Genomic DNA, 112,439 nt, shown 5'->3' with positions numbered 1-112,439 from the left:
CGCGCAGCTGCCCGCGACGACGGTCGTCGCGCGGGCGGAGTGGGCGGACGCGGCCGGAGCGACGAGCAGGCCGACGACGTACCCGACGGTTGATGCGGCGGAGAGGGCTCCGACGGCGACCGGATCGAGATCGAACGTCTCACTGAACCGCGGTACGAACAGTCCGTAGGCGTATCGCGCGAAGCCGTAGCAGAGAGCGATGACGGCTCCGCCGAGCATGGCGACCGTCCACCAGCTCCGGTGCACGCTCTGCGCGGTGGGAGGGCCGCTGCGTCTCGTGTCCATGCCTCGATACTAAACAGACCGGTACGTTTACTACGAGATGCCGCTGGCGATGATGCTTGTCACCATCGGCGCTGGTAGCCTCGATGCCGACGGTGGAACCGGTCGGTAGGCAAGGATCTGCGATGGCACGTACTGCACGGGGTGGGGCTGGGCCGAAGGTGCTGGAGACGGCGCACCGGCTCTTCTATCGGGACGGCATCCATGCCGTGGGCGTCGATGCCATCGCCGCCGAGGCCGGCGTCACGAAGACCGCCCTGTACTCGAACTTCGGTTCCAAGGCGCGACTGGTCGTGTCCTACCTGCGCGAGCGTGATCGTCTGTGGCAGGGCGAGATCGACCGGATCACGGCGTCGATCACCTCACCCCGTGAGCGGGTGCTCGCGGTGTTCGATGCCTACGAGGCGTGGCTGTCCCGAGACCGGTTCCGCGGCTGCGCCTTCGCCAATGCGGCCGCCGAGTTGCCCCGGCCGGACGACCCGGCCCGCGAGGTCGTCCGGCACCACAAGAGCGCGGTGCGCAGCTTCCTCCGGAGGCAGGTGGATCTTCTGCGGGAGCCCGACCCGGAACTTCCTGCCCAGCTGATGGTTCTCCTCGAAGGTGCCGCCGTGACGTCCACCATCGATCAGAGTGCGGAGCCGTTCCGGGTCGCTCGCCGGCTCGCCGAGTCGCTGCTGCCGCACGACGCGTCGGAGTCGTCGGACGCATCGTGATGTCGGGCGCCCGCGTCAGCCGCGACAGGGTGCGCGTAGCTCGTGCCGATAGCGCAGGTCTCGGATCTCGAACCCGGCCATCAGATCGTCCTTGCGCCGGCCGTCGGGGATCCAGCCGGTGGCCTCGTAGAACGCCCGAGCCCGTGCATTGCTCTCCAGAACCCACAGCGTCCCGGTCCGATACCGGCTGCTCAGCTCCGTGAGCGCGTCGTTCATGAGGCGCCGGCCCAAGCCCCGCCCCCACGACATGGGGTCGATGTAGAACGACGCGATCTCGCCGGTCGCACCCGGATCATGGTCGGCATCCCGGCTCGGCCCGAGGTGGGCGAATCCGGCGACCAGGGCGTCGTGGTTCTCGATGAGCAGTGTCCCGCGGCCCGGCCACGACGCCGCCTCGATGGCCGCCTCCCAGCGCGGGATGCGGTCCGTCGGGTCGAGTGAATCCAGGAGGTCGTCGGGGAGCTGGCCGCGATACCCGACCTGCCACGACCGGACATGGACCTCCGCGATGGCGCGTGCGTCCGTGGGCTCAGCGCGCCTCACGATCACCCCGGCCATGTCAGCCTCGCCTCGTCTCCTGAGTCGTGGCCCCGACGGTGTCAGACGCCGGCCTGGGAATGCCGCCCGGCGATGACCGAGGCCTGCGAGGGCCTCGGGAAATCGCGGATCCATACCAGGTACGAGTCGAATCGCCCCACCGCAGCTTCGACCCGCTCCACGGTTTCCGCCTCCCCGGGCACTTGGGGAGGCCGCGGTGGCGTGGCCGATACGGTCGCCGTCAGCCGTGATGAGGGGGCGCAATGGCGACGCAGGCCCGCAGCGGTGGTGTTCTCGGACAGGCGGGCCGGTTCGTCGTCGTCGGCGTCATCGGAGCCCTGATCGATTCCGGGGTCTATGCGCTCGCCCTCCACCTCGATGTGTGGGTGCACGCCGCCCGCGCACTGAGCTTCGTGTGCGGAACCATCGCCGCATACGCGTTGAACAGGCGCTGGGCATTCCGGGTCTCCGGTGGTGCGCGGCGCGCGACGAGCTACGCGGCGCTGTACGGCGTGATGTTCTTCGTGATCCTGGGCGCCAATGCGCTCGCGCTGGCGGTGCTTCCCGCTGGGTGGTGGGCGGTGCCGCTCGCGTGGGTCCTGTCGCAGGGACTCGGGACCACCTGCAATTTCGTCATGCTGAGGCTGGTCGTTTTCCGGGACCGCCGTTCGGTGACCGCCGATCCGAGCTGAGCCCGGTGCCGAGGGGTGGGTGCGGTCCATGGCCTCCGGGCCGGTCTCGGACGGCAGAGGCGACCCGCCGTCGACCCCGATCAGTGCGACGAGTCGTCTCGTAGATCGACCTCGATGCCGGCGACGCCCAGGTAGAAGGGCGCGGGTACCGGAGGCCGCCGAAGCTGCAGGAGGTGCCGGAGCACCAGCCGTGGCCATCGGGGCGTGGAACGCGTCGCGGTGAAGTGGACGGTCGCCTTGGTGCCGGTGGGGTCGGCGAAGGCCAGCGCCGGGCCGTAGGTGCCGCGCGCCATCCAGACCGGGGTTCCGGGCGCGTCGGTGTCGAGCAGGCGCCGGGGCCGGGACCAGTCCCGGCGATCGGCACTCGGCCGTGGTGCGGTGATCCACCACAGGCCCTGGGTGGGTAGACCCGGTGTGGCGTGGAGATCGGAGCCGCGGGCCAGGATCATGACCCAGCCCTCGCCACCGCGCGCCAAGGCGTTGTCGAAGAAGCCCTCGGAGGAGTCGGCGAAAGTCCTGGGGGGCGACCAGCCGGTGATGCCGTCGACGCTCTCGGTGCAGCGCAGCTCGTAGTCGGGCAGCTCGCCAGGGCCGATCTCGTGGGGGTTGGCCTGGTACCACATCCGGTACCGGCCCTCCGTGTAGACCACGAACGGTTCGAGCACGCTGGACCGGGGCGGCGCGCCCTGCAGAACCGGCGCGTGGTGTCGCTGCCAGCGCCCGTCCCGGTACTCCAGGAAGCCGATCGCATACTGGCTTCCCGGGCCGTAGTGCTTCCTGGTCGCGCGCCCGGTGTAGTACAGGCGCGGTCCGTTGCCGCCGGACGGGGGAACGTAGCTGGGGGTGTGCATCCCGGCGCCGTCCCAGCCGCCGCGCGGCGGATCGGCCGCGAGAGCCGCCGCCCGGCCACGGTCGTCGACGTCGATCTGCCAACGCCCACCCGGATCGGTTCCCTCGGCGAGGGTGGCGCAGTAGAGGCGGTTGCGGAAGCCGGTCGAGAAGCCACCGAGGAACATCGTCCAGCGGCCGTCGATGTAGTGCACGTCGGGATCGCCGACGCCGAGCAGGCCCCGCGGCATCGGCCCGTCGACCATGTCCCACAACACCCGCGCTGCCGGGGTGCCGTCGGCTCGCCACTGATCCACGTACGACGTCATGAAGAACGACCTCCTGATCGGGGCCGCGCGGAGGCGCGGTGACTCCCCTGCGGATCAGGTAGGTCGGTAATGCGGAAAGTACCAGCCGTCGCCGGGCTCGTTCAAGGTCGACCGGATGCCCGTGGGCCCCTGCCGTCGGCAGGTGGACTCAGGGACGTGCCATTGCGGTGAGGCCGGTCAGGAGAATCTCCACGCTGTGGGTGAACTGCTCGGTCCAGTCGCTGCTCGTGGCCGAGAGCTCGGCCATCGCGGGGAAGGCGTGCGCGTTGGCCTGCAGGTGTTCGTGGACCGCGTGACGCGCGGCCGTCTCGCCGTCGTGCTGCCATGACGCCTCGGCGGCGACCGACCCGATCACCAGGTTCGACACCGCAGCGGCCGCGGCGGTCAGTTCGGCACCGGTGAAGCCGGCGCCGGCGAGCGCGGCGTAGACGAACTCCGAGCCGTGATCCTGGAGAGCGTCCCGCGGGACATGCCGCTGGGCGCGGCGTCGACCGGAAGCGCCACCGAGCCGGCGGAGGAACTCGCGGGAATGCTCGGCCGGGTCTACGAGCACGAGCGGCGGATGGCGGCCGTCGCCGTCACGGTGCTCGCCGACGAGAAGCTGCACGCGCGCTTCCGGGAGATCCTGAGCCGGGTGCCCGGTGGCCCCGAGGACTTCACCAGGGCCGTGGCGTCCGCCCTGCGCAGCTACGCCGACGCCGGTGTCGTCGGGTCCACGCTCGACCCCGACGCGGCAGCAGCCTTCGTCCAGGGGCGCTGCTTCCACCACGCGGTGCTCGATCGCCTGCACGGGCCAGGCGACGCGCCGGGTGCTCCCGCGGCCGTCGTCGACGAGCTCCTCGCCTTCCTCACCGGATGACGCCGAGGTCGCGGGCTTGACCTCCACCGGAGTTCAGTTCCTAGCGTGCCGACCATGTCGAACGGAGCGGCTCGGGAGAGCGTGTCGACCGAGGAATTCCTGGCTCGCCCGTTGGTCGCACACGTCGCGACCAGCGGCCCGACGGTTCGGCCGATCTGGTTCCTGTGGGAGGAGGCGGCCGTCTGGTGGATCACCGGTGATTACAGCCGGCTGCCGCGCCGGCTCGCCGCCGACCCGGACGTCGTGGTGGTCGTCGACTCCTGCGACCTCGCCACGGGGGAGGTCCTCCAGGTGGTCATGAGCGGCAGCGCCGAGGTCGTCGACATGGACCTCGATCGGGCCCGCCGCAAGCTCACCCGTTACCTCGGGCCGGATCCCGGCGGGTGGCCCGAGCGGTTCCGGGCCGTACTGCGCCGGCCCGACACCCGGCTGGTCCGGCTGGTCCCGCGGCGTGCGCCCACCGTGGTCGATCTGAGCTTCTGATCCGGCACCGGGCTGCAGGTGTCCGCTCGTGCCGCTCCGCCGATCGCCGCGCGACCAGCCGAGCGGTGGCCCTGCGCGATCGTGGCCCGCTACCGGGCGTCGACCTGAGGTGTGGGCTGCCCGTCTGGCACGTGGAGCAGCCGCCGGACACCGGATCTCGCCAGCAGCAGGGTGAGGATCAGCAGCGTCACCGCGACGAAGCCGCCGAGGCTGACCCGCTCACCGAAGACCAGGTCGATCGTCTCCAGCACGACGAACTTGCTCCCGAACGCGACCAGCCACACCGCCGCCGCGGCCAGCACCTTTCCCGAGGGCGTCGACGCCCGGCGCAGCCGCGCGACGACCCGCTGCTTGACCACGAGCACGATCTCCAGGACGGCCTTCAGCACGACGGCCGTGAGCAGCGTCAGCGTGAACGTCTCGCTCAGCACCTGGGGGAGGTACTCGACGAAGAGGTTCAGGACGACGACGTAGACGAACACGTCGACCAGGTCGGCGGCGAGACGCGGATGCACCGGCGCGGCGGCGTTCCCGGCCTGATCGGACATCCCAGCCACCCACCGTCGGAGATCCTCGTGTCGCGACAGCGTAGTCCCGGTCCGGCCGGATCCCGGACGACATCTCGGCGCGCGTCACCCCGCCGGCGGGCCCCGCCGCGGCGTCGCACGATCCGGACTTGAGTGTGCCGCAGCGGCACGGTCTTCGATGGGCACACACGACATCGAGAGGAGCTCGTTCCGTGCCCACCACGACCGACCCGACCAACCGCGACGAGGCGCTGTCCGCCCCGACCCCGGTGTCCCGGCGGGCGCTCGCGCCCGACCTGGCCCGCGGGCTGATGCTGTTGCTCATCGCGCTGGCGCACGTGCCGTGGTTCCTCTACACCGCGGACATCGGCGCGACCCTGTTCCATCCGGCCGAGGGCGGCGTCGCCGACCGGATCGCGCAGGCCGTCACGATCATCACCGTCGACGGGCGGGCCTATCCGCTGTTCGCGCTGCTGTTCGCCTACGGGATCGGGCAGATGTACCAGCGGCAGACCGCGGGCGGGACCTCCGTGCGCGATGCGCGCCGGCTGCTGCGCACCCGCAACCTGTGGATGATCGTCTTCGGGCTGCTGCACGGCGTGCTGCTGTGGCAGGGCGACGTCCTGGGCACCTACGGGGTGATGGGGCTCGTCCTCGTGCCGCTGTTCCTCAACCGCAGCGACCGGGTGCTGAAGGTCTGGATCGGGGTACTGCTCGGTGTCGGCGCGGCCGTCGCCGCGGGCGCGACCGCGGTCGCCGCCGCCATCGGCACGTCGCTCGGGCCCGCCGACGCCCAGCGGCTGCCGATCGCCGAGCCCGGCTACCTCGCGTCGATCCCGCTGCGGTTCGTGGAGTGGCTCCCCACCCTGATCGTTCCGTTCGTCGGCCTGACCCTGCCCGCGGCCTTCCTGCTCGGCCTGCTCACGTCGCGGCACCGCGTGCTCGAGGAGCCCGGTCGTCACCTGCCGCTGCTGCGGTGGACCGCGACCCTCGGCCTCGCGATCGGCTGGGGCGGCGGGGCCGTGCAGGCACTCGTGCACCTCGGATTCCTGACCCTGCCCGGCTCGGCCGACATCTCGCAGCTGTTCACCTTCACCGGTTTCTTCGCCGGTGTCGGCTACGCCGCACTGTTCGCCCTGATCGCGCACCGGCTCACGGCCCGCGGGACGACGCCGCTGCCGGCCCGCGCCCTCGTCGCGCTCGGGCGCCGCTCGATGAGCGGGTACCTGGCCCAGTCGGTTGTCTGGGCCGGACTGCTCGGCGCGTCCGGGCTCGCCGTCGGCGCCCACCTCACGAGCTGGTCGGCGATGGCGATCGGGATCGGGACGTGGCTGGCGACCGTGGTCGCCGCCTACGCGATGGACCGGTACGGGATCCGCGGTCCCGCGGAGACCGCGCTGCGCCGGCTCACCTACCGCGCGGTGCGCCGCAGCGCCGGATGAGCCGCCCGCCCGCGGTCGTCCACTGCCGCGCCGGCCGTGCGCACGGCAGGATGGTGTCATGACGGAATCCCCGGCGTCCTCCGCCGGCTCGTTCGTGCCTGCCAAGCCAGCACTGGTGACCGTCGACGACGATCCCAGCGTGTCCCGGGCGGTGGCTCGGGACCTGCGCCGCCGTTACGGCGAGCGGTTCCGGGTGGTCCGTGCCGAGTCCGGCCAGGCAGCGCTCGACGCGCTCAAGGAGATGGCCCTGCGCGGCAACGACGTCGCCGTGCTGCTGGCGGACTACCGGATGCCCGGCATGAACGGGCTGGACTTCCTCGAACAGGCACTCGACCTCTACCCGGCGGCGCGCCGGGTGCTGCTCACCGCGTACGCCGACACCTCCGCGGCGATCACCGCGATCAACGTCGTCGATCTGGATCACTACCTGCTCAAACCGTGGGACCCGCCGGAGGAGAAGCTCTACCCGGTCGTCGACGCGATGATCGAGGCCTGGGAGCGGACCGAGCGCCGGGAGGTCTGCGAGACCCGGGTGATCGGGCACCGCTGGTCCGCCCGCTCGCACGAGGTGCGGGACTTCCTGGCGCGCAACCAGGTCCCGTACCGCTGGTACCCGGTCGAGGGGCCGGAGGCGTGCCGGCTGCTGACCGCCGCCGGGGTCGACGACTCCCGCCTGCCGGTGGTGATCTCGCCGTCCGGTGAGTGCCTCGTGGCGCCGCAGGAGATGCAGCTCGCCGACCGGGTCGGGCTCGCGACCGTCCCGGCCACCGACTTCTACGATCTCGTCGTGATCGGCGGCGGCCCCGCCGGGCTCGGCGCGAGCGTGTACGGCGCGTCCGAGGGGCTGCGCACCGTGCTGGTCGAGCGCACCGCGACCGGTGGCCAGGCCGGGCAGAGCTCCCGGATCGAGAACTACCTGGGCTTCCCGGACGGCGTGTCCGGCGCCCAGCTCACCGACCGGGCCCGCAGGCAGGCCGTCCGGCTCGGGGCCGAGGTGCTCACGACCCGCGACGTGATCGGGCTGGAGGCGAACGGCAGTGCCCGCACCGTCCGGTTCGCCGACGGCACGGCGATCAACGCGCACGCCGTCGTGCTTGCCACCGGGGTCTCCTACCGGGAGCTCACGGCTCCTGGTCTGAGCGATCTGGTCGGCCGCGGGGTGTACTACGGCTCGGCGCTGACCGAGGCCTCGGCCTGCTCCGGCGACCACGTCTACATCGTCGGCGGCGCCAACTCCGCAGGTCAGGCCGCGGTGTACTTCTCCCGCTTCGCGCGCAGCGTCACGATCCTGGTGCGCGGGCCCGGCTTGCTGGCGTCCATGTCGCAGTACCTCGTCGAGCAGATCGAGGGGATCGAGGCGATCACGGTCCGCACCGGCACCGAGGTCGTCGAGGCCACCGGCGGTGAGCGCCTGGAGAAGCTCATGCTGCGCGACCGGGAGAGCGGTGCGACCGAGACGGTCGACGCGGGCTACCTGTTCGTCTTCATCGGCGCCAGCCCGCGGACCGAGTGGCTGGGCGAGCAGATCCGGCGCGACACGGGCGGGTTCGTGCTCGCCGGCCCGGATCTCATGGCGGACGGCAGGCGTCCGCAGGGATGGAACGCCGACCGCGATCCGTTGCACCTGGAGACGAGCCTGCCCGGGGTGTTCGTCGCCGGCGACGTGCGGGCCGAGTCCGTCAAGCGGGTCGCGTCCGCCGTCGGCGACGGAGCGATGGCCGTGTCGCTCGTCCACCGGTACCTGGAGAACCCGTCATGACCGAGCCCGTGCAGTCCAGCTGCGACCCGGACGAGCTGCGCACCCTGTTCCTGTTCGAGAAGCTGACCGACCAGCAGCTCTGGGCACTCTGCGAGTGGGGCCGGGTCGAGGTGCACCAGCCCGGCCCGGTCTACACCGAGGGCGACCCGGCGACCTGCTTCTTCGTGCTGATCGAGGGCACCGTGGTGCTCAGCAGGCGCTCGGGCGGCGAGGACGTCGAGGTGGAGCGGACCGCCCAGCGCGGGGTGTACGCCGGAGCGTGGACCGCCTACCTGGGGGACCGGGTCCCGCAGGTGTACGGCAACTCGCTGCGGGTCACCGTGCCCTCCCGGTTCTTCGTGCTCGACGCCGACAAGCTCGCGGTGCTGATGCAGGAGTGGTTCCCGATGGCGCTGCACCTGCTCGAAGGGCTGTTCTTCGGGATCAAGAACAGCCAGCAGGTGGTCGCCCAGCGGGAGCGCCTGCTGGCGCTGGGCTCCTTGTCGGCCGGACTGACCCACGAGCTCAACAACCCGGCCGCCGCCGCGGTGCGGGCCACCGCCACGCTGCGCGAGCGGGTCGCCGCGATGCGGCACAAGCTCGGCCTGATCGCTGCCGGCCCCTACCAGCGGGCCGACCTGGAGACCCTGATGCGGTTGCAGGAGGACGCGGCCGACAGGGTCGGCAAGGCCCCCGATCTGAGCCCGATCGAGGCGGGCGACGCCGAGGACGCGGTCGGTGAGTGGCTGGAGGGCCAGGGCATCGCGGGCGCCTGGGATGTCGCGCCGAACTTCGCCGCCGCCGGGATCGACGTCGACTGGCTGGAGCAGGTCCGGGCGAGCGTCCCCGCACCCGTCCTGGAGAGCGCGATCCGCTGGCTGAACTACACGGTCGAGACCGAGCTGCTGATGAACGAGATCGCGGACTCGACCACCCGGATGTCCACCCTGGTCGGCGCCGCGAAGCAGTACTCACAGATGGACCGGGCGCCGTACCAGACGGTGGACGTGCACGATCTGCTCAAGTCGACGCTGATCATGCTGGGTGGCAAGTTCGGCGACGGGATCAGCCTGGTCAAGGAGTTCGACCGCAGCCTGCCGGAGATCTCGGTCTACGCCGCCGAGCTGAACCAGGTGTGGACGAACCTGATCGACAACGCGGTGCAGGCGATGGACGGCAACGGCACCCTCACCGTGCGCACCGGCCGGGACGGCGAGCGACTGCTCGTCGAGATCGCCGACACCGGACCCGGTGTGCCGGAGGAGATCCGCTCCCGGATCTTCGAGCCGTTCTTCACCACGAAGGCGGTCGGTGAGGGCACCGGCCTCGGACTCGACATCTCCTGGCGGATCGTGGTCCGCCGCCACCACGGCGACCTGCGGGTGCTCTCGGAACCCGGGAACACCCGATTCCAGGTGCTGCTGCCGTTCGAGGTGGTCGAGCCGCAGGACTGAGCCCGGGCTGAGCCCGCCCGGCGGGAGCGCGGCGTCAGCACCGCATCGGCGCGGGATCAGCGCCGCATCAGTGCGGGATCTTGTACGGCGCCGTCGCCCCGGCGTCGATCGGCAGCGCGATCCCGGTGATGTAGCGCGCCTCGTCGGACGCCAGCCAGAGCGCCGCGTTGCTGACGTCGATCGACTCCACCCACGGCACCGGCAGCGCGTTGAGGCTCTTCATCAACTCGGCCGCGGTGTCCCGGTCGGGATCGGGGACGCCGGGCAGGAACAGTTTCCGGGCATCGGTGTTGTCGATCATCGGGGTGTCGACGGTGGTCGGGTGCAGCGAGTTGACCCGGATCCGGTGCGGTGCCAGCTCGACGGCGAGTGCCTTCATCAGCCCGGTGACGCCGTGCTTCGCCGCCGTGTAGTGGGCCAGGTTCAGGAACGCGACCAGCCCGGCGACCGAGCTGGTCAGCACGACGGAACCGCCGTCGCCACGCGTCACCATCGGTGGGACGAACGCTCGCACCGTCTTCCACACACCGGTCAGGTCGATGTCGACGACGTCGTCCCACTGCTGTTCGGTGAGCTCCAGCGCCGGTCCGAAGCTGCCGACGCCGGCGTTGGCCAGCACCACGTCGATCCGGCCGAACCGCTCCAGCGCGGTGTCCCGCACCGACTCCAGCGCGGCCAGGTCCCGCACGTCGGCCTCGACGGCCAGCACACCGTGACCGTGCTTCCCGGCGAGCGCGGCCGTCTCCGCCAGGTCGGCCGGTGTCGCGAGCGGGTAGGGGACGCTGTCGACCTGCGCGCAGTGGTCGAGCAGGACGAGATCCGCGCCCTCCTCGGCGAACCGCTCCGCATGCGAACGGCCCTGGCCGCGGGCCGCCCCGGTGACGACGACGACCCGTCCCGCGAGACGGCCGGTCACCGGTCTGCCCGCGCGTGCATGCCCAGCGACGGGTCGGTCGCGTAGTCGACGATCTGGGTGCGGGCGACGGCGTCGTTGTCGCGTGCCATGTAGTAGTGCAGCCGCGCGTCGGCGACCACGCCGAGAGTGCCGTCGGGCAGATAGCCGGCGATCGGTCCGTCGACGAAGGCCAGCATGGTGGTCCCCTCCGGCGCGATCGGCTCGTGCACGGCTCCGGCGACCTCGCAGGTGTAGGTGCCGGTCAGGCCGGGGTCGTCGGGGTCGTAGTGGAATCCGCCGTCGAGGATGTAGGCCTGCACGTTGCCCATGTGCCAGTGCGGGGTGGCCTGCACACCCGGATCGACCTGCAGGATCACGGTGAAGCCGCCGGTCACGAGGTTGACGTAGAGCAGCTTGAAGCGGGTCCCCGGCATCAGCCAGTCGGTCCACGCGATCTCGTCGGGATCGACGAACTCCTTGCGGGAGCCCTTCGGTGTGGTGCCCGGGTTCGTCATCCAGAACGCCGGGCCGGTCGCGGGGAGGGTGCCGGTCATGTGCTGGTTCCTTCCGTCGTGGCGGGGTGCGGGTGTTGCCGGTGGTGCGGGTGGTGCGGATCGGCGCTCAGGGCAGTACCCGGTCGATCTCCGGCGCGAGCAGCTCGGCGGCCCGCTCGGCGGTGATCACGTCGGCCGGGGCCGGCCTGGTGATCTCGCGGGAGGCGGCGTCCTCGTAGACGTGCTCGCCGATCAGCCTGCCCCGCTCGTCGTAGGGCCAGACGAACGCGAGCGTGCGGCGCAGCAGGTACATCTCGGCCGGGTCGTCGCCGGCCCGGACGTTGCCGAAGGCGCTCTCGCCGAGCATCGGTGCCGGGACGAACGCGTTGAACACGACCTCGCCGGAGAACCCGTGGTCGTTGACCGCGATGTCCTGGTCGGCCACCCACATGACGAGTGCGTTCGCGGCCGCCAGTGACTCGTAGAACCCGGTCACCTCGGCCATCCCGTCGAGGACGATCGACCGGCCGCCCTCGTGCAGCCGGTACTGCGGGTGCTCCACGGTCATGTCCGGGGCGAGCAGCTCGGGATAGCGGCCGGACACCTCCAGCAGGCCGTGCAGCCGGTAGTTCTTGAGGATCTTCCGGTGGAGCGGGTTCTCGACGTCCGCCAGCTGCTTCTCCAGCCCGGCGAACATGGTCACGAACTCGCGCTCGTAGCGGCTCATGTGGTGCTACCTCCGTCGTTGGTGGTGACCGAGAGGCTCGCCCGGCGGCCGGGGCGGCGTCCAGGACACGTTGTGGCAGGTGCGTGAACCGATCGGTTATCACCGCAGGTAGCGGCGATGAAACCGGCATGTCATGCGACACTGCGCAGGGAGGGAGTCGTCGTGGACCTGAACCTGCACCTGGTGCGCTATCTCGTCGCCGTCGTCGACGAGGGGCACTTCGGCCGCGCGGCCGCCCGGCTCCTGGTGAGCGGCCCGGCGCTGAGCAAGCAGATCCGGACGCTGGAGCGCAGGCTCGGGGTGGACCTGCTCGACCGCAGTGCCCATCCGGTCGTCCCCACCGAGGCGGGTCGCCGGTTCCTCCCGGACGCCCGCGCGGCACTGGCGGCGGCCGACCGGGCCGTCGCCGGGATCGAGGCCTACCGGCGGGACCTGCACGGCGTGCTGCGGCTGGGCTTCATGAGCGCGGCGACCGGCACGCACACCCGGCGGATCCTGGAGTTGCTGCAACGCGACGCGCCGGAGGTGAGTGTCCAGCTCGTCCAGCTGCCGTGGCACGAGCAGGCGAGCGCGGTCCGCGACCGCACCGTCGACGCGGCACTCGTGCGGCCCCCGGTCGCCGATCCCGGCGGGCTGCGGTTCGACCTGGTGCGTCACGAGCCACGGATCGTCGCGCTCCCCGCGGCCCATCCGCTGGCCGCCCGCTCCGCCGTCGCGCTGGCCGATCTCGACGGCGAGCCACACGTCGACGACGACCTCAGTGACGAGGTCTGGGTGCGGTGGTGGGCGTGCGATCCGCGGCCCAGCGGGGTGCCCGTGCGCTACGGGCCCGTCGTGCACACCATGGACGAGCTGCTCGAGGTCGTCGGCCGCGGTGCGGCGATCGCGATCACCGGCGGCTCGGTGCTCGACAGCTACCGCCATCCCGACGTCGTGTTCGTCCCGCTGCTCGATGTGGATCCCTGCCCGATCTCGCTCTGCACCCGGACCGGGGAGCAATCGGCACTCGTCGCGGCACTGCGCGATGCGACGCGATCGGTGCGCGACTCGTTCGGCGCCGGGACCTGACGCCGTGCCGGTGGTGGTCGGTGCGGCCTCAGCCGGACCGCTCGGCCCCGGCAGGCACTCCGCCGCCGGTGCGCCGGAAGTCGCTGGGTGTGACACCGCGGACCCGCTTGAACGCCGCGCTGAACCCGAACGCGTCGGAGTAGCCGACGGTCCGGGCGACCTCGGCGATGGTGGCCGCGTCGGGACCGGTCAGCAGGTCCGCCGCGAGGGTCATCCGCCAGTGGGTGAGGTAGGTCAGCGGCGGCTCGCCGACCAGCTCGGTGAACCGTTTCGCGAGCGTCGCCCGGGACACCCCGGCCCGGTCGGCCAGCGCGGCCACCGTCCACGGTGCGGCCGGTTCGGCGTGCAGCAGGCGCAGCGCGTGCCCGACGACGCGATCGCGGTGCGCGGAGTACCAGGCGGGCGGCGCACCGCCGGGGCGGTCGAACCACACGCGCAGCGAGCACACCAGCAGCCAGTCCAGCAGCCGGTCGAGCACCACCTGCTGGCCGGGGGCGTCGACGGCGACCTCGGCGGCCAGCAGTGCCCGCACCGGGTCGGCGGTGTCGTCGGGTTCGAGACGCAGGACCTCGGGCAGCGCGTCGAGCAGCCGCCGGCCGATCTCACCGGTGACCGGGTAGGCGCCGGTCACCAGGGTCGTCGATCCCGGCGCGTCGATCGCGGCGTCGTGCCAGCCGAGCCGGTGCCGGGTGCCACCCAGCTCGGGCACCGCACAGAACTCGCCGCACTCGATCGGCCCGGCCGCGGTGCCGATCTCGTCGACGAAGGAGAACCGGGCCGGGCCGCGCACGATCACCGTGTCGCCGGGCGCGAGGTGCTCCGGCGGATGCCCGTCGGGCACGATCCACCCGCCGCCGTCGAGCACCGTGCACAGGGTCAGCGGGGCACCGTCGACGAACCGCAGCGACCAGGGTGCGGTGAGCGTCGAGCTGCCGAACAGCGAGCCCTGGGCGCGCACCCCGCGGAACAGGTCGCCGAAGGCATCCACCCCGCCAGGTTAGACGAACACACAGGCGATCCGGCTCCTCGACCATGGAGGGATCCGGCCGGGCGGCGTTGAATCGCCGTCATGAGCACCCCTGCCCTGTCGACCGCCCTGCTGACCGACGAGGATCTCGCGTTCCTCGCCCGTCCGCTGTACGGGTTCCTGACCGTCGCCGGCGCCGCCGAGCCGCCCCAGCCGCGCCCGGTGTGGTTCGAGACCGGCGCGGACGGCGCGATCCACCTGTCCACCATGCGGGAATCGCCGAAGCTGCGCCGGCTCGGCCGCGGGTCGCGCGCCTCGCTGGTCGTGACCGCGCCGGTGGGGGAGCGCGAGCGCTGGGTCGCGGTCGCCGCTCGCGCCACGGTGCACGAGGACGGGGTGGACGAGCTGGTCACCCGGCTCGCCGGCCGCTACTGGGATCTCGACGACCGGGCGGACGACCTCACCGCGATGCTCGCCGAGGACAACGTCCGGGTGCAGCTGCACCCGGAGAAGGTGTGGCGGTTCGCCTTCTGAACCTGCTGAACCTTGTGGGCCTACTGAGTCCTGTGGGCCGTGTGGGCCTTCCGGGAACGCCGACCGGACGGGAGCAGCGACGTTCCCGCATCCGGTCGATCTCGGTCTTGGCCTCGAGCAGGGAGGCACCGGTGGTCTCCCGGTACGCCTTGACCGCGGCCACGTCACTGCCGTGGGCGAGGAGCGCCTCGACCCGGCTCAGGTCCGGCCGGTCGTGGGCGATCCCGTGGTGGTCGAGGACGGCGTCGAGCTTGCGTTCGAGTGCCTGCAACCGGGCGTGCTGCCGGTCGCGCTCGCGCCGTCCCGCGGCCTGCGCCGTCGTGACCAGCAGCACTGCCCCGAGTATCAGCAGACCGACCATCGCGTAGTCCATCCGGCGCAGCGTACGGAAACACTCCGCGGCGCGACCGGTCCCGGCCGGCCCGGGCGGGCACGCGGGGTGACGGTCACTCGCGGTTCCGCGGGTCGAGCGGGTGGCGGTGTCGCGGCCGCAGCACGATCGGCGACAACGATCATGCTGCTGGACACGAGGGGTCTAATTGCGGTGGCCTCTCCGCGAGTCACGCGTTGACCTGAGTATGAACGTCGACGCCGACGACCTGACCGCCCCGATCCTCGGTCGTGCCGACATCGAGTCGCTGCGCCGGGCCGACTCCCGTCCCCGCCACCGCCTCGACGACGGGCCCGCCGCCTCCGCCGTCCCCGGGCCGGCCGCCTGGCCCTGGCTGGCGCTGGTCGTGCTCGGGAATCTCGTCGTGCTGGGAATGCTGGTGCTCGTCGTGCTCTGGAGCTGACCGCCGGGCAGATCACGCCGCCCACGGCGCGCCGGTGATCCTTGTGTCCCGGTTCACAACGGGGGAGAGTCGCGGGGCAGACCCGCGGCGTCGAGGAGCAGAGGATCAATGGCGATCGAGAACCCCTACTACGGGCACGAGTTCCACGGTGACTACGACCTGATCAGCATCGGGGAGTTCGCCCTGGAGGAGGGCGGGGTGATCCCCGACCTGCACCTGGCCGTCGCCACCTTCGGCACGCTGAACGCGGCCGGGGACAACGCCATCCTGGTGACGACCTGGTACTCGGGCACCCACCAGATCTTCCGGGATGTCTACATCGGTCCGGACCGGGCGCTCAACCCGGACAAGTACTTCATCGTCGTCGTCAACCAGATCGGTAACGGGCTGTCCACCAGCCCGCACAACGCCTCCGGGGCGAACGCGAAGATCGCCATGTCGCAGTTCCCGAAGGTGCGGATCGGCGATGACGTCCGCGCCCAGGAGCAGTTGCTGCGCGAGCACTTCGGCATCGAGACACTGCAGCTCGTCGTCGGGGGCTCGATGGGCGCCCAGCAGACCTACGAGTGGATGGTGCGCTTCCCGGGCAAGGCCAAGCGGGCCGCGCCGATCGCGGGCACCGCGCAGAACACCCCGCACGACTTCCTCTACACCAAGGCCCTGATCGAGGCGATCACCTCCGATCCCGGCTTCAAGGACGGCGAGTACTCCTCGAACGCCGACGTCGTCGACGGGCTCAAGCGGCACGCCGGTATCTGGGCCGTGATGGGCTTCTCGACCGAGTTCTGGAAGCAGGAGCTGTGGCGGGCGCTGGAGTTCGAGTCGAAGGAACAGTTCATCGAGGGCTTCCTGGAGCCCTACTTCACCCAGATGGACCCCAACGACCTGCTCTGCATGGCCTGGAAGTGGCAGCGCGGCGACGTCGCCCGGCACACCGACGGTGACCTGGAGGCGGCCCTGGGGCGCAACACCGCCGTCGCCCGGATCCTGCCGATCAACGAGGACATGTTCTTCCCGGTCCGTGACCACGAGGCCGAGCTGGAGCTGACCCCGCACGCGACGATCCGGGTGATCGACGACCTGCTCGGGCACCTCGCGCTGTTCGGGATCGCGCCGACCTACATCGGTCAGATCGACCACCACCTCCAGGAACTGCTCGACACCGAGTCCTGACGGCCCCTGACGACGATGGACCCGATCGCGGTCGAGTCGGCCCGCCGCAGCTTCCTGACGGCCGGCCGGCTCGGCCCGTCTCCTGCGGTGCGCCCGGAAGTGCTCCGCTCGTGGGAGCGCTCGAAGGTGGGCGAGCCGGTCTTCGCCGGGCACGAGGCCGCCGGCTCGGCGGTGGCCGAGGCCGACGAGGTGTTCGCCCGGTTCGTCGCGCTCAGCCCGGAGCTGCCGTACTCGGTGGCGCTGGTCGGCGAGGACGGCGTGCTGCGGGTCCGCCGGGACGGCGACGGCGCGCTGGCGGGGCTGCTCGACGCCGTGCTGGTCACGCCCGGGTTCCGGCTCGCCGAGGACGTCGTCGGCACCACCGCCGCCGCACTCGCCCTGCACGGCGGCGGCTCGGCCCGCGTCGACGGCCCGGAGCACCTGCATCCGGACCTGAGCTGGTTGGCGGAGGCCGCCGCCGTCGTCCCGCGGGACGACGGCGGGCCGGGCGACGTCGTCGTGGTCCTCGGGCACGCGTCCGCACCGCCGGGTGAGCTGGGGCTCGCGCTGGCCCGCCGGCTCGCCGCCGACGTCGGGTCGCTCGTGCGGGACCGCCGGACCCGGCTGGCCCGCACGGTGCACGACGGGTACGCGGCCGCCGAGGCGGCCGGACACAACTGGGTGCTCGCCACCGACGGCGCGTTCCTGCTCACCTCGCCCGGGGTGCGCCGGCTGTCCGCCGCGGACCAGCAGGTACTCGGCGATCTCGCGCTCGGCGGTGCGGTGCTGTGCGAGGACGGGCCCCGGCACACGGACCTGCCGTCCGGCCGGTGTGCGCAGCTCGCCGTCACACCGGTGCCGGGCGGCGGCTGCGTGGTCGCCGGCGGACCGGTCGACGAGTCACGGGCCGCGGTAGTGCCGGAGGCGGTCCGGCGGCAGGGCTCGCACGTCGCCCCGACCGGGCGTCGCGACTACGCCGCCGACCTGCGCGACGGCGCCGGCCGCGCGCACTCCGAGGCCCGCAGGCGGGCCAATCGCGAGCTGCTCAGCCCCTACCTGAGGGCCCGGCACGAGGTCGCCGCCGCGGTCGGCCAGGGGCGCCACCAGCTGCTACTCGGGGAGGCCGGGGCCGGGAAGCGGACGCTGGCCGTCGAGCAGTTCCGGCGCGCGCACCCGCAGGGCCGGACCAGGGTCGTCGACTGCGGGGCGATCGGGGCAGGCGGCCCGGATCCGCTCGGTGCCGTCGCCCGCGAACCGGGGGACCGGCCACACCTGCTGGTGCTGTCCCAGCTCAACCTGCTCGGCCCGGTCGCCGCCCGCCGGCTCGACGAGTCGCTGCGCACCCTGGTCGCGATACCGGGCCCACTGATCGTCGTCGGCTGCGTGGACTCGGCATCGGTGGACGCGACCCGGCCCTACGGGCTGCTGCTGCGCCACTTCCACGAGACCGTCCGGGTGCCGGCGCTGCGCTACCGCGCCGACGAGCTCGGCGACATCGCGCTGTCGATCCTGCACTCGCTCTCCGGCGGCCGGTCGCTGCGGCTGTCGATGCAGGTCGTGCGGGTGCTGGAGGGGTACGCCTGGCCGGGGAACCTGCGCGAGCTGACCGATGTGCTGCGCTACGTGGTGGCCCGCAAGCCGGTCGGGGTGATCCAGGCACCGGACCTGCCCGCGTCCTGCTTCACCGGCCGTGCGCCGCGGATGTCGATGCTCGAGGCCGCCCAGTGCGACGCGATCATCCAGGCCCTCTACGAGTCGCGCGGCAACCGCTACAAGGCCGCCGAGATGCTCGGGATCGCCCGGTCCTCGCTCTACCGCAAGATCGACGCGTTCGGGATCAGCTACATCGGCTGAGTGTCCCGTTCCCGGGACGGTCGCGCCTGCGGCGTCCGCGGGACGCCTGCGGAATCGTCCGATATCGCGACACTCGAATGTGTCCCGGCTCACTAGCGTCGAGGACGCTGGACAACGAGACCTGCGACACGCGGAGGCGGCACATGAAGGCACTCGTCTATCACGGCCCGGACAGCAAGGCATGGGAGGACGTCCCGGACGCGGCCGTCCAGGACCCGACCGACGTCGTCGTCAAGGTCGACACGACCACGATCTGCGGAACCGACCTGCACATCCTGCAGGGCGACGTCCCGGCGGTCACCGACGGCCGGATCCTCGGCCACGAGGCGGTCGGCACGATCACCGCCGTCGGTGACGCGGTCAGCGGGTTCTCCGTCGGCGACCGGGTGCTCGTCCCGGCGATCACCAAGTGCGGTCGCTGCGCCTACTGTCAGCGCGGGATGCCGTCGCACTGCCAGACGGTCGGCGGCATCGGCTGGATCTTCGGGCACCTGATCGACGGCACCCAGGCCGAGTACGTCCGGGTGCCCTACGCCGACACCTCGCTCTACGCGGTACCGCAGGGCGTCACCGACGAGCAGGCGATCTTCCTGGCCGACTCGCTGCCCACCGGGTACGAGGTGGGCGTGCTGGCCGGCAACGTCCGGCCGGGGGACACCGTCGCAGTCGTCGGGGCCGGTGCGGTCGGGCTGTCCGCGGTGCTCACCACCGGCCTGTGGGGCGCGTCGAAGGTGATCGCGATCGACTCCAACAAGTTCCGGCTGGAGAAGGCGCTGGAGTTCGGCGCGACCGATGCCGTCGAGGTCGGGCCGGGCACCGTCGGGGACGTGACGGCGCTGACCGACGGCCTCGGTGTGGACGTCGCCATCGAGGCGGTCGGCTACCCGGAGACCCTGCTGACCGCCGCGTCGCTGGTGCGGCCGGGCGGCACGATCGCGAACGTCGGTGTGCACGGCACCCCGGTGGAGCTGCCGATGCAGGACATGTGGATCTCGAACGTCACGCTGACCATGGGCCTGGTCGACACCGTCTCGATCCCGACGCTGCTGAAGATGGTGGCCGGTGGGCGGATCCCGGCGGAGAAGATGGGGACCCACGAGTTCACCTTCGACCAGATCGACGAGGCCTACGACGTCTTCAAGAACGCCGCCGCCAACCAGGCGCTGAAGGTCGTCATCCGGCCCTGAGCAGTGCCCCCGCGGTCGCGCGACGGCCTTCACCGGGACGTCGTGACCGGACCACGGAGGTGTCGGTGCCGCGCCCGGCACGGTCCGCGCGGCGGCGCCGCCGGGATGCTCGGCAGCTGGTTCGACCCGGCCGACGACCAGGTCGACCAGCTCGCCGAGCCGCCCGGGCCGGGCGCCCGGCCGACGTCACCGCGCACGCCGAGCGGGTCCCGGTGGGTCACTCCTGTGCGGTGTCCGGCTCCAGGCGGGCGCGGACCTGGCGGGACACCACCAACCCCACCAGGATCGCGATGACCAGGGCCACCCAGGAGAACCGGTGCAGCCAGGTCTCGGCGACGAGCCCGAGCAGCTGCACCGCCGCCACCGTCCCGCCGGCCCACAGCACCGCGCCGGTCGCGTTCGCGGCGAGGAACACCGGGTAGCGCATCCGCATGGTCCCGGCCAACGGCCCGGCGAGGATCCGCAGGATCGCGACGAACCGTCCGAACAGGACCGCCCACACACCGTGCCGCTCGAACACCCGGCGGGCCATGTCGACGTGGCCCGGGCCCATGTGGCGTGGGAAGCGTCGGCCGAGCCAACCGAGCAGCCCGAGTCCGTACCGGCGGCCCAAGGTGTACCCGATCGAGTCACCGACGATTGCGCCCGCGGTGGCCGAAGCGGCGACCACGACCGGGTCGATCCCCAGTCCCGGCCGGGTGGCGAGCAGCGCCGCGCCCACCAGCACGATCTCCCCGGGGAGCGGTACACCGATGCTTTCGATGCCGACCACCACCGCGACCAGCAGATATACGACGAGTGGCGGTACCGTGATCAGCCAGGTGTCCAGGTGCACGGATTTCATCATGCCTGGGTATGTCTGCTGCGGGGGACGGCCGCGCCGGGCATGATCCGCGCCCGTGAGCACACTGCTGGAGCAGGCCTTCCGGGCCGCCCACGAGGATCTGCCCCGCGAGGCCCCCGGATCGGAGGAGACGACGGCGCTGCTGTTGCAGCTCGTCGGGCCGCTGCCGGAGGTCCCCCGGATCATCGACATCGGCAGCGGGACCGGGCCGGCGACGCTGCCGCTGGCCGCTGCGACCGGTGGTGAGGTCGTCGCCGTCGATGCCCACGAGCCCTACCTGCAGCGGCTGCAGGCGCGCGCGGCGATCTCCGGGCTGGGCGAACGGGTCCGCACGCTCGTCGCGTCGATGGACGATCTGCCGCTGCCCGACGGCGAGGCCGACCTGGTGTGGGCCGAGGGAACCGCCTACATCATGGGGTTCGACGCGGCCCTGGCCTCCTGGCGGCGGCTGCTGGCCCCCGGCGGTGCGCTGGTGCTGACCGAGGCCGAGTGGACGACGACCGACCCGTCGGCGGGGGCCAGGGAGTTCTGGGACGCCGGCTACCCGGCGATGCGGACGACGGCGGGCAACGTCGCCGCCGCGCAGCAGGCCGGATACACGGTGCGCGCCGCCTATCTGCTCCCGGACAGCGACTGGGACGCCTACTACCGCCCGCTCGCCGCGCGGCTGGAGCTCCTGCGCGCCGAGGGGATCGATCCGGACGTGCTCGACGAGGTCGGCCGGGAGATCCGGATCCGCGAGGAGTTCGGGGCCCAGTACGGCTACACCGGCTACGTGCTGCGCCCGCGCTGATGCCGGGGCAGCGGCCCGGCGACGTCCCCGGGCCGGAGGCCCCTCGTGGGGGAGAGGGGTGCCGGGTCCTCAGTCGCGGACCGCGCGGATGAACCAGGCGGCCGAGTCCAGCGCGACCCCGTCCGGCCCCGCGTGCCCGGCGAGCACCCGGCGCAGCGCGTCCTCGGCGGCCCGCCGCGCGGGCTCCGGGCGCTCGGCGAGCGCCGCCGCGACCCGGTCGAGCTGGAAGGTCGCCGCCTCGTCGACGTCGCTGCCGAGCCACATCGGGCTGCGCGCCCCCTCGATCCGGATGTCGCCGAACCCGGCTCCGGACAGCAGCGCCCGGCAGCGGTCCGGATCGCCGAACGAGACCGGGCTCGGGCCGTCCGCGGGCGGATCGGGCACCTCCAGCGCCCGGTGCACCGCGGTCAGCCATTCCTGCTCGGCCAGCGGCTGCCAGACCTGCAGCGCGATCCGGCCACCGGGCCGCAGCGCGCGGTGCAGGTTCGCGAACGCGGCGGCCGGGTCGTCGAAGAACATCACACCGTTGCGGCTGATCACCACGTCGACGCCGCCGGCCCCGAGGTCATCGGTCTGGGCGTCGGCGACGGCGAAGCTCACCCGGTCCGATCCGGTCGCGCGTGCCCGGGCGATCGACAGCAACGCCTCCGACATGTCGACGCCGTGCGCCGATCCGCCCGCTCCGGCGGCCGCCGCGGCGTCGAGGGTGGTGGTGCCGGCGCCGCAGCCGACGTCCAGCACCCGCTCGCCGGGGCCGATCGCGGCGTTCTCCCGGAACCGTGGGAGGTAGCCGGCGACCCCCGCGTCGAACCGGGCTGCGTTCCCGGCCCAGAAGTCCCCGCCGCTACCGGACCACACCGACCATTGCTGCGCGTTCGCCGTCACCGGCCGGAGCGTAGTGCCCTCCCCGACGCCACGAGAGATCCCCTCGCGAACAGGGGAGGGCACCGGCTCAGGACAGCGTCTGCGCGAACATCGGGACGGCGTTGTCGATCGCGTACCGGGTCGACAGGGTCGAGCCCGCCGAGAACGCCTCGACCAGCGTGGCGTCGTCCAGGATCAGCAGGTGCCCGGCCCGGGCGGCCGGGATCTGGTTCAGCACCGCGTCCGCCCGCAGCGGGGCGGCGTCGCCGCCGATCGGGAACATGACCGTCAGGTCGGCGCTGAGCTGCTCGATCTGCTCACGGGCCAGCTCGATGTAGAAGCTGTCCCCGGCCTGGTCCTGGATCTCCGGCTTGTTCACGAACCCGAGGCTCTCCATGAAGTCGACCCGGCCGTCGCCGCGGACGTAGCCGCCGTACTGGTCGCTGAAGTACGCGCCGACCGCCACCGTCTTCCCCTCGAACCCGGGGTTCGCGGCCCGTGCGTCGGCGAAGGCCTGCTCGACCTCGCTGATCTGCTGGGCGCCCTCGTCCTGCTTGCCGAGCGCGGCGGCGACCATCTCGGCCTGCTGCTGCCAGGTCGTGCCGTAGGCGACGACGCCGGCCGGTGCCGAGACCGTCGGCGCGATCTTGGAGAGCTCGTCGTGCTTGTCCTTGCTGTTGTCCGAGCGGGTGTTGAGGATCAGGTCCGGTTCGAGGGACGAGATCTGCTCGTAGCTGAGCTCGAGGGTGCCGAGCAGGGTCGGCGTCTCGGTGAACAGGTTGTTCGCCCAGGGGCCGACGCCGTTGCCGCCGAAGGCCATCCAGTCGCTGACGGCGATCGGCTGGACGCCGAGTGCCAGCGCCGCCTCGGCGTCGGACCAGCCCAGTGCGACCACGCGCTGCGGATCGGCGGGCACCGTGACCGGACCGAACATGGTCTCGATCGTCGCGCCGTCGGCCGCCGGGGTCTCCTCGACCTGGCCGCACCCGGCGAGAACGAGCAGGCCGGCGAGCAGCGTCGCCACACCCGCCACCAGGCGTCGTCGCTGGAACCTCATGCTGTGTTCTCCACTTCGTTCGTGCTGTTCGGCGTGGCGGCGGCCGAGACGTGGTGCCGTCCGATCGGCACGATCATCGGTGTGCCGGAGACGGGATCGCGCAGGATGTCGGCGTCCATCCGGAACACCTCCTTGATCATCTCCGAGGTGATGATCTCGGATGGGGGACCCTCGGCCATGATGGAACCGGCGCGCATCGCCACGAGATGGTCGGCGTAGCGGCAGGCGAGGTTGAGGTCGTGCAGGACGACCGCGATGGTCGTCCGGGACCGCCGGTTCAGGTCGGTCAGGAGGTCCAGGAGCTCGACCTGGTTGGCCAGGTCGAGGTAGGTGGTCGGCTCGTCGAGCAGCAGCAGATCGGTGCGCTGGGCCAGTGCCATCGCGATCCACACCCGCTGGCGCTGGCCGCCGGAGAGCTGGTCGACCGGCCGGTCGGCGAGCTCACCGGTGGAGGTCACGGCGAGTGCGTGCGCGACGGCCTCGTCGTCCTCGGCGTTCCACTTCCGGAACCAGCCCTGGTGCGGGTAGCGCCCGCGGCTGACCAGGTCGGTGACCGTGATCCCGTCCGGTGCGACCGGGGACTGCGGCAGGATGCCGAGCACGGTCGCGACCTCGCGGTTGGGGACCTCGGTGATGTCCCGGTCGTCGAGGTAGACGGTGCCGCCGACCGGTGTCAGCAGCCGGGCGAGTGCGCGCAGCAGGGTGGACTTCCCGCAGCCGTTCGGCCCGATGATCATCGTGACGGCCCCCGTGGGCACGTCGATGCTGAGGTCCTCGACGACCTCACGCCGGTCGTAGGCGAGGCGGAGGTGTTCGGCGCGCAGGGTGTGCCGCAGGCCGACCGTGTCCTGGGTCATCGTCATCCTCCTCGGCCGGCGCGGTTCATCGTCGCCAGCTGGAACAGCAGATAGGGCGCGCCGATCGCGCCGGTCAGCACACCGACAGGGAGCAGCGGCAGGCCCGGTGTGTGCTGCGCCAGGAAGTCCGCGACCAGCACGATCAGGGCGCCGACGAGTGCCGATGCCGGCAGCGCCGGACTCCCGTCGCGGGCCAGCCTGCGGCCGATCGGCCCGGCGAGCAGCGCGACGAAGGCGATCGGCCCGCTCGCCGCCGTCGCGACCCCGGCGAGTGCGACGGCGGCGATCAGCAGCGCCAGCCGGGCCCGCTGGACCGGCACTCCGAGCCCCTTCGCCGCATCGTCACCCATGCCGAGCAGACCGAGCACCTTGGCGAGCACCGCGGTGACCGGGACCAGCACGGCCAGCGCGATCGCCAGCGGGACGGCCTGCGACCAGTTGCGACCGCTGAGGCTGCCGCTGATCCAGACCAGCGCGTCGGACGCGCTGGTGACCTGGGCCCGCGTCATGAAGTAGCTGATCACGCTCAGCAGCAGCGCGGCCAGTCCGATGCCGACCAGGATCAGCCGGTAGCCGGAGACGCCGTTGCGCCAGGCCAGCGCGTACATCGCGGCCGCGGTGATCAGTGCTCCGGCGAGCGCCATCGCCGAGACGCCCAGCCCGTCCAGGCCGAACAGCACGATGCCCAGCACCGCCGACGCGCTGGCCCCGGTGCTGATCCCGATCACGTCCGGGCTGGCCAGCGGGTTGCCGAGCAGGGACTGGATCACCGTGCCGGACAGCCCGAACGCGATCCCGACCAGGATCGCGGTGACGACCCTGGGCAGACGCAGCTCGAGGATCACGTAGTTGGTGTTGCGGCTGCCCTGCCCGACGAGGGTGGACAGCACGTCGGGCAGCGGGATCAGCGACTCGCCGACGCACAGCGACACCGCGGCGACGAGCAGCACGCCCGCACCGAGGGACAGGCCGACGCCGATCCGCCGGACCCGCGCCGCCGCCCGGCTGCGCAGTACCGCGGCGCGCTCGTCGGCGCCGAACGAGTCGTCGCCGGGGCCGGGCGTGGCGTCGCCGGTCGCCCGACCGGTCTCGACGCTCACAGGCTGCTCACCCGCCGTCCGCGCACCAGCGCGATGAACACCGGCGCCCCGACGACGGCGGTGAGGATCCCGACCTGCACCTCGCCCGGCCGGGCGATGACCCGCCCGAGCACGTCGGCGCCCAGCACCAGCACCGGTGCGAGCAGCGCGGCGTAGGGCAGCAGCCACCGGTTGTCCGGGCCCGAGATCAGCCGCGCGACCTGCGGTATCGCCAGTCCGACGAACCCGATCGGGCCGGCCGCGGCGGTGGCGGCGCCGCACAGCAGCACCACCGACAACCCGGAGAGCACCCGCGCCCTGGTGATGTTCTGGCCGAGCGCCCTGGCCATGTCGTCGCCGAGGGCCAGCGTGTTGAGCAGGCCTCCGGAGAGCAGCGCGACCACGGCGCCGATCGCGATGAAGGGCGTCACCGAGGTGACGACCTCCCAGTTCCGCCCGGCGAGCGACCCGACCTGCCAGAGCCGGAACTGCTCGAACGCGTCGGAGTTGGTCAGCAGCACGGCGGTGGTGAAGGAGACGAACGCGGCGTTCGCGGCGGCACCGGCCAGCGCCAGCTTGATCGGGGTCGCGCCTTCACGGCCGAGCGAGGAGACGCCGTAGACGACGACCGCGGCGAGCGCCGCACCGACGAACCCGAACCAGACGTAGCCGGAGAGGGTGGTCAGCCCGAACGTGGTGATGCCCAGGACGACCAGCAGCGAGGCACCGGCGTTGATCCCGAGGATGCCGGGATCCGCCAGCGGGTTGCGGGCGACCGCCTGCATCACCGTTCCGGCCAGGCCCAGTGCCAGCCCGACGAGCAGGCCCAGCACGGTGCGGGGCACCCGTTCGAGCCGGACGAACAGGTGGTCGTTGTTCGTGGGATCGAACGCCACGAAGGCGTCCACCACGGTCGACGCCGGTATCGCCTTGGCGCCGACCACCAGGCTCAGGACACACACCACCAGCAGGGCGACGCCGGACACCAGCAGCCCGGCCGATCGCCGGCCGTTCCCGGTGCGGCCACGGTCCGGCACCACCTCGGGCCTGGTCACGCTGCTGACAGCGTTCATCGCCCGCCCACCTCCCCCGGCGGCCGGCCGCTGCGGATCGCGGGAGGCCTCATTAGCGTTGGCTAACCTATGGCGTTGCGCGGTGGTGGGCAAGATGTCGTCGATGCGGAGATGTGATCGATACGTTCTGTGTGCGGCGTCCGTGCGGTCGCCGGAACGGGTCGATCGGCGCCGTCACTCCGCGCCGAGCGGGTGATGACGGAGGGCGAGATATGACCGTCGGTGACGCTGAGCTGCGCTGATCGGGTTACCGTTGGTCCGTGATCGATGTCCCGACGCCGGCCGTCGCCGGGCTCCTGCTGCGCGCGGTGCCGCAGCGGGTGCGCCGGGACGCGCACGTCGCCATGCACGCGCTGGCGTCCTGGGGGGCGGTGTCGGCGCAGCTCGTGCAGGACGCGGGCGGCGGTGTCGCCGACCACGACGTGCACGTCGACGGTGATGCCGTCCAGATCCCGTACCGGGTGGCGTTCCCGTGGCCGGCCGCGAGCTACGTCGCGCGGCTGACCCCGCGGCGGCGGGCCGTGGTCGCGGCGTGGATGTCGCGCAGCGAGAACGCGGGCCTGCGCCAGCGCGCCGTCCGGGAGTTGTTCGGGGTGGACGAGGCCTGGATCGTGCCGTTCGTGGTGCAGCTGTGCGGGGAGTACGTGCACGAGATCGGCGCCGACGTCGACCGGTTCGTCCGGACGGAGCTCCCGCGCCGGCCCGAACTGCGGCACGCCTACGCCCGGTTCGTCCGCGACAACCCCCGCTACCTCGCGACCACCCGGCACCGGGCCGTCGCCTTCCGGGAGCTCGACCACCGCTGGCCGCACCGCTACGAACCCGGTCGCAGCTACCCGCAGATCGCCGCGCTGGACGCGCTGTCCGAGCTCGCCTACCGGGGCGGGCCGGACTACCCGGGGGATCCGGCAGCGGACCGGGTCGCGATCGCGGTCTCCTGAGCGGCCCGGCCGGTCCGGTTCCGCGGCCGGTCAGCCGGCCAGCGTCGCCGTCCCGCGGTCGAGCACGATGTCGTCGCCGACCGCGGTCCGGAACGCCACGGCGTCCCCGGTGCGCCACATCGAGACGGTCAGTTCCTGCCCGGGGACGACCGGCCGGGTGAACCGGGCGTCCATCCCGCGCAGCACCCCGGCGTCGCCGTCGCAGACGGTGGCGACCAGCGCCCGCGCGGTGAAGCCGTAGGTACACATGCCGTGCAGGATCGGCTGGTCGAAGCCGCCCTTCGCGGCGAACGCCGGATCGGTGTGCAGCGGGTTGCGATCCCCGGTCAGCCGGAAGAGCAGGGCCTGTCCGGGTGAGGTCCGGTAGCGCACGACGTGGTCGGGAGCCCGGTCCGGGACCGGATTGTCCGGCCGCACACCCCGGGCGCCACCGAATCCGCCCTCACCGCCGATGAACACCGATCGGACGGTGGACAACAGCGGTGCGCCGGTCTCGACGTCGACCGCCTCGGCCTCGGTCCGCACCAGCGCGCCGGATCCCTTGTCCAGTACCTCGGTGACCGTCGAGGTCACCCGGGCGCGGCCCTCCACCGGGAGCGGGGCGGCGAGCCGGAACGACTGCTCGGCGTGCACCAGCCTGGTCCGGTCGATGTCACCGAGATCGACCCGGGCGTTGCGGGTCACCAGCTCGGCGAACGACGGCAGGACCACCGTGCGCACACCGGTGGTGTTCTCAGTGGTCAGTGCCAGCTCGGAGGTCGGATCCTCGGCGCCCGCACCGACGGCGACCGCATAGAGGAGCGCGTCGTCCCGGGCCCACGCGAAGTTGACCGGCTCGCACTGCGTGCCCTCGAGGTCGGGGGCCAAAGCCATGGGGAGTCTCCTTCGACGGTCCACCGTGGCCTGGAACCTATCCCGCGCGGTGCCCGCCGCCCAACCCCTGGCTGCCCGGCTGACACACTGGGGTGTCGTCGGGCGGGTCCGTCCGAGGCATCCGAGCGCGGGGGACGTGAAGCGCAGTGACGGCAACACCGGAGGCGATCGAGCTGACGAAGGTGGCTGCGGCCGCCGCGGCGGACAAGAAGGCCGCCGACATCATCGCCCTCGACGTGTCCGAGCAGTTGGTGATCACCGACTGCTTCGTGCTGGCGTCGGCGCAGAACGAGCGCCAGGTCCAGGCGATCGTGGACGCGGTCGAGGAGAAGCTGCGTGAGCGCGGCAGCAAGCCCATCCGGCGCGAGGGCGACGCCGACAACGGCTGGGTGCTGCTGGACTTCACCGACATCGTCGTGCACGTGATGCACACCGAACAGCGCGGCTTCTACGGGCTGGACCGGCTGTGGAAGGACTGTCCGGCGATCGAGGTCCTGCGGGCGCAGCCGCCGGGCGACGACGAGGACGACGCGGGATGACTCTGCGTCGGCTCACGCTGCTCCGGCACGGTCAGACCGGGTACAACGCCGGTGGCCGGATGCAGGGTCACCTGGACACCCAGCTGACCGACGAGGGCCGTGCGCAGGCCGCGGCGGCCGCGCCGCTGCTCGCCGACGTGGCGTTCGACCGGATCATCACCTCCGACCTGAGCCGCGCCTACGACACGGCGATGGCCGTCGCGGGCGCGACCGGGCTCCCGGTGTCGGTGGACAAGCGGCTGCGCGAGACGCACCTGGGTGACTGGCAGGGCCGCACCGTCGACGAGATCGAGGCCGCGGAGCCGGGCGCGATCGCCTCGTGGCGGTCGGACCCACGGTGGGCGCCGCCCGGCGGCGAGTCCCGGATCGACGTCGTCGTCCGGTCGCTCCCGGTGGTGGCCGAACTGGACCTGGAGTACGCCGACGACCCCGCGGAGCGCTCGGTCCTGCTGGTCGCGCACGGCGGGATGATCGCCGGGATGGTGTGCGGGCTGCTCGACCTGCCGGAGTCGGCGTGGCCGGTGATCGGCGGGATGGGCAACGCGAGGTGGGCCGTGGTGGCCCGGCGCGACGACCATCCGCGCTGGCGGCTGTCGGGGTACAACATCGGTGCCTGATCTCCTGGTCGTCGCCGACTCGCTGGCGTTCCACGGCCCGGACCGGCCCTACCCGGCGGACGAGGCCCGGCTGTGGCCGAACGTCGCCGCCGACCGGCTGGCCGGCGACGCGGAGTTGGTCGCCAGGGCCGGCTGGACGGCCCGGCACGCCTGGGCCGCGATCACCGGCGATCCACGGGTGTGGGCGGCACTGCCCCGGGTCGACGCCGTCGTGCTCGGGGTGTCCGGGATGGACTCGCTGCCCTCGCCGCTGCCGACCGCGCTGCGGGAGCTGATCCCGGTGCTGCGGCCGCCGTCGCTGCGCAACATCGTCCGCTCCGGGTACCGGCGCGCCCAGCCGGTGCTCGCACCCGCACTGGCCCGACTGCCCGGTGGCGGACCGGCGACGCTCCCGCCCCGGCTCACCGTGCAGTACCTGGAACGGTGCCGGGCGGGGGTGCACGCGCTGCGGCCGGGGCTGCCGGTGGTGGCGATGCTGCCGTCGGTGCACCGGGCCGCCGACTACGGCCTCGTGCACCCGCACCGGGCGGCCACCGAGACGGCGATCCGGACCTGGGCCGCCGATGCGCCCGCCGTGTCCTTGCTCGACGTCGCGCCGCTGGTCGGTACACACGTGATGGGTGGGCACGGCAACCCGGACGGCATGCACTGGGGATGGGACGCGCACCGGGCGGTGGGTGAGGCGCTCGCGGCGCTGCTCGCCGGGCAGCGGGCCGCAACGGGCACCTCGTCGTGAGCAGGCTGCTCGGCATCGATCTCGGCACCACATCGGTGAAGGCGGCGGTGTTCACCGCCGACGGCGACCGGATCGCCGCGGCGACCCGCAGGCACTCCACCCGGCGCCCGCGCCCGGGATGGGCAGAACAGGACCCGGCCGACTGGTGGCGCGGGCTGACCGGTGCGGTCGCCGAGCTGGACGCGGCCGGGGCGCTGCGCGACCTCACCGCGGTCGGGTTGTGCGGGCAGGTCAATACCCATCTCGTCGCCGACGCAAGTGGTGTCCCGCTGCACCCGGCCATCACCTGGCAGGACGGCCGGTGCGCGGACACCGCCGCCGGCCTGACCGACCGGCTGACCCCGGCCGACCGGGCGCGCGTTCGCGGCGGACTCGGGACCGTCGACGCCTCGCATCCGGCCGCGCGTGCGGCCTGGCTGCGGACCCACCGTCCCGACGTGTGGCGCCGGACCGAGCAGCTGCTGGCTCCGAAGGACTGGATGCTGGCCCGGCTGACCGGCCGGGCCGTCGCGGACCCGCTCTCGTCGATCGGACTGGTCGGCCCGGACGGTGAGCATCCGGGATGGCTGGACCTGCTCGTCCCCGGCCTGCGCGGGTTGCTGCCCGCGCTGGCCGATCCCGCGTCGGTGGCCGGGGAGACGACGGGGGCGGGTGGTCTGCCGTCGGGCCTGCCGGTCGCCGTCGGGACGATGGACGCGTGGTCGGCCCTGCTCGGCGGCGGGATCGCCGCCCCGGGCGACGCGATCGACGTCGCCGGCACCTCGGAGGTGGTGGCCGTGGCCGCGACGCCCGGCGGTGGCGCACCCGGGATCGTCACCTTCCCGACCTGGCGCGGGCTGCACGTGCACGCCGGGCCGACGCAGGCCGGCGGCGACGCCCTGAACTGGGCGTGCGAGGCGCTGGACGGGACGGTCGAGGAACTGCTCGCCGTCGCGGCGACAGCGGAGCCCGCGACGGTGCTGTTCCTCCCACAGCTGGCGGGGGAGCGGGCCCCGCTGTGGGACCCGCACCTGCGTGCGCACTGGCTCGGCGCCGGCTTCGGCACCGGTCGGGCCGAGCTGGCACGAGCCGTGCTGGAGGGGGTCGCGCACGCCGCCCGGCACGTGCTCGATGCGCTGGAGGCAGCCGCCGGCGGGCCGGTGCCCGCGCTCGCCGTGTGCGGCGGTGGCGCGAACAGCGACCTGTGGTGCCAGGTGAAGGCCGACGTGCTGGACCGGCCGCTGCGCCGCACCGCGGAGCGCGACGCCGGGGTGCTCGGTGCCGCGATGCTCGCCGGGCTCGCCGTCGGCACCGGTCGCTCGGTACCGGAGCTCGCAGCCCGGATGGTGCGTGTGGACCGGGAGTTCGAGCCCGATCCGCGGGCCAGGGACCGGCTCGACGACGCGCACGGCCGGTACCTCGACGCCCAGCGGGCCTTGGCGTCGATCTTCCGGTGACCCCCCGGTGCGCGCCGGCTCGCTGCAGCCCCACCGCGTGCGGGGCCCGGTAGGGTCCCCGCGTGTCCAGCTCGCCGGTCGCCGTGGTCACCGACTCCACCGCCTACCTCCCGTCCGGCCTGGCGGAACGGCGTGGCCTGCACGTCGTGCCGCTGGAGGTGCGCTTCGGCGAGCGGACCGCCCGTGACGGCGTGGACATCACCCCGGCCGAGCTGGTCGCCGCCCTCGCCGACCGGAACCTCGAGGTGCAGACCTCGCGGCCGGCGCCGGCGTCGTTCGCGACGGTGTACGAGGACCTCCTGCGCGGCGGCGCCGAACAGATCGTGTCGGTGCACCTGTCGCGTGAGCTGTCCGGAACCTGGGACGCTGCCCGCCTCGCCGCGCAGGAGACCGCCCCGGACCGGATCCGGGTGGTGGACTCGCGGGCCATCGCGATGGGCCTGGGATTCGCCGTGCTCACCGCGGCCGACGTCGCGGCCGGTGGTGGCGACGGGGCGGCGGTCGAGGCCGCCGCCACCGCTGTCGCGGCGCGTTGCCGGGTGCTGTTCGGGGTGCAGGATCTCGAACGCCTGCGCCGTGGCGGGCGGATCGGTGCGGCCTCGGCGCTGCTCGGGGCCGCGATCGCGGTGAAACCGCTGCTGCACCTGTCCGAGGGGCGGATCGCGCCGCTGGAGAAGGTGCGCACGACCGGCCGGCTGACCGAGCGGCTGGTCACCCTGGCGGTCGCGGCGGCGGCCGGGCCAGGGGCGCGGCTGGCCGTGCACCACCTGGGGGCTGCCGACCGGGCGGAGGACATCGCCGACCGGCTCCGTGAGCAGCTGCCGCACGCCGCGGAGGTGCAGGTCTCGGAGGTCGGCGCGGTGATCGGCGCGCATGTCGGCACCGGGCTGGTCGGGGTCGTGATCGTCCCCGCCGGGTGAGCTCCGCCGCACCGCCACCACCTCCGTGATCCTCCGTCCGGCCCGATGCCGGCAGCGGTCGATGTGTACCAGCGGGGGGCGGCGGTGAGGGGCACTCCGGGCGCCGCAGACCCCGGTCTGTCCACAACCGACCGGTACATCCACAGATCGGCAACTCGCCGTTGCGGCACCCGCTCGCGGTCCTAGCGTCGAGGGCGTGACCAGGTCGGATGCCAGTCGAGTCCCGTCCCGGCGGCTCGCCGGGCTGACCGCGTACCCGCCGGTGCGCCCGCCCGCCCCGGTACCGGGGCGCTCCGGTCCGGAGCCTCGGACCCAGCGAGACCGGACCCAGCGAGACCGGACCCAGCGAGACCGGACCCAGCGAGACCGGACTCCGGGGGACCGGACGCTGGGGGACCGGACTCCTCGGGGAATGGACCCGCCGACGGTTCCGCTGACCGTGGCGGTGCCCGCCCCGGCGGGTGCGGCATCGCCCCCGCGCGGGCGTGGCGGACCTGTCGGCACTCCCGGTGAGGTGGCTCCGCCCGGAGGTCGCCCCTCGTTCCTTCGCCGGACCGTGGTCCGCTGGCTTCCGCCGTCGCTGACCGGGGCCCGGGTCGATCCGGGCCGGCGGGGCGCGCTCGTGCTGGTCGGTGTGGTGCTCGCCGGCGCCGTCCTGGCCGGCGTCGGCGTGTGGTCGAACAGGCCCACGGCGCAGCCGGTCGCCGGGTTGCCGGAGGTGACCGCCGCTCCGGCGTCGTCGGCACCCGATCCCCCGGAGGCGGCGGCCCCGGTCACGGCCGGCCCGCTGGTGATCAGCGTCGTCGGCCGGGTGGCCCGGCCGGGCCTGGTCCGGATCCCGGACGGATCCCGGGTCGCCGACGCCGTCGACGCGGTGGGCGGAGCGTTGCCGGGCGTCGACCTGACCGGGGTCAACCTGGCCCGCCGGCTCGGCGACGGCGAGCAGATCGCGATCGGCGTCCCGGGCGCCGTCGAGGCCCCGCCGGAGGTGCCCGTGCCCGGCGGGGAACCGGCCTCCGGTTCCGAACCCGGCGCCGGTGGAGCGCCCGGCACGGCGAAGGTCGATCTCAACCGGGCCACGGCGGCCGATCTCGACGCGCTGCCCGGGGTCGGGCCGGTGACCGCCACGAAGATCATCGATTGGCGGACCACGAATGGCCGATTCAGCCGGGTGGAGCAGCTGCGGGAGATCGACGGGATCGGTGAGCGCCGATTCGCGCAGCTCAAGGACCTGGTCCGGGTCTGATGCCGTCCCGGGAGCGCATCCAGCGCCGGCGGCGGAGCGAGGCCACGCACGAGCCCGGCCGGGACGACGACGAGGAGGACCGTCCTGCCCCGCCCGATCTCCGGCTGGTACCCGCGGCGCTGGCGACCTGGGCGGCGATCCTGTGCGGGCTGCTCGGCGGCCCGGCGGGCGGGATCGCCGCCGCGCTGGGGGCGTCGACGGTGGTCATCACCGTGCTGCTCCGGGGGCGGATCAGCGCCCGTGCGGCCGCACCGGGCTCCATCGTGCTGGCCGCAGGCGGCTGTGCGGTGGTGGCCGCGGTGCTCGTGACCGGGCACGCGTCCGCGCTGGCGGCGCACCCGCTCCGGGAGTCCGCGGCGCGCGGCGCCGCGGCCGAGGTCCGGGTGGTGCTGAGCGACGACCCGCGGATCCTGCGCGGCCCCGGTGGCGGCGGCGAGTCGGGTAGCGCGCGGGCCATCGCGCTGGTCCCGGCCGAGCTCGTCGCCGCGACGGCGGGCGACGGATCGTGGACGACCGGGGGCAAGGTGCTCCTGCTGGCCCCCGCCGCGACCTGGGCCGGGCTGCTGCCGGGGCAGGAGGTCTCGGCAGCCGGGCTGCTGGCGCCCGCGCAGCGGCCCGATCTGACCGTCGCGGTGCTGCGGGTGCGCGGGGCGCCGCAGGACATCGGCCCGCCTCCGTGGTGGCAGACCATCGCCGGCGGGCTGCGCGACGGACTGCGGGACGGCTCGCTCGCGACGCTGCCGGAGGGGCCCGCCGGGTTGCTCCCCGGGCTGGCCATCGGGGACACCCGCTCCCAGCTGCCCGAGATCGAGCAGGACTTCCGCACCGCCGGCCTGGCGCATCTCGTGGCGGTATCCGGATCCAACGTGACCGTGGTGACGGGGGCGGTGCTGCTCCTGCTGCGCGGGTTCCGGGTGGACCCGCGGATCGCGGCGGCCGCGGCGATGCTTGCCCTCGTCGGCTTCGTGGTGCTCGCCCGGCCGTCGCCATCGGTGCTCCGGGCCGGGGTGATGGGGGCGATCGTCCTGCTGGCACTGGCCGTGGGGCGGGCCCGCTCGGCACTGCCCGCGCTGTCCGCCGCGGTGCTCGGGCTGCTGCTCGCCGGTCCCGCGCTCGCCGTCGACGCCGGGTTCGCGCTGTCGGTGGTCGCGACCGGAGCACTGGTCCTGTTGGCTCCCGGCTGGTCCGCCGCGCTGCGGCGCCGTGGCGTGCCACCCGGCCCCGCGGAAGCGCTCGTCGTCCCGGTCGTCGCGGCGTTCGCCACCGCGCCGCTGCTCGCCGGATTGAACGGCCGGATCGGGCTGGTCACGGTGGTCGCGAACCTGCTCGCCGCCCCGGCCGTGGCACCGGCGACCGTGCTCGGGGTGCTCGGCGCCGTGCTCTCGGCGGTCAGCGCGGACGCGACGCGATGGTGCACCTGGGCCGCGGGCCCGTTCGTGCGGTGGCTGGTGCTGGTCGGGGACCGGGCCGCGGCGGTGCCGGGCGCGGAGGTGCCCTGGCCCGCCGGGACGGCCGGCGCGCTGTTGCTGGCCGGGATCCTGCTCGCACTGCTGGCCATGGGCCGGGTACCGCGGCTGCGGGCCGTGCTGATCGCGCTGCTCGTGGGCGTGCTGATCGTGCTCGTCCCGACCCGCTTCGTGCCACCGGGCTGGCCGCCCGCGGGCTGGCGGGTGGTCGCCTGCGATGTGGGGCAGGGTGACGCATTGGTGCTGGCCACCGGTGTTCCGGGGCACGTGGTGCTGGTCGACACCGGACCGACCGACGACGCCGTCGACGTCTGCCTGGACCGGCTCGGTGTCCGGGTGATCGACCTGGTGGTGATCACCCACCTGCACGCCGACCACGACGGCGGGCTGGGCGGGGCGTTGCGGGGCAGGGGAGTGGGCGGGGTCGCCGTCGGCCCGGTCCGGGAGCCGGCCTCAGGGATGCGGGAGCTCGCCCGCGTCGCCGATCGGTCCGGCGCCCCGGTCGTCGGTCTCGCCCGCGGGGCCGAGCTGCGCTGGCCCGAGCTGGAACTACGGGTCGTCGGCCCGGTGCATCCACCGTCCTCGGTGGACGGGGAGGACGGGACCGCCGTGAACGACGGCTCGCTGGTGCTGCACGCCGCCACACCGGCCGGGTCGGTGCTGCTGACCGGGGACATCGAGATCGCCGCCCAGGACGACCTGATCGCCTCGGGCGGCGACCTGCGGGCCGATGTGCTCAAGCTGCCGCACCACGGTTCCGCGAAGTTCGCGCCAACGCTCGTCGACGCCGTGCAGCCGCGCGCCGCACTGGTCAGCTCGGGCAACGGCAACACCTACGGGCACCCGAACCCGGAGCTGGTCGACCGGTTGCAGCGCACCGGGGTGATGGTCGCCAGGACCGATCGCTCGGGTGATCTCGCGGTGACCGGAACAGACCCGGCGGAGCTCACGGTCGTCGCGCGGGGAGATCCCCGACCGGCACCGGGCCGGCGGACCGGCCGACCGATGCCCCGGCCCGACCGCGTGGTGCCCCGGCCCGATGGGGCAGTGCGCCGGACCGGCCACCCGCTACCCCGGACCGGCCGGCCGGTACCCCGGGGCCGGCGGGTCCGCGCGGGCGGCTCAGCGGCGCTTCGCCAGCGCCTCGCGGACGGCCACGCTGGTGGAGGGCACGGTGGCGGTCGGGCCGACCTCGCCGGACACGGCGTCCAGGGTCTTCAGGCCGTCACCGGTGATCATGAGGACGGTCTCGGCGTCCGGGTCGAGCTTCCCGGCCTCGAGCAGCTTCTTCGTCGTGGCGACGGTGACCCCGCCCGCGGTCTCGGCGAACACGCCCTCGGTCTCGGCGAGCAGCCGGATGCCGGCGACGACCTCGGCGTCGGAGACGTGCCCGAGCGACCCGCCGGTGCGTCGGACCGAGTCCAGGACGTACGGGCCGTCGGCCGGGTTCCCGATGGCGAGGGAGCGGGCGATGGTGTCCGGCTTCTGCGGCTGGATCACGTCGTGACCGGCCTCGAACGCGGCGGCGACCGGCGAGCAGCCGGTGGCCTGGGCACCGAACACGGTGTACGGGGTCGGCTCGACGAGCCCGAGCTTGCCCAGCTCGGTGAACCCCTTGTCGATCTTCGTCAGCTGGGACCCGGAGGCGACCGGCACGACCACCTGCTGCGGCAGCCGCCAGCCCAGCTGCTCGGCGACCTCGTAACCCAGGGTCTTGGAACCCTCGGCGTAGTAGGGGCGGACGTTGACGTTCACGAACGCCCAGTCCTCGTGCTCCGCGGCGAGCTCGGTGGCCAGCCGGTTCACGTCGTCGTAGTTGCCGTCCACGGCGAGCAGCGTGCCACCGTAGACCGCGGTGGTGATGATCTTCGGCTGCTCCAGGGACGACGGGATCAGCACGACCGAGTCCCAGCCCGCCCGTGCCGCGGCCGCCGCGACGGCATTCGCCAGGTTCCCGGTGGACGGGCAGCACAGCACCGAGAAGCCGAGCTCACGGGCGGCGGCGAGAGCGACCGCGACGACCCGGTCCTTGAACGAGTGGGTGGGGTTGCCGGTGTCGTCCTTCACCCAGAGCTTGCGGACGCCGAGCGCCCGCGCCAGGTTGTCCGCCTCGATCAGCCGGGTGAGGCCGGGCTCGGTGTTGCGGTGCTCCTGCACGGTGCTCGGCACCGGGAGCAGGTCGCGGTAGCGCCAGATCGACTTCGGGCCGGCTTCGATCGAGGCCCGGGTCACCTTCGGGAAGTCGTAGGCCACCTCGAGCGGCCCGAAACACCGGGGGCAGGCGAACTCGGCGGCCAGCGGCACCTCGTGGCCGCACTCGCGACAGGAGAGTGCGCGGGCGGGGCCCAGGTCGTAGGCCGAGGTCGTTTCGGGCGCAGCAGTGAGAGTCACGAGATCTCCTCATCTGTCCCGCCAGGGCGGCGGGGCGGAATTGGCACCGTGTTCGTCGACGTCCTGCCGCGCGGTCACGCGCAGGCGGGCGGATCGTCGTGCGACGCCGGTTGCCGGGGCTTCAACGGGCCGTTCCCTCTGCCCCTCTGGATGAGCCATATTCGATTGTCGCCGGCCGGTGATCGGCCGGGCGCCGAGAACGCTACGCGACGTGGTGTGCACCTGGCCAGCCGAAGTGCCCGGACGGGGATGCGGCTCACCGGCCGTCGGGGGAGTGGGCCACGATGAGACGCGTGAGCAGGACGCGTGACGCCGGACCGCCCGCCCCCCTGCAGCTGGTGGTGGGCGACGAGGAGTTCCTGGCCGAACGGGCGGTGTCCGAGCTGGTCCGCCGGATCCGGCAGGACGATCCGGAGGTCGAGCTCCGCCGGTTCCGCACCTCGGAGGTCGCGCCCGGCGAGCTGGCGGGACACCTCAGCCCGTCGCTGTTCGCGGAGAGCAGGGTGATTGTGCTCACCCATGCCCAGGACACGACGAAGGACATGCTCGCCGCGATCGCCGGGTACATCAAGGATCCGGCACCGGGGATCGTCCTGGTTGCGCTGCACGCCGGCGGGGCCAAGGGCAAGGCGCTGGTCGACCTGCTGAAGAAGGCCGGAGCGCAGGTGACTACCTGCAACCGGATCACCCGCGCCGACGAGCGGTCGGACTTCGTGCACGCCGAGGTCCGGCGCAACGGCGGGAGCATCACCCCCGGTGCGCTGGCCGTCCTGGTCGAGGCGGTCGGATCGGACCTGCGCGAGCTCGCCTCCGCGGCCGGGCAGCTCGTCGCCGACACCGGCGGGAAGATCGACGAGGCCGGGGTGCGCCGGTACCACCGTGGCCGCGCCGAATCGTCCGGCTTCGCGGTCGCGGACGCAGCCGTCGCGGGTGACCGCAGGGGCGCGCTGGAGGCGCTGCGCTGGGCACTGGTACTGGGTGTTCCGCACGTCCTGATCGCGGATGCGCTGGCCGACTCGGTACGGACACTGGCGAAGGTCGGCTCGGCGGGCCGGGGCGACCCGAACCGGCTGGCCGGCGAGCTGGGCATGCCGCCGTGGAAGATCCGCAAGGCGCAGGGCGTCGTCCGGCAGTGGCGACCCGAGCAGCTCGCCGTGGCGATCGCCGCGACCGCGCGGGTCAACGCCGACGTGAAGGGCGTCGCGGCCGATCCCGCCTACGCTCTGGAGCGCGCGGTGCTCGCCGTCGTCGAGGCCCGCGTCGAGCGCTGACGTGTCGCGCGCTGATCGGGGCGTGCCGCCCCGGCTGTACAGACGCCGACGGCGCCGCCCCGATGCCGGGGCGGCGCCGTCGTGGTGCGTGCGAGAGCGGGTGGCTCAGGCGCCGACCTTGTTGAGCTGCTTGGCGAGCGCCGACTTGCGGTTCGCCGCCTGGTTCTTGTGGATGACGCCCTTACCGGCCGCCTTGTCCAGCGCCCTGGCCGCCTTGCGCTGCAGCTCGGCAGCGTTGTCCGCGCCCTGCTCCGCGGCCTCGCGGAAGTGGCGGATGGCGGTCTTGACCGACGACTTCACCGACTTGTTGCGCTGCCGACGCTTCTCGTTGGTCTTGACCCGCTTGATCTGCGACTTGATGTTGGCCACGTCTACCTGGTCTTCCTGCCTGCTGCGTTCGGCTGGTCTGCTCGAGTCCGGTTCCGCTCCGGCGGCACCGGACGGTCGTACCGTCCCGGGCGAGCACGCCGAGCGCTCAGCGGTCAAGGCTACCAGCGGGAATTTCCGGCCCCTGTGCGGGGCCGCTCCACCGGCGCCGGACCTCACCAGACGCGGTACGGGACGAATCTACCGTCGAGCACTTCCGGACTTCCGACCCCTCCGGTTCCGCGCGGCGCCCGGGTGCCGGCCGCTCGCCTCCGAGCCGGTGGCGGACGCCCACCGGCGAGCGGTCCCGGAGGCCCCCGGATCGCGGCCCCGGCCGCTCCACCCGGCTGCCGTGGGGGTCGCCGGTGACGACATGGGACGATGGTCGCGGACCCGACGCGACAGCGAAAGCCGAGTACAACCGAGTGACGACGTACGCCGACCGCACGTTCACCCCGCCGGAGCGCATCCGGAACTTCTGCATCATCGCCCACATCGACCACGGGAAATCGACCCTGGCCGACCGGATGTTGCAGGTCACCGGGGTCCTCAGCGCGCGTGACGCCCGGGCCCAGTACCTGGACCGGATGGACATCGAGCGCGAGCGCGGCATCACGATCAAGGCGCAGAACGTCCGCCTGCCGTGGACCGCGAAGAACGCCGACGGCGTCGAGACCGAGCACGTGCTGCACCTGATCGACACCCCGGGCCACGTCGACTTCACCTACGAGGTCTCCCGGGCGCTCGAGGCGTGCGAGGGCGCGATCCTGCTGGTCGACGCAGCGCAGGGGATCGAGGCACAGACCCTGGCCAACCTGTACCTGGCCATGGAGAAGGACCTGCACATCATCCCGGTCCTGAACAAGATCGACCTGCCGGCGGCGGACCCGGAGCGCTACGCCGCGGAGATCGCGCACATCACCGGCTGTGAGCCGGAGGACGTGCTGCGCTGCTCGGCCAAGACCGGTGAGGGTGTGGAGGCGGTGCTCGACGCCGTCATCGCGCAGGTACCCGCCCCGGTCGGCGACGCCGACGCACCCGCCCGGGCGATGATCTTCGACTCGGTCTACGACACCTACCGCGGCGTCGTCACCTACATCCGGGTCGTCGACGGGAAGCTGTCCCCGCGCGAGAAGATCAAGATGATGTCGACCGGTGCCGAGCACGAGCTGCTGGAGATCGGCATCGTCTCCCCGGAGCCCAAGCCGTCGGTCGGCCTCGGTGTCGGCGAGGTCGGTTACCTGATCACCGGGGTGAAGGACGTCCGGCAGTCGAAGGTCGGCGACACCGTCACCAGCAAGCGCCGCGGTGCCGACACGCCGCTGACCGGCTATCGCGAGCCGAAGCCGATGGTCTACTCCGGGCTGTACCCGATCGACGGCTCCCAGTACCCGGAGCTGCGCGAGGCGCTGGACAAGCTGCAGCTCAACGACGCCGCGCTCACCTACGAGCCGGAGACCTCCGCCGCGCTCGGATTCGGCTTCCGCTGCGGCTTCCTCGGCCTGCTGCACCTGGAGATCACCCGGGACCGCCTGGAACGCGAGTACGACCTGGACCTCATCTCGACGGCGCCCAACGTCGTCTACCAGGTCACCACCGACGACGGCACGGAGCTGGAGGTCACCAACCCCAGCGACTGGCCGACCGGCAAGATCGCCGAGATCCGCGAGCCGATCACGAAGATCACGATCCTCACCCCGTCGGAGTTCGTCGGCACGATCATGGAGCTCTGCCAGAGCCGGCGCGGCCAGCTCGGCGGCATGGACTACCTGTCCGAGAGCCGGGTCGAGCTGCGCTACACGATCCCGATGGGCGAGATCATCTTCGACTTCTTCGACGCGTTGAAGTCACGCACCCGCGGCTACGCCAGCCTCGACTACGAGGAGGCCGGCGAGCAGGCGGCGGACCTGGTCAAGGTGGACATCCTGCTGCAGGGCGAGGCGGTGGACGCCTTCTCCGCCATCGTGCACAAGGAGTCGGCCTACGCCTACGGCACGTCGATGGCGACCAAGCTGCGCGAGCTGATCCCGCGCCAGCAGTACGAGGTGCCGATCCAGGCCGCCGTCGGCGCGCGGATCATCGCCCGCGAGACGATCCGTGCCATCCGCAAGGACGTGCTCGCCAAGTGCTACGGCGGCGACATCAGCCGTAAGCGCAAGCTGCTGGAGAAGCAGAAGGAGGGCAAGAAGCGGATGAAGACGATCGGCCGGGTCGAGGTTCCGCAGGAGGCCTTCGTGGCGGCGCTGTCCACCGGTGGCGGCCAGGCGACCGAGAAGCCCAAGAAGTAGCGCGTCCGGACATGAGAGCGGGCCCGGATCCCTGCGGGGTCCGGGCCCGTGATGTACGTGGGGGCGGCGGGGGGAGAGTGCGTCGGCTCTACACGACGGATCCTGCACGGGGGCCGGGGATCGTGCTGTCGCACGCGGCGGGTCGGGCGGCGGGTGCGCGGCGCGGGGAGAGAATGCGCTGTACACGCTGGCACACCGACTCGACCACGGTCCGTCCCTCGGCCGACAGGTGCACCAGCACCCGGCGGCGGTCGAGCGGATCGGCCGACCGGTAGGCCAGCTTCCGCTCGACGAGACGGTCCACGATCCGGGTCGCCGTGGGGGCGGGCAGCGACGTGTGTCCCGCGATCTCACCCATGCTGCGGCCGGTGCCGCGGGCGAGCATCAACAGGACCCGCCAGCCGTCACGGCTGACCTCGGTCGCGCTGGGGTGGGTGGACAGGGCTGTGGCCACGGCGTGGTCGACCCGGTCCAGGAATTCGACGACACCTGTGGCTCCAGGCGCCGGGGCTGCCATGGTGGCAGCACCCGACGCCCGTCGACTGAAAGGCTCGGTCACGATGACGGACTGTACTTGCCGAACGGGCGAAATCCGACCCTGTCCTGGGGATACCTCCCCCCAGCGCCCGGCGGTCGTCACACTGCGGTGACGAACATGGCGCGGACCAGCGTCGATGCGCACCGGCCACCGCCATCCGAGTGCATCACGACTGCATCACATCCAGATCACGTAACAGATCTGTGACGCGGGACGATATGATCCGCCGCTCAGCGGGTCAGGACGACCTTGCCGGCCGTCTTCCCGGCCGCCATCGCCTCGAACGCGTCCTTCGCCGACGTCATCGGCAGCTCGGTCCCGATCTCCGGGGTGATGCCGGAGGTCGCCACGAAGTCCATCAGGTTGGCGAGCTCCTCGCGGGTTCCCATCGTCGCCCCGACGACCTCCAGCTGCAGGAAGAACAGCCGCTGCAGATCCGCCGGCGGGTTCGGCCCCGACGTGGAGCCACAGATGACGATCCGCCCGCCCGGCTTCAGCGCCCGCATGGAGTGCTTCCAGGTCGCCTCGCCGACCGACTCCATGACGGCGTCGACCTTGCCGGGCAGCTTCGCCCCGGACTCGAAGGTGGCGTGCGCGCCGAGCCGCTCGGCCAGTGCCCGCTTCTCCTCGTCGCGGCCGGTGACCCAGACGGTCAGGCCGGCGGCCACGCCGAGCTGGACCAGGGCCGTCGAGACCCCGCCGGACGCGCCCTGGACGAGCACCGTCTGGCCGGGCTGCAGGCCGGACTTGGTGAACAGCATGCGGTACGCGGTGAGCCATGCGGTGCCCAGCACGGCGCCCTGCGCCGGGGTGAGCCCCTGCGGCGCGGGCACGGCGTTGCGGGCCGGCACGATCACCCGGTCGGCCATCGTGCCCTGGTGCCGTTCGGTGAGCAGGGAGCGCTTCGGGTCGAGGGTCTCGTCCCCGCGCCAGTCCGGATCGCCGATGATCGGGTAGAGCACGACCTCGGTGCCGTCGTCGAGGGTGCCGGCGCCGTCGCAGCCCAGGATCATCGGGAACTGGTCGGGCTTGATGCCGACGCCGCGCAGTGTCCAGAGGTCGTGCATGTTGAGGCTGGCGGCGGAGACCGACACCGAGACCCAGCCGTCCGGCACCTCGGGATCGGGCCGCTCGCCCACGACGAGGGCGTCGAGTGGGGCGTCGGCGTTGGGCTCCTGGGCGTACACAGCGAACATGGGCCCGAACCTAGCCGCTGGGTGGCCGTACTACCGTGTGGAGTGTGCGCACGATCATCGACGCCTGGGACGCCTTCGAGCTGTGGCTGACCCAGCTCCCGTTCCTCTTCCAGGTCGTGTTCGTGACCGTCGTGGTGCTGCCGCTGTGCGCGGGCGTGGCGATCGGACTGGATCGGATCACCGCGCGCTTCGACCGGGCACCCGGTCCCGGAACCCCCGACCGGCGGGACTGACCGGTCAGAGCGGGCACGCGGCGAGCGCGGCGAGGGTCTCCGAGCAGCCGGCGTCCACCCGCACGGTGGCGAGGTCGTCGCCCCGGGTCGCCCCGCGGTTGACGATGACCACCGGGACTCCCGCCTTCCACGCCGCCCGGACGAACCGGAGCCCGGACATGACCTGCAGCGACGATCCGGCGACGAGCAGCGCGTCGTCCGGGGTCAGCGCGGCGACCGCGGCGTAGCAGCGGGCCACCCGGTCCTTCGGGACGTTCTCGCCGAAGAAGACCACGTGCGGCTTGAGCGTGCCGCCGCAGCTCGCGCAGGGCACGATCCGGAAGCCGTCGGTGATCTCGACGGCGGCGTCCCCGTCCGGCGCGGTCTCTACCTGCGCGCTGTGCGCCTCGGTGAAACCCGGGTTCGACGCCGTCAGCCGGGCCTGCAGCTCGTCACGCGGGCTGAGCCGGCGACAGTCCAGGCACACCACCTCGTCGATCCGGCCGTGCAGGTCGATCACACCGCGGTGCCCGGCGGCCTCGTGCAGACCGTCGACGTTCTGCGTGATCAGCCGCTCGACCAGTCCGGCTGCCCCGAGCGCGGCGAGCGCGACGTGCCCGGGATTCGGATCGGCCCGGCGCATCCGCGCCCACCCGACGTGGCTGCGCGCCCAGTAGCGGCGCTGCGCCGGCTCGCCGGAGACGAACTCGGAATAGGTCATCGGGTTGCGCGGCCGGGAGCCGGGCCCGCGATAGTCGGGGATCCCGGAGTCGGTGGACAGGCCCGCGCCGGTGAGGACGACCAGCCGGCGTCCGGCCAGCAGCTCCGGCACCGTGCCCGGGTCGGTGCTGATCCCGAGTGCGGGAGCGGTCATGCGATCCAGGGTAGGCGGGTTCGCCCGCTCAGTCCTGCGGAACCCAGGACGGCTTGCGCTTCTCGCCGAACGCCCGGATCCCCTCCTGCCCTTCCGCGGAGGCGAAGTACGACGCCGACAGGGTGTTCATCGCGGCGAAGTCCTCGGCCATCGTGGCGGGCCGTTCGCGGCGGAGCATCGCCTTCGTCCCGGCGAGCGCACCGGGGGCGCCGAGCCCGAGCATCCCGGTGTAGCGGGCGACCTCCTCGTCGAGCTGCTCGGCGGGCACCGCACTGTTGATCAGACCGATCGCGACCGCCCGCCGGGCGTCGAAGGTCTCGCCGGTGAGGAACAGCTCGTGTGCCGCCCGTGCGGTCAGCCGGGGCAGCACGGTCACCGAGATGACCGCCGGGACGACGCCGATCCGGACCTCGGAGAACGCGAAGGTGACCGGCTCGGCGGCCACCGCCACGTCGCAGGCGGCGACGATGCCGACCCCACCGGCCCTGGCCGGGCCGGACAGCCGGACGACGACCGGCTTGGGGGAGTCCCACAGCGTCGTCAGGATCCTCGGCACCTCGGTGACGCCCTGCTGTTGCGCGCCGGCACCCTTCGACTCCTTGAGGTCCATCCCGGCGCAGAACACGGTGCCGGTGTGGGTCAGCACGATCACCCGTACCGCGTCGTCGGCGATCGCCGAGTCGAGGTGCGCGATCAGCTCGCGGCGCAGCTGCGCGGAGAGCGCGTTGCGGTTGTGCGGCGAGTCCAGGGTGATCGTCGCCACGCCCGCTGCGACGTCGAGACGGACGAGTTCGGCGGGGGCGCTGTCTGCGGTGTCAGCCACCCGTCCGACCCTAGCCGGACGGCCGGGCCGTGCCGCTGCGGTGCGGCACGGCTCACCGGGACGGTGCGGATCAGGTCCGTGGCTGGCGGGGCACCGTCCGGAGCACGGCGAGCTGCTGGTCGAGCTCGGCGGCGATGAGCTCGGCGTGCAGCGAGGCGCACCCGCCGTCGTGTGCGGCGAGCGCCCGGTGCCTGCGCACCAGGTCGTCGAGGGAATCCAGCAGGCGGTCGACGGCCGTCCGCTCGGTGGCGGGCGCCGGGATCGGGTGCGCGGCGACTGTCGGTGCGACGCCCGGGGTCTCCGGGCGGATCAGCTCTGCGGTCATTCGACGTTCTCCGTTGAACGTGTCGGGGTCGGGTGCGGCATCCGGTCGATGCATCCGGCTCGATTCAGTGGGTCGATCTCCGTTGTACCCGCGTCAGCGGTCTTTGACACTGTGTAGAACACGGGTGCGACGCAGGACACGGTGGCCGGGCGTGATTCAGCGGTGACCGGTCGTGATCGAATCCGGCTGCGGAGAGTGATCATGCGGCCGACGGGTGAGCGGAACCGCCGGTGGCATCGCCGCCTGTGATGATCCGGTGGGTGGCCCACGACGGGTGGTCGGCATACCGTGGACGGGTGGACGTCCCCCTCGTCAAGCGCAGGCACGTCGACCTGTGTCGGCTGCGCTCGGCGCTGTGAGACCCGGCCCCGCCGCCCGGTCCCACTCCTGCGAGGAGCCTCGATGTCTCCCAGTCGCCCGATCTCCCGAACCGTGCCGTCGGCAACTGCGCCGTCCCGAACCGTGCCGTCCGGAACCGTGCCGTCCGGAACCGAGCCGTCCCGAAGCGCCGCGCGGAACCCCGCCGTCGTGATCGTCGGCGCCGGCCCGCGCGGTGTCGGCGTGCTCGAACGCATGGTCGCCGGCGCACCCGAGGTGTACGCCGACGTGCTCGCCGGCCCCGGCCTGGACGTGCACCTGGTCGATCCGTTCCCGGCCGGGGCCGGCCGGATCTGGCGGCACACCCAGTCGCCGCTGCTGGCGATGAACTCGATGGCCGCCGACGTCACCATGTGGACCGACGACTCGGTCGTCTGCGCCGGCCCGATCGCACCGGGACCCTCGTTCTGGGAGTGGGCGCAGGAGCTGCGCGAGCACGGCGACCCGGTCGCCGAGCTCGGTGCCGAGGGCGCCGCCGAGCTGGCGACGGTGACGGCGTCGACCTTCCCGACCCGGCGGTTGCAGAGCCACTACCTCGGCGCCGTGCTGCGCGAGGTGCTCGACCGGGCACCGGCCGGGATGCGCGTGCACCTGCACCGGACGACCGCGAAGTCGCTCACCGAGGACGGCCCCGACCAGATCGTCCGGCTGGCGTCGGGCACGACGCTGCGGGCCGACGTCGTCGTGCTTGCCTCCGGGCACCTCGACGCCGCACCGACCCCCGACGAGCGTGATCTCGCCGCACGGGCCGGGGAGCTGGGGCTGCGCTACCTGCCGCCGGAGCAGACCACCGACTCGGACCTGTCGGTGATCGAACCGGGGGAGACGGTGCTGGCCCGCGGACTGGGACTGGCGTTCGTCGATCTCGTGGTGCTGCTGTTCGAGGGCCGCGGCGGGCGGTTCGTCCCCGACAGCGACAGCGACAGCGACGCCGCCGACGCCGACGCCGCCGCCACTACCGGCGAGCCTGGACGGCTGCGCTACATCCCGTCCGGCCGGGAGCCGGTGCTGATCGCCGGATCCCCGCGCGGGGCCACCTACCACTCGAAGACGCATTACCAGCTGCGCGGCGGTATCCCGCCGCTACCGCACTTCCTCACGCCGGAGGTGACCGACGGGCTGGTCGCGCTCGGCCGCCCGGTGGACTTCCGGGAGGAGGTCTGGCCGCTGATGGCCAAGGAGATCGGCTGGGGCTGGTACCACGAGCTGTTCCACGGCCATCCCGACCGGGTCGGTACCGGCTGGGACGACTTCGCGGCCCGGTTCGCCGCGGCGCCGCACGGCTCGCCCGAAGAGACCGAGCTGATCACCTGGGTCGTCCCGGACCCGCTCGACCGGCTCGACCTGACCGCGCTCGACCGCCCCCTGGAGGGGCTGCACGCACCCGATCTGGAGTCCCTGCAGGCACGGGTCCGTGAGCGGATCGCCGAGGACCTGCGCCAGCACGTCGACGAGCGGCACACCCCGCATCTCGGCGCGTTCGTCGCGATGCTGTCGGTCTTCACCGAGACGACCCGGTTGGCGGGCTCCGATGCGCTCTCGGCGCGTTCGCGGGCGCGTGACCTGCCCTGGTGGCAGAGCTTCTTCAACTCCGTCGCGTCCGGCCCGCCCGGCTTCCGGGTGCGCGAGCTGCTCGCGCTCTCCCGGAGCGGTCATCTCGCTTTCCTCGGCGCGGGGATGGATCTGACGCTCGACCGGGACGGGTTCCACGCCACCAGCGCGTCGCTGGCCGGTGCCGATCGGGTCACCGCGCAGGTGCTGGTGGACGCGCGGCTGCCCGATCCGAGCCTGTCCCGCACCGCCGATCCGCTGCTCGGCGGGCTGCTGGCGCGCGGCGAGGCGGTCGAGGAGATCCTGCTCGACGACGACGGCACGCTGTTGCGCAACACCGGTCTGCTGTCCGTGCGCCCGGCCGACGGCGCGCTGTACACCGCGGACGGAGGTGTGCACGAGCGACGGTTCGCGATCGGGCCGCACACCACCGTCAAGGTCGCCGGAGCCTTCACCCGGCCCGGGACGAACGCACAGAGCCTGCGCTACAACGACGCCGTCGCCCGTGCCGTCCTGGGCTCGCTGCCCGGCCGCACGGCGGACACCTGCTCGTCCGCCTGAGGCGGGGCCGCACCCGTCGTAGCGACGGGTGCGGCCGGTGTCCGGTCAGAGCGTGACGCCGGAGAACAGCAGCACGGCGAGCCCTAGGCCGACCGCCAGGTTGACCCCGGTGGCGGCGGCGAACACCCCGATCGGACGCCATCCGGCCTCGCGCAGCGGGGCCACCCGGAACTCCAGCCCGATCGAGACGAACGCCAGGATCAGGAACGTCGTCCGGAACGCGTTGACGTCGCTGATCAACGGCTTGGCCGCGTCCGAGCCGATCACGCCGATGACGACGGTCGCGATGATCGAGGCGGCCAGGAAGCCGAGCACGAACTTCGGGAACCGCTCCCAGAAGTCCCTGATCCCGGGCCGAGCCGACGCCGTCCGCTCGACCTTCAGTGCGAAGTAGGCGGTCAGGGCGACCGCGACGACCCCGAGCAGCGCGTTCTGCGTGGTCTTGACGATCGTCGCGATCTGCAGTGCCTCCTCACCGACGATCGCACCGGCCGCGCTGACCGCCGCGGTGGTGTCGATGTTGCCGCCGATCCAGGCGCCGGCGACGGCGGGGGAGAGGCCGAGGACGTCCACCGCGGCCGGCAGCAGGAAGATCGAGGGCAGCGCGAACAGGATCACCAGGCTGGCCGTGTAGGCGAGCTGCTCCTTCTTCGCCTGCACCGCGCCGGCGGCCGCGATCGCGGCGCTCACACCGCAGATCGACACCGCCGAGGCGAGCAGTGCCCGCAGCTTGTCGTCCACCCCGAGCCGCCCGCCCAGCCACCAGGTGAAGCCGAACACCGCGGTGATCAGCACCAGCGCCTGCAGCACCGCGGGACCGGCGGCCCGCACGATCACCGAGAAGTCGATCGAGGCGCCGAGCAGGACCAGGCCGGTCTTGATGAAGAACTCGGTGCGGAACCCGCCGGAGAGCCGCTCGCGCAGCCCGGTGACGGTCAGCACGACGTTGCCGAGCAGGCCGAGCAGGATCGCGTAGACGGGATACTCGACCGCCTCGGCGATCTCGGCCCACGCGGTGCCCTCTGCTGCCTCCGGGACGGCCTGTTCCAGGAACCGGACGAGCGCCCCGATCACGACGACGACCGCGACGCCGCCGAGTGCCCAGGCGGTCGCCGAGCGGGGGGCGGTGGTGGCCTGCCGGTCGCTCACGGGACCAGCCACCCGGGCCAGAGTCCGCTGAGGATCAGGACCAGCAGCAGCAGGCCGACGACGGTCGCAGCCCAGTCCTCGTTGAGCGCCAGGCGCCGTTGGGCGGGGACGTCGCCCGCGGAGCGGGCGGGGTCGGGATCGGCGGGGGTTCCGGGGGCGCTCACGGGCGGTCTCCGGCGACGGTTCGGGTCACGGCGGTTTCCTTCAGGAGTGGTTCGGGACGTGGGAGGAGGGCCGTGGGCCGCTCAGGTGCCGGCACCCACCGGCTCCTGCTCGGCCTGTTCGGCGCGGGCCCGGCGCAGCCGGGTGACGGCCACCGAGATCGCGGCGATCCACAGGGCCACGACCGTCACGTACACGGCGACCGTGACGGCGGTCCCCGCCTCGAACGTGCGCAGCACGACCCGGGAATTGGTCAGGATGATGATTCCGCCGACCGCGGTGCCCAGCACCGGCGCGGGAATCTTGGTCACCAACCAGGCGGCCAGCGGAGCGGCGAGGACGCCGCCGACCAGCAGCCCGCCGATGGTCGCGGGATCGAGCACCTCGTGCCCCAACCCGATCAGGAAGCCGAGGCTGGCGGCGACGGCGACCAGGAACTCCGAGGTGTCGACGGACCCGACGACGGTGCGCGGCGCGGTCCGGCCCGCGCCCAGCAGCGCCGGTGTCGCGACCGGGCCCCAGCCGCCGCCTCCGGAGGCGTCGACGAAGCCGGCGACCACGCCGAGCGGGGAGAGGAAGCGAGCCCCGTGCGGGGACCGGCGTGCGCCGGAGACCTGCGGGGGCCGGATCGAGAAGCGCAGCAGGATGTAGACACCCAGGGCCAGCAGCACCCCGGCCATGTAGGGCGCGGCGCTCTCGGTGGACAGCGCCGACAGTGCGGTCGCGCCGAGGAACGCGCCGACCGCGCCCGGCACACCGAGCTTGAGGACGAGCCGCCAGTCGACGTTGCCGAACCGCCAGTGCGCGGCGCCGGAGGCGAGCGTGGTGCCCACCTCGGCGAGATGCACCGACGCGCTGGCGGTCGCCGGGTTGATCCCGGCCACCAGCAGCAGCGAGGTCGAGGTGACGCCGTAGGCCATCCCGAGGGCGCCGTCGACGAGTTGGGCGGCGAAGCCGACGATCGCGAAGACGATGAGCGTGCGCACGAATGACGTCCTTCTGGTGGGAGCGGTGCGGGTCGGACGGGGGCGCGCGGGCACGCCGCAGGCGGCGGCACGGGGTGCCACCGGCAGGGCGCAGGGCCGCTACCGGCCGGGCGCGGGGCGCACCGGTCCGGGCGCGGAGCGCGGCGGATCAGGCGCGGGGCGCAGTGGGCCTGGCGCGGGGCGCAGTGGATCGGGCGCGGAGCGCAGTGGATCGGGCGCGGGGCGCGGTGGGTCGGTCAGCAGGGACGACAGAACTCGTCGAAGGCGTCCAGCCGGCGCGACGGCCAGAACCGTTCGAGATCGACCGGCCGGAGGTGGACGACAGCGGGCCGGGCCGGAGCCGGGGCGGTGTCGTCGCGCATCGTTCCATGGTGAATCGGGTGACCTGACGGGACAAGTCGTCGTCCGCCGCGTGGGAACCGGCGGGGAGGTGTCCGGACAGGTCTGCCGGTGTCGGCCGGGCGTGGAACGACCGCGGCCCGGCCACGCGGTGTGCGTGACCGGGCCGGTGTGTGTGATCGGGCCGTGTGTGACCGGGCCGGTGGGCCGGAGCCTCAGCCCTGCGGGCGGGTGCCCGGCACCGCGGCGAGCGGGTCCCCGACCAGGCCGGCGGCCAGCGTGTTGCCGGTCGGCGGGTCGATCAGCACGAAACCACCGGTCGTCCGGACCCGGGCGTAGGCGTCGACCGGCAGCGGATCGGCGACCCGCAACGACACCCGTCCGATGTCGTTGATCTCCAGCTGATCCGGGGCGTCGGTGTAGGAGACGGCCTCGGTGTCCAGGCGCGCCGCCAGCGCGCCGACGATCACCTGGGTGGTCCGGGTGCCGTGCTTGAGCAGCAGCCGGGCGCCGGGTGTCAGCGGCTTCTCGGCGAGCCAGCACAGCGTGGCGTCCAGCTCGGTGGTGATCTCCGGGGGATCGGCCGCGGCGGCGATCATCGCGCCGCGCGGGGCGTCGATGTCGTCGGCGAGCAGCACCGTGACCGACAGTCCGGCACCGGCCGCGGCCAGCGGGCCGTCCGCGGTGCGTACCTCGGAGACCGTCGTGCGGTGCCCCTCGGGCAGCACGACGACCTCGTCACCGGGGCGCACGGTGCCGGACGCGACCTGGCCCGCATAGCCGCGGTAGTCGTGCAGGTCCCCGAGCGAAGCGTCGGCGGAGCGAGCCTCGGCACCGTTGCGGGGCCGGATCACGTACTGCACCGGCAGCCGGAACGGTGCCTCGGCGTCCGGCCCTTCCACCGGGACGGCCTCCAGGTGCTCCAGCAGCGTCGGCCCCTCGTACCAGGGCGTGCGTTCACCGCGTTCGGCGACGTTGTCGCCGACCAGCGCGGACAGCGGGATCACCTGCACGGCCTCGTCGCCGAACCCGAGCGAGCGGGCGAGCTCGGTGAACTCGCGCTCGATGTCGGCGATCTTGGCCTCGTCGTAGTCGATCAGGTCGATCTTGTTGATCGCCAGGACGAGCCGCGGGACGCGCAGCAGCGAGAGCACCGCCGCATGCCGCCGGGTCTGCGGGACGACGCCGTTGCGGGCGTCGACCAGCAACACGGCCAGCTCGGCGGTGGAGGCCCCGGTGACGGTGTTACGGGTGTACTGCACATGGCCCGGGGTGTCGGCGAGCACGAACTCGCGGGTCGCGGTGCCGAAGTAGCGGTACGCGACGTCGATCGTGATGCCCTGCTCGCGTTCCGCCCGCAGGCCGTCGACCAGCAGCGACAGGTCCGGGGTCGCGAGTCCCTTGTCGATCGAGGCGCGCTCGACGGCCTCGATCTGGTCGGCGAGCACCGACTTGGTGTCGTAGAGCAGCCGCCCGACCAGGGTCGACTTGCCGTCGTCCACCGAGCCGGCGGTCGCGAACCGGAGGAGGTCACGCGGCTGTGCCGAGTCTGTGCCGGCCATCAGAAGTAGCCTTCCTTCTTGCGGTCCTCCATGGCGGCCTCGGAGAGCCGGTCGTCGGCGCGGGTGGCGCCCCGCTCGGTGAGCCGGGACGCGGTCACCTCCGCGATCACCTCGTCCAGCGTGGAGGCGGTCGACTCGACCGCGCCGGTGCAGGAGCCGTCGCCGACGGTGCGGTAGCGGACGGTGCGGGTCTCCAGCGTCTCGCCGGCCCGCGGGCCGCCCCACGGGCCCTCGGCCAGCCACATACCGTCGCGGCGGAACACCGGCCGGGAGTGGGCGAAGTAGATCGGCGGCAGCTCGATCCCCTCGCGCCGGATGTAGCGCCAGACGTCGACCTCGGTCCAGTTCGAGATCGGGAACACGCGGACGTGCTCACCGGGAGCGTGCCTGCCGTTGTAGAGGTTCCACAGCTCGGGCCGCTGCTTGCGCGGATCCCAGCGGCCGAACGCGTCGCGCAGCGACATGATGCGTTCCTTGGCCCTGGCCCGCTCCTCGTCCCGGCGGCCCCCGCCGAACACGGCGTCGAAGCGGTGCTCGGCGATCGCGTCCAGCAGCGGCTGGGTCTGCAACGGGTTGCGGGTGCCGTCGGCCCGTTCGGCCAGGCGTCCGTCGGCGAGGTAGTCCTCGACCCTGGCCACCTCCAGTCGCAGGCCCAGCGTCGCGGCGATCCGGTCCCGGAACTCGATGACCTCGGGATAGTTGTGGCCGGTGTCGACGTGCAGCAGCGGGAACGGCACCGGGGCCGGGGCGAACGCCTTCACCGCCAGGTGCACCAGCAGGGTCGAGTCCTTGCCGCCGGAGAACAGGATCACCGGCCGGTCGAACTCCCCGGCCACCTCGCGGAAGACGTGGATCGCCTCCGATTCGAGCGCGTCCAGCGCGTCCAGCTTCGGGCTCGTGACAGCGGTGGTCACAGCCAACTCCCTCGTGAGTACGTGTCAGCCATGCAGGCCGCACTCGGTCTTGGCCCGGCCCGACCAGCGGCCGGAGCGGGGATCGGAACCCGGGGCGGGCTTCGCGGTGCACGGAGCGCAGCCGATGCTCGGGTAACCGGCGTCGACCAGCGGGTTCACCAGGATGCCGTGGGTGGCGATGTAGGCGTCCATCTCCTCGTCCGTCCACGCCGCGATCGGGTTGATCTTGACGAGGCCGAACTTGTCGTCGTAGGTGATCAGTGGGGTGGCCGCCCGGGTCGGCGCCTCCACCCGGCGCACCCCGGTGACCCAGGCGTCGTAGCCGGAGAGGGTGCGCTGCAGCGGCGCCACCTTGCGCAGCGCGCAGCAGCGGTCCGGCTCGCGGGCGAACAGGTCCTTGCCGAACTCGGCGTCCTGCTCGGCGACGGACTGCTCGGCGGTCGCGTCGACGATCGTCAGCTCCGGGTAGACCGAGTCGACGGCGTCGCGGGTGCCGATGGTCTCGGCGAAGTGGTAGCCGGTCTCCAGGAACAGGATCTCGACGTCGCGCTTCGCCCGGTACGCCAGGTCGACCAGCACCGCGTCCTGCATGTTGGACGCGACGATCAGCCGATCACCGAAGGTCTCGGCGGCCCAGCCGAGCAGCTGCTCGGCCGTCGCGTCCGGGCCCAGCTGCGCGGCGCCGCGCTCGGCGGTCGCACGCAGGTCCGTCTCCAGGGCAACGCTCATGACTCCGCTCCTGAGGTCTCGGGCACGCCGATGCCGACGAAACGCACGACGAACGTGCGCAGGCATCCGGCGCACCACCAGGCGGCTCCGGGGACCTTCTCGGACCGCTCGGCGGGCCGGAGGTCCTCCTCTCCGCAGTACGGGCAGTAGAACGGGGCAGCTCGCTCACTCATCGCCGGCCTACTTCAGGTCGTTCTCGTCGGCCCGCAGCACCCACTGCGCGAACCGCTCGTCGCCCGCGCGCTGCGCGGCGAAGTTCCGGACGACGCGCTCGATGTAGTCGCCCAGCTCGGCGCTGGTGACCTTGAGCCCGCGCAGCTTCCGGCCGAACCCGGCATCCAGGCCCAGCCCGCCGCCGAGATGCACCTGGAAGCCCTCGACCTGGTTGCCTCCCGCGTCGGTGACGATCTGGCCCTTCAACCCGATGTCGGCGACCTGGGTGCGCGCACAGGCGTTCGGGCAACCGTTGAGGTGCAACGAGATCGGCACGTCCGGGACGACGTCGGCGAGGCGCTTCTCCAGCTCCTCGACCAGCCGGATCGCCCGTTCCTTGGTCTCGACGATCGCCAGCTTGCAGAACTCGATGCCGGTGCAGGCCATCGTCGACCGGCGCCAGGTCGAGGGTCGCGCGGGCAGCCCCAGCCGGTTGAGGTCCTCGATCAGCCCGTCCAGCTTCTCGTCGGCCACGTCCAGCACGACGATCTTCTGGTACGGGGTGAACCGGATCCGGTCCGAGCCGGCCCGCTCGGCGGCCTCGGCGACGGCGACCAGCGTCGTGCCGGACACCCGCCCCGACGGCGGTGCGACGCCGACGTAGTTGCGGCCGTCCTTCTGCTTGTACACACCGACGTGATCGATCGGGCGCTCCGGGATCGCCGGCGCTGGTCCGTCGAGCAGTGGGCGGCCCAGGTACTCGTCCTGCAGGATCTGCCGGAACTTCTCCGCGCCCCAGTCCGCGATCAGGAACTTGATCCGGGCGCGGTGCCGCAGCCTGCGGTAGCCGTAGTCCCGGAACACCTGCACGACGCCGTGCCACACGTCGGGCACCTCGTCGAGCGGCACCCACACCCCGAGCCGCTGGGCGATCTTCGGGTTGGTCGAGAGCCCGCCGCCGACCCACAGGTCGAAACCGGGGCCGTGCTCGGGGTGCTCGACACCGACGAAGGCGATGTCGTTGACCTCGTGCGCGACGTCCTGCTGCCAGGAGATCGCGGACTTGAACTTGCGCGGCAGGTTCGAGAGCTCCCGATCGCCGATGAACCGGCGGACGATCTCGTCGATCGCCGGGGTCGGGTCGAGCACCTCCTCGGCGGCCACACCGGCCACCGGCGAGCCGAGCACCACCCGCGGGCAGTCACCGCAGGCCTCGGTGGTCTGCATGCCCAGACCCTCGAGCTTCTCCCAGATCGCGGGAACGTCCTCGACCCGGATCCAGTGGTACTGGATGTTCTCCCGGTCGGTGACGTCGGCGGTGTCCCGGCCGTAGTCCTGGGACACCTCACCGAGGGCGCGCAACTGGGCCACCGACACCGCACCGCCGTCGAGCCGCACCCGCATCATGAAGTGCGAGTCGTCGAGCTCCTCGGGCTCCAGCGCAGCGGTCCGCCCGCCGTCGATCCCGGGGCGCCGCTGGGTGTAGAGGCCCCACCAGCGGAAACGTCCGCGCAGGTCAGCGGGGTCGATAGAGTCGAAACCGCGCTTGGCGTAGATGTTCTCGATCCGGGAGCGGACGTTGAGCGGGTTGTCGTCGCGCTTGCTGCGCTCGTTGGGGTTGAGCGGTTCGCGGTGGCCGAGCTTCCACTGGCCCTGGCCGCGCGCGCGGCCGGGAGCAGTCTTCGAGGGCGCCATGTGGTGGGTGCTCCGAGTGTCGGTGGCGCGGACACACCCCGGCCCGGGACGGGCACGGAGCGGCCCGGGGGTGGAAATGCGGGGGGCCGTCAGGAAGGACGGCGACAGAGCGCGCTGCGGGTCCGGTTCAGATCCACGTGGCGACGGGCCACGAGGCGGAGACGGAGCGCGTGCACGTCGACCAGCCTCTCATGGTGTCCGGACGGGAGCCACCGCGCAGTTCGCATAGTGGGACAGGACTCACCGGGCCGCCCCACCCCGATGATTCACCGCGGAACCCCGGTCTGTCGATCCGCCGGGGCGTTCGCGTCTGCGAACGCGGACGGTCGATCCGCCGTGCGACGCCCGTCCGGCGACCGACGATCCCCGCATGAGCACTCCCGACCTCCCCACGGTGCCCGAGGGCACCTCCGCCGACGAGCCGCTCCGGCCGCGGCCCTCTGCCGTGTACCTGCCCCCGGTCGTGGCCGGTGTCGTGGCCGTGCTGCTGCTCGCGCCGACGGCGGCCGGTGCCGGACGGTCCGAAGGCGGGCTGACCGGCCTGCTCGTCGTGGCCGCGATCGTGGTGGCCGTGCTCGGGCTCCTCGCGGCCCTGGCGGTGCGTTCCGCGCTGCGGAGGCGGGGCCGGTGGCTGCACATCGGGGCCGGCGGCATCGTCGCCCACGGCTGGCCGGCACCGGTCCGGCTGATCCCGGCGCAGGTGCTCGGGGCCGGGGTGCGGGAGAGCCGCCGGTGGAACAGGGGCACGCTCCGGTACGTGCACGCCGGTCACGTGCTCGAGATCGACGGTCCGGCCGGGCGGGTGCAACTGGACCTCGCCGGGTTCGACGTCCAGGCCGTGCGGGACCGGCTGCAACGGTGCCGGGTGCCGTCCGGCGAGATCGGGACCGACCCGCTCGATCGTGCCGGGGCGGCGTCCGAGGCCGGCTGGACCGCCCGTCCGGCCGCCCGGCCGCAGCCCGTGCCGGGCACCTTCGGGCCGGCGTGGGGAGCGGTGCTGCGGGCGGCCGCGCCGGCCCTGGGCGGGGCCGCGATATTCGTGGTCTGTGCCTCCGGCATCGTGCTCGACCTGCGCGGGCGCACCGAGCTCGGTCTCCTCGGCTGGGTGCTGTCCCTCGCGGTCGGCGGCATCTGCCTGCTGGGCATGGTCGGGGCGGCCATGGGCCTGGCCCGGATCCGGCGGCACAGCCGGGTGACGTTCGCCCACGACGGCCTCGATCTGGTCGTACCGACCGAGCGGGACCGGCCGGTGCACATCCCGTGGTCGGCGGTCTCCGCACTGGACCTCGACGTCGTCGGTACTCCGCGGCGCGGACAGGAGTGGGTGCTGCCGGCGCGGCTGCTGGTGACGCTGCGGCACCGGCCGGACGACGACGTGCTGCTGGAGCTGCTCGAGACCGAGCCCGGCCGGGTGTCCTACCCGGTGCACGGCTTCGATCTGAGTGCCCTCGACGCGGCGGTGCGGCGGGCGCGCCGGACCGGGATGGTGCGCTGAGTGCGCCGGCCGAGTTCGCTGCGGCGGGGGTGGCACACTCGGAAGGCGTGCCGCCCCCCTTCGGGATCTACGTCCACGTGCCGTTCTGCGCGACCCGCTGCGGCTACTGCGACTTCAACACCTACACCGCGTCCGAGCTGGCCGGTGACGCGTCCTCGCCGGACGGCTGGCTCGACGCCGCCCGCCGGGAGATCGCGCTGGCCGCGCGCACGGTCGGCGACCGCACCGTGCAGACGGTGTTCGTCGGCGGTGGCACGCCGTCGCTGATCGGGGCCGACCGGCTGTCCGCGGTGATGGCGGCCGTCCGGTCCGAGTTCCGGGTGGCCGCCTACTGCGAGGTCACCACCGAGTCCAATCCCGAGTCGACGTCCCCGGAGTTCTTCGCCGGGATCCTGGACGGCGGCTACACCCGGGTCTCGCTCGGGATGCAGTCCGCCGCCCGGCACGTGCTCGCCGTGCTCGACCGCACGCACACCCCCGGCCGCGCCGTCGCCGCCGCCCGCGAGGCCCGCGCCGCCGGGTTCGGCCGGGTCAACCTCGACCTCATCTACGCCACCCCCGGTGAGACCGACGACGACCTGCGGCGCTCCGCCGACGCCGTGCTGGACGCCGGTGCCGATCACGTCTCGGCCTACGCGCTGATCGTCGAGGACGGCACCGCGCTGCACCGCCGGGTCCGGCGCGGCGAACTGCCCGCTCCGGACGACGACGTCGCCGCGACCCGCTACGAGCTGCTCGACGCCCGGCTGCAGGCGGCCGGCCTGCACTGGTACGAGGTGTCGAACTGGTCGCTGCCGGGTGCCGAGTGCCGGCACAACCTCGGTTACTGGCGCGACGGCGACTGGTGGGGTGTCGGGCCGGGCGCCCACTCGCACCTGGCAGGGGTGCGCTGGTGGAACGTCAAGCACCCGGCGCGCTGGGCGGGAAAGCTCGCCGCCGGTGAGTCGCCCGAGGGCGGTCGTGAGGACCTCACCGCCGACGAGCGGTACACCGAGCGGGTCATGCTGCGGCTTCGGCTGGCCGAGGGGATGGCCCTCGATCAGCTCGATCCCGCCGCGCGGAGCGCCGCGGGGCGGGCCGCCGACGAGGGGCTGCTGGAGCCGGTCGGATACGCGGCCGGCCGGGCCGTGCTGACCGATCGGGGGCGTCTGCTGGCCGACCGGGTGGTGACCGACCTCCTGCTCGCACAGGAACGCGACGCTAATCACGGGGTGGCGACGGGACGGCCCGTGCTGCCCGGCGGCGCCTAGAATGCGCGGTGGAGCCGACGAGGACCGACGCCCGGGAGGTGCGCGCGACATGAATGCCGACGAGCGGCGGTTCGCCGTACTGCGGGCCATCGTCGCCGACTACGTCTCCACCCACGAGCCGGTGGGGTCGAAGGCGCTGGTGGACCGGCACAACCTCGGGGTCTCCAGCGCGACCGTGCGCAACGACATGGCCGCCCTCGAGGAGGACGGGCTGATCGCCCAGCCGCACACCAGCGCGGGGCGGATCCCGACCGACAAGGGGTACCGCCAGTTCGTCGACCGGATCTCCCAGGTCAAGCCACTGTCGGGGGCCGAGCGCCGGGCCGTGCAGTCGTTCCTGGAGGGGGCGGTCGATCTCGACGACGTGCTCCGGCGCAGCGTGCGGTTGCTGGCCCAGCTGACCCGGCAGGTCGCGGTCGTGCAATACCCGACGCTGACCCGCTCCACCGTGCGTCATCTCGAGGTCGTGCAGCTGACCCCGGCCCGCCTGATGCTGGTGCTGATCACCGATTCCGGGCGGGTCGACCAGCGCGTGGTCGACCTGGGCGACGTACTCGGCGAGACCGACGTGGCCCGGCTGCGGGAGATGCTCGGCAACGCGCTGAACGGGCGGAAGCTCTCCGAGGCGTCCGCCGCGGTCGCCGAGCTCCCCGAGACCGGTCCGGATGATCTGCGGATGTCGCTGACCCAGGTCGCGACCGTGTTGATCGAGACACTCGTCGAGCACCCGGAGGAACGAATGGTGCTCGGGGGGACGGCCAACCTGACCCGCAGCCACGGGGACTTCCCCGGGTCGCTGCGGCAGGTCCTGGAGGCGCTGGAGGAGCAGGTCGTCGTGATGCGGCTGCTCGCGGCGTCCCAGGACTCCGGCCTGGTCACGGTCCGGATCGGCGAGGAGAACGAGGCCGAGGACCTGCGGACGGCGTCGGTGGTCACCGTCGGGTACGGATCGGGGACGCCGCTGGGCGGGATGGGCGTCGTCGGACCGACCCGGATGGACTACCCGGGCACGATCTCGGCGGTGCATGCGGTCGCCCGGTACGTGGGTGAGATCCTGACCGGGCGGTAATCGGCGGACCTCCCCGCCGCCAGTGAACGAAGGACTCAGAGGAAAAGAACCAGGTGGCACGCGACTACTACGGGATCCTGGGCGTCGAGCAGGGCGCCGACGCCGCGGAGATCAAGCGGGCGTACCGCAGACTCGCCAGAGAGCTGCACCCGGACGTCAACCCGGACGCTGCGGCGCAGGAACGATTCCGTGAGGTCAGCGCGGCCTACGAGGTGCTGACCGATCCGGAGAAGCGCCGGATCGTCGATCTCGGCGGGGACCCGCTGGATCCGCGCGGGGGCGGCGGCGGTGCCGGTGGCGGCGATCCGTTCGCCGGCTTCGGCGGGTTCAGCGATATCATGGACGCCTTCTTCGGGGGGTCGGCCGCGGGTGGACGCGGGCGGGGCCCGCGCAGCCGCGTGCAGCCCGGTGCGGACGCGCTGATCCGGATGGAGCTGACCCTGGAGGAGTGCGCCTCGGGCGTGCAGCGTGACCTCACCGTGGACACCGCGGTGATGTGCAACCAGTGCCAGGGTTCCGGCTGCGCCGAGGGCACCCACCCGACCGCCTGCGACACCTGCGGTGGCTCCGGGGAGATCCAGAGCGTGCAGCGCTCGTTCCTCGGGCAGGTCGTCACCGCCCGGCCGTGCCCCACCTGTCGCGGCTTCGGTGAGGTCATCCCGGATCCCTGCCGGCAGTGCGCCGGCGACGGCCGGGTCCGCTCCCGTCGCAACGTCGCGGTGAAGATCCCGGCCGGCGTGGCCGAGGGGATGCGGGTGCGGCTGTCCGGCCAGGGCGAGGTCGGCGCGGGCGGCGGGCCCGCCGGCGACCTGTACGTGGAGGTCGAGGAGGCCCCGCACGAGATCTTCACCCGGGACGGCTCGGACCTGCACTGCACCCTGCCGCTCCCGATGACGGCCGCCGCGCTCGGGACGACCCTGCCGCTGACCCTGCTCGACGGCACCGTCGAGGAGATCGGTATCGACGCGGGCACCCAGCACGGTGCGGTCCGGACACTGCGTGGCAAGGGCATGCCCCGGCTGCGGTCCACCGGCCGGGTGGACGGCTACGGCGATCTCCTCGTGCACATCGAGGTGGCGGTGCCGACGAAGCTGGACAAGGAACAGACCGAGCTCCTGCGGGAGCTGGCCCGGCTGCGCGGCGAGGAGCAGCCCGACCTGGTCGGCGGGTCCCGCAACGGGCACGGCCTGTTCTCCCGGCTGCGCGACACCTGGGGCGGGCGATGAGACGCCCCGCCGTGGGCGTTCGCGAGGACGTCCGCGGCTGCCGGTTCCCGATGTCGGCGAACCGCCGCGGTGGGACCGGTCCGGCTGTCATGGTGGGCGCCGTGACCCGATCCGAGATCACCGCGCTGACCCGCCGGGTCGATGCCCAGGACGAGACCGTCCGGGCCATCGCCGACACCGTCCTGGACATCAGGGAGACGGTCGAGGAGCACACCGGCACCCTGGCCGAGCACACGCGGTTGCACGAACAGCACGCCGCGACGCTGGCCGAGCACACCGCGACGCTGGCCGAGCACACGCGGTTGCACGAGCAGCATGCGGCGACGCTGGCCGAGCACACCGCGACGCTGGCCGAGCACACGCGGTTGCACGAGCAGCATGCGGCGACGCTGGCCGAGCACACCGGCATGCTCCGCGAGATCCTGCGCCGCCTCCCGCCTCCGTCGTGACCACCGCACCGCTGTTCCTGGTCGACGACATCGGCGCCCCGGCGGGCGCCGAGACGGTCCTCGACGGGCCGGAGGGCAGGCACGCCGCGACGGTGCGCCGGCTCCGTCCCGGTGAGCCGCTCATGCTGTCCGACGGCCGGGGCGGCGTCGCGCACGCCGAGGTGGCCGGCCCCGTCGGTAAGGACGCGCTGGCGGTCCGCCTGCTCGACGTCGTGCACGTCCCCGAGCCCGCGGTCCGCGTCGTCATCGCACAGGCGCTGGTGAAGGGTGATCGGGGCGAGCTCGCGGTGGAGACCGCGACCGAGGCGGGCGCCGACGGGTTCCTGCCATGGAAGGCAGCACGCTGCGTGGCCCGGTGGGACGAGGGCCCGCGCGGCGCCAAGGCCCTGGAACGCTGGCGCAGCACGGTCCGCGAAGCCGCCAAGCAGGCGCGGCGGCCGTGGCAGCCGGAGGTCGGTGCCCCGGTGACCACCCGGCAGCTCGCGCAGCGGGTCGCCGGCGCGGAGCTCGCCCTGGTGCTGCACGAGTCGGCCGAGGTCGGACTGGCCGACGTCGAGCTGCCGCCGTCCGGTGAGGTTCTGCTGGCCGTCGGTCCGGAGGGTGGTGTCGACGACGGCGAGCTCGCCGCGCTGACCGGCTCCGGCGCGATCGCGGTCCGGATGGGGCCCGAGGTCCTGCGCGCCTCGACCGCCGCCTGCGTCGCCCTCGGTGCGATCGCGGTGCGGACCGGCCGCTGGAGTGTCCCGGATCCGGCCGCCCGGCCGGGAGCCCGAGCCGGGCAGTAGCCGGGACGATTTCGCTCACCAGGTGAGCGAAATCGCGCGGCGGACACCTCGCCGGTGCCGCGGCTCGCGCCCGTCGGATCCGCCGGCCGGCACCGAGGCAGGGGTCCGGGCGGGTGGCGGGCGAGCCGCCGCCGGGCCGAGTCGGGGTTGCGCCGGCCGGTCGGCACCCCGGCACCCGGTCGGTCACGTTCCGGCTGAGCTGCTCGTCGTCGTCCGGTGCACGTGCCATGATCCGCGATGTGGGTGATCCCGATCGTCGTGCACGGGTCGACCGCCGCACCTTCGGGGTGCTCCTGGGCGGTCTCGCCGCCACCGGGCTGCTCGCGTCCTGCAGCTCCGGCGACGACGGACCCGCCGTGCCGGAGAGCACCGCGACGGCCGGGCCGCCGGCTCCGGAGCGGATCGCCTACGGCGGCCATCCCGACCAGTTCGGCGAGCTCACGGTGCCGGCGGACCGGCCGCTGCCGCGGGCGATCGTGGTGGTCGTGCACGGCGGGTTCTGGCGGGCCGGCAGTGATCTCGGGCTGATGCGCCCGGTGGCGGCGGCGCTCGTCGCGGCCGGGTTCGCCACCTGGAACATCGAGTACCGCAGGGTCGACGCGGGCGGCGGCTGGACGGCCACGTTCGACGACGTCGCGATGGCCGCCGACCATCTGTCCACCCTGGGCAGTACCCGGTTCGACCTCCGGAAGGTCTACGCGCTCGGACACTCCGCGGGCGGGCACCTGGCGGCCTGGCTGGCGACCCGGCCGGGGCAACAGCCCGGTGACCCCGGCGCCGATCCGGCCGTCCGGGTCGCGGGCGTCGTGCCGCTGGCGGGGGTGCTGGACCTGGCCGCGGCCGACTCGCTGGGCGACCGGGCGGTGGACGCGCTGGTCGGCGGCACCCCCCGCTCGGCACCGGAGCGGTACGCCGCCGCCAGCCCCATCCGCAGGCTGCCGCTGGGTGTGCCGTCGGTGTGCGTGCACGGCACCGCCGACGAGACCGTCCCGATCTCGCAGAGCGAGGCGTTCGTCGCCGAGGCGACCGCGGCAGGCGACTCCGCGGAGCTGGTCCGGGTCGAGGGAGCCGACCACATGCAGCTCATCGACCCCGCGCATCCCGGATGGGCCGCGAGCCTGCGAGCCCTGGAGGGACTCGTCGGCGGGTGAGGCCGGAATGGGCGGGTGCCGGGCGGCGTTGCGCGGGTACCATTCCGGCAACCGACCGCGCGAGACCAGAGGCAGGCGATCACACCCTTGACCGGCACCGACCCCGGCTCCATCTCCCGGACCGACCTGCGGTCCGACGCGGCACCGGGCGGGACCGTCCGGTCCAAGATCTCCGTACCGGACACCGCGCTGCTCTCGCTCCTCGGCTCCCGCGACGAGAGCCTCCGCACCGCGGAGGACGAACTGACCGCCGACGTCCACGTCCGCGGCAACGAGCTCACCCTCTCCGGTGATCCCGGCGACGTGGCCTTCGCCGAACGGGTGTTCACCGAGCTGATCACCCTCGCCGGGCGTGGCCAGCTGGTCGGGGCGGACACCGTCCGGCGCACGGTGGCGATGCTCGCCGACGCCGACGCAGCCGAGGGCGCCCGGCTGGGGGAATCCCCGGCCGAGGTGCTGAGCCTGGACATCCTGTCCCGGCGCGGCAAGACCATCCGCCCGAAGACGCTGAACCAGAAGCGCTACGTCGACGCGATCGACTCGCACACCGTCGTGTTCGGGATCGGCCCGGCCGGTACCGGCAAGACCTACCTGGCGATGGCGAAGGCCGTGCAGGCGCTGCAGGCCAAGCAGGTCAACCGGATCATCCTGACCCGGCCGGCGGTCGAGGCGGGGGAGCGGCTGGGCTATCTGCCGGGCACGCTGTTCGAGAAGATCGACCCGTACCTGCGCCCGCTCTACGACGCGCTGCACGACATGATCGATCCGGAGTCGATCCCGAAGCTGATGGCCGCCGGGACGATCGAGGTCGCACCGCTGGCGTACATGCGCGGGCGCACGCTGAACGACGCGTTCATCATCCTGGACGAGGCGCAGAACACCACGCCCGAGCAGATGAAGATGTTCCTCACCCGGCTCGGCTTCGGCTCGAAGATCGTGGTGACCGGCGACATCACCCAGGTCGACCTCCCCGGCAACGCCCGCTCCGGGCTCGCCGTGGTGCAGGACATCCTGGAGGGCATCGAGGACGTGCACTTCTCCTACCTCGACAGCGCCGACGTCGTCCGGCACCGGCTGGTGTCCGACATCGTCGACGCCTACGCCCGGTTCGACGCGGTGTCCGAGCGCCGCGCGGCCGTGAACGCCGGGAACGGGGCGCCGCGCAACGGTCCACCCACCCGGCACGGCGGGCGCCGCCGATAGTGTCGGACTGCCCGTCTACGCTGGCCGGGAACGAGACGGACGAGACGGGTGGGGACGAGGCGACGCCGGTGAGCATCGAGGTCGTCAACGAGTCCGGGATCGCGATCGACGAGGCACAGATCGTGTCGGTCGCCCGGTACGCGCTGGACGCGATGAAGGTGAACCCGGCGGCGGAGCTGGCCGTCACGGCCGTCGGGCTGGACACGATGGAGGAGCTCCACGTCCGCTGGATGGAGGAGCCGGGGGCCACCGATGTGATGGCCTTCCCGATGGACTCGCTCGCGGAGGACGGTCGGCGGCCCGACGCCCCTGATCTCGGCCCGGCCCTGCTCGGCGATGTCGTGCTGTGCCCGGCGTTCGCCAGGGACCAGGCCGGCAAGGCCGGCCACACGCTGGCCGACGAGCTGCACCTGCTGACCGTGCACGGGATCCTGCACCTGCTCGGCTACGACCACCTCGAGCCGGAGGACGAGCGCGAGATGTTCGCGCTGCAGAACCGGCTGCTGGTCCGCTGGCGTGACGACCGGGCCCAGCTGCGTGCCCGGGAGGCGCAGCGCCGCAGCGACGACCGGCTGCTCGGCGCCGCCGGTTTCGAGGAGGAGCCGGGCCGGTGACCGAACCGTCCGACCCTGATCATCCGGTTCCGGAGGAACAGTGACCACCGTCTGGCTGATCGTCGCCACGCTTCTGCTCGTACTCCTGGCGGGCGTGTTCGCGGCCGCCGACTCGGCCCTGATGTCGATCTCGCGGGCCCGGGTCGAGGCCGTGGTGCGCAGCGGCCGGGCCGGCGGGAGCGCATTGTCCGCGGTCGTCGCGGATCGGCCCCGCCACGTCAACCTGCTGATGCTGCTGCGGGTGACCTGCGAGACGGTCGCCGTCATCCTGCTCGCGATCGCACTCGCCCCGTTGTTCTCGGCACCGTGGATCGGGCTCGTACTGACCGCCGTGATCATGGTGCTGGCGAGCTACATCCTGGTCGGCGTCGGCCCGCGCACGCTGGGTCGCCAGCACCCGTACCGGATCGGCCTGCTGCTGGCCGCCCCGATCCGGGTACTGGGCACGGTCCTCTCACCGCTGGCGAAGCTGCTGATCCTGCTCGGCAACGCGATCACCCCCGGCCCCGGTTTCCGGGACGGCCCGTTCTCCACCGAGGTCGAACTGCGCGAGCTCGTCGACATGGCCAGCAACCGCGGCGTGGTCGACGAGGGCGAACGCAAGATGATCCACTCGGTGTTCGAGCTGGGGGAGACCCCGGTCCGGGAGATCATGGTGCCGCGGCCGGACGTCGTCTGGGCGGAGCGCGACACCCCGGTCGACAAGGTGCTGCGGCTCGCGCTCAAGAGCGGCTACTCGCGGATCCCGGTGCTCGGTGAGGGCATCGACGACGTGATCGGCGTTGCCTACCTCAAGGATCTGGTCCGCGCCCGGGACGACGCGCAGTTCCGCGGTGCCCCGCAGAAGTCGCTGCCCGAGATCCTCCGGCCGGCCGCGTTCGTGCCGGACTCCAAGCGCAGCGACGAGCTGATGCGTGAGATGCAGCGCACCCGCAACCACATGGCCGTTGTCGTCGACGAGTACGGCGGGACGGCCGGCGTGGTGACGATCGAGGACATCCTCGAGGAGATCGTCGGGGAGATCACCGACGAGTACGACACCGAGGAGATCCCGGAGGTCGCCGAGGTCGACGACGGGGCGTTCCGGGTGGCGTCCCGGGTGCCGGTCGAGGACCTGGAGGAGCTGTTCGCCGGGCGCTTCCGCGGTACCCCGCGGGAGGACGAGCTGCGCCGGGCGCTGGAGACCGCGGACGTCGACACCGTCGGCGGTCTGCTCGCCCAGCGTCTGGGAAAGGTGCCGCTGCCCGGCGCCGTCGCCGACGTCGAGGGCCTGCTCCGGCTGGAGGGTGAGGGTGGCAAGGACTCCCGCGGCCGGATCCGGATCACCTCGGTACTGGTCAGCCCGCTCGAACCGGTCGACACCGACGGCGACGAGGCGGACCCTGCCCGGACCGACTCTGCCCGGACCGATGATGGGCCCGATCCGGCCGCCGGCGACCCGACCGAGCCGGCGGAGCACAGCGGCGCGGTCCGCGCCGACCGGGCGTAGCAACCCGCCACGGCCCGGACCGGCCGTGCGGACGAGCAACACAACGGCCCCGCCTCCGCGGGACCGGAGGAGGAACCGATGGCTGGAAGCGACCGCGACGGCTCCACCGGGAGCGCCCCGGCCGGAGCCGGACTGCCCGCGACCCCGTCCTACGATCTGGTGGTCGTCGGCGGCGGGATCGTCGGCCTGGCCACGGCGTTCGCCGCGACCAACGCGGGGCTGTCGGTCGCCGTCGTCGAGCGGGAGCCACGACTGGCGAACCACCAGACCGGGAACAACTCGAACGTCATCCACTCCGGCCTCTACTACGCACCGGGCGGCTACAAGGCCCGGCTCGCGGTCGCCGGGTGTGCGGAGACGGTCGCGTTCTGCCGTGAGTACGACCTGCCACACCAGGTGTGCGGGAAGCTGGTGGTGGCCACCGAGCCGGAGGAGCTGCCCCGGCTCGACGCGCTGGCCCGCCGCGGTGAGGCGAACGGCGTCGAGAACCACCGGCTCGACGAGCACGGGATGAAGACCTACGAGCCGGACGTGCGGGGTCTCGCCGCGCTGTGGGTGCCCTCGACCGGCATCTGCGACTACCGCTCGGTCGCCGAGAAGCTGGGCGAGCTGGTGGAGAAGGGCGGCGGCGAGGTGCACCTGGGCCGGGCCGTCACCGGGTTCGCCCGGCGGCCGTCCGACGTGGTGGTCCGCACCTCCGGCGGGGACCTGCTCGGCAAGCGGGTCGTGGTCTGCGGCGGCCTGCGCTGCGACGAGCTGGCGACCCTGGCCGGAGCCGATCCCGGCGTGCGGATCGTGCCGTTCCGCGGCGAGTACTCCGGCTTCTCCGAGAGGGCGGCCTCGCTGGTCCGCGGGCTGATCTACCCGGTGCCGGATCCGGAGTTCCCGTTCCTCGGGGTGCACGCCACCCGCGGTATCGACGGTCACGTGCACGCCGGGCCGAACGCCGTGCTGGCGATGGCCAGGGAGGGCTACGACTGGCGCACGATCCGGCCCGCGGAGCTGCTCGGCACGCTCACCTACCCCGGCATGATCAGGATCGCCCGCAAGCACTGGCGCTATGGCATCGGCGAGGTGCAGCGGTCGCTGTCGCGCAAGGCGATGGTCCGCCAGATCCAGCGGATGCTGCCCGACGTGACGGCCGAGGACCTGCACCCGGCCGGCGCCGGTGTCCGGGCGCAGGCGGTCAAGGCCGACGGCACCCTGGTCGACGACTTCCTGTTCCTCGACCAGCCCGGCTCGGACGGCGCCGGCGGTGCGGGATCGATCCTGCACGTGCTCAACGCGCCGTCCCCGGCGGCGACCGCCGCGCTGCCGATCGGCCGGGAGATCCTCGGCCGGCTGGGTGCCGCCGCATGACACTTCCCGCATCTCCCGAGGGCTTCCGGTCCGGTTTCGCCTGCTTCGTCGGCCGGCCCAACGCCGGCAAGTCCACGCTGACCAACGCCCTGGTCGGCCAGAAGGTCGCGATCACCTCCAGCCGTCCGCAGACGACCCGACACGCGATCCGCGGGATCGTGCACCGCGAGGACGCGCAGATCGTCCTGGTGGACACGCCCGGCCTGCACCGGCCGCGGACCCTGCTCGGGTCCCGGCTGAACGACGTGGTGCGCGAGACCTGGGCGGCGGTCGACGTGGTCGGGTTCTGCGTCCCGGCGAACGAGAAGGTCGGCCGCGGTGACCGGTTCATCGCCGACGAGCTGCGCAAGGTCGCGGCGCACACCCCGGTGGTCGCCGTCGTCACCAAGACCGACCTGGCGCCGCCGGAGCAGGTGGCCGAGCGGCTGGCCGAGGTCGCGGGCCTGATGGAGTTCACCGAGGTCGTCCCGACCTCGGCGCAGTCCGGGTTCCAGGTGGCGCTGCTGGCCGATCTGCTGGTCGCGCAGCTGCCGGAGGGCCCGCAGCTCTACCCGGACGGTGACCTCACCGACGAGCCCGAGGAGACCCTGGTCGCCGAGCTCATCCGGGAGGCGGCGCTGGAGGGCGTGCGCGACGAGCTGCCGCACTCGATCGCGGTCACGGTCGAGGAGACCATCGAGAAGACGAACCTGCTGGAGATCCACGCGATCGTCTGGGTCGAGCGGTCCAGCCAGAAGGGCATCGTGATCGGCCGCGGCGGCGCCCGACTGAAGCAGGTCGGCACGGACGCGCGGCGCCAGATCGAGAAGCTGCTCGGCACGAGGGTCTACCTCGATCTGCACGTGAAGATCGCGGAGAACTGGCAGCGCGACCCCAAGCAGCTGCGCAAGCTCGGCTTCTGAGCCGAGCCCGCGCGCCGGGCCGCAGGGCAGCGCCTACGCTGGGTGCATGGCCCAGCTGTACCGCGACACCGGAATCGTGTTGCGCGTGCAGAAGCTCGGCGAGGCCGACCGGATCGTCACGATGCTCACCCGGCAGCGGGGGAAGATCCGGGTGGTCGCGAAGGGTGTGCGGCGCACCCGGTCGCGCTGGGGGGCGCGGCTGGAGCCGTTCAACCACGTCGACGTGCAGTGCTACACCGGCCGCACGCTCGACGTCGTCACCCAGGCCCAGACGCTCGACGCGTTCGCGCCGGCGATCGTGGCCGATTGGGGGGCGTACTCCTGCGGCTGCGCGATCCTGGAGACCGCCGACCGGCTGGTCTCCGAGGAGGGGGAGCCGTCGCTGCGGGTGTACCTGCTGCTGCTCGGCGCGACCCGGGCGCTGGCCGACGGCCTCCGCGAACCGGCGCTGGTGCTGGACGCGTTCCTGCTGCGGGCGATGAGCCACGCCGGGTGGGCGCCGTCGCTGTCGGACTGCGCGCGCTGTGCCACACCGGGCCCGCACCGGGCGTTCACCGTCGCCGGTGGCGGGATGGTCTGCCCGCGCTGCCGTCCGCCCGGATCGGTCACCCCGGCGGCCGAGACGGTCACCCTGCTCGAGGCGCTGCTGCACGGTGACTGGGCCGTCGCCGACGCCTCCGGCGACCCGACCCGGCGGGAGGCCAGCGGTCTGGTCGCGGCACACCTGCAGTGGCACCTGGAGCGCCAGCTCCGGTCGCTGCCGCTGGTGGATCGCCGGGCCCGGTCCCGGCCCGTTCGGGATCCTGCTGTGCCGCAACGCCCGTCGGAAGGTGCCCCGGCGACGCCGAACGGTCCGGCCGGGTCGGTGCCGGTGGCGGGCGGACCGCCGGTCGCGCAGCACGCCACACCCGCCGACTCCACCGGGTGATCCGGGCTTCCACCGGGCAACCCACCTCCGCGGGTCGTTACGCTCCCGTGATCGAACCGAACCGATCGGATCCGACGGAGACGCACGTGACCCCACCCCACACCCCGCGGGACGGCCGGGACGGTCGCGACGACGCGGCTGCGGCCGAGCGCACCCGCCGGCTCGCCGTTGCGACCCAGCGGCTGCCGGTCGCGCCCACCCAGCTGATCCCGGTGCGGACCGAGCTGCTGCCCGAGTCCCCGCCGGACGGTCCGACGCGAGCCATGCGCCAGGTGCGGGCCCGCACCGAGGACGGAGCCTGGCCGGCGATCCCGATGCTGCCGGTGATCCGCCCGGAGGACAGCGAGCCGCTCTCCGAGGTCGACCGCGCCCGCGACCACCGCGGGATGCGTGAGCTGCGCCGGACGGTGGAGCGGTTGGAGGACTCCGAGGTGCCGGCATGGCCGGTGCGTGAGGAGCCCGACGAGCAGTTCCGGATCTGATCCGGCACCGACGTAGGGTGCTGTACGTGCCGTTCCAGCCTCCCCCGCCGCACCCGTCCGGCGCACTGCCGCCGGCGATCCCCGCCGCGCTGATCCCGCGCCACATCGCGCTCGTGATGGACGGCAACGGTCGCTGGGCGAACGCCCGCGGCCTGCCCCGCACGGAGGGGCACAAGCGCGGTGAGGCGTCGCTGATGGATGTCGCCCGCGGGTGCATCGACATGGGCGTCCGCTGGCTGTCGGCCTACGCGTTCTCCACCGAGAACTGGCGGCGCAGCCCGGACGAGGTCCGGTTCCTGATGGGCTTCAACCGCGACGTGATCCGGCGCCGGGTCGACGAGATGGATGCGCTGGGTGTCCGTGTCCGGTGGGCCGGCCGGCGGCCCCGGCTCTGGCGCTCGGTCGTCAAGGAGCTCGAGATCGCCGAGGAGCGGACGAAGCACAACGACGTCCTGGACCTCACGATGTGCGTGAACTACGGGGGGCGGGCCGAGATCGTCGACTCGGTCCGGCAGATCGCCCGGCTCGCCGCCGAGGGGCGGATCAACCCGGACAAGATCGACGAGCGGATGCTCGCCCGGCACCTGGACGAGCCGGACATGCCCGACGTCGACCTGTTCGTGCGGTCGTCGGGGGAGCAGCGGACGTCGAACTTCCTGCTCTGGCAGAGTGCGTATGCCGAGATGGTCTTCCTGGACACGCTGTTCCCGGACTTCGACCGCCGCCACATCTGGCAGGCGATCGAGATCTACGCCCGGCGGGACCGGCGGTTCGGCGGGGCGAAAGACAGCACAGGCAGCGCAGCCGGCACAGGCAGCACGGACCTGGCCGAGGGAGCAGCGCAGTGACCGACGCGGTGATCACCGGAATGCTCGGGACCGCGCAGGCTGCGCTGGAGCGGTTCCACGACGTGGTCGTCGACGACGACGGCGCGCTGACCTTCGCGCACGGCGGTGTGCTGTGCGTCGTCCAGGGCACCGAGCTGGAGGAGGGCCTGCCGGTCCTCAACCTCACCTGCGTGGTCGCCTGGGACCTGACCGATCCGGACGTGCCGTCCCGGGTCGGTCTCGGTGTGGGCGAGGGCCTGTTCGGCACCCCGCGGGTGGTGCGCGGCGAGCACGGGTGGGACGTGACGCTGCGCTACGCGTTCCCGGCCGCCGGGCTGACCGAGGCACCGATGGGCACGCTGTTGATGCTGGTCGTGTCGTCGGCGTCGAGCATGCGCGCGGAACTGGTCGACGAGTGACCGCGGGTGGGCCGTGGGGGCGGTACGCCCCCGGCCCACCCGGGACAGTTCACTTCTTGCGGTTCGTGCCGAGCTCCTCGGCGATCGGGTTGACCGGGTCGACGTCCTTGGTCCCCTCCGAGAGCCCGGAGTGGGTGTGCTCGGTGCGCCGCTGCGCACGGAGCTGCTCGGTCTCCTCCCGGGACTCGTCGGCGGTGTCGACCGCGGCGACGACGTCCGCGGCGGAGTCGTAGGTCTCCGCCGGGACGGCCCGGATCGCCTCGACGGTCGCGGCGCCCGCGCCGTTGCGCTCGGCGCCGGCCGTCAGCTGGTCCTTACCGGCCGGGAACGTGACGCCGTCCAGCGCGGCGTGGACGGCGTCGGGGGTGGTCGTGCGGGTCGTCATCTCGGGAGATTCCTCCTCGTCGGTGATCGTTCGTCCCGACGAGGGTTACCGGTGTGCGGCGATCCATGCATCGCCGGCGTCATCCGGTGGCGGGACTCTCCCCGTCGGCCGGTCCGGCCGCATCCGGCTCGTCGGCGAGATGGACGAGCGGAAGTGCGGACAGCTGGGCGGGTGTCATGTCGTGCGCGACGCCGAGCACGTCGTTCTGGGACTTCTTCATCCGGGCGTCGACCAGCCCGGACAGCCCGTAGGCGACCCGGCCGAGCAGCCGCACCGTCGTCTCGTCGACCAGCGGCCGCGGGGTCGAGATGATCGCGACGCCGCGGGGTGCCCCGTCGTTCGACTGGGCCACCCCGATCGAGTACGACTCGCGCGGATTGACGTGCCGGGACGCGTAGTGGTCGCGGAGCTTGAGCAGCATCTCGTGGAAGTCGCCGACGTCGCCGTCGAGCTCGAGCTTCTCCAGATCGGCTCCGGTCAGAGTCTTCGTCCGCCCGGAGAAGCAGCGGACGTAGCCGATCACCGCCCCGGTCCAGAGCGCCTCGACCAGCGCCGGATCGGCGTCCACCCGCACCGGGCCGGACTCCGGGCCGGCGAGCGCGGTCACCAGGTGCTCGCAGCAGCGCAGCACGTACTGCAGGTCCTCGAAGACCGCCGCGAGCTGTGCCAGCTCGCCGGACTCCGGAACGTCGATCCGTCGCACCGTCGTCGGTGCGACGGGGCCCCCGTCGCCGGGTGCGCCGTCCTCGTGCGTGTCGGTCATCGTCGACCCCACCTCCGATGGATCACGGTATCGGCGGGTGCCGCGGCACGGTGTCGCGTTATGAGACGTTCTGTGACCTGTGCCTCGCCGTCGCACCGGCGGCGTGGATCTGCGCGGCTATCGTGCTAGCGTCCCGCTCCGAAAAGGTCACGAGTGCCAGCGTCAAGCCCCGGCTTGCTGGCCGGCAACCCTCCTCCGCGGTGGGGTGCCCCGGGTGATGACCGGGCCGTCGCGACACCCGCGCCGGCAAGCGCGGATCCGGCACCCGCAGCAGCGCTGCCCCGGATCCCTGTGATCCGGAGGACGATCATGACCGCTGCCCTGCTGCACGAGACCACCCGCCCGGCCGCCGAGCTCCCGGCGGTCACCGGTGCCGATCTGACCGTGCCGCTGGTCGACGGCGGACGGGTCGGCTACTGCGATCTCGACTCCGCCGCCTCGACGCCGGCTCTCGCCGCGGTCACCGCGCACGTCGCGCAGGTGCTACCCTATCACGGCAGCGTGCACCGGGGCGCCGGTTACACCTCGCGGGTGTGCACGTCGCTGCTGGAGAACGCGCGTGCCGATGTCGCCCGCTTCGTGCGCGCCCGGCCCGACGACGTCGTGGTGTTCACCCGCAACACCACCGACGCGCTCGGGTTGCTCGCCCGCGCGGTCCCGGGCCCGGTGCTGACGCTGGACCTGGAGCACCACGCGACGCTGCTGGCCTGGCGGCACTCCGGGCACCGGGTCGTCCCGGCGGGCCGGACGATCGGCGACACGCTGCAGGCGCTGCGCGCCGAGCTGGCGGCCCGGCCGGACACCGCGCTGGTGGCCGTCACCGGGGCGTCGAACGTGACCGGTGAGCTGCTGCCGGTCGCCGAGATCGTGGCGATCGCGCACGCCGCCGGTGCCCGGGTCTGCGTGGACGCCGCCCAGCTCGCCCCGCACCGCAGGCTCGACCTGGCCGGCTGGGGCGCCGACTACCTCGCGCTGTCCGGGCACAAGATCTACGCGCCGTTCGGGGCCGGTGTGCTGGTCGGGCGCGGTGACTGGCTGGACGCGGCGCAGCCACACCTCGCCGGCGGTGGGGCGGTGCGCTCGGTCGCCGTCGCCGGGGACCGCACCGAGGTGGCCTGGCTGCCGGCGCCGCAGCGGCACGAGGGTGGCACGCCGAACGTGCTGGGCGCGGCCGCGCTGGCGGCGGCCTGCCGCGAGCTGGAGCCGGTGATCGACGACGAGGTGCCCGCGCACGAGCGTGCGCTCGCCGCACGCCTGCACACCGGGCTGGCGTCGGTCCCCGGGCTGCGCACGCTGTCGATCTTCGACGACGCGCCGGACCGGACCGCGACGATCTCCTTCACCCTCGGCGACCTCCCGGCCGGGCTGGTCGCGGCGGTGCTGTCCGCGGAGTACGGCATCGGGGTGCGGGACGGCCGGTTCTGTGCGCACCCGCTGCTCGCCCGCTGCAACGACGGCGACGACGCCGTTCGCGCCTCGCTCGGCCTGCGCACCACGCCGTCGGACGTCGACCGGCTGGTGGACGCGCTCGGCCGGCTGGCCCGGCGCGGTCCGCAGTGGACCTACGCGATTCTCGACGGCCGCTGGACGCCCACCCCGGACCCGCGCCCGCTGGACCCGTTCGGGCTGGGGGAGCGGCCCGGCCTCCCGGGCTGCGACCGCTGAACCCGGAGTGGCGGACGGGCCGGGACACGGCAGCCGCCCGTCAGGCCGTCGCGCACCGGGCCCGCGGGTATCAGCCGCGGGACGCCGAGCACGCCCGGCACAGCCCGAAGATCTCCAGGGTGTGCGAGAGATCGGTGTAGCCGTGCTGCTCGGCGATCGACTGGGCCCACGACTCGACGGCGGGCCCCTCGATCTCCACGGCGGCCCCGCACCGGCGGCAGACCAGGTGATGGTGGTGGTGCTCGCTGGCGCAACGCCGGTAGACGGCCTCGCCGGAGCCGGTGCGCAACACGTCGACCTCGCTGCCCTCGGCGAGGGTCTGCAGGGTGCGGTAGACCGTCGTCAGCCCGATGCCCTCGCCGGTGCGGCGGAGCTCCTCGTGGATCTCCTGGGCGGAGCGGAAGTCCTCGATCCGGTCGAGCAGTGCGATGACCGCCGCCCGCTGCCGGGTCGCGCGGATCCCGCGTGGCCCGGCGGTCGAGCGCGCGGCCCGTCCGGCCCGTCCGGCCTGGTCCGTGCCGTCGTGCACCGCCTGATCGCTCACGAGTCCTCCTCCACATGCGCCACCGCGTCCACCACGATGTGGGCGAGATGGTCGTCGACCAGGGAGTAGAGCACCTCACGTCCCTTTCGTTCACCTTCGACCACACCGGCGGACTTCAGCACCCGCAGGTGCTGGCTGATCAGCGGCTGGGTGACCCCGAGGGCGTCCACCAGGTCGTGCACGCAGCGCGCGTGCTCCAGGAGCTGCAGCACGATCGCGATCCGCACCGGCGCCGCCAGCGCGCGCAGCAGGTCACCGGCCGCTGCCAGGGTGCGCGGATCACGCAGAGGGCCGGGAGCCGGCGCCGGGTGGTGCTCCCCGGCGTGCTCGTCGGTCCCCGGGGTCCGGGTGGTCTCCGCTGCGGCAGACATCGTGGTTCCGTCCCGTCCCCCGGAGGCGGCGGCCACACCCCCGGCGCTGATCGAGCCCAGCCGGCCGCACCCGACATGGTAGGCGTGTTCGTTATCGTCGCGCCGTGCTGCTGGTCTGCCGGTTCTCCGTGTCGCCCGACGACGTCCCCCGATTCACCGATCGCGCCGCCCGTGCGCTGGAGCTCCTCGCCGCCCAGCCGGGCTGCCGCGGCGGCGAGGCCGGCCGCGCCATCGAGGCCCCGGAGCAGTGGGTGCTGACGGTCCGCTTCGACTCGGTCGACGCCTACCGGCGTGCGCTCGGGCCGTTCCCGGTGCGCGAGCACGTGCACCCGTTGCTGGCCGAGGCCGACACCAGCACCGAGTCGACACACGAGACCCTGCTGTCGGTGACACCCGGCGGCTCCGCTGCCCGCCACCCCTCACTGCTCACCTGAACCGGGCGGGCGGAATCGGGTTATGCCGGGTCGGTAATCTGTAGGACCCACCTCGCGACTCCGCAGGTGGGTAGTCCCGAATCCCGGACCTGGAGTACGACCAGTGGCCAGCAAGCCGACCTCCGCCAAGATCGAGACCATCGTCGCGCTCACCAAGCGTCGCGGATTCGTCTTCGCCTCCGGCGAGATCTACGGCGGAACCCGGTCGGCGTGGGACTACGGTCCGCTCGGCGTCGAGCTGAAGGACAACATCAAGCGCCAGTGGTGGAAGACCATGGTGACCGGCCGCGACGACGTCGTCGGTCTGGACTCCTCGGTCATCCTGCCGCGGCAGACCTGGGTCGCCTCCGGCCACGTGAACGCGTTCACCGACCCGCTGGTCGAGTGCACCTCGTGCCACAAGCGCTACCGCGCCGACCAGCTGGCCGAGGAGTTCGCCGAGCGCAAGGGCCGCGATCCGGAGCAGGCCGACCCGAACGACCTGTCCGAGGTGCCCTGCCCGAACTGCGGCACCCGCGGCCAGTTCACCGCGCCGCGCGAGTTCAACATGATGCTGAAGACCTTCCTCGGCCCGGTGGAGTCCGAGGAGGGCATGGCCTACCTGCGCCCGGAGACCGCCCAGGGCATCTTCGTGAACTTCCTGAACGTGCAGACCACCTCGCGCAAGAAGCCGCCGTTCGGCATCGGCCAGATCGGGAAGAGCTTCCGCAACGAGATCACCCCGGGCAACTTCATCTTCCGGACCCGCGAGTTCGAGCAGATGGAGATGGAGTACTTCGTCGAGCCCGGCAGCGACGAGGAGCTGCACCAGTACTGGATCGACGAGCGCACCCGCTGGTACACCGACCTGGGCATCGACCGTGAGAACCTGCGCCAGTACGAGCACCCGAAGGAGAAGCTCTCCCACTACTCGAAGCGCACCGTCGACATCGAGTACCGGTTCAACTTCACCGGCCAGGAGTGGGGCGAGCTCGAGGGCATCGCGAACCGCACGGACTTCGACCTGACCACGCACTCGAACCACTCGGGCGTCGACCTGTCGTTCTACGACCAGGCCACCGACACCCGCTACCGGCCGTACGTGATCGAGCCCGCGGCCGGGGTCGGGCGGTCGATGATGGCGTTCCTGATCGAGGCCTACAGCGAGGACGAGGCGCCCAACGCCAAGGGCGGCGTCGACAAGCGCGTCGTGCTGAAGCTGGACCGCCGGCTCGCCCCGGTGAAGGCCGCGGTGCTGCCGCTCTCGCGCAACGCCGACCTGTCGCCCAAGGCGAAGGACCTGGCCGCGCAGCTGCGGAAGAGCTGGAACGTCGACTTCGACGACGCCGGCGCGATCGGCCGCCGCTACCGTCGTCAGGACGAGATCGGCACGCCGTTCTGCATCACGGTGGACTTCGACACCTTGACCGACCAGGCGGTGACCATCCGGGAGCGCGACACCATGGCCCAGGAGCGGGTCGCGCTGGACCAGGTCGAGGCCTACCTGGCCACCCGGCTGCTCGGCTGCTGAGCGGGCCCGCACATCCAGATCGGCCCCCGCCCGTGGGTACGGGCGGGGGCCGATCTGTGTCTCGCGGGGACTACACCGGCTCGGGGAGCAGCCTCTCCACCAGGTCGGACAGCGTGATGATGCCGATCAGGCTGCCCTCGGACTCCACCAGCGCCAGGTGCGCACGCTGCTCGCGCATCGTGTTCACCGCCGCGTTGTAGCGGGTGTCCGCCGGGAGCGTGAGCACCGGGCGCATCAGCTCGCGGGCCGGGGTCCCGGGCTCGCGGGTCAGCGTGTCCCGCACGTGCACGTAGCCGATCGGCGTCTCGCCGTCGCGCACGATGAGCCGCAGGTGGCCGGTCCGCCGCGCGGTCTCCTGGACCGAGGCGACGTCGTCGTCGGCGCCCACCCCGGACGGCTCGTGTGCCAGCTCGCTCAACGGCATCCGCTCCAGCTCCAGGGCGGTGACCAGCTGGTCGCGCCGCTCCTGGTCCAGGGCACCGGTCTTCGCCGAGTGATCGACCAGCTCGCGCAGGTCGTCGGCGTTGCGGCCGGAGGCCATCTCGTCGACCGGCTCGACGCCGACCGCCCGCAGGCAGCGGTTGGCCAGGCCGTTCAGCAGCACCAGGATCGGCCGGGTCAGCACCATGAAGCCGCGCATCGGCAGCGCCAGCATGATCGCCGACCGTTCCGGGTGCGAGATCGCCCAGGACTTCGGCGCCATCTCACCGACCACGAGGTGCACGAAGGTGACCACGATCAGCGACAGGACGAAGGAGAGGACCGTGGCGATACCCGAGGCCAGCCCCCATCCCTCCAGCACCGGCCGCAGGGCGTAGTCGACGGCCGGTTTCGCGACCGCACCGAGGCCCAGCGTGCACAGCGTGATGCCCAGCTGGGAACCGGCCAGCAACAGCGACAGGTCCTTGGCGCTGCGCAGCGCGGCACGCGCCGACGCGGAGGTCTGCGCGGCCTCCTCCAGCCGGTAGTTCCGGGCGGCGACGAGTGCGAACTCCACCGCCACGAAGAACGCGCTCAGCCCGACCAGGGCGATCGAGACGACGATCGAGGTGACGCTCATGCCCACACCTCCTGCTCATCGTCCGAGTCGGCGGACTCGGTCCACACCAGGTGCACCGCCGCCGGAACGCGGCGGTCCACCTCCTGGACGCTGATCCGCAGCCTCCGCGGCGGGTCGTCCGGATCCTCGGCCGGGATCATGACGACGACCTCGTCACCCGGCTCGGGGAGCCGCTGCAGCTCGGCCATCACCAGGCCGCCGACGGTCTGGTAGTCGCCCTCGGGCAGCTCGGCGTCGATCAGCCTGCCGACCTCGTCGACGTGCCGGTCACCCGGCACCACCCAGCCGTCCTCTGCCTGGCGGGCCTGATCGGTCCCGGCCTGGTCGTGCTCGTCGGTGATCTCGCCGACCAGCTCCTCGGCGACGTCCTCGACGGTGATGACGCCGGCCAGGCCGCCGTACTCGTCGAGCACGCAGGCGAGCTCCTCGCCCTCCTCCCGCAGCCGGGCCATGACCTGCGGCAGCGGCAGCGAGGACGGCACCAGCACCGGTGCCCGCATCAGCTCCGACACCAGGACGTCGGCCGCGCCGCGGCCGCCCAGGTCGGTGCGCTCGGACAGGGCCAGCACGTCCTTGAGGCAGACGACGCCGACCAGCTCCAGCGCGTTCTCCGGGTCGGCCGCGTCGGGCGGCGTCCCGAGGACGGGATAGCGGGAGTGCTGCACGGCCATCTGGCCGATCAGGCTCTCCACGGTGGCGTCGTCGCGCACCCAGGAGACCCGCGGGCGCGGGATCATCGCGGCGCGCGCGGTGCGGTCGGTGAAGTCGACGACCCGGTCCAGCAGGGCCGCGAACTCCGGGGAGAGATCGCCCGAGTCGCGGGAGTCGTCGATGATGGCTTCCAGGTCACGCGGGGTGGCCGAGTGCTCGACGTCGTGCACGGGCTCGATCCGCAGCGCACGCAGCAGCAGGTTCGACGCGGCGTCGAACAGCTTGATGATCCAGCCGAAGATCGCCAGGTAGGTCTTCGTGGACAGCGCCAGCCAGCGCGCCACGGGTTCCGGCCGGGCGATCGCCAGGTTCTTCGGGAACAGCTCGCCGAAGACCATCTGGACGACGGTCGAGAGCAGCAGCGCGAACGTGATGCCGATCGCGAGGCCGATCCCGCTCGGGACGTTGACCACGCCGAGCAGCTCGGCGATGCCGTTGCCGATCAGCGGCTCGGCGACGTAACCGACCAGCAGGCCGGTGACGGTGATGCCGAGCTGGGCGCCGGACAGCATGAACGAGGTGCGCCGGGTGATGTCGAGGGCGCGGATCGCTCCGGTGTCGCCCTCGGCCGCCTTGGCCTTGAGCCGGGAGCGGTCGACGGCCATGTAGCCGAACTCCTGCGCCACGAAATACCCGGTGAGCGCGGTGATGGCCAGAACGACCAGGATGCCGAGCAGGATTCCGAGGATCGTGCCGATCACCGGAGCGTCACCGCCCGGCGGTCGGGCCCGTGGGTACGGGCGGGAACGAGGGCGATGCGGGGTCGCCGTCCGGATGTGTGCCGGACGGCGCCGGGACTGTCGCTGGGGTCCATGACTCCTGACTCGCGATCGGATGTGTCGTGCACGCGCATAACGCGTGCCGGAATAGTAAGGTTCCGGCGCGCACTCGTCGCGTCGGCCTCGTCACGTGTCTCTGAAATGTGACTCCGGAGGATCGGGCCGACCGCCGGCGACGGGCCGGCGCTCCCCTCAGGAATCTGTCAGCCGCCGTCGCTACCCTGGCGCCCGTGAGCACCGGTACGTCCCAGAGCCCCACCGATCCGCGTCGTGCGCTCGGCGCCACCCTGCGCCGCTGGGCTGCGGGGGAGGCTGCGGGCATCGGCGTGGTCCGGGTGCTCGACCGGCACGGCTTCGGCTCCGTCGAGTCCGGTCAGCTGCTGGCCGGTACCCCCGGCGGTGAGGTGCACGGTCTGCTCTATCTCGGTGCGCTCGACGACACGGCGCATCCGCTGGCCACCGAGGCCGCCGCCGGTGCGGCGACGGTCCGGGAGGCGCACGTCGCGGAGTCCTCCGCGGTGGCGGCCGGGCTGGCCTGCGCGGGCGGCGCGACCCTGGTGGGGCACCCGCTGCCGGCCGGGCCGGCCGCCGCGCTCGGCGAGGCGCTGGAGGCGGCCCGTCCCGCCGCACTGCTGTCCACCGTCGACGGCGCGTCGGCGCTGGTGCTGACCGGGCCGGATCTCATGACCGAGCACGGATCGCTGGGCGACGGCGCGGTCGGCGAGGCGGCCACCGCCGCGGCCCGGCAACTGTTGCGCCGCGGGGCCATCGCCACCGAGCAGGTCGACGCCGCCGGCACCGCCGTGCTGGTCGACGTCTGGGTGCCGGTGCCGTCGGTCCTGGTGGTCGGCGAGGGTGCGCTCGGCGCGGCGCTGCACGCGCAGGCCGGGCTGCTCGGCTGGTCCGCGCGCACCGTCACCACCGTGGCTGACGCGCAGGCGGCGGTGTCCGCCTTCACCGATGCCGACGTGCTGGTCCTGCTCGACCACGCCCCGGAGTTCGACTCGATCCTGATCGAGGGTGTGGCACACGGCCGCGGCTTCCTCGGCGCGCTCGGCTCCCGCCGCACCCAGTCCGCCCGCCGGGAGCGGTTGGCGGCGGCGGGCGTCGGGGAGGGCGGGTTCGCCGCGATCCACGGGCCGGTCGGGCTCGACCTGGGTGCCCGGACACCGGCCGAGACGGCGGTGTCGATCGTCGCGCAGGTGATCGCCCTGCGGGCCGGGCGATCGGCGTCGGCGCTGGCGGAGTCGGCCGGACGGATCGGCGGATGAGCGCAGCCTCGTCGCGCCGCGGTCTCGGCGGCGGAGCGCCGGTCGCGCCGGCACCGGTGCGCCCCGCGGCCCGCGGCCCGGTCCGGACCGGGATGACCTGGGGTGCCCGGCTGCTCGTCGGCGGCCTGGTGATGCTGATCGCCGTCGTGGGCGTGACCGCGCTGCGGGTCTGGCAGGTCGCCAGGGTCGACGACCAGCGCCCGGTGGATGCGGTCGTCGTGCTCGGGGCGGCCCAGTACAACGGCGAGCCGAGCGCGGTGCTCGCGGCCCGGCTGCGGCACGCCGCCCAGCTCTACGCCGACGGTGTCGCCCCGCGGATCGTCACGGTCGGCGGCGGGCGCACGGGCGACCGCTACACCGAGGCCGAGGCCAGCCGGGACTGGCTGGTCGCCCGCGGAGTGCCGGCGTCGGCGGTGCAGGCGGTGCCGGAGGGATCGGACACCCTCGGCAGCCTGCAGGCGGTCGCCGCGGGGGCCCGGGCCCAGGGCTGGTCGTCGGCGCTGCTGGTGTCCGATCCGTGGCACAGCCTGCGTGCTCGCACGATGGCCCGGGACGCCGGCCTGGAGGCGTGGACGTCGCCGACCCGCAGCGGTCCGATCGTGCAGACCCGGGAGACCCAGCTGCGCTACATCTACCGGGAGACCGGGGCGCTGCTGTTCTACACGCTCACGCACGCCTCGGTCGACACCGCGAGTTCCGGGCAGGGCTGAGGCCGTGTCGGAGCTCTCCGAGCGGCCCGGGAGCACGGCCGCCCCCGATGTCTGCGCGGTGCCGTCGGCCGGGTACACCCCGGACGACGCGCAGCGACGGCATCCCGAGCAGCCCAAGGGATCCGGCCTGGGGGAGCGCGGCCGGGTGGAGCGGCGCAGCCCGTTCTCCCGGGACCGGGCGCGGGTGCTGCACTCGGCGGCGCTGCGCCGGCTCGCGGGCAAGACGCAGGTCGTCGGCCCGGGGGAGGGCGCCGAGGTCACCGGTATCCCGCGGACCCGGCTGACGCACTCGCTGGAGGTCGCCCAGATCGGTCGCGGGATCGCCGAGGAACTCGGCCTCGATCCGGACGTCGTCGACGCGGCGGGGCTGGCCCACGACATCGGTCATCCACCGTTCGGACACAACGGCGAACGCGCACTCGACGAGGCGGGCGCCGGCTGCGGCGGGTTCGAGGGCAACGCGCAGACCCTGCGGATCGTGACCCGGCTGGAGCCGAAGGCCCGGTCGTCGGACGGGCGCGGCCCCGGCGGGCTCAACCTGACCCGGGCCACCCTCGACGCCGCGACGAAGTACCCGTGGGCCCGGCGCGGGGCGGAGCGCAAGTTCGGCGCCTACGCCGACGACCTCCCGGCACTGGACTGGGTGCGGCTCGGGGCCCGGCCCGGTGTGCGCTGCATGGAGGCGCAGGTCATGGACTGGGCGGACGACGTCGCGTACTCGGTGCACGACGTCGAGGACGCGGTGCTGGCCGGCCGGATGGATCTGGCCGTGCTCTCGTCGCCGGCCGAACGCGAGGCGCTCGCCGCGGAGGCCGCGCGGCGGTTCGGTACCGACTCCGGCGCCTGCGCGGAGGCGGCCGCGCAGCTCGACGCGCTGCCGGTGGTCCGCGCGGTGCGCGGGTTCGACGTGCGCACCGCCGGTGGCGACGACCTGGTCGCGATGAAGCGGCTGACCAGTGAGCTGGTCGGGCGGTTCGCGCTCGCCGCGACCGACTCCACCCTGGACACCTACGGCGACGCCCCGCTCGCCCGGCACCGCGCCGATCTCGTCGTCCCGCTGGAGGCGCAGGCCGAGGTGGTGCTGCTCAAGGAGCTCGCCACCCGGTACGTGATGAGTGACCCGGAGCGGCTGGCGATGCAGGAGCGGCAGCGCGAGCTGCTGCGCGAGCTGGTCGCCACGCTGTCCGCGCGCGGCCCGGACGGGCTCGACCCGGTCCGCGCCGAGGACTGGAGCGCCGCGCCGGACGACCGGGCCCGGCTGCGCGTGGTGATCGACCAGGTCGCGCTGCTCACCGATCAGCAGGCGGTCGCCTGGCATCGGAGGGCATGCCGGTAGGTGCCCGGTGCGGCCGGGCGGCGGGAGCTGCCGGCGCGGTGGTCCGGCCGCCGGTGCTCAGACGCTCCCGACGAGCCCGGCGTCGTCGACGACCGGGCGACCTCCCTTGAGGACCGTGTGCAGGGCGTGCGCCGGGTCGGCCAGCACGGTGACGTCATCGAGCGGGTCCCCGTCGACGACCAGCAGGTCCGCGTGCGCGCCGGGGGCGACGACCCCGATGTCCCCCTCGGCCCGCAGCAGCCGCGCGGCCGTCGTCGTCGCCGAGCGCAGCACCTCGGCCGAGGACACGACCTGGGCCCGGATCCGGAACTCGGCGGACTGGTGCTGCTGCATCTCGCCGAGCAGGTCGGTCCCGAACACCACGTTCACCCCGCCCTCGGTGGCCAGCCGCAGCGCGTCGAGACCGCCGGCCAGCACCTGGTCGATCTTGCGCTGGGACGCGACGGGCAGGCCGTGCAGGGCCCCTTCGGCCTTGAGCCGGTCGTAGGTCGCCAGGGTCGGGACGAGGTACGCGTCGTGCTCGCGGAACAGTGCGACGCTGCCGGCGTCGATCAGGTTGCCGTGCTCGATCGACCTGACGCCGAGTCGTAACCCGCGGTCGACGGCGCGCGCCGTGTAGGCGTGTCCGAGGACGTAGCGGTCGGCGGCCTCGGCTTCCTCGACGATCGCGCGGATCTCCTCGTCGGAGAACTGGGTGGAGTCGATGCGGTCGGTCGGGGACGCGACACCACCGGAGAGCATGATCTTGATGTGGTCGGCGCCGGTGCGGAGCTGCTCGCGTGCGGCGCGGCGCACCTCGCTGACGCCGTCGCACACGACGCTCAGATGGGGGCAGCAGGCGTGCTGGTCGAGCACCTGGGTGCCGGGGCCGCGCACGTCGCCGTGCCCACCCGTCTGGGACAGTGCCTTGCCGCCGAAGAAGAGCCGAGGGCCGACGAACAGGTCGCGGTCCAGCGCCTCGGCCAGGCCGTGGTCGGCGCCGGCGGCGTCGCGCACCGTGGTGAACCCGCGGGCGAGCATGCCGTGCAGCAGCCGCTGGGCGTGCGCGGCGACCAGGTACGGCGAGGTGTCGCCGAGGGTGGCGAGATCCGCGGTGGAGGCGGTGACGTGCACGTGTGCGTCGATCAGCCCCGGGAGGACCATCCGGCCGGCGGCGTCGCAAGCGTATGCATCGGTCCCGGCGGTGCCGGGCGGAGCGATCTCGGTGATCCGCCCGTCGTGCAGAAGGATGTCGCGCGGCTCGCTCGTCGTCGCCGATCTCGGATCGACGACGCGGGCGTTGCGGACGGCGGACAGCGCGGGGGACAGGTGCACGATGCCTCCAGTGACACGTTGCGTTGACCTAGCTGCAATATATGTTGCAGAACACGAGGAAGCGAGGGGGCGACGGGATGGCCGACCTGCGACGGTGGCTGGACGGCCTGACCGGGGAGCGGACACTCGGTCGTGGTGTCCGCGCGGTGCTCGACGCGGCGGTGGCCGATCCCGAGCTGTGCGCCTACGCCTCCACCCACACGGTCGCGCGGGCGGCGGGGGTGAACCCGGCCACCGTGGTGCGTGCGGCCCAGGCCGTGGGGTTCGGGGGTTGGCCGGAGTTCGCGACCGAGCTGCGCAGCCGCTACCTGTCGTCGCTGGCCGTCGACCGGATCTACGACCTGTACGCCGAGCCCGCCCGGCCGGACGGGCCTGCCGGCGGCGGGGCCGCGGCGGACGACCCGGGGGACGTGCTGTACCGGGTGGTCGGGCACGACGTGCACCTGTTGCGGACCATGCTCGCCGGTACCGACCCGGCCGCCGTCCACCGGGCCGCCGAGGTCGTCCGCACCGCCCGCCGCACCGTCGTCTTCGCCACCGGCACCTATGCCGCCCCCGGGATCCAGCTCGCGCACGTCGCGCAGATGATCGGGCACGACGTCACCGTGCAGAACGGTGCCGCGACGGCAATGCTGAACAGCGCGCGGCTGCTCGGTGCGGGGGACTGCTTCCTCACCTTCAGCCTGTGGCGCACGTCGGTGGTGGTCCGCCGGGCGGCGGAGGTGGCCCGCCGGGCCGGCGCAACCGTGGTCGCGGTCGTCGACCGCCGCTCGGCGGTCGCCGAGCTCGCCGACGTCGTGATCACGGTGCCGAGCGAGGGGCGCGGTTTCGTCCCGTCGATCATCTGCGCGGTCAGCGTCACCCAGGCGATCCTGCGACTGCTCGCGGACGCGGAGCCGGCCGCCACCCGTGCCCGGCTGGCCGAGCTGGACGAGCTCTGGGACTCGCTGGGGGTGGTCGAGGACGAGTGACCGCGAGGTCTTCACTGCAACAAACATTGCATCTACGATCCTGCCATGGCCGCGCTCAACGTCACGCTGCTGGTGCTCTATCTCGGTTTCATGGCCGTGGTGGCCCTGCGGTTCTCCCGGCCGTCGGCTATGCGCGACGGCGAGGACTTCGTGCTCGCGGGGCGCTCGCTGTCGACCACGGTGCTGGGCGCGACGATGCTCGCCACCTTCGTCGGCAGCGGATCGATCATCGGCGGGGCGAACTTCGTCTACACCTACGGCCCGATCGCCGGGATGTTCTTCTTCGCCGGCACCCTGATCGGGATCCTCTGCCTGCTGATCCTGGTCACCAGGGTCCGCACCGGTGGCTTCCGGACCGTGCCGGAGCTCTTCCAGGACCGGTACGGGACGGCGGCCCGCTACATCGGCACCGTCATGATCATCATCGCGTTCGTGGGCATCACGGCGTACCAGTTCACCGGTGCCGGTTACATCATCTCGCTGATGGCGCCCGTCTCGGAGACCCAGGGCGCGGTGGTGGCCGCGGCGCTGATCACCGTCCTGTCGATGTCCGGCGGCCTGAAATCGGTCGCCTGGACCGATGCGATCTCCTCCGTGCTGGTCGTCCTCGGCCTGTTCGTGTGCCTGATCTACCTCTTCGCCACCGACGTCGGCGGGATCGGCGGCTATGTCGACCGGCTTGACCCGGCACTGAGCACGGTTACCGGCGGCCTGCCGCCGCTGGCGTTGCTCGGCTACTTCCTGCCGGTGTTCCTGCTGATCCTCGGCGACCAGAACATGCACCAGCGCCTCTCCGCCGCGCGGGACTCGCGGACGGCGGTCCGGGCGACGCTGCTGTTCTTCGGCGGTGCGCTGCTGATGATCACGCCGATCGTGCTGCTGGCCTCGACGTCGAGCTTCCTGCTGCCGGACATCGAGGCGGACACCGCGGTGCTCGCGCTCGCCGGCGGGGACCTCACGCCGCCGGTCGTCGGTGGGCTGCTGCTGGTCGGGGCGTTCGCGCTGATCGTCACGACCGGCTCGTCGTACCTGCTCACCAGTTCGGCGAACGTCGTCTACGACCTGGTCTTCCTGCGCAGGCCGGAGCGCGCGGGCGGACGGCTCGGGGTCGCGGTCGGGCGGTCGTCGGTGCTGCTGCTCGCCGTGCTGGCCTTCGTGATGGTCCAGTTCTTCCCGACCGTGCTCGAACTGCAGATGTACGCCTACACGATGTACGGCGCGGCGCTGACCCCGGTGATCCTCGCGGCACTGTTCTGGCGCCGGGCCGGAGCCGTCTCGGCCGTCGCGACGATCGTGGTCGGGGGTGCGGTGACCGTCGCGTGGGAGGTGTCCGGCCGGGCGTCGGAGCTGAACTCGGTCGTCGTGTCGCTGCCCGCGGCACTGGCGACCCTGGTGGTCACGGCTCTGCTGTTCCCCCGCCGGGTGGCGCCGGCCGATGAACCCGCGGCGGCCTGACCTGCCGGATCAGCCGGCGTGCGTGTCCTCCCGTTGCCGGCTGCGCGTCCACGGCCAGGTGATCAGGCACCATCCGGCCACGACGAGCGCGAACTCGACGAGCAGGTACCACGGCCACGGCCCCAGCAGGTCCAGCAGCGACGGGTTCGTCGGCTTGTGGTTGAGGAACCCGTAGTTGGTCCCGGTCGCGGAGTTCACCGTGAACGCCACGGTCGCCCAGCCGACGGTCGCGGCGATCGTCGCCCGCATGCCGCGCCAGGTCGGCCGGATCCCGACGCCCCAGGTCAGGTAGACCGCGGCCCAGGTGACGAACAGGTGCAGCGCCCAGAAGTCCAGAAATTCGATACGCGGGAAGTCCGGCGCGTCCAGCGCCGGGGTGAGGACGGCCTGCGGGGTCAGGGTGAGTCCCCAGTAGTAGGTGAGCGCGCAGGCCCACCAGCGGTGCGTCCACAGCGCGTACGCCGCGGCCACCCAGCTCAGGTCGCTGAGCTGCAACGGCAGCGACGTGTAGAGGTCCCAGTTCTCCGGGAGCAGCCGCCGGACCTGCATCGACACCTGGAACCCGATGATCACCAGCGCGAACACCCGGCCGGTGACGATCTCGGCGCCGGTTCCGCGCATCCGCCGCCCGGCGAGCACCAGCAGCACGGCGACGATCGCGCCGGTCGTCAGCGCCGTCCAGTGCGTCGTGCCGTAGGGCACGAAGACGGCGTCGTCCGGCTGCACCTCACCAGCTTCTACCGGTGCGCGCCCGGTGCCGCCACTCGGCGGTGCTCAGCGCAGGTCGATCGCCGGGCGCATCGCGTCGGCGTCGGTCGGGACCGACCGGTCCGGGCAGCTGCTCAGCACCCGGGCGATCGCGTCCCGTTCGGCGGCGGTGACCCAGAGGTCGTACTTGGCCTTCACCGCGACCTGCCGGGAGACGTAGGCGCACCGGTAGCCGGTGTCCGGCGGCAGCCAGGTGGCGGCGTCGCCGTCGCCCTTGCGGCTGTTCGTGGGGCCGTCGACGGCGATCAGGTTCAGCGGGTCGTTGCCGATGTGCTCGCGGGCGGTGGCGTCGAGCTGCTGGGCACCCTTCTGCCAGGCGTCGGAGAGTGCGACGACGTGGTCGATCTGGACCCGCTCGCTGGTGCCCTGACCACGGGTGAAGGAGATCGTCTGCCCGGTGTAGGCGTCGCGCAGGGTGCCGGTCAGGACGACGCAGTCGTGCGTCCCCGCCTTGAAGGTCTCCCGGTCCATGTCCCTGGAGAGGACCTGGTTGCGCTGGTCGCAGCCGTCCCGGTCGATGTCGGCCCAGCGGCGGCCGAACTCGGTGCGGGCGTACCCGGTCTTCGGTGCGCGGCCCTTGACCTCGAGGGTCCCGAGCACGGCGGCGGCGTTCCCGGCCGCCGGTGCCTGCTCGGCCCAGACGGCCGGTCCGGCCGGACCATCGGAGCCGGAACCGGCGCCCGGTTCGAACCCGGAGTCGACGACCTCGGCGTCGACGATGCCGGTGCCGGGCCCGGCAGCCCAGACGTCCGCGAACGATCCGGGGGCACCACACCCGGCCAGCACCAGAACCGCCGCCAGCACGGCGACGACATCACCACGAGCACGCACCCGACGATGATCGCGATCGCGAACGCCGGGGCAGTGCCGGACACGCCGGGGGATTCGTCACGTGGGCCCGCCGGCTCACGCGCGATCGCGGCTGGGTGACAGGGGTCACAGGGCGGACTGTCACATCTCGTGTGCCGGCGGCGTCCCACGGGTGACACATCCGCACCGCCCAGGGAGGACATCGTGCCCCGCATCCCCGCCGTCACCGCCGCCGAGGCGGGCCCGTTCGGCCGGCTCGCCTACCGCATCGCCCGCCGCCGGTACGGATCGGTGCCGGAGCCGTTCGCCGTCGGGCGCCACCACCGCAGGCTGTTCTGGGCGTCGGTGGTCAGTGAGCTGGGCTGGGAGCGCGCCGCGACCTTGCTCCCGGCCGGTGTACGGGAGATCGCCGTCTACCGGACGGCGACCGTCGTCGGCTGCTCGTGGTGCGTCGACTTCGGCACCATGCTGCAGCGGCTGTCCGGTCTCGACGTGGACCGGCTCGCGCACATCGACGAATACGCCACCAGCCCGCTCTTCAGCCGTGCCGAGCGGCTCGCGATCGGTTACGCCGACGCGATGACCGCGCAGCCGATGACCGTCACCGACGACCAGGTCGCGGAGCTGGAACGGGAGCTCGGCCGCGCCGGGCTCGTGGAGCTCACCCAGATGATCGCGGTCGAGAACATGCGCGCCCGCGCCAACCACGCACTCGGGATCACCGACCAGGGGTTCGATGCGGCGTGTGCGGTCCCGCCCGGTCACCGCAGCGTGGACGGGGCCGGTCCGCCGTAGATCCCGACGACGGACCGGTCCGCCCGGTGGCGGCCATCCTTTCCGGTCGCCGGTCGCCGGTCGCCGGTCGCCGGTCGCCGGTCGCCGGTCGTCTCGGCGAAGCCGGGGCCCGGTCGGCCGTCTCCTGCCCCTTCCCGATTCGCTCGATGTCTCACGTCGGGGCGGTGGAGCGTCGGCACTCACGAGTGTCGGTCGGGTGCGGCTCGCTCGCCGAGGTGGTCGATCTCGCCCTTCAGGCGGTCGACCTCGGCGTGCGCCGCGTCGAGCCGGGACTCGCTGGCGGTCAGGTCGGAGCGGAGCCGGTCGATGCAGGACGCCGACTCCAGGGAGTGGCCGTCGTCGAGCAGCTCGCGCAGCCGGGCCGCATGTTCGAGCTGACGGCGGGAGTAGCGCCGGTGGCCGCCCGCCGACCGGTGCGGGCGCACGATCCCCGCGGTGTCGAGGCTCCGCAGGAACGCCGGCTCGACGTCGAGGACGCGGGCGGCCTCACCCATGGCCATCGACGGGTAGTCGGGGTCGTCGAGCCGGTCCAGTCCCATGCACCCGTCCTCTCCTGCCGACCGGCAGAAGTGAGGTTGCCGGAGGCACAAATCTACGTCTACAACTGTAGATAGTGGATGTGCCCGATGTGGCAGCGGGTCGGTGTGCCCGCCGGTGGGACGACGAGGAGGAGGGATGGACAGGTTGCTGCGGCTGGTGTTGCCGGGGCTGCTCGTGGTGGCCGCCGCGGCCGCCGTGCTGTGGGTGGTCGCCGGGGCGGCCACCCCGGCCGAGCGGATCGACCGGGGTCAGGACGTCGTGTGGGTGGTGGGGGCTCTGCTGCTGGTGCCGCTCACGAGTGCCGTGCTGACCATGTACTACGAGTGGTCCGCGGCCCGGCGGGACCGCTCGGGAGCCGACCGTGGGGTCGGCGCGTCCTGACCGCAGGGGGCCGGTCCGGCCTCACCCGCCCGTGCGGGTGAGGCCCTGGTCTCCCCGGGTTGCCACCTCGTCGGCAAGTCGATGAAGTGGGGGCGTGCCCCGTTCCCGCTGGCTGGTGCCCGCACTGAGCGTGCTGTTCGTCCCGCTCTGGGCGTCCGGGTTCATCGCGGGCAAGATCGCCACCGGGTACCTGGAGGTGCCGGCGGTCCTGCTGTGGCGGTTCGTGATCGCGCTGGCCGTGATGCTGGCCGCCGCGGCCGTACTGCGGCCGGCACTCCCGGTCGGGCGGGCCTGGCTGCACCTGGCGGTCACCGCGTTGCTGCTGCAGGTCGGACAGTTCTCGTTCGTCTACTCCGGGCTCGCCGCGGGCGTGCCCGCCGGACTGTCCAGCCTGATCCTCGGCATGGCACCGCTGCTGGTAGGCCTGCTCACCCCGCTGCTGCTGGCGACCCGCCTCGGCGTCGCGCCGGTGATCGGGCTGCTGATCGGAGCGACCGGCGTCTACGTCGTGCTGGCCGACGACCTGGGCGGCGGGCTCGGCTGGAGCGTCGTCTTCCCGGTGTTCGGCATGCTCGCGCTGACCGCCGGGACGCTCTATCAGAAGCGGTTCAACGACCGCACCCCCGTCGTGACGAGCGTCGTCGTGCAGATGGCGACGTCGCTGGTCGCCACGCTGGCCGTGTTCCCGTTCCTCGGGGTGGCCTGGCTGCCGCCGACACTCGGCGGCTGGCTCGCGGTCGGCTGGCTCGGGGTGATCAACTCGGCGGGCGCGTTCGTGCTGATGTTCCTGCTGCTGCGGATGCGGTCGACGGTGTACGTGTCGTCGTTGCTGAACCTGGTTCCCGCGACGACGGCGCTCGGTGCGGTCCCGGTGCTCGGCGAGCCGCTCACCCCGCAGGCGCTGCTCGGCCTGGCGATCGCACTGGTCGGGATGTTCGTCGGCCTCGGCAGGTTCCCCGGGGGGTTGGGGCCGGGACCGGCCGGCACGCGGCACCGAACCGGTGCCGGCGGGGACCGCCGTCCCACCGCACTGACCCGACGCGCCTAGAATCGGCCCCGTGGCGGGACGGATTCGGGACTCAGACATCACCGAGGTCCGCAACCGCACTCGGATCGAGGAGATCGTCGAGGAGTACGTGGCGTTGCGCCGCGCCGGGGCGGGCTCGCTGAAGGGTCTGTGCCCGTTCCACGACGAGAAGTCGCCGTCGTTCACCGTCCGGCCCTCGCACGGCACCTTCCACTGCTTCGGCTGCGGCGAGCACGGCAGCGTCATCGACTTCATCATGAAGATGGAGATGGTCGGCTTCCCCGAGGCGGTCGAGCGGCTGGCCGACCGGTGCGGTCTGCGACTCACCTACGAGGGCGGCGGCTCCTCGGTGCAGCGCGACCGCGGCACCCGCAGCCGCCTCCTGGAGATCAACAAGAAAGCGGCGGAGTTCTACGCCGAGCAGCTGCGCACCCCGGCCGGTCGGGCCGCCGTCCAGTTCCTCGGCGAGCGCGGGTTCGACGACGCCGCGGCCGAGACGTTCGGCTGCGGCTACGCCCCGGCGGGCTGGGACACCGTCACCAAACACCTGCTCGGGCTGGGTTTCCAGCTCGAGGAGCTGATCAAGTCGGGGATCTCGAAGGAGGGCAGGCGCGGCGCGATCGACCGGTTCCACCGGCGGCTGCTCTGGCCGATCCGCGACCTCGGTGGCGACGTGGTCGGCTTCGGCGCCCGCCGGCTGTTCGACGACGACGGCATCGAGGCCAAGTACCTCAACACCTCCGAGACGCCGGTCTACCGCAAGACCCACGTGTTGTTCGGCCTCGACCTGGCCAAGCGGGAGATCGCGAAGTCGCGGCAGGTCGTCGTCGTCGAGGGCTACACCGACGTGATGGCGATGCACCTGGCCGGGGTGCCGACCGCGGTCGCGTCCTGCGGGACCGCCTTCGGTTCCGAGCACATCTCGGTCATCCGCCGGCTGATCGGCGACGACTCGTTCGACCGCGGCGAGGTGATCTACACCTTCGACGGTGACGCGGCCGGTCAGAGCGCCGCGATGAAGGCCTTCGAGGGCGACCAGAGCTTCGCGGCGCAGACCTTCGTCGCCGTCGCCCCCGACGGCCAGGACCCGTGCGACCTGCGCAACAACCACGGCGACGCCGCGGTCAAGGACCTGGTCGCCCGCCGCGAGCCGCTGTTCGAGTTCGCGATCCGTACCGAGCTGCGCTCGCACGACCTGACCTCGGCCGAGGGACGGGTCGCGGCCCTGCAGCGCACGGTCCCGCTGGTCGCCCGGATCCGGCGGGAGGACCTGCGGGACGAGTACGCTCGCCGGCTCGCCGGCTGGGTCGGCTGGGACGACATCGCCGTCGTCGTCCGGCGGGTGCGGGAGACGGCCGGAGCGCCGGTCGAGGGCCGCTCCCGGCGCCGGGAGGCCCCGGCCGCGCCGGGGCGCGGCGACACTCAGCTGCACCTCCAGCGGGAGGCGCTGAAGGCGGCACTGCAGATCCCCGGCGTCGTCGGGCCCGGGTTCGACGAGCTGCCCGAGGCCGGGTTCACGCATCCGCAGTTCGCCGCCGTGCACCGGGCGATCATGGCCGCGGGCGGGGTCCAGGCCGGGCTGGACGGCCCGGAGTGGCTCGACGCCGTCGTCGCGGAGATCGCGACCGAGGACGTGAAGCGGCTGGTCAGCGAGATGGCGGTGGAGGATCTCGAGTTGCCCAAGCGGAACACCGACGAGGTGCGCTACGTCAACGGCGTCCTGGCCGGGGTGCGGCTCGGCCTGGTCGAGCGCGAGATCGCCGACCTGAAGTCGCAGCTGCAGCGGACCAACGCGACCACCGACTTCGAGGAGTACAACGAGCTGTTCGGTGTGCTCGTCCCGCTCGAGCAGTACCGGATCGCGCTTCGTGAGCAGGCTTCGGGGGTGGCGTCGTGAAGGGACTCTGGGGGCGGCTGTTCGGGCGTGATCCGGTACCGGACGCGGTCGCGGACAATCTCGCCGACGAGGAGGCCGTCGTCGCGACGGCGGAGGTGTCCGGCGGCGGGATGCTCGTCGTCACGTCGTGGGGGGTGTGGCCGCCGTCCGGCGAACGGATCGGCTGGCACGAGATCGCCAAGGCCGCCTGGGACAAGACCTCGCTGGTGGTCACGCCGACGGTCGCCGAACCGATCGGCGGCGCCGTGGAGCTCCTGACCGACGCCCGGCCGATCCGGTACCGGCTGTCCGAGCCGGGGAAGGTGCCGCAGGCTGTACACGAGCGGGTCACGCAGTCGATCCGCACGCGCAACCGCCGCGATCTGCCGGGGGGAGGGGCCTGGGTGCTCCAGCGCAAGGTCCCCGGACAGGACGGACTGGTGCTGCAGGTGCGTCCGGACGCCGGCACCGATCCGGTGGCGGCCCGCCGGCTCGCCGAAGGGCTCGCGCAGCGACTGCCCGGGAGCCCGTGAGCCCGGCTCCGCCCGACGAGCCCCGGCTCACCGCCCCCGAGCGGATCAGTCGCCGTCGTTGCGGCGCTCTCCGCCGATCTTGCCGACGGCGCTCTCCACCCCGGCCTGCGCGATGCCCGCTGCGCCCTGGACCGCCGGATGGTCCGCTGCACGGTGATAGGCGCGGACCAGCTGCTCGTAGCGCTCACGCCCGGCTCTGGTGCCGAGGACGTACCCGACGGCAACTCCCACGAGGAACCTGACCATTCCCCTCACCTCCCGACCGCGACCGTACCCGGAACCCCCGCTGCGGCCGTGTGGCACCCGGACACCGGGCCGACCTGCGGGAACGGCTGCCGAACGGGGGGTTGCCGAGGCGCTCCGGAGCGTGTTGTAGAGTTCTGTCTGTCGCCAGGGCGAAGGTTCGGGCGACACGAACGGTCCTCCGTAGCTCAATGGCAGAGCACCCGACTGTTAATCGGGCGGTTATTGGTTCGAGTCCAATCGGAGGAGCACTTCCCGAGGTCAGTGACGTGACCCGGTAGTGAATCAAGATCGACCCCCAGGAAACCCCCACTAATGGGTTCCGGGGGTCGATGTCTTTCCGAAGACTTCCAGGATCTCCTCGGCTCCGGTCGTGGCCACCTTGCGGCCGAAGGAGAAGCCCTGCGTCATCGAGATCTTCGAGTGGCCGAGATGGTCCCCACCCGCTCCAGGTGCCGGATGCAGCCGTCGTGGTCGCGGAACCGCGTCCGGGCCCGGTACCGCTTCGGGCCCAGCTTGCAGATTCGCGGACGTGCTCGCCCGTCCGTGTCCATCAGCACGCCGCGACCTCGGGGCGGTACACAGGGGTCGGGCCGAACCACCGGACATCTGGGCGACGCTCAGATGGCGGCGAAGTCGCCGTGCCGGCCCCGGCCGCTCGCGAACCGGCCCGCCCCGGCGGCGCCCTCCTTGTAGTGGGCCTCGACTCCGTTGGACCACTCGCGTCGCATCGCGTCCCGGATCGGTAATCCGTAGCTCTCGATGGCCGACCGACGGTCCGCTCGCACGGCCGCCTGCGGGAAACGGGCGATCTCGCGGGCCAGCGCCTCGGCCTCGGCGCGTGCGCCGCCGGACGCGGTGACCTTCTCGCACAGCCCGATCCGGTACGCCTCGTCCGCCGGGACCTGTCGTCCGGTCAGGATGATCTCCATGGCCCGGCCCTGGCCGACCAGGCGGGGGAGCCGGACCGATCCGCCGTCGAGCAGGGGGATGCCCCAGCGGCGGCAGTAGACGCCGAAGTAGGCGTCGTCGGCCATGACGCGCATGTCGCACCAGATGGCCAGCTCCATGCCCCCGGCGACGGCCGGCCCCTCGACTGCGGCGATGACCGGCTTGGACAGTTCGAGACGGGTGGGCCCGAGTGGGCCGCGCGGAGCCCGGTTCGCGCCGCTGGGGAACCCGAGGTCCTCGACGATCTGCTGCTGGAACGAGTCGCGGTCCTGCAGGGTGCTCGCGAACTTGAGGTCCCATCCGGCGCAGAACGCACCGCCCTCGCCCCACAGCACGGCCACCGACGCGGTCGGGTCGGCGTCGAACTCCAGCATGGCTTCAACGAGCGCGTCGGCGCTGGCCGGGTCCATCGCGTTGCGGGCTTCGTCGAACCGGCTGTGGACGATCGTCCAGACGTCGTCGGCCTTCTCGGTCCTGATCATGTGTTGCCTCCCTGCCCCGACGTGTCGAGCGCGCGGCGCGGACAGGGACTGAATCTAGATTCGAGATTCAGAACGTGTCAATCGCCCACGGCCTCCCGATGTCCTCCGGCGGTGGTCGGGGTGAAGACTGGACGGGCCGGCGCAGGCGACCGCGCGGCGACGGGCGAGAAAGCGAGGACGACCGACCGATGGCACGGACAGCAGCGGCGAAGAGGCGCGACGCGGCTCGCGAACGCATCGTCGAGTCGGCGATCGAACTTCTGCGGGAGACCGGATTTCGTGCGGCCCAGATGTCGTTGATCGCTGTGCGTGCCGGGGTCGGCGTGGGCTCGATCTACTCGCACTTCCCGTCCCAGGTCGAGCTGTTCGCCGAGATCTACCAACGCATGGTCGCCCGCGAGCTGGAGGTGATGCGGCGTGAGAGCGAGGCGGTGGAGACCAGCGCAATGGGGCGTCTGTCGATCGCGGTGCGCGTGTTCTGTGAACGCTCGCTCAGTGCCGGCCCGCTCGCTTTCGCGCTCCTGTTCGAGCCCGCCGGACCCGCGGTGGACGAGCAGCGACTGCGGTTCCGCGAGGAATTCCGGGTGGTGCTCGCGGAACTCGTGCGTTCCGCGACCGCGCAGGGGGAGGTTCCCGAGCATGACGTCGCATTGTCGTCCGCCGCGGTCGTCGGGATCATGACCGAAGCTCTGGTTCGACCGCTCTCCCCTGACGGCGAAAAGCTGGTCGGCGATGGGCTCGCAGAGTGTGTGGTCCGGATGAGTCGCGCCGCGATCTTCGCCTGCGCAGAGGGGGCCTGACGCTGCACCAGCCTCGCGGCGAGACCGACGCCGGCATCGACTGGCAATCCTCGACGACGTCCAACTCGGGGGAAGCCGTACCGGCGACAACGTGTGCCGATTGGACGACGGGCGACGGGGCAACGCCATTCCGCAGTACGATCCTCACGAGCGGAGGATCATCGGTCCGGGTTGTCGAGACTGAGGGTGCCGGGTCCCGCGCCGGCGTTGATCGTCTCACCACGCTCGGCGTGTCCCCCGGAGCTCCGACTACTGAGAACATCTCACTGCTCGTGGAGAAGGCGTTCGATCTCGGCAGACGCGTGGAGCATCGCTCGTGCGCGAGCACCGAGTCTGTCTCGGCGTGCGGACAGTGCTGATGCAGCCGAGCGGGACGAGGCCGTATCGCGCAACTCGTCGAGCAACGGCCTGATCTGCGCGAGAAGGTAGCCGCTGCGCCGTAGCTGGTGAACGATGTGTGCGTCTCGGGTGTCGGCGGGTCCGTAGATCCGGTATCCGGTCGTCCGGTCTCGGCCCGGCCGCAGCAGCTGGGCCCTTTCCCAGCGCCGCAAGGTGGCGGGACGCACGCCGAGCCGGTGGGCCAGGGCTCCGATCGTGCCCGGCGCGAGAGCCGTTACGTCGTCCGCTGCGCGAGTCAGCTCCGTCAACGCCTGTTCGATCGCGTCCAGGGCCTGCCGGTCGGTCCACGAGCAACTCGACGTGGCTTCGGTCGAGCACGGCGAGCACCTCATCGGTTCGCTTGTCGTTCAGCAGCTATATGATCTGCCGAGCCCCTGCGTGGCCGTAGGCCGGGAGCAGACACGCGGAAAGGGCCCCCGGACCGCGGCGGACATGGCCCTCGACAAGCTCTGTCTTGCCTGGGCACGAGGCACTTTCTTCCGCCAGGGTCACCTACCGCCCAGCCCACTATGAAGAGCCCGAGTTGGCGCCGCCGGAGTAGTGGATCTTGTCTCCGCGGGTTTAGGGCATCCAACTGCACCCTGTAGTGGCTCTGGCCCGTGGCGGCGTGGGTCATCAATACTCCGGCCACGTGCTTCTGTCCAGCGGCCAACTTTGGTCAGCGGCGAGCTGGGAGACGGTGCATCATCGGTAGCGTGATGTTGCAGTCAGAGGCGCTGGCGCGCTTGCTCGCGCACGAAAGCCGGGTAAGCGACCTGCTCGCATGGCTGATTGAAATCGACGATTCTCCGATCCGAGAGTACTTAGGCCTGGGGAGTGGGCCGGTCCGGGCGCGGAGGGAAGTAGGAGTAAAAGGCGGAAGTATAGATCTAGTACTTCAACTTCATGAAGACGGACGACCGGTCGCAGTGCTGGAAATGAAGACGTCGGCGGACATCCACGGCGACCAGTTGGGTCGTTACGACGGCTGGGTGGAGTCGCTCGAGCAACTGCCTCGTCGGTTTCTTTGTACACTTGATGGAGACCGACTCGCGCCATTGTCTTGGACCTGCGTCAGCTTGAGCGAATTGTTCGCCGCCTTTGCGATCGGCAGTAGCAATGAGCACGGTCGCTGGCTTGCCGGTGAGATATCCAACGTATTGCATCTCTGGGACAGCGAGGCAGACGGACGAATCGGGATTGCACGTGGCCGATCCTCGCCCGATGTTTTCACTCGCCGGGTAGCCGAGAATCTGCGGCTCTCGGAGGATCCTCCAGATTCCTCGGCCGGCGCCTGGCGGACCACTCGCGGAGGCAACGCGATGTTCATGTTCTGGGCGCCGCACCCTTGTGGGAAGCACGGAACATGGCTGGGCGTCAACGTCAGAGAGAATGCTCGTCGTGGATCAGGCGGCCCCTGGTCATTCCGCCCGTGTATAGAAGTTGAGGCGGTCGAGGGTCGGACTGTGTACGAGGCTCGTGTTATTGCGCATGAATTAATGATGGAACTGGCCGAGCGAGTCACGTGCACGCATATCCAACGCGGACTAGTTGCGGCTGACCTTGGGGAGCTTGCCGAGGCGCTCTCGACGAAGAAGCGTCACGATGGATTCGCGCGTGAATATTGCCGCACCGAGGCTCGACGTGCTCGTGTGGAGATCGAGAACGGTGAGAGGTCCCACTATTCTGCATTTTTACACGACAGGGGGCGGCGACTTGCACTGCTCTTTCAGTTAGACATGACGATGGTTGATCGGCGACAAGTCGAGGCGTTGTGTCGGTTCACTCTGAAATATATGCTCAGGGAAGCGCTGGTTAGCACAGGTGGGAGCGGAAAAATCGACTGTCAAGATGAGTAGGAAATACTGGATTGGTCATAGATGAGGCGGGCGAGATCTGGCTTCGACGGGTGAGGTGGTGAGTTCTGGCGATCAGATTGACTGAGCGTCAAATAAGTTTCCAGGTCGCTACGTACGGCGTGCCTGAGAGCAGGTGCCTTTGTATCCACTGCTGCGCGCCACTGATCGGCGCAAGTGTGCGGATCTCAGGTACCGGCGTCCTCGGCGAAGAGAGCCGTGACAAGCACGGTGACAGCATCCACGTCGATCGAGGTAGCGGCACGGATCAGCACAGCTCGACGGCAGGGTCGACGAGCAACTGATGCAGAGCTCGCCCCGAGCGATGGGGCCGGGTTCGCTCCCCGCCTCCGCGCCGCGCACCTGACAAGGGCCCGAGGGCTCAGGGTCAATGACCCTCGGAGGCCGCCGGCGTAGCCGCTGCGCAGCACCATTGATGCTCACACCTCGAGGTCGTCGGATTCCGGACCCCCGGTACTCTCGACCCGCCCCAGCCTTCCGGAGCATGTCCCCCGCTCCCCGGCCTCCGCCCCGGCTCGCGTCGCGTGGTCGCACTCGGGCGGGCGGACCCTGCTCGTGGCCGCTCCATCGGTCGATCCGGCAAGGTGGCTCCTCGGCGTGTCGAGCTGGTCCGCAGCGTCAAGCGTGCGCGCGATCGCCGGCCCCAAGCCGATAGGCGGGAGGGCAGCGGCGCCGCCCGTCAGGGCCTCCTTGAAGTCGTGAACAGATTCGCCACCAACGGGAACGGAATGGCCATCGTCGCGATGACGTGGCGCATCAGCGCTTGTCTCCGTCACTCAGAGCGTGTTTGAGAAGGCCGGCGTGTCTGCGTGGTCCGGGCGCCGGTGTGGTCCATCGTGGATGGGTGGCTCGGCGTAAGCGGCGGTATCCCTCGGACACCAGCGATGCCCAGTGGGCGTTGATCGAGCCGCTCCTGCCCGAGGCCGGATCGGGTGGGCGGCCGGAGAAGCATCCACGCCGGGACGTGGTCGACGCGATCCTCTACGTGGTGCGCGCGGGGTGCGCATGGCGTGCTCTGCCTGCGGACTTCCCGCCATGGCAGACCGTGTACTGGTACTTCAACCGATGGGAGCAGCAGAAGGTCACCGAACAGATCCTGCCGGTCGTACGCGGACAGCTGCGCGCCGACGAGGGCCGCGACCCGGAGCCGAGCGCGGGCATCATCGACTCCCAGTCCGTGCGCGGCGCCGACACCGTCGGACAGGACACACGTGGATACGACGCCGGAAAGAAGGTCAACGGTCGGAAGCGGTTCATCATCACCGACACCCTCGGCCTGCTCTTGACGACGATGGTGTGCTCGGCGTCGGTCCAGGACCGCGACGGCGCCAAGTCGATCCTGCTCGACCTCTACCTGCGCACGAGGGTGCGCTTCGTGTTCGCCGACGCCGGGTTCGCCGGCCGCCTGCTCGACTGGGCCACCTCGATCCTGCGGACCACGGTCGAGGTCGTCCGCAAACCGCCTGAGCAGCGCGGATTCGCCGTCCTGCCGCGCAGGTGGGCGGTCGAGCGGACCCTGGCCTGGCTCACCGCGCACCGGCGTCTGGCCCGAGACTACGAACGCGACCCCGCCGTGTCCGAGGCCATGATCCGCTGGGCGGCGATCAACACCATCACCCGCCGCCTCGCCCGCGGCACCCCGGCCGCCCGGCAACAGAAGTACATGATCACACCCGCGACTTGATCTTCTCAAACACGCTCTCAGTGGGATCAGATCGATGCGAATCCCCCGCCCAGAGTCTGCCGGTACTGGTAGCGTTGCCGCAGCGGAATTATTCTAATGTTGCAACAGTCCAGGGGTGAGTAGTGTCTGACCACGGCGATTCGACCATCGAATATTTCCAGCCTGCCACTCTTCACGGTACGGGCAACTCGTACAGTCATGCCGTGGCTGCTCTCAACTCTGGGCGTACTGTCCATATCTCCGGCCAGGTGGCTCTCGACCCGGCCGGCACTCTGGTGGGGCTCGATGACTTCCGGGAACAGGCGACGTATTCGTTCATCAATCTCGGTAGGGCGCTCGAAGCCTCGGGGGCGCACTACTCCGATATCGTGAAGCTCAATTATTATCTGACTGATGTTTCCGACATTCCGGTGCTTCGCGAGGTGCGGGACACCTTCATCGCGGCGGATCGTCGCCCGGCCAGCACAGCAGTGCAGGTCGCCGCACTGTTCGAGGCCGGACTTCTGATCGAGATCGACGCGACCGCAGTGGTGACTCACTGATGGGGTGCGACAGCGGTGTCGTTGCGCGGCAAGTGAGCCGCCTTGGTCCGCCTTCGCCCAGTCGTGCGAGAAGGGGCGGCGTTGCAGGATCGACGACGGGTTGTTGTCACCGCGATGCCAGCGGATTGCCGTAGCTGGTAAGTGGGCCCACCAAAACCGAACTCGGTCACGTGTGGTGGCTGAACGACCTCCCCGCCTGCCTGTCGTACTCGCTCATACACGGGGTCCACATCATCGGTGACGAGGTACAGCGCGGCAGCTCGAAGGCCGGAGTGGACCCCGTCAACATGTTTTGTCCTGCCGAAGAGGAGCGCGCCACCACCCGGCCACCGAAGTTCGGCGGAACGACGTCGCCACCGTCGTCTCTGACAATCACGGCCTCGCGGAACCCGACAACATCCACGAGGAAGCGAAGCGCCGTCTCGGTATCGTCGTAGTGAAGGACCGGCGAGAGTGACGATGCGTTGTCGGCCATGCCTCTGCCCCTACGGCTGGGGGTGGCCCGTCGGGGAACAGTCTGTCTGCCGCGACTATGTGGAGCTGAACGTCGTGTTCTGCGCGATGATGATCTTCCAGGTGCCATCGGTGCGCTGCCAGACGTAGCTGGGACTCCCCAGCGCAGGTGGCTCCAGCGGCTGTCCCGCAGCATCGAGGTACTGCTGGGCCACGCCGGTCAGGGCGATGTCCGGCGTCACGAAGCGGACGTGCTCCACGCGGTACTCGACGGTGCCGTTCTCCATCGCTCCGGGGAGTACCCGCCGAGTGAACTCGGCGATCTCGTCCAGTCCGATGAGGCGTCGCGTCCTGCAGGCCATCAACACCAGGACCGGATCGCGATCTGAACCCGCAGGCGTCGCTCTGACGCCGCTCATGCTCGGTGCGGGCATCGCCGGCATCGCGGTCGTCCGGCGTTTTCGCAGGCGACGGGCCGGCGCGGAACCACGTTCGTAGCGCGGGATTCGTCCCCCGACCACGGTGCGGGACGACGCGGGTTGGAGCACACCTGCGAGCGATCGGGTGCCTGACCGGCCGCCGCCTCCCCGCATGGTCCTGTTCGCACGGGTTCGGCGCATCCGCACGGGATCGGACCCCGTGCGAATGCAATGAACCCGTGCGGACGCGCTGAACGGCAGCCGGATCGCCGCCGGGGCCCTGCGGGAGCTGCCACGGGTCCGGCCGCCGGCCGAGGAGGTCAGCCCGAGCCCGAGCCCGTCCTCGATCCGGCTCGCCGCGGATTCGAGCAGCCCGGCCACCGCGCCGATGAGCAGTGCATGGCCCCCTGCGGGCCGACGAGCTCGCGCACGGTGCTGTCGGGCCGGTTCAGGTGGCGCTCCCGTGCCGGATCGAGTCGGCGATCTTCTCGCCGACGAGGACGGCGGTCAGGTGGGTGTTGGCCCGGGTCACCCACGGGAAGATCGAGGCGTCGGCGACCCGCAGACCGTCGACGCCGAGCACCCGGCCGTCCGGGTCGACCACGACGTCCGGGGCGTCCGGCGAACCCATCCGGCAGGAGCCGGACGCGTGCACGGTGTCGATCACGTTGGCGAGGGCGAACCGGGCGAACTCGCTGTCCGACATGACCGTGTCGGGTGCGACGAGCTCGGCCCCGAGCGCGAGGAAACCGGCGATCTTCTGCAGCTCCGGCTGGGCGGCGATCGCCCGCAGCTCGTCGGTGACGGCCCGGAACCGGAGCAGGTCGCCGGGATCGGACAGCATGTCGAGATCGACCGTCGGATCGAGCGCCGGGTCGGTGCCGGCGATCCGGACGCGGCCGGTCGAGCTGACCCGGTTCACCCAGCCGAGGATCCCGGCCATCGGGAGCCCGATGCCGAGCGCGCCGGGCGTGGCCAGCATCCCGTCGTTGGGCTCGTCGCCGACCCCGGTGGTGAACCGCACGCAGAGCTGGCCGCGCTCCGGCAGTCCCCGGTAGTCGGCCGGCTCGTTCAGGCCGAGCGCCAGGGAGATGCCGGGATGGTCCTGCAGGCCGTGTCCGACCGGGAGATCCGCGACGACGTCGATGCCCAGCCCTCGGAGCTCCGGCGCGGGGCCGACGCCCGATCGCTGCAGGATCGCGGGGGAGTGGACGGCCCCGGCGGACAGCACGATCTCGGTCGCCCGGAACTCGATCGGCTCGCCGTCGACGATCGCGCTCACGCCGACGGCGCGACCGCCCTCGAACAGCACCCGATCGACCAGCGCGCCGCCCACGACGTGCAGGCCGGGCCGGTCGCGGGCCGGTTCGAGGTACCCGTCGTTGGTCGAGACGCGCTCGGTGCCGAAGCTGTTGTAGGCGTACGGGGACACGCCGGTCGAGCCGGGTGCGTTGTGGTCGGGCGCCCAGGGGTGCCCCAGCCGCTCGGTGATCCGGTCGACGGCGGACTCCACGGTGGCGAGGTGCTCGCGCTTCGGCCGGACGACCGGGATCGGCCCGTCCCCGCCGTGGTAGCGCTCGCCGGCGAAGTCCTGGTCGTTCTCCAGTCTGTTGAGCAGCGGCAGGACGTCGTCGTACCCCCAGCCGATGGCACCGTGGGCGGCCCAGCCGTCGAAGTCCTCCACGGTGGCGCGGATCGCGAACAGGCCGTTGACCGCGGAGCTCCCGCCCACCCCGCGGCCCCGGATGTAGGGCCTCGGTTCCTGCGCCGACGATCTCGTCGCGGTCAGGTCCGGGAAGGTGTGGGTGGCGGCGAGCTGGACCGTCAGCCCGATCTTCCCCGGCTCGACACTGCGCAGCTCCTCGGACGCCTCGGCCGAGCGGTAGTCCGGGCCGGCCTCCAGCAGCAGCACCTGCCGGCCGTCGTCCTCGGTGAGCCGTGCTGCGACCGCTGCTCCCGCGGATCCCGCACCGACGACGATGATGTCGTACATCTGCTGCTCCTCTGTCGTGCTCGTCCCCCGGTCGACAGGAGACGGCGTGCCGCTGCGGCACACTCAAGACCCGGGCAGTGTGACGGCTGTCACCCGGCGTGCCGGTACCGGGGCGCTGCGGATCCTTTCGCGGCGAGAGCCCGGTCGTGGCGCACTGTCCGGGTTGCTTTCGGATCGGTGAGCGTCGGACGTTTACTCAGAGTTGTGTATCCACCGGGATCCGGGTTAACGACGCCCTGTCGTCCCCGATGAACCGGGCAACACCGCCGCGGATTCGCCGGGGCGGCTCGTTCCCCGAATCGGAGTTCCCATGTCCTCGCGTTCGAAGAAGATCGTCGGCGGAATCGTCGGATTCCTCGTCACCTTCGCCGCCGGCGTCGCTGTCGCCGCGATCCTGCTGTCCACCAGTATCTCCGGCCAGGCGTCGGTGACGAATGTGCCCGGCACCGGATCCGGCGGCAACGGCGGTGGGGTGGCGAACAAGGTGTCCGTCGACGTGGACGCGAACGCCGCGAACGGATCGAACCTCGACTGCTCGGACATCACGGTCTCCGAGGACTCGACGACTCTGACCTTCAACCCGAAGCTGTCGAAGCCGGCCGCCAACGGCGGCAACGCCTCCACCCAGCCGATTCAGGGTGGCGAATGCACGATCATGATCAATGTCAAGAACACCGGTGACGTCGCGCTGGCCGTCGGCGCCGCGAACCTGAACCTGCCCGGCGGCTGGATCGTCGGCGCCACCACCGGCCTCGACCGGACGATCCCCTCCGGGGGGAACCAGCGGCTGACCGCCGTGATCACGGCGACCGAGGCGGCCCAGCCCGGATCGGTGACCGGGACGCTCGAGTACCGCGGCTGATCGACCGCGGCTGATCGACAGCACTGCGCCCCACCTCGTCCCGAGGTGGGGCGCTCGCGCATGCGACAGCGCTCATTCCCGGTGCCGGTGCACCGCATTCCGCAGTGGACCGGTGATCCACTGTTCGACCTGGGTCGCCGAACGGAGCCGGACGACGGTGAGAGAAGGCAGCTCGCGGGCGATCGCGGGAACCTGATCGGCGTATTTCCGCCGGGTCGAAACGGCCCAGCGGAGAATGTGCTCGGAATCGGTGAACAGGGTGCGCAGCGGCGGCTCGACATTCCCGTTCCACAGCACGGTGTGGTGCCGCCGCCGGCCCAGGGTCCGCCGCAGGACCCGCGGGAAGGTCGTCGTCCAGAACGGCAGGTCGAGCCACACCAGCAGATCGGCGTGCTGCGCGATCAGCGGCCGCGCCGTGCGGTACTGCCACTCCGTGGTCCAGGCGTCGGCGGCCACGAGCGCGCGGACGTCGTCGAGGAACGACTCCCGTGGCGTCCAGCCGGGGCCGTGGAAGAGCCCGTCGATGTCGGTGTGCGGCCCACCGGTGAGCGTTGCGATCCGGGCGGCGAGGGTGGTCTTCCCCGACCCCGACACCCCGGCGACGGCGATCCGGCGCGGCCGGTGGGGCAGGTGCGCGTCGTACCCGAGCACTCGCCGAGCCTAGCCGTCACCGCTGCGCGCCGAGACGCAGCGGCCCGGGGCGACTGTGCCGCGGTGCACCGCCACACCGGTACCGGTCCTGTGGCCCGCGCAGCGCCCGGGCATCGTTGCGGGCATGGACGGCTTGTCCCGGTACGGACGGTGGCGGGTGCTGCTGGTGCTGTGCGTCACCGAGATCACCAGCTGGGGAGCGCTCTACTACGCCTTCCCGGTACTCGCGCCGTCGATCGCCGCGGACACCGGCTGGTCGGTCCCGGCTGTCACCGCGGCGTTCTCCGCGGGGCTGCTGGTGTCGGCGGCGGTCGGGATCCCGGTCGGGCGGCTGCTGGACCGGCACGGCCCCCGCTGGGTGATGACGGCCGGATCGGTCGTCGCGGTCCCGGCGACGCTGCTGATCGCCACGGCCGGGTCGTATCCGGCGTTCGTCGCCGCCTGGCTGCTCGCCGGCGTCGCCCAGGCCGCGACGCTCTACCCGCCCGCGTTCGCGGCGCTGACCCGCTGGTGGGGCGCCGACCGGGTGCGGGCGCTGACCGGCCTGACCCTGGTCGCCGGGCTGGCCAGCACGGTGTTCGCCCCGCTGGCCGCCGCGCTTCTGGAACCGTTCGGCTGGCGCGGCACCTACCTGGTGCTCGCCGGGATCCTGGCCGTGGTGTGCATCCCGGCGCACCTGTTCGGGCTGCGCGGGCCGTGGCCCGATCCGGTCGCCGATCCCGTCCCGCACGGAAGCACGACCCGCCTCGTCGACGACGACCCGGCCCGGATCCTGCGCAGCAGGCACTTCGTGCTGACCACCGTCACGGTCACGCTCGGCGCCTTCACCTCGTTCGCGGTCGCGGTCAACCAGGTCCCGCTGCTGCTCGACCGCGGCCTGTCCACCGGCCTCGCGGCCTGGGCGCTCGGTCTCGGCGGGATCGGCCAGCTGCTCGGCCGCCTCGGGTACGGCCCGCTGGCCGGACACAGCACGGTCCGCGGCCGTGCATGCGGGATCATGGCCGCGCTCGCGGTGACCACCCTGCTGCTCGCCGCGCTGCCCGGCCCGGCCGGGGCGTTGCTCGCCGCGGCGTTGCTCGCCGGTGCCGCCCGCGGGATGTTCACCCTGCTGCAGGCCACCGCGCTGTCCGACCGCTGGCACCCGCGCGTCTACGGGCGGCTGAACGGGATCGCGTCGGCACCGGTGATGGTCGCCGTCGCGATCTCGCCGTGGGCCGGCGCCGCCCTGGCCGGTCCGCTCGGTGGCTACCCCCAGGTGTTCGTGCTGCTCGGCGTCGCCGCCCTGCTCGCGGCGGGGCTGGCCCTCGGGACCGTCCCGCGCCGCTGACCGGGCCCGCTGACCGGGCCTCCACACTTTGCTCTTGCGCTAAGTGTTTCGTCGACCGCATACTTTTCCATGTGGCTAAGCATGCACCGCTCGACGGCGTGTTCGTCGCGCTCGCCGACCCGACCAGGCGAGCCGTCATCCGCCGCCTCGGCCGGGGCTCGGCGAGCGTGGGGGAGCTCGCCGAGCCGTTCGCGATCACGCTCCCGTCGTTCATGAAGCACGTGCGCATGCTGGAGGTCAGTGGCCTGATCCGCACCCGCAAGTCCGGGCGGGTGCGCACCTGCACGCTCAACCGCGACCGTCTCGCGCTCGTCGATGACTGGCTCACCGAGCAGCGTGAGCTCTGGGAGCGGCGGACCGACCGCCTCGAAGACTTCGTCCGCGATCACAGGAGTACCGATGACAACGGTTGATCCCCGCCTGGACCTCACGATCCAGCGCGTGATCCGCGCTCCACGCTCGGCGATCTGGCAGGCCTGGACCGACCCGGCCCGATTGCGGCAGTGGTGGGTGCCGGCACCGGCGGTCGCGCGCGTCGATCGTCTCGACGCCAGGCCCGGCGGCGCCTTCGTCACGAGTCTGAGCGACGACGGGACCGCATTCGTCCCGCACACGGACTCGATCTTCCTGATCGTCGAACCCTGCGATCGGCTCGTGTTCACCAATGCCGTCGACAGCACCTGGCGTCCCGCCGTACCCGCCCCCGTACCGATGGTCGCCGAGATCACGCTCTCCGACTGCGGCGACGGCACGGACTACCGGGTGATCGTGCGGCACGGTGATCCCCTCGATCGTGATCGTCACGAGGAGCTCGGATTCTTCGAGGGCTGGGGTTCGGTCACCGGCGCACTGGCGTCGCTGGTCGAGGAGCACGCTGCCGGATGAAGATCGTCATCACGCAGTTCGTCACGCTCGACGGCGTCTCCCAGGGGCCGGGATCGGTGGCGGAGGACCCCGGCGGCGGGTTCACCCGCGGTGGCTGGTTCGTCCCCCACCTCGACGAGGACTTCGTGCAACAGGCGTCGCGGTGGCTGGACCTCGCCGACGGGCTCCTCCTCGGGCGCCGCACCTATGCGGCGTTCGCCCGCGACTGGCCCGGGATCGCCGAACCCGATCCCTTCACCGTCCGGATGAACGCGTTGCCCAAGTACGTCGTCAGCGACACGCTCGACCGCGGCGACTGGAACCCGACGACGATCCTGCGTGGCGACATCGCGGAGACGGTGGCGGTCTGAAGGCCGCCCCGGGACGGGAACTGCAGGTGCACGGCAGTGCCCGGCTCGCTGCGTCGCTGCTGGACGCCGGTCTCGTCGACACGCTCCGGCTGGCCGTCGCGCCGGTGATCCTCGGCCGGGGACGACGCCTGCTCGCCGGAAGGTCGGACGTCGGCCTCCGGCTCGTCGAGCAGCGCCGCACGCCGTCGGGGATCGCGGTACTCGAGTACGACGTCACCGGCGCCGCGCCACTCGCCGACTACCAGGGAGCGACCTCGCCCTCCTGAGCTCCCTTGGCTCGTGCGAACGCGGATCGGGCTTCGTCGTCGGTCCGGTCTAGGCTTGGTGATCTCGTGTTGCTCGGCTGACAGTGGGGGGCGACGGCCGTTGTCGTTCGCCGAACGGCTGCAGAGCGTGCTGGTCACCCTCGCGGCGCTGGCCGGGCTCGGGCTGGGCCTGCTGCTCCCGGTCGGTGAGCTCGCCGGGCATCTCGTGCTCCCGGCACTGCTGGTCATGGTCACCGCGGTCTTCGTGCAGATGGACGCGGGCCGGATCGGGGAGGTACGCCGCGCCGGGGCCGTGGTCACGGCGAGCATGCTGCTCAACTTCGTGTTCACCCCGCTGCTGGCGTGGGCGCTCGGCGCCGGGCTGCTCGGTGACCAGCCGGACCTGCGGATCGGCCTGCTGCTGCTCCTGGTGACACCGTGCACCGACTGGTACCTGATCTTCACCGCGACCGCACGCGGGCACACCGGCATCGCCGCGGCACTGCTCCCGGTCAATCTGGTGCTGCAACTCGCCCTGCTGCCGGTGTACGTACTGCTGCTCGGTGGGCAGGCGGCGATGGTCGACGCCGGCACCCTCGCCGAGTCGGTGCTGCTGGTGCTCGTCGTCCCGCTGCTGCTGGCGACCGGCCTGCGGGTGTTCGCCCGGCGCCGCCGGGGCGCCGCCTGGCGGGACCGGGTCGTCGTCGGGCCTGCGTCCCGGCTGGTGCTGCCGATGCTGTATGTCGCGGTGCTGGCGATGTTCGCCTGGCAGGCACGCACCGTCGTCGGGCACGCCGGTGAGCTGCTCGCACTGCTCGCCCCGCTGGCGGTGTTCTTCGTGCTCCTTCCGCTGCTCGCGACCGGTACCGCCCGGGTGCTGCGACTGCCCGCGGACCAGCGGGTGACGCTGACGATGGTCGTCACCGCGCGGAACTCGCCGATCGCGCTGGCGGTGGCGGTCGCCGCGTTCCCGGACCGCCCGCTGATCGCGCTCGCACTGGTCGCCGGGCCGCTGCTGGAGCTGCCGGTGCTGGCGCTGGTCGCCCAGCTGGTCCGGGTGCGCCCGGCGGCGGCCGGGCGCTGATTCCGGACGACGTGCGTCGCGGACTGTGCCACGCTCGGCCGTGGGCGGGGCGCACGCCGGCGGCCCGCTGCGGAACCGGGGGGAACCGACGATGACAGACACCACCGAACCGCTCGTGCTCGACCAGGAGTTCTTCGACGACCCGGACCAGCTCTACCGCGAGCTGCGCGCCGAGCGGCCGGTCACCCGGGCGATCGGCCCGAACGGCGTGGCCTTCTGGATGATCACCCGTTACGCCGACGCCCGCGCCGCGCTCAACGACCCGCGGCTGGCGAAGGACGCCCGCAGGATCCCCGAGCTGCTGGCCCGTCAGGAGTCCGGGCCACCGGCCAGAGAGCTGGCCGAGTCGCTGGTCGGGCACATGCTCAACGCCGACCCGCCTGACCACACCCGGCTGCGCAAGCTGGTCGGGCGGGCGTTCACGATGCGGGCGATCGGCAGGTTGCGACCCCGCATCGAGCAGATCGCCACCGAGCTCGCCGACGCGATGACGGCCTCCGGGCCCGAGGTCGACCTGCTCGACACGTTCGCGTTCCCGCTGCCCATGACGGTGATCTGCGAGATCCTCGGCGTCCCGCCGGACCGCCGCGAGGAGTTCCGCACCTGGTCGAACACCCTTCTCTCCGCCGCCGGGGACTCCGAACGAGGCGCGGCCGCCGCCGCGATGGCGACCTACCTCTCCGAGCTCGTCGAGGACAAGGCCGCCCATCCCGCGGACGACATGCTCTCGGAGATCGTCCGCGCCTCCGAGGACGGCGACTCGCTGAGCCCCGGCGAGACGACGGCGATGGCGTTCCTGCTGCTCGTCGCCGGGCACGAGACGACCGTGAACCTGATCGGCAACGGAGCGCTCGCGCTGCTGCGCGACCCGGAGCAGCTGGCCCTGCTGCGCGCCGACCCGGACCGGGTGCCCGCCGCCGTCGAGGAGATCCTGCGCTACGACGGGCCGGTCAACCTGGCGACCTTCCGGTTCACCACCGAGCCGGTCGAGTACTCCGGCACGACGATCCCGGCCGACGCGTTCGTGCTCGTCTCGCTGCTCGGGGCGAACCGCGACCCGCAGCGCTGGCCGGACGCGGACCGGTTCGACGTCGAGCGCGACCCGTCCGGCCACCTGGCCTTCGGCTTCGGCATCCACCACTGCGTCGGCGCCCCGCTCGCCCGGCTGGAGGGGGAGATCGCCTTCCGCACCCTGCTGGCCCGGTTCCCGGATCTGCGGCTCGCCGGCGAACCCGGCCCGCACCGGATGAGCACGCTGATCCACGGCCGCACCCGGTTGCCGGTCAGATTGGATGCGCCGGCCGGGGCCGCAACGGGACCGGCGGCCACGGGAGCATCCGCAACGGGACCGGCGGCCAGGTGAGCGGGCCGGCGCCGGGGCGGGCGCGGCAGGAACGGATCTACACCGACGGTGTCGTCGGCACCCGGCCGCGCGTCCCCACCGGACCTGACGAGCTGGAACGCCGCGGGCGGCGGGCGATGGGCAGGCGCGCCGACGCCTACGTGACCGGCGGGGCCGGTGGCGGGACGACGGTGCGGGCGAACCGGGAGGCGTTCACCCGCTGGGAGTTCGTGCCGCGGGTGCTGCGCGACGTCGGGGACCGGGACCTGTCGGCCGAGCTGTTCGGCCGCACGCTGCCGGCTCCGCTGCTGCTCGCCCCGATCGGCGCACTCGATCTCGTCCGGCGCGGCGCCGATCGTGCGGTGGCCCGGGGGGCCGCGGCCGCCGGTATCCCGATGGTGATCAGCAACCAGGCCGGGGCGCCGACCGAGGAGATCGTCGCTGCCGGCGGCGGCCCGACCTGGTTCCAGCTCTACTGGTCGACCTCCGACGAGCTCGTCGACAGCTTCCTCGGCCGCGCGGAGGCGGCCGGCTGCGAGGCCGTCGTCGTCACCCTGGACACCACGATGCTCGGCTGGCGGCCCCGCGATCTCGACCTGGGGCACCTGCCGTTCGCCCGCGGGATCGGCATCGCGCAGTACACCTCGGACCCGGTCTTCCGCGGGCTGGTACAGGAGCGGTTGGCCCGGCCGCGGTCCGGGCCGGCGCCGAAGGTCACCCCGCAGGCCCTGCGGACGCTCGTCGAGATCACCCGCAACGCGCCCGGCCCGTTCTGGGGGAACCTGCGCTCACCGGTGCCGCGGGCAGCGGTCGAGACGTTCCTGCAGGTCTACTCGCGGCCCCGGCTGTCCTGGGACGACCTGGCCGGGCTGCGTGCGCGCACCAGGCTGCCGATCCTGGTCAAGGGCGTCCTGCATCCCGACGACGCCCGCCGCGCGCTGGACTCCGGTGCCGACGGCGTGATCGTCTCCAACCACGGCGGACGCCAGGTCGACCACGCGATCGCCTCGCTGGACGCGCTGCCCGGTGTCGTCGACGCGATCTCCGGACGTGCGCCGGTGCTGCTCGACAGCGGCGTACGCACGGGTGCGGACGTCGCGACGGCGCTGCGGCTCGGCGCCCGCGCCGTGCTGCTCGGGCGGCCGTTCGTGCACGGCCTGGCGCTCGAGGGAGCCTGCGGTGTCGAGCAGGTGATCGCGAACGTGATTGCCGAGCTGGACCTGGTGTGCGGGCTGGCCGGGGCGACGACACCGGCCGGGATCGAGATCCGGGAGCGCGGCAGGTGACACCGGATCGGCGTGCCGTCGCCAAGGTGTCAACTTTTCGTACACTCCGGCGGGAGTGACGGGGGTCATCCTGGGGCTCCGGACAGCGCGGTCGGGATCACGGCCGCACCCGAGAGCTCCTCAGGAGGACCCCGTGACCCGAATCCGCTTCGGCTCGTTCCTGGCACCGTTCCACAAGCCCGGTCAGAACCCCACGCTCGCCCTGCAGCGGGATCTCGAGCTGGTGGAGCACCTGGACCGCCTCGGCTACGACGAGGCCTGGTTCGGCGAGCACCACTCGGCGGGCTCGGAGATCATCGCCTCGCCGGAGATCTTCATCGCGGCCGCCGCCGAGCGGACCCGCAACATCAAGCTCGGCACCGGTGTCACATCGATCTCCTACCACAACCCGCTGTGGGTGGCGGACCGCATGGTGATGCTCGACCACCTCACCCGCGGCCGCGCGATGCTCGGCTGCGGGCCGGGCTCGCTGCCGACCGACTCGGCGATGATCGGGCTGAACCCGACCGACACCCGTGAGCTGCTCGAGGTGAACCTCGACATCATCATGCGGCTGCTGCGCGGCGAGGTCGTGAACGCCGAGACCCGCACGCACAAGCTGATCGACGCACAGCTGCAGCTGGCCCCCTACACCCAGCCGTGCTTCGACGTGGCGGTCGCCGCGGTGGCCTCGCCGACCGGCCCGCGGATGGCCGGGCAGCACGGCGTGGGCCTGCTCTCGATCGGTGCGACGCTCACCCAGGACGGGTTCGACGCGCTCGCCCATCACTGGAGCGTCGTGGAGGAGCGGGCCGCCCACTTCGGGCAGCCGGCCCCGGACCGCGAGAAGTGGCGCCTGGTCGGGCTGATGCACATCGCCGAGACCCGCGAGCAGGCCTACCGCGAGGTCGAGTACGGCATCGAGCACTGGTTCCGGTACTTCCAGAAGGTCGCCGCGTTCCCGCAGATGGCGGTCGCGGGCGGGGACATCAAGGAGATGATCGACTTCATCAACGAGGCCGGGATCGGTGCGATCGGCACGGTCGAGGACGCGAAGGCGCAGGTGCAGAAGCTCGCCGACCAGTCGGGCGGGTTCGGTGCGTTCCTGTTGCTGGGCCACGAGTGGGCGAACCCGGAGGCCACGAAGCGGTCCTACGAGCTGATCGCGCAGCACGTGATGCCGGAGTTCCAGGGCCAGGCCGCGAGCACCCTCGCGGCGAAGGACCGGGCCACCTCGACCCGGGAGAAGCACGCGCAGACCCAGCTCGACGCCGTCGACATCATGACCAAGCGCTACGAGCAGGAGAAGGCCGGGAGCTGATCCCGTTCCCGCCGGGGCCGGGCCCTCCGCCGAGGGGCCCGGCCCTGGCGTCCCGGCGGCGTACGGGCGAGGATCACCGGTGAAGGGAGGGGTCGATGACGACCAGGAGCGTCTGGGAGCTGTTCCAGTCCGGCGAGGAGCCGGGCGACCTGCGCGGTGACGTCCTCACCTCGTGGCGCCGTTCCCGGTTCAGCGGTGTCGATCCCGAGTACGTCGACGTCCCCTACGTCGAGACCGACATCGACTCGTCGTTCGCCCGGGTCGCCGT

At 72.4% G+C, this 112,439-nt stretch carries 119 protein-coding genes, 1 tRNA gene, 2 pseudogenes and 2 riboswitches (2 of these 124 only partly in view); of the genes and pseudogenes, 73 read left to right on the top strand and 49 right to left on the bottom strand.

What is annotated here, in order from left to right:
• Positions 1-285: the start of a YbfB/YjiJ family MFS transporter gene (locus tag Pdca_RS23385; protein ID WP_085913495.1), read on the bottom strand. Its footprint begins 990 nt before the window's first position; only the first 285 of its 1,275 coding nucleotides appear in the window; its start codon is at positions 283-285; its stop codon lies beyond the left edge, outside the window.
• Between the two features lie 122 nt (positions 286-407).
• Between Pdca_RS23385 and Pdca_RS23380 the strand changes: the two genes are divergently transcribed.
• Entirely contained in the window at positions 408-995 is a 588-nt protein-coding gene (locus tag Pdca_RS23380; protein WP_085913494.1) for a TetR/AcrR family transcriptional regulator, read from the top strand.
• A 15-nt stretch (positions 996-1,010) separates the two neighbouring features.
• Here the strand turns inward: Pdca_RS23380 and Pdca_RS23375 are convergent, their stop codons facing one another.
• Positions 1,011-1,538, bottom strand: a complete 528-nt coding sequence (locus tag Pdca_RS23375) for a GNAT family N-acetyltransferase (RefSeq protein WP_158092190.1) — start codon at positions 1,536-1,538, stop codon at positions 1,011-1,013.
• Between the two features lie 257 nt (positions 1,539-1,795).
• On the opposite strand from Pdca_RS23375, the gene Pdca_RS23370 reads away from it, so the two are divergent.
• Positions 1,796-2,224, top strand: coding sequence for a GtrA family protein (locus Pdca_RS23370; protein ID WP_085913492.1), 429 nt, complete (start codon positions 1,796-1,798; stop codon positions 2,222-2,224).
• An 80-nt stretch (positions 2,225-2,304) separates the two neighbouring features.
• On the opposite strand, the gene Pdca_RS23365 is transcribed toward Pdca_RS23370, so the two are convergent.
• Together Pdca_RS23365 and Pdca_RS23360 are read right to left on the bottom strand one after the other, a co-directional pair.
• Positions 2,305-3,381 carry a hypothetical protein gene (locus Pdca_RS23365; RefSeq protein WP_197719807.1) on the bottom strand — a complete coding sequence of 359 codons (1,077 nt, stop codon included), beginning with the start codon at positions 3,379-3,381 and terminating at the stop codon, positions 2,305-2,307.
• 148 nt (positions 3,382-3,529) lie between these two features.
• Positions 3,530-3,934, bottom strand: coding sequence for a TetR/AcrR family transcriptional regulator C-terminal domain-containing protein (locus Pdca_RS23360; RefSeq protein WP_232021144.1), 405 nt, complete (start codon positions 3,932-3,934; stop codon positions 3,530-3,532).
• Here Pdca_RS23360 and Pdca_RS23355 point away from each other — a divergent pair.
• Entirely contained in the window at positions 3,911-4,240 is a 330-nt protein-coding gene (locus Pdca_RS23355) for a hypothetical protein (protein WP_166665825.1), read from the top strand. The two genes, Pdca_RS23360 and Pdca_RS23355, sit on opposite strands and share 24 nt — an antisense overlap.
• A 54-nt stretch (positions 4,241-4,294) precedes the next feature.
• Positions 4,295-4,723 (top strand): pyridoxamine 5'-phosphate oxidase family protein, encoded by a 429-nt coding sequence (locus tag Pdca_RS23350; protein ID WP_085913551.1) that lies wholly within the window; start codon positions 4,295-4,297, stop codon positions 4,721-4,723.
• A gap of 89 nt (positions 4,724-4,812) precedes the next feature.
• Here the strand turns inward: Pdca_RS23350 and Pdca_RS23345 are convergent, their stop codons facing one another.
• The gene (locus tag Pdca_RS23345; RefSeq protein ID WP_085913489.1) at positions 4,813-5,271 is read right to left on the bottom strand and encodes a hypothetical protein; all 459 of its coding nucleotides are present in this window, start codon (positions 5,269-5,271) and stop codon (positions 4,813-4,815) included.
• 191 nt (positions 5,272-5,462) lie between these two features.
• Here Pdca_RS23345 and Pdca_RS23340 point away from each other — a divergent pair, with 191 nt between their 5' ends.
• Genes Pdca_RS23340 through Pdca_RS23330 form a run of 3 tightly spaced genes read left to right on the top strand, consistent with a single transcriptional unit; the run spans position 5,463 to position 9,884 of the window.
• Positions 5,463-6,692, top strand: a complete 1,230-nt coding sequence (locus Pdca_RS23340) for a DUF418 domain-containing protein (protein ID WP_232021143.1) — start codon at positions 5,463-5,465, stop codon at positions 6,690-6,692.
• Between the two features lie 58 nt (positions 6,693-6,750).
• The gene (locus Pdca_RS23335) at positions 6,751-8,451 is read left to right on the top strand and encodes an NAD(P)/FAD-dependent oxidoreductase (protein ID WP_085913488.1); all 1,701 of its coding nucleotides are present in this window, start codon (positions 6,751-6,753) and stop codon (positions 8,449-8,451) included.
• Positions 8,448-9,884 carry an ATP-binding protein gene (locus Pdca_RS23330; protein ID WP_085913487.1) on the top strand — a complete coding sequence of 479 codons (1,437 nt, stop codon included), beginning with the start codon at positions 8,448-8,450 and terminating at the stop codon, positions 9,882-9,884. The genes Pdca_RS23335 and Pdca_RS23330 overlap by 4 nt, the downstream gene beginning before the upstream one ends.
• Positions 9,885-9,951: 67 nt before the next feature.
• On the opposite strand, the gene Pdca_RS23325 is transcribed toward Pdca_RS23330, so the two are convergent.
• The 3 genes from Pdca_RS23325 to Pdca_RS23315 all read right to left on the bottom strand — a co-directional run bounded on the left by Pdca_RS23325 (position 9,952) and on the right by Pdca_RS23315 (position 12,000).
• Positions 9,952-10,800, bottom strand: a complete 849-nt coding sequence (locus Pdca_RS23325) for a mycofactocin-coupled SDR family oxidoreductase (RefSeq protein WP_085913486.1) — start codon at positions 10,798-10,800, stop codon at positions 9,952-9,954.
• Complete coding sequence (locus Pdca_RS23320) at positions 10,797-11,333, bottom strand: 2,4'-dihydroxyacetophenone dioxygenase family protein (protein WP_085913485.1); 537 nt, start codon at positions 11,331-11,333, stop codon at positions 10,797-10,799. The genes Pdca_RS23325 and Pdca_RS23320 overlap by 4 nt, the downstream gene beginning before the upstream one ends.
• Positions 11,334-11,400: 67 nt before the next feature.
• Complete coding sequence (locus Pdca_RS23315; RefSeq protein ID WP_085913484.1) at positions 11,401-12,000, bottom strand: hypothetical protein; 600 nt, start codon at positions 11,998-12,000, stop codon at positions 11,401-11,403.
• Positions 12,001-12,162: 162 nt separating this feature from the next.
• On the opposite strand from Pdca_RS23315, the gene Pdca_RS23310 reads away from it, so the two are divergent.
• Complete coding sequence (locus Pdca_RS23310; RefSeq protein WP_085913483.1) at positions 12,163-13,068, top strand: LysR family transcriptional regulator; 906 nt, start codon at positions 12,163-12,165, stop codon at positions 13,066-13,068.
• A 28-nt stretch (positions 13,069-13,096) separates the two neighbouring features.
• On the opposite strand, the gene Pdca_RS23305 is transcribed toward Pdca_RS23310, so the two are convergent.
• Positions 13,097-14,056, bottom strand: coding sequence for an AraC family transcriptional regulator (locus Pdca_RS23305; RefSeq protein WP_085913482.1), 960 nt, complete (start codon positions 14,054-14,056; stop codon positions 13,097-13,099).
• An 81-nt stretch (positions 14,057-14,137) separates the two neighbouring features.
• On the opposite strand from Pdca_RS23305, the gene Pdca_RS23300 reads away from it, so the two are divergent.
• The 6 genes from Pdca_RS23300 (at position 14,138) to Pdca_RS23275 (ending at position 19,556) form a co-directional block, all read left to right on the top strand.
• Positions 14,138-14,569, top strand: a complete 432-nt coding sequence (locus tag Pdca_RS23300) for a pyridoxamine 5'-phosphate oxidase family protein (RefSeq protein WP_085913481.1) — start codon at positions 14,138-14,140, stop codon at positions 14,567-14,569.
• A gap of 172 nt (positions 14,570-14,741) precedes the next feature.
• Positions 14,742-15,140: a hypothetical protein gene (locus Pdca_RS23295; RefSeq protein WP_125911529.1), complete on the top strand. Its 399-nt coding sequence runs from the start codon at positions 14,742-14,744 to the stop codon at positions 15,138-15,140.
• Between the two features lie 7 nt (positions 15,141-15,147).
• Positions 15,148-15,363: a hypothetical protein gene (locus tag Pdca_RS23290; RefSeq protein WP_085913480.1), complete on the top strand. Its 216-nt coding sequence runs from the start codon at positions 15,148-15,150 to the stop codon at positions 15,361-15,363.
• 108 nt (positions 15,364-15,471) lie between these two features.
• Complete coding sequence (locus Pdca_RS23285) at positions 15,472-16,536, top strand: alpha/beta fold hydrolase (protein WP_085913479.1); 1,065 nt, start codon at positions 15,472-15,474, stop codon at positions 16,534-16,536.
• A 15-nt stretch (positions 16,537-16,551) separates the two neighbouring features.
• Positions 16,552-18,369: a helix-turn-helix domain-containing protein gene (locus Pdca_RS23280; RefSeq protein ID WP_085913478.1), complete on the top strand. Its 1,818-nt coding sequence runs from the start codon at positions 16,552-16,554 to the stop codon at positions 18,367-18,369.
• Positions 18,370-18,512: 143 nt separating this feature from the next.
• Positions 18,513-19,556 (top strand): alcohol dehydrogenase catalytic domain-containing protein, encoded by a 1,044-nt coding sequence (locus Pdca_RS23275; RefSeq protein WP_085913477.1) that lies wholly within the window; start codon positions 18,513-18,515, stop codon positions 19,554-19,556.
• Positions 19,557-19,773: 217 nt separating this feature from the next.
• Here the strand turns inward: Pdca_RS23275 and Pdca_RS23270 are convergent, their stop codons facing one another.
• The gene (locus tag Pdca_RS23270; protein ID WP_085913475.1) at positions 19,774-20,391 is read right to left on the bottom strand and encodes a DedA family protein; all 618 of its coding nucleotides are present in this window, start codon (positions 20,389-20,391) and stop codon (positions 19,774-19,776) included.
• A 64-nt stretch (positions 20,392-20,455) separates the two neighbouring features.
• Here Pdca_RS23270 and Pdca_RS23265 point away from each other — a divergent pair, with 64 nt between their 5' ends.
• A complete protein-coding gene (locus tag Pdca_RS23265; RefSeq protein ID WP_085913474.1) occupies positions 20,456-21,193 on the top strand; it encodes a class I SAM-dependent methyltransferase in 738 nt (245 codons plus the stop codon).
• Positions 21,194-21,262: 69 nt separating this feature from the next.
• Here Pdca_RS23265 and Pdca_RS23260 read toward each other — a convergent pair whose 3' ends face one another.
• The 5 genes from Pdca_RS23260 to Pdca_RS23240 form a co-directional block, all read right to left on the bottom strand.
• Positions 21,263-22,078, bottom strand: a complete 816-nt coding sequence (locus tag Pdca_RS23260; RefSeq protein ID WP_085913473.1) for a class I SAM-dependent methyltransferase — start codon at positions 22,076-22,078, stop codon at positions 21,263-21,265.
• A gap of 67 nt (positions 22,079-22,145) precedes the next feature.
• Positions 22,146-23,114: an iron-siderophore ABC transporter substrate-binding protein gene (locus Pdca_RS23255; RefSeq protein WP_232021142.1), complete on the bottom strand. Its 969-nt coding sequence runs from the start codon at positions 23,112-23,114 to the stop codon at positions 22,146-22,148.
• The gene (locus Pdca_RS23250) at positions 23,111-23,971 is read right to left on the bottom strand and encodes an ABC transporter ATP-binding protein (protein ID WP_197719806.1); all 861 of its coding nucleotides are present in this window, start codon (positions 23,969-23,971) and stop codon (positions 23,111-23,113) included. The genes Pdca_RS23255 and Pdca_RS23250 overlap by 4 nt, the downstream gene beginning before the upstream one ends.
• Before the next feature lie 2 nt (positions 23,972-23,973).
• Complete coding sequence (locus Pdca_RS23245) at positions 23,974-25,071, bottom strand: FecCD family ABC transporter permease (RefSeq protein ID WP_085913471.1); 1,098 nt, start codon at positions 25,069-25,071, stop codon at positions 23,974-23,976.
• A complete protein-coding gene (locus Pdca_RS23240) occupies positions 25,068-26,123 on the bottom strand; it encodes a FecCD family ABC transporter permease (RefSeq protein ID WP_085913470.1) in 1,056 nt (351 codons plus the stop codon). Before Pdca_RS23240 ends, Pdca_RS23245 begins: the two co-directional genes overlap by 4 nt.
• A gap of 260 nt (positions 26,124-26,383) precedes the next feature.
• Here Pdca_RS23240 and Pdca_RS23235 point away from each other — a divergent pair, with 260 nt between their 5' ends.
• Positions 26,384-27,064, top strand: a complete 681-nt coding sequence (locus Pdca_RS23235; RefSeq protein WP_085913469.1) for a hypothetical protein — start codon at positions 26,384-26,386, stop codon at positions 27,062-27,064.
• Positions 27,065-27,094: 30 nt separating this feature from the next.
• Here the strand turns inward: Pdca_RS23235 and Pdca_RS23230 are convergent, their stop codons facing one another.
• Positions 27,095-27,937: a MaoC family dehydratase gene (locus Pdca_RS23230; RefSeq protein WP_085913468.1), complete on the bottom strand. Its 843-nt coding sequence runs from the start codon at positions 27,935-27,937 to the stop codon at positions 27,095-27,097.
• A 146-nt stretch (positions 27,938-28,083) separates the two neighbouring features.
• On the opposite strand from Pdca_RS23230, the gene rsfS reads away from it, so the two are divergent.
• The 7 genes and pseudogenes from rsfS to Pdca_RS23195 form a co-directional block, all read left to right on the top strand.
• The gene (gene rsfS, locus Pdca_RS23225) at positions 28,084-28,476 is read left to right on the top strand and encodes a ribosome silencing factor (RefSeq protein ID WP_085913467.1); all 393 of its coding nucleotides are present in this window, start codon (positions 28,084-28,086) and stop codon (positions 28,474-28,476) included.
• Positions 28,473-29,093: a histidine phosphatase family protein gene (locus Pdca_RS23220; protein ID WP_085913466.1), complete on the top strand. Its 621-nt coding sequence runs from the start codon at positions 28,473-28,475 to the stop codon at positions 29,091-29,093. The genes rsfS and Pdca_RS23220 overlap by 4 nt, the downstream gene beginning before the upstream one ends.
• A complete protein-coding gene (octT, locus tag Pdca_RS23215) occupies positions 29,086-29,829 on the top strand; it encodes a diglucosylglycerate octanoyltransferase (protein WP_085913465.1) in 744 nt (247 codons plus the stop codon). Before Pdca_RS23220 ends, octT begins: the two co-directional genes overlap by 8 nt.
• On the top strand, positions 29,826-31,265 hold the full coding sequence (locus Pdca_RS23210; RefSeq protein WP_085913464.1) for a xylulokinase: 1,440 nt from the start codon (positions 29,826-29,828) through the stop codon (positions 31,263-31,265). Before octT ends, Pdca_RS23210 begins: the two co-directional genes overlap by 4 nt.
• Before the next feature lie 62 nt (positions 31,266-31,327).
• Complete coding sequence (locus Pdca_RS23205) at positions 31,328-32,185, top strand: DegV family protein (RefSeq protein WP_085913463.1); 858 nt, start codon at positions 31,328-31,330, stop codon at positions 32,183-32,185.
• Positions 32,186-32,699: 514 nt separating this feature from the next.
• Complete coding sequence (locus tag Pdca_RS23200; protein ID WP_232021141.1) at positions 32,700-33,431, top strand: ComEA family DNA-binding protein; 732 nt, start codon at positions 32,700-32,702, stop codon at positions 33,429-33,431.
• Positions 33,431-35,650: pseudogene (locus tag Pdca_RS23195) on the top strand (ComEC/Rec2 family competence protein); the annotation flags it as partial. The gene Pdca_RS23200 and the pseudogene Pdca_RS23195, both read left to right, overlap by 1 nt.
• Before the next feature lie 369 nt (positions 35,651-36,019).
• Here Pdca_RS23195 and thrC read toward each other — a convergent pair.
• The gene (gene thrC / locus Pdca_RS23190; protein ID WP_085913461.1) at positions 36,020-37,288 is read right to left on the bottom strand and encodes a threonine synthase; all 1,269 of its coding nucleotides are present in this window, start codon (positions 37,286-37,288) and stop codon (positions 36,020-36,022) included.
• 6 nt (positions 37,289-37,294) lie between these two features.
• A riboswitch (SAM riboswitch) is annotated at positions 37,295-37,445 on the bottom strand.
• A 127-nt stretch (positions 37,446-37,572) separates the two neighbouring features.
• On the opposite strand from thrC, the gene holA reads away from it, so the two are divergent.
• Positions 37,573-38,559 (top strand): DNA polymerase III subunit delta, encoded by a 987-nt coding sequence (gene holA, locus Pdca_RS23185; RefSeq protein WP_085913460.1) that lies wholly within the window; start codon positions 37,573-37,575, stop codon positions 38,557-38,559.
• A gap of 105 nt (positions 38,560-38,664) precedes the next feature.
• Here holA and rpsT read toward each other — a convergent pair whose 3' ends face one another.
• A complete protein-coding gene (rpsT, locus tag Pdca_RS23180) occupies positions 38,665-38,928 on the bottom strand; it encodes a 30S ribosomal protein S20 (protein WP_085913459.1) in 264 nt (87 codons plus the stop codon).
• 422 nt (positions 38,929-39,350) lie between these two features.
• On the opposite strand from rpsT, the gene lepA reads away from it, so the two are divergent.
• A complete protein-coding gene (lepA, locus tag Pdca_RS23175; protein WP_085913458.1) occupies positions 39,351-41,213 on the top strand; it encodes a translation elongation factor 4 in 1,863 nt (620 codons plus the stop codon).
• An 88-nt stretch (positions 41,214-41,301) separates the two neighbouring features.
• On the opposite strand, the gene Pdca_RS23170 is transcribed toward lepA, so the two are convergent.
• Complete coding sequence (locus tag Pdca_RS23170; protein WP_085913457.1) at positions 41,302-41,730, bottom strand: MarR family winged helix-turn-helix transcriptional regulator; 429 nt, start codon at positions 41,728-41,730, stop codon at positions 41,302-41,304.
• A 251-nt stretch (positions 41,731-41,981) separates the two neighbouring features.
• Entirely contained in the window at positions 41,982-42,947 is a 966-nt protein-coding gene (locus tag Pdca_RS23165) for a zinc-binding dehydrogenase (RefSeq protein ID WP_085913456.1), read from the bottom strand.
• Positions 42,948-42,991: 44 nt separating this feature from the next.
• Between Pdca_RS23165 and Pdca_RS23160 the strand changes: the two genes are divergently transcribed.
• The gene (locus Pdca_RS23160) at positions 42,992-43,180 is read left to right on the top strand and encodes a hypothetical protein (protein ID WP_085913455.1); all 189 of its coding nucleotides are present in this window, start codon (positions 42,992-42,994) and stop codon (positions 43,178-43,180) included.
• A 4-nt stretch (positions 43,181-43,184) separates the two neighbouring features.
• Here Pdca_RS23160 and Pdca_RS23155 read toward each other — a convergent pair whose 3' ends face one another.
• The 3 genes from Pdca_RS23155 to Pdca_RS23145 all read right to left on the bottom strand — a co-directional run bounded on the left by Pdca_RS23155 (position 43,185) and on the right by Pdca_RS23145 (position 45,181).
• Positions 43,185-44,033 (bottom strand): NAD-dependent protein deacetylase, encoded by an 849-nt coding sequence (locus tag Pdca_RS23155; protein ID WP_085913454.1) that lies wholly within the window; start codon positions 44,031-44,033, stop codon positions 43,185-43,187.
• Positions 44,034-44,061: 28 nt separating this feature from the next.
• Entirely contained in the window at positions 44,062-44,856 is a 795-nt protein-coding gene (locus tag Pdca_RS23150) for an enoyl-CoA hydratase-related protein (protein ID WP_085913453.1), read from the bottom strand.
• Between the two features lie 70 nt (positions 44,857-44,926).
• Positions 44,927-45,181, bottom strand: a complete 255-nt coding sequence (locus Pdca_RS23145; protein ID WP_085913452.1) for a hypothetical protein — start codon at positions 45,179-45,181, stop codon at positions 44,927-44,929.
• Between the two features lie 260 nt (positions 45,182-45,441).
• On the opposite strand from Pdca_RS23145, the gene Pdca_RS37825 reads away from it, so the two are divergent.
• Positions 45,442-45,540: a putative leader peptide gene (locus tag Pdca_RS37825; protein ID WP_331852679.1), complete on the top strand. Its 99-nt coding sequence runs from the start codon at positions 45,442-45,444 to the stop codon at positions 45,538-45,540.
• A gap of 118 nt (positions 45,541-45,658) precedes the next feature.
• Positions 45,659-47,671, top strand: a complete 2,013-nt coding sequence (locus tag Pdca_RS23140; protein WP_232021140.1) for an FAD/NAD(P)-binding protein — start codon at positions 45,659-45,661, stop codon at positions 47,669-47,671.
• 45 nt (positions 47,672-47,716) lie between these two features.
• Here Pdca_RS23140 and Pdca_RS23135 read toward each other — a convergent pair whose 3' ends face one another.
• The 9 genes from Pdca_RS23135 to Pdca_RS23105 form a co-directional block, all read right to left on the bottom strand.
• Positions 47,717-48,832 (bottom strand): YeiH family protein, encoded by a 1,116-nt coding sequence (locus Pdca_RS23135; RefSeq protein WP_197719805.1) that lies wholly within the window; start codon positions 48,830-48,832, stop codon positions 47,717-47,719.
• Positions 48,817-48,984, bottom strand: a complete 168-nt coding sequence (locus tag Pdca_RS35725) for a hypothetical protein (RefSeq protein ID WP_158092189.1) — start codon at positions 48,982-48,984, stop codon at positions 48,817-48,819. Before Pdca_RS35725 ends, Pdca_RS23135 begins: the two co-directional genes overlap by 16 nt.
• Before the next feature lie 81 nt (positions 48,985-49,065).
• A complete protein-coding gene (locus Pdca_RS23130) occupies positions 49,066-49,968 on the bottom strand; it encodes a sulfite exporter TauE/SafE family protein (protein WP_085913449.1) in 903 nt (300 codons plus the stop codon).
• 236 nt (positions 49,969-50,204) lie between these two features.
• Positions 50,205-50,330, bottom strand: a complete 126-nt coding sequence (locus Pdca_RS37620; RefSeq protein WP_269462813.1) for a hypothetical protein — start codon at positions 50,328-50,330, stop codon at positions 50,205-50,207.
• A 192-nt stretch (positions 50,331-50,522) separates the two neighbouring features.
• Entirely contained in the window at positions 50,523-51,869 is a 1,347-nt protein-coding gene (locus tag Pdca_RS23125) for a sulfate adenylyltransferase subunit 1 (RefSeq protein WP_085913448.1), read from the bottom strand.
• Entirely contained in the window at positions 51,869-52,783 is a 915-nt protein-coding gene (gene cysD, locus Pdca_RS23120; protein WP_174824303.1) for a sulfate adenylyltransferase subunit CysD, read from the bottom strand. The genes Pdca_RS23125 and cysD overlap by 1 nt, the downstream gene beginning before the upstream one ends.
• 24 nt (positions 52,784-52,807) lie before the next feature.
• Positions 52,808-53,512, bottom strand: coding sequence for a phosphoadenylyl-sulfate reductase (locus Pdca_RS23115; RefSeq protein ID WP_085913446.1), 705 nt, complete (start codon positions 53,510-53,512; stop codon positions 52,808-52,810).
• Entirely contained in the window at positions 53,509-53,685 is a 177-nt protein-coding gene (locus tag Pdca_RS23110; RefSeq protein WP_085913445.1) for an Insertion element protein, read from the bottom strand. Before Pdca_RS23110 ends, Pdca_RS23115 begins: the two co-directional genes overlap by 4 nt.
• 7 nt (positions 53,686-53,692) lie before the next feature.
• Positions 53,693-55,360 carry a nitrite/sulfite reductase gene (locus tag Pdca_RS23105; protein ID WP_085913444.1) on the bottom strand — a complete coding sequence of 556 codons (1,668 nt, stop codon included), beginning with the start codon at positions 55,358-55,360 and terminating at the stop codon, positions 53,693-53,695.
• 370 nt (positions 55,361-55,730) lie between these two features.
• Here Pdca_RS23105 and Pdca_RS23100 point away from each other — a divergent pair, with 370 nt between their 5' ends.
• The 16 genes from Pdca_RS23100 (at position 55,731) to Pdca_RS23025 (ending at position 71,008) form a co-directional block, all read left to right on the top strand.
• Positions 55,731-56,855 carry a hypothetical protein gene (locus tag Pdca_RS23100; RefSeq protein WP_085913443.1) on the top strand — a complete coding sequence of 375 codons (1,125 nt, stop codon included), beginning with the start codon at positions 55,731-55,733 and terminating at the stop codon, positions 56,853-56,855.
• Between the two features lie 29 nt (positions 56,856-56,884).
• Positions 56,885-58,105 carry a radical SAM family heme chaperone HemW gene (gene hemW, locus Pdca_RS23095; RefSeq protein WP_085913442.1) on the top strand — a complete coding sequence of 407 codons (1,221 nt, stop codon included), beginning with the start codon at positions 56,885-56,887 and terminating at the stop codon, positions 58,103-58,105.
• Positions 58,106-58,154: 49 nt separating this feature from the next.
• Positions 58,155-59,174, top strand: a complete 1,020-nt coding sequence (gene hrcA, locus Pdca_RS23090) for a heat-inducible transcriptional repressor HrcA (protein WP_085913441.1) — start codon at positions 58,155-58,157, stop codon at positions 59,172-59,174.
• A 53-nt stretch (positions 59,175-59,227) separates the two neighbouring features.
• Positions 59,228-60,400 carry a molecular chaperone DnaJ gene (gene dnaJ / locus Pdca_RS23085; protein ID WP_085913440.1) on the top strand — a complete coding sequence of 391 codons (1,173 nt, stop codon included), beginning with the start codon at positions 59,228-59,230 and terminating at the stop codon, positions 60,398-60,400.
• A 101-nt stretch (positions 60,401-60,501) separates the two neighbouring features.
• A complete protein-coding gene (locus Pdca_RS23080) occupies positions 60,502-60,849 on the top strand; it encodes a hypothetical protein (protein ID WP_125911528.1) in 348 nt (115 codons plus the stop codon).
• Positions 60,846-61,634 (top strand): 16S rRNA (uracil(1498)-N(3))-methyltransferase, encoded by a 789-nt coding sequence (locus tag Pdca_RS23075; RefSeq protein WP_085913438.1) that lies wholly within the window; start codon positions 60,846-60,848, stop codon positions 61,632-61,634. Before Pdca_RS23080 ends, Pdca_RS23075 begins: the two co-directional genes overlap by 4 nt.
• Positions 61,635-61,873: 239 nt before the next feature.
• The gene (locus Pdca_RS23070; RefSeq protein WP_232021137.1) at positions 61,874-62,785 is read left to right on the top strand and encodes an alpha/beta hydrolase family protein; all 912 of its coding nucleotides are present in this window, start codon (positions 61,874-61,876) and stop codon (positions 62,783-62,785) included.
• Positions 62,786-62,911: 126 nt separating this feature from the next.
• A complete protein-coding gene (locus Pdca_RS23065; RefSeq protein ID WP_373865495.1) occupies positions 62,912-63,988 on the top strand; it encodes a PhoH family protein in 1,077 nt (358 codons plus the stop codon).
• Positions 63,989-64,056: 68 nt separating this feature from the next.
• Positions 64,057-64,602 (top strand): rRNA maturation RNase YbeY, encoded by a 546-nt coding sequence (gene ybeY, locus Pdca_RS23060; RefSeq protein ID WP_085913547.1) that lies wholly within the window; start codon positions 64,057-64,059, stop codon positions 64,600-64,602.
• Positions 64,603-64,642: 40 nt separating this feature from the next.
• Positions 64,643-66,091 (top strand): hemolysin family protein, encoded by a 1,449-nt coding sequence (locus Pdca_RS23055; protein ID WP_085913436.1) that lies wholly within the window; start codon positions 64,643-64,645, stop codon positions 66,089-66,091.
• A gap of 78 nt (positions 66,092-66,169) precedes the next feature.
• Positions 66,170-67,450 carry an L-2-hydroxyglutarate oxidase gene (gene lhgO, locus Pdca_RS23050; protein ID WP_085913435.1) on the top strand — a complete coding sequence of 427 codons (1,281 nt, stop codon included), beginning with the start codon at positions 66,170-66,172 and terminating at the stop codon, positions 67,448-67,450.
• Positions 67,447-68,352 carry a GTPase Era gene (gene era / locus Pdca_RS23045; RefSeq protein ID WP_085913434.1) on the top strand — a complete coding sequence of 302 codons (906 nt, stop codon included), beginning with the start codon at positions 67,447-67,449 and terminating at the stop codon, positions 68,350-68,352. The genes lhgO and era overlap by 4 nt, the downstream gene beginning before the upstream one ends.
• A gap of 46 nt (positions 68,353-68,398) precedes the next feature.
• The gene (gene recO / locus Pdca_RS23040) at positions 68,399-69,280 is read left to right on the top strand and encodes a DNA repair protein RecO (RefSeq protein WP_232021136.1); all 882 of its coding nucleotides are present in this window, start codon (positions 68,399-68,401) and stop codon (positions 69,278-69,280) included.
• Between the two features lie 86 nt (positions 69,281-69,366).
• Entirely contained in the window at positions 69,367-69,762 is a 396-nt protein-coding gene (locus tag Pdca_RS23035; RefSeq protein ID WP_125911527.1) for a hypothetical protein, read from the top strand.
• Positions 69,763-69,788: 26 nt separating this feature from the next.
• Positions 69,789-70,610: an isoprenyl transferase gene (locus tag Pdca_RS23030; protein WP_174824302.1), complete on the top strand. Its 822-nt coding sequence runs from the start codon at positions 69,789-69,791 to the stop codon at positions 70,608-70,610.
• Positions 70,607-71,008 (top strand): hypothetical protein, encoded by a 402-nt coding sequence (locus Pdca_RS23025; RefSeq protein WP_232021135.1) that lies wholly within the window; start codon positions 70,607-70,609, stop codon positions 71,006-71,008. The genes Pdca_RS23030 and Pdca_RS23025 overlap by 4 nt, the downstream gene beginning before the upstream one ends.
• 49 nt (positions 71,009-71,057) lie before the next feature.
• On the opposite strand, the gene Pdca_RS23020 is transcribed toward Pdca_RS23025, so the two are convergent.
• A complete protein-coding gene (locus tag Pdca_RS23020; RefSeq protein WP_085913431.1) occupies positions 71,058-71,393 on the bottom strand; it encodes a DUF2795 domain-containing protein in 336 nt (111 codons plus the stop codon).
• Between the two features lie 79 nt (positions 71,394-71,472).
• Positions 71,473-72,156 (bottom strand): hypothetical protein, encoded by a 684-nt coding sequence (locus tag Pdca_RS23015; protein WP_085913545.1) that lies wholly within the window; start codon positions 72,154-72,156, stop codon positions 71,473-71,475.
• 145 nt (positions 72,157-72,301) lie between these two features.
• A riboswitch (SAM riboswitch) is annotated at positions 72,302-72,415 on the top strand.
• A 50-nt stretch (positions 72,416-72,465) separates the two neighbouring features.
• Here Pdca_RS23015 and Pdca_RS23010 point away from each other — a divergent pair.
• The gene (locus Pdca_RS23010) at positions 72,466-73,821 is read left to right on the top strand and encodes an aminotransferase class V-fold PLP-dependent enzyme (RefSeq protein ID WP_085913430.1); all 1,356 of its coding nucleotides are present in this window, start codon (positions 72,466-72,468) and stop codon (positions 73,819-73,821) included.
• A 70-nt stretch (positions 73,822-73,891) separates the two neighbouring features.
• Here the strand turns inward: Pdca_RS23010 and Pdca_RS23005 are convergent, their stop codons facing one another.
• Entirely contained in the window at positions 73,892-74,365 is a 474-nt protein-coding gene (locus Pdca_RS23005; protein WP_085913429.1) for a Fur family transcriptional regulator, read from the bottom strand.
• Positions 74,362-74,736 carry an ArsR/SmtB family transcription factor gene (locus Pdca_RS23000; protein WP_085913544.1) on the bottom strand — a complete coding sequence of 125 codons (375 nt, stop codon included), beginning with the start codon at positions 74,734-74,736 and terminating at the stop codon, positions 74,362-74,364. The genes Pdca_RS23005 and Pdca_RS23000 overlap by 4 nt, the downstream gene beginning before the upstream one ends.
• 104 nt (positions 74,737-74,840) lie before the next feature.
• On the opposite strand from Pdca_RS23000, the gene Pdca_RS22995 reads away from it, so the two are divergent.
• Both Pdca_RS22995 and Pdca_RS22990 read left to right on the top strand, forming a co-directional pair.
• On the top strand, positions 74,841-75,170 hold the full coding sequence (locus Pdca_RS22995; protein WP_085913428.1) for an antibiotic biosynthesis monooxygenase: 330 nt from the start codon (positions 74,841-74,843) through the stop codon (positions 75,168-75,170).
• 103 nt (positions 75,171-75,273) lie between these two features.
• Positions 75,274-76,680 carry a glycine--tRNA ligase gene (locus Pdca_RS22990; protein WP_085913427.1) on the top strand — a complete coding sequence of 469 codons (1,407 nt, stop codon included), beginning with the start codon at positions 75,274-75,276 and terminating at the stop codon, positions 76,678-76,680.
• Positions 76,681-76,750: 70 nt separating this feature from the next.
• Here Pdca_RS22990 and Pdca_RS22985 read toward each other — a convergent pair whose 3' ends face one another.
• The gene (locus Pdca_RS22985; RefSeq protein WP_085913543.1) at positions 76,751-77,740 is read right to left on the bottom strand and encodes a hemolysin family protein; all 990 of its coding nucleotides are present in this window, start codon (positions 77,738-77,740) and stop codon (positions 76,751-76,753) included.
• Positions 77,737-79,152 carry a hemolysin family protein gene (locus tag Pdca_RS22980; RefSeq protein ID WP_197719804.1) on the bottom strand — a complete coding sequence of 472 codons (1,416 nt, stop codon included), beginning with the start codon at positions 79,150-79,152 and terminating at the stop codon, positions 77,737-77,739. The genes Pdca_RS22985 and Pdca_RS22980 overlap by 4 nt, the downstream gene beginning before the upstream one ends.
• Before the next feature lie 308 nt (positions 79,153-79,460).
• On the opposite strand from Pdca_RS22980, the gene Pdca_RS22975 reads away from it, so the two are divergent.
• From Pdca_RS22975 to Pdca_RS22965, 3 genes are all read left to right on the top strand, one after another.
• A complete protein-coding gene (locus Pdca_RS22975; protein WP_232021134.1) occupies positions 79,461-80,501 on the top strand; it encodes an XdhC family protein in 1,041 nt (346 codons plus the stop codon).
• A 92-nt stretch (positions 80,502-80,593) separates the two neighbouring features.
• Positions 80,594-81,211, top strand: a complete 618-nt coding sequence (locus Pdca_RS22970; protein ID WP_085913540.1) for a YdcF family protein — start codon at positions 80,594-80,596, stop codon at positions 81,209-81,211.
• A 58-nt stretch (positions 81,212-81,269) separates the two neighbouring features.
• Positions 81,270-82,547 carry a deoxyguanosinetriphosphate triphosphohydrolase gene (locus Pdca_RS22965; RefSeq protein WP_085913539.1) on the top strand — a complete coding sequence of 426 codons (1,278 nt, stop codon included), beginning with the start codon at positions 81,270-81,272 and terminating at the stop codon, positions 82,545-82,547.
• A 57-nt stretch (positions 82,548-82,604) separates the two neighbouring features.
• Here Pdca_RS22965 and Pdca_RS22960 read toward each other — a convergent pair whose 3' ends face one another.
• The gene (locus tag Pdca_RS22960) at positions 82,605-83,861 is read right to left on the bottom strand and encodes a metal-dependent hydrolase family protein (protein WP_085913426.1); all 1,257 of its coding nucleotides are present in this window, start codon (positions 83,859-83,861) and stop codon (positions 82,605-82,607) included.
• Positions 83,862-83,938: 77 nt separating this feature from the next.
• Between Pdca_RS22960 and Pdca_RS22955 the strand changes: the two genes are divergently transcribed.
• Both Pdca_RS22955 and Pdca_RS22950 read left to right on the top strand, forming a co-directional pair.
• Complete coding sequence (locus tag Pdca_RS22955; RefSeq protein WP_158092188.1) at positions 83,939-84,832, top strand: MurR/RpiR family transcriptional regulator; 894 nt, start codon at positions 83,939-83,941, stop codon at positions 84,830-84,832.
• Between the two features lie 45 nt (positions 84,833-84,877).
• Positions 84,878-86,287: a sodium:solute symporter family protein gene (locus Pdca_RS22950; protein WP_085913424.1), complete on the top strand. Its 1,410-nt coding sequence runs from the start codon at positions 84,878-84,880 to the stop codon at positions 86,285-86,287.
• 9 nt (positions 86,288-86,296) lie between these two features.
• Here the strand turns inward: Pdca_RS22950 and Pdca_RS22945 are convergent, their stop codons facing one another.
• Together Pdca_RS22945 and Pdca_RS22940 are read right to left on the bottom strand one after the other, a co-directional pair.
• Positions 86,297-87,013: a YwaF family protein gene (locus tag Pdca_RS22945; protein ID WP_085913423.1), complete on the bottom strand. Its 717-nt coding sequence runs from the start codon at positions 87,011-87,013 to the stop codon at positions 86,297-86,299.
• A 48-nt stretch (positions 87,014-87,061) separates the two neighbouring features.
• Positions 87,062-87,886: an HNH endonuclease family protein gene (locus Pdca_RS22940; RefSeq protein ID WP_232021132.1), complete on the bottom strand. Its 825-nt coding sequence runs from the start codon at positions 87,884-87,886 to the stop codon at positions 87,062-87,064.
• A 183-nt stretch (positions 87,887-88,069) separates the two neighbouring features.
• Between Pdca_RS22940 and Pdca_RS22935 the strand changes: the two genes are divergently transcribed.
• Positions 88,070-88,660, top strand: a complete 591-nt coding sequence (locus tag Pdca_RS22935) for a carboxymuconolactone decarboxylase family protein (RefSeq protein ID WP_085913422.1) — start codon at positions 88,070-88,072, stop codon at positions 88,658-88,660.
• A 179-nt stretch (positions 88,661-88,839) separates the two neighbouring features.
• Here the strand turns inward: Pdca_RS22935 and Pdca_RS22930 are convergent, their stop codons facing one another.
• On the bottom strand, positions 88,840-89,199 hold the full coding sequence (locus Pdca_RS22930) for a helix-turn-helix domain-containing protein (protein WP_085913421.1): 360 nt from the start codon (positions 89,197-89,199) through the stop codon (positions 88,840-88,842).
• A gap of 136 nt (positions 89,200-89,335) precedes the next feature.
• Between Pdca_RS22930 and Pdca_RS22925 the strand changes: the two genes are divergently transcribed.
• The 4 genes from Pdca_RS22925 to Pdca_RS22910 all read left to right on the top strand — a co-directional run bounded on the left by Pdca_RS22925 (position 89,336) and on the right by Pdca_RS22910 (position 93,017).
• A complete protein-coding gene (locus Pdca_RS22925) occupies positions 89,336-89,581 on the top strand; it encodes a hypothetical protein (protein ID WP_085913420.1) in 246 nt (81 codons plus the stop codon).
• Positions 89,582-89,675: 94 nt separating this feature from the next.
• Positions 89,676-90,629, top strand: coding sequence for a DMT family transporter (locus Pdca_RS22920; protein WP_085913419.1), 954 nt, complete (start codon positions 89,676-89,678; stop codon positions 90,627-90,629).
• A 10-nt stretch (positions 90,630-90,639) separates the two neighbouring features.
• On the top strand, positions 90,640-92,505 hold the full coding sequence (dnaG, locus tag Pdca_RS22915) for a DNA primase (protein WP_085913418.1): 1,866 nt from the start codon (positions 90,640-90,642) through the stop codon (positions 92,503-92,505).
• Positions 92,502-93,017: a hypothetical protein gene (locus tag Pdca_RS22910; protein WP_085913417.1), complete on the top strand. Its 516-nt coding sequence runs from the start codon at positions 92,502-92,504 to the stop codon at positions 93,015-93,017. The genes dnaG and Pdca_RS22910 overlap by 4 nt, the downstream gene beginning before the upstream one ends.
• A gap of 45 nt (positions 93,018-93,062) precedes the next feature.
• On the opposite strand, the gene Pdca_RS22905 is transcribed toward Pdca_RS22910, so the two are convergent.
• Positions 93,063-93,263, bottom strand: a complete 201-nt coding sequence (locus Pdca_RS22905; RefSeq protein WP_085913416.1) for a hypothetical protein — start codon at positions 93,261-93,263, stop codon at positions 93,063-93,065.
• Positions 93,264-93,437: 174 nt separating this feature from the next.
• Here Pdca_RS22905 and Pdca_RS22900 point away from each other — a divergent pair.
• Positions 93,438-93,509 (top strand) — tRNA-Asn (locus tag Pdca_RS22900).
• Between the two features lie 371 nt (positions 93,510-93,880).
• On the opposite strand, the gene Pdca_RS22895 is transcribed toward Pdca_RS22900, so the two are convergent.
• Complete coding sequence (locus Pdca_RS22895) at positions 93,881-94,693, bottom strand: crotonase/enoyl-CoA hydratase family protein (protein ID WP_085913415.1); 813 nt, start codon at positions 94,691-94,693, stop codon at positions 93,881-93,883.
• Between the two features lie 188 nt (positions 94,694-94,881).
• Here Pdca_RS22895 and Pdca_RS22890 point away from each other — a divergent pair, with 188 nt between their 5' ends.
• Positions 94,882-95,493 carry a TetR/AcrR family transcriptional regulator gene (locus Pdca_RS22890; protein WP_158092187.1) on the top strand — a complete coding sequence of 204 codons (612 nt, stop codon included), beginning with the start codon at positions 94,882-94,884 and terminating at the stop codon, positions 95,491-95,493.
• Positions 95,494-95,756: 263 nt separating this feature from the next.
• Here Pdca_RS22890 and Pdca_RS38065 read toward each other — a convergent pair whose 3' ends face one another.
• A complete protein-coding gene (locus Pdca_RS38065) occupies positions 95,757-96,224 on the bottom strand; it encodes a MerR family transcriptional regulator (protein WP_085913413.1) in 468 nt (155 codons plus the stop codon).
• Positions 96,225-96,587: 363 nt separating this feature from the next.
• Here Pdca_RS38065 and Pdca_RS22880 point away from each other — a divergent pair, with 363 nt between their 5' ends.
• The 3 genes and pseudogenes from Pdca_RS22880 (at position 96,588) to Pdca_RS22870 (ending at position 99,974) form a co-directional block, all read left to right on the top strand.
• Positions 96,588-97,730 (top strand): PDDEXK-like family protein, encoded by a 1,143-nt coding sequence (locus Pdca_RS22880; protein ID WP_125911526.1) that lies wholly within the window; start codon positions 96,588-96,590, stop codon positions 97,728-97,730.
• Positions 97,731-98,535: 805 nt separating this feature from the next.
• Positions 98,536-99,415, top strand: a pseudogene (locus Pdca_RS22875) (IS5 family transposase).
• 139 nt (positions 99,416-99,554) lie between these two features.
• The gene (locus tag Pdca_RS22870; RefSeq protein ID WP_269462812.1) at positions 99,555-99,974 is read left to right on the top strand and encodes a RidA family protein; all 420 of its coding nucleotides are present in this window, start codon (positions 99,555-99,557) and stop codon (positions 99,972-99,974) included.
• Positions 99,975-100,140: 166 nt separating this feature from the next.
• On the opposite strand, the gene Pdca_RS22865 is transcribed toward Pdca_RS22870, so the two are convergent.
• The 3 genes from Pdca_RS22865 to Pdca_RS22855 form a co-directional block, all read right to left on the bottom strand.
• Positions 100,141-100,449 (bottom strand): VOC family protein, encoded by a 309-nt coding sequence (locus Pdca_RS22865; protein ID WP_085915544.1) that lies wholly within the window; start codon positions 100,447-100,449, stop codon positions 100,141-100,143.
• Between the two features lie 55 nt (positions 100,450-100,504).
• On the bottom strand, positions 100,505-101,227 hold the full coding sequence (locus Pdca_RS22860) for an SgcJ/EcaC family oxidoreductase (protein WP_085915545.1): 723 nt from the start codon (positions 101,225-101,227) through the stop codon (positions 100,505-100,507).
• 67 nt (positions 101,228-101,294) lie between these two features.
• A complete protein-coding gene (locus tag Pdca_RS22855; protein ID WP_085915546.1) occupies positions 101,295-102,839 on the bottom strand; it encodes a GMC family oxidoreductase in 1,545 nt (514 codons plus the stop codon).
• 310 nt (positions 102,840-103,149) lie between these two features.
• On the opposite strand from Pdca_RS22855, the gene Pdca_RS22850 reads away from it, so the two are divergent.
• The gene (locus Pdca_RS22850; protein WP_085915547.1) at positions 103,150-103,701 is read left to right on the top strand and encodes a hypothetical protein; all 552 of its coding nucleotides are present in this window, start codon (positions 103,150-103,152) and stop codon (positions 103,699-103,701) included.
• Positions 103,702-103,773: 72 nt separating this feature from the next.
• On the opposite strand, the gene Pdca_RS22845 is transcribed toward Pdca_RS22850, so the two are convergent.
• Entirely contained in the window at positions 103,774-104,352 is a 579-nt protein-coding gene (locus tag Pdca_RS22845) for a P-loop NTPase family protein (protein WP_197719803.1), read from the bottom strand.
• A gap of 124 nt (positions 104,353-104,476) precedes the next feature.
• Here Pdca_RS22845 and Pdca_RS22840 point away from each other — a divergent pair, with 124 nt between their 5' ends.
• The 10 genes from Pdca_RS22840 to Pdca_RS22800 form a co-directional block, all read left to right on the top strand.
• On the top strand, positions 104,477-105,679 hold the full coding sequence (locus Pdca_RS22840; RefSeq protein WP_085915548.1) for an MFS transporter: 1,203 nt from the start codon (positions 104,477-104,479) through the stop codon (positions 105,677-105,679).
• 98 nt (positions 105,680-105,777) lie between these two features.
• Positions 105,778-106,092, top strand: a complete 315-nt coding sequence (locus tag Pdca_RS22835) for an ArsR/SmtB family transcription factor (protein WP_373865527.1) — start codon at positions 105,778-105,780, stop codon at positions 106,090-106,092.
• Positions 106,093-106,120: 28 nt separating this feature from the next.
• On the top strand, positions 106,121-106,564 hold the full coding sequence (locus Pdca_RS22830; protein WP_373865528.1) for an SRPBCC domain-containing protein: 444 nt from the start codon (positions 106,121-106,123) through the stop codon (positions 106,562-106,564).
• Complete coding sequence (locus Pdca_RS37820) at positions 106,561-106,914, top strand: dihydrofolate reductase family protein (RefSeq protein WP_307724070.1); 354 nt, start codon at positions 106,561-106,563, stop codon at positions 106,912-106,914. The genes Pdca_RS22830 and Pdca_RS37820 overlap by 4 nt, the downstream gene beginning before the upstream one ends.
• 26 nt (positions 106,915-106,940) lie before the next feature.
• Positions 106,941-107,180: a dihydrofolate reductase family protein gene (locus tag Pdca_RS37815; protein WP_307724071.1), complete on the top strand. Its 240-nt coding sequence runs from the start codon at positions 106,941-106,943 to the stop codon at positions 107,178-107,180.
• Positions 107,181-107,280: 100 nt separating this feature from the next.
• Positions 107,281-108,243: an arsenic resistance protein gene (locus Pdca_RS22820; protein ID WP_085915551.1), complete on the top strand. Its 963-nt coding sequence runs from the start codon at positions 107,281-107,283 to the stop codon at positions 108,241-108,243.
• Positions 108,244-108,334: 91 nt separating this feature from the next.
• On the top strand, positions 108,335-109,606 hold the full coding sequence (locus Pdca_RS22815) for a cytochrome P450 family protein (protein ID WP_085915601.1): 1,272 nt from the start codon (positions 108,335-108,337) through the stop codon (positions 109,604-109,606).
• Positions 109,603-110,871 (top strand): alpha-hydroxy-acid oxidizing protein, encoded by a 1,269-nt coding sequence (locus tag Pdca_RS22810; RefSeq protein ID WP_085915552.1) that lies wholly within the window; start codon positions 109,603-109,605, stop codon positions 110,869-110,871. The genes Pdca_RS22815 and Pdca_RS22810 overlap by 4 nt, the downstream gene beginning before the upstream one ends.
• Positions 110,872-111,004: 133 nt before the next feature.
• On the top strand, positions 111,005-112,171 hold the full coding sequence (locus tag Pdca_RS22805; protein WP_085915553.1) for an LLM class flavin-dependent oxidoreductase: 1,167 nt from the start codon (positions 111,005-111,007) through the stop codon (positions 112,169-112,171).
• Positions 112,172-112,266: 95 nt separating this feature from the next.
• Positions 112,267-112,439 carry the 5' portion of a sigma-54-dependent Fis family transcriptional regulator gene (locus tag Pdca_RS22800; RefSeq protein WP_085915554.1) on the top strand. 1,492 nt of this gene lie beyond the right edge of the window, so the window shows 173 of its 1,665 coding nt (coding positions 1-173); its start codon is at positions 112,267-112,269; its stop codon lies off the right edge, out of view.

The organism is Pseudonocardia autotrophica (assembly GCF_003945385.1).
GTDB classification, from domain to species: Bacteria; Actinomycetota; Actinomycetes; order Mycobacteriales; family Pseudonocardiaceae; genus Pseudonocardia; species Pseudonocardia autotrophica.
The sequence above is the reverse complement of the archived record's forward strand: the minus strand, read 5'-3'. Positions and strand labels throughout refer to the sequence as shown.

Bases quoted from the DNA above. Each gene is read 5' to 3' on its own strand.
- Pdca_RS23380 (WP_085913494.1), top strand. From the start codon at position 408: ATGGCACGTACTGCACGGGGTGGGGCTGGGCCGAAGGTGCTGGAGACG.
- Pdca_RS23370 (WP_085913492.1), top strand. From the start codon at position 1,796: ATGGCGACGCAGGCCCGCAGCGGTGGTGTTCTCGGACAGGCGGGCCGG.
- Pdca_RS23365 (WP_197719807.1), bottom strand. From the start codon at position 3,381: ATGACGTCGTACGTGGATCAGTGGCGAGCCGACGGCACCCCGGCAGCG.
- Pdca_RS23355 (WP_166665825.1), top strand. From the start codon at position 3,911: ATGCTCGGCCGGGTCTACGAGCACGAGCGGCGGATGGCGGCCGTCGCC.
- Pdca_RS23350 (WP_085913551.1), top strand. From the start codon at position 4,295: ATGTCGAACGGAGCGGCTCGGGAGAGCGTGTCGACCGAGGAATTCCTG.
- Pdca_RS23345 (WP_085913489.1), bottom strand. From the start codon at position 5,271: ATGTCCGATCAGGCCGGGAACGCCGCCGCGCCGGTGCATCCGCGTCTC.
- Pdca_RS23335 (WP_085913488.1), top strand. From the start codon at position 6,751: ATGACGGAATCCCCGGCGTCCTCCGCCGGCTCGTTCGTGCCTGCCAAG.
- Pdca_RS23330 (WP_085913487.1), top strand. From the start codon at position 8,448: ATGACCGAGCCCGTGCAGTCCAGCTGCGACCCGGACGAGCTGCGCACC.
- Pdca_RS23320 (WP_085913485.1), bottom strand. From the start codon at position 11,333: ATGACCGGCACCCTCCCCGCGACCGGCCCGGCGTTCTGGATGACGAAC.
- Pdca_RS23315 (WP_085913484.1), bottom strand. From the start codon at position 12,000: ATGAGCCGCTACGAGCGCGAGTTCGTGACCATGTTCGCCGGGCTGGAG.
- Pdca_RS23300 (WP_085913481.1), top strand. From the start codon at position 14,138: ATGAGCACCCCTGCCCTGTCGACCGCCCTGCTGACCGACGAGGATCTC.
- Pdca_RS23290 (WP_085913480.1), top strand. From the start codon at position 15,148: ATGAACGTCGACGCCGACGACCTGACCGCCCCGATCCTCGGTCGTGCC.
- Pdca_RS23285 (WP_085913479.1), top strand. From the start codon at position 15,472: ATGGCGATCGAGAACCCCTACTACGGGCACGAGTTCCACGGTGACTAC.
- Pdca_RS23280 (WP_085913478.1), top strand. From the start codon at position 16,552: ATGGACCCGATCGCGGTCGAGTCGGCCCGCCGCAGCTTCCTGACGGCC.
- Pdca_RS23275 (WP_085913477.1), top strand. From the start codon at position 18,513: ATGAAGGCACTCGTCTATCACGGCCCGGACAGCAAGGCATGGGAGGAC.
- Pdca_RS23255 (WP_232021142.1), bottom strand. From the start codon at position 23,114: ATGAGGTTCCAGCGACGACGCCTGGTGGCGGGTGTGGCGACGCTGCTC.
- Pdca_RS23250 (WP_197719806.1), bottom strand. From the start codon at position 23,971: ATGACCCAGGACACGGTCGGCCTGCGGCACACCCTGCGCGCCGAACAC.
- Pdca_RS23240 (WP_085913470.1), bottom strand. From the start codon at position 26,123: ATGAACGCTGTCAGCAGCGTGACCAGGCCCGAGGTGGTGCCGGACCGT.
- Pdca_RS23230 (WP_085913468.1), bottom strand. From the start codon at position 27,937: ATGGCTTTGGCCCCCGACCTCGAGGGCACGCAGTGCGAGCCGGTCAAC.
- Pdca_RS23220 (WP_085913466.1), top strand. From the start codon at position 28,473: ATGACTCTGCGTCGGCTCACGCTGCTCCGGCACGGTCAGACCGGGTAC.
- holA (WP_085913460.1), top strand. From the start codon at position 37,573: ATGAGACGCGTGAGCAGGACGCGTGACGCCGGACCGCCCGCCCCCCTG.
- Pdca_RS23170 (WP_085913457.1), bottom strand. From the start codon at position 41,730: ATGGCAGCCCCGGCGCCTGGAGCCACAGGTGTCGTCGAATTCCTGGAC.
- Pdca_RS23165 (WP_085913456.1), bottom strand. From the start codon at position 42,947: ATGTTCGCTGTGTACGCCCAGGAGCCCAACGCCGACGCCCCACTCGAC.
- Pdca_RS23155 (WP_085913454.1), bottom strand. From the start codon at position 44,033: ATGACCGCTCCCGCACTCGGGATCAGCACCGACCCGGGCACGGTGCCG.
- Pdca_RS23145 (WP_085913452.1), bottom strand. From the start codon at position 45,181: ATGACCGCAGAGCTGATCCGCCCGGAGACCCCGGGCGTCGCACCGACA.
- Pdca_RS37620 (WP_269462813.1), bottom strand. From the start codon at position 50,330: ATGCGCGACGACACCGCCCCGGCTCCGGCCCGGCCCGCTGTCGTCCAC.
- Pdca_RS23125 (WP_085913448.1), bottom strand. From the start codon at position 51,869: ATGGCCGGCACAGACTCGGCACAGCCGCGTGACCTCCTCCGGTTCGCG.
- Pdca_RS23115 (WP_085913446.1), bottom strand. From the start codon at position 53,512: ATGAGCGTTGCCCTGGAGACGGACCTGCGTGCGACCGCCGAGCGCGGC.
- Pdca_RS23110 (WP_085913445.1), bottom strand. From the start codon at position 53,685: ATGAGTGAGCGAGCTGCCCCGTTCTACTGCCCGTACTGCGGAGAGGAG.
- Pdca_RS23105 (WP_085913444.1), bottom strand. From the start codon at position 55,360: ATGGCGCCCTCGAAGACTGCTCCCGGCCGCGCGCGCGGCCAGGGCCAG.
- Pdca_RS23100 (WP_085913443.1), top strand. From the start codon at position 55,731: ATGAGCACTCCCGACCTCCCCACGGTGCCCGAGGGCACCTCCGCCGAC.
- hrcA (WP_085913441.1), top strand. From the start codon at position 58,155: ATGAATGCCGACGAGCGGCGGTTCGCCGTACTGCGGGCCATCGTCGCC.
- lhgO (WP_085913435.1), top strand. From the start codon at position 66,170: ATGGCTGGAAGCGACCGCGACGGCTCCACCGGGAGCGCCCCGGCCGGA.
- era (WP_085913434.1), top strand. From the start codon at position 67,447: ATGACACTTCCCGCATCTCCCGAGGGCTTCCGGTCCGGTTTCGCCTGC.
- recO (WP_232021136.1), top strand. From the start codon at position 68,399: ATGGCCCAGCTGTACCGCGACACCGGAATCGTGTTGCGCGTGCAGAAG.
- Pdca_RS23020 (WP_085913431.1), bottom strand. From the start codon at position 71,393: ATGACGACCCGCACGACCACCCCCGACGCCGTCCACGCCGCGCTGGAC.
- Pdca_RS23015 (WP_085913545.1), bottom strand. From the start codon at position 72,156: ATGACCGACACGCACGAGGACGGCGCACCCGGCGACGGGGGCCCCGTC.
- Pdca_RS23010 (WP_085913430.1), top strand. From the start codon at position 72,466: ATGACCGCTGCCCTGCTGCACGAGACCACCCGCCCGGCCGCCGAGCTC.
- Pdca_RS23000 (WP_085913544.1), bottom strand. From the start codon at position 74,736: ATGTCTGCCGCAGCGGAGACCACCCGGACCCCGGGGACCGACGAGCAC.
- Pdca_RS22985 (WP_085913543.1), bottom strand. From the start codon at position 77,740: ATGAGCGTCACCTCGATCGTCGTCTCGATCGCCCTGGTCGGGCTGAGC.
- Pdca_RS22970 (WP_085913540.1), top strand. From the start codon at position 80,594: ATGACCTGGGGTGCCCGGCTGCTCGTCGGCGGCCTGGTGATGCTGATC.
- Pdca_RS22955 (WP_158092188.1), top strand. From the start codon at position 83,939: ATGGCCGACCTGCGACGGTGGCTGGACGGCCTGACCGGGGAGCGGACA.
- Pdca_RS22950 (WP_085913424.1), top strand. From the start codon at position 84,878: ATGGCCGCGCTCAACGTCACGCTGCTGGTGCTCTATCTCGGTTTCATG.
- Pdca_RS22930 (WP_085913421.1), bottom strand. From the start codon at position 89,199: ATGGGACTGGACCGGCTCGACGACCCCGACTACCCGTCGATGGCCATG.
- Pdca_RS22925 (WP_085913420.1), top strand. From the start codon at position 89,336: ATGGACAGGTTGCTGCGGCTGGTGTTGCCGGGGCTGCTCGTGGTGGCC.
- Pdca_RS22905 (WP_085913416.1), bottom strand. From the start codon at position 93,263: ATGGTCAGGTTCCTCGTGGGAGTTGCCGTCGGGTACGTCCTCGGCACC.
- Pdca_RS22895 (WP_085913415.1), bottom strand. From the start codon at position 94,693: ATGATCAGGACCGAGAAGGCCGACGACGTCTGGACGATCGTCCACAGC.
- Pdca_RS22890 (WP_158092187.1), top strand. From the start codon at position 94,882: ATGGCACGGACAGCAGCGGCGAAGAGGCGCGACGCGGCTCGCGAACGC.
- Pdca_RS38065 (WP_085913413.1), bottom strand. From the start codon at position 96,224: ATGAGGTGCTCGCCGTGCTCGACCGAAGCCACGTCGAGTTGCTCGTGG.
- Pdca_RS22865 (WP_085915544.1), bottom strand. From the start codon at position 100,449: ATGGCCGACAACGCATCGTCACTCTCGCCGGTCCTTCACTACGACGAT.
- Pdca_RS22855 (WP_085915546.1), bottom strand. From the start codon at position 102,839: ATGTACGACATCATCGTCGTCGGTGCGGGATCCGCGGGAGCAGCGGTC.
- Pdca_RS22850 (WP_085915547.1), top strand. From the start codon at position 103,150: ATGTCCTCGCGTTCGAAGAAGATCGTCGGCGGAATCGTCGGATTCCTC.
- Pdca_RS22840 (WP_085915548.1), top strand. From the start codon at position 104,477: ATGGACGGCTTGTCCCGGTACGGACGGTGGCGGGTGCTGCTGGTGCTG.
- Pdca_RS37820 (WP_307724070.1), top strand. From the start codon at position 106,561: ATGAAGATCGTCATCACGCAGTTCGTCACGCTCGACGGCGTCTCCCAG.
- Pdca_RS22815 (WP_085915601.1), top strand. From the start codon at position 108,335: ATGACAGACACCACCGAACCGCTCGTGCTCGACCAGGAGTTCTTCGAC.